The organism is Arthrobacter sp. 05L428 (assembly GCF_056397665.1).
In genome coordinates, this window is sequence record NZ_JBFTNW010000008.1 from 1 (window position 1) to 113,997 (window position 113,997).

The window sequence follows — 113,997 nt, forward strand, 5'->3', positions numbered from 1 at the left end:
TGAACTAAGGAGTTTTTTCGAATGGCTATTTGGGGTGCAGATGTTGCTCAGCTCAAGACTCTTGGGACGAAGCTGCAGGCCGGTTCTCAGGAGATCGACAACCAGAGGTCGATGCTGACCAAGGTCCTGGCCGGTACCCAGTGGCTGGGACCGGACGCGGAGAAGTTCCGCAACGAGTGGAACGGCGAGCACGTTGCGGCCCTCACCCGGGTGTCCCAGGCGCTGCAGCAGGCCAGCCAGCAGGCCAACCGCAACGCCACCGAGCAGGAAAGCGCCTCCTCGCGCTAGCCGGAACCCTTTCCAGACCAGCCCGGACGCAACCGCGTCCGGGCTGTTCGTTTAAAGCGGTTCGCTTGGCAGCCGGACCCGTCCCTCAGGGAACGGGCTCGACGTCGTTGGCGTGGTCGAGTTCGGCGGGCAGCCGGGCGGGGACGCGCAGTTCGTCCAGCCGGACCAGCACCACGCCGCCGACAATCAGCAGGCCGCCCAGGAGCTGGACGGGGCCCGGGAGTTCGCCCAGGAGCAGCCAGGCCCAGATGACGGCGAACAGCACCTCGGTGAGCGAGACGAAGGATGCCACCTTCGAACCGAGCGCCCGTGCGGCCACGACGCCGGAGACGTAGGCGAGCACGGTGGCAAGAGTCACCAGCCCGAGCAGCGGCACCCACCAGGGCGTGACCCAGGCTCCGAACCTGGTGTCGGCCGTGCTGGCCACCATCGGCAGCAGCCCCGTGGCCGCCGCCAGCCACATGACCAGCGCACCCACCATCAGGCCGCCGGAGGCCAGCACGATCGGCGGCAGCGTGTCATTCTCTTTGGCCGTGATGAAGAAGTAGATAGCCAGGCAGACGGCGGCCGCGATGCCCCACAACACGCCGACCACGTCGATCTTTACCGCCCCGGTGAGATCGAGGACCAGGACCAGGCCGGCGAGGGAAAGCAACGTTCCTGCCACAGTGAGGGGCCGCGGCCGTTTCCGGCTCGCCGCCCAGAGCCACAGCACAATGATCACCGGGGCGAGGTACTCGAGCAGGAGTGCGACGCCCACCGAAAGCCGGGCGACGGCGTTGAAGTAGAACAGCTGGCAGGCGGCGACACCGATCAGGCCAAACAACAGCACGGTGAGCCAGTTGTCGCGGAGCTGGTGCCAGCGGCCGCGCAGGGCGAGAACGGCCGGGACGGCCAGGACCAGCGCGGCTCCGGTGAGCCGGGCGGTGACCGCGGCGCCCGGCGTCCAGCCGGTCTCCAACAGCGCCTTGGCGAAGGAGCCGGAAAGACCGAACACCGCCGAGGAAAACAGGGCCACTCCCAAGCCCGAGGCCAGGAAGCCCGGAGCGTCCGGCGTCGGCTTATCGGCGGGGCGGAGCTGTGGGCGGTTCTTGGCCGGAGCCCCGGCGGGGCGGCGTGCGGCAGACACGGGCTGCCTCCTGTCAGGAGTAAAGTTGGGTTATGGTCATGACAGTACGCCCGGGCGACGTAAGGAGTCAAGATGGTTTTTGCACCTGACACAGAGGTTGCGCTGCGCTCGGTGGTCGGCCTGATCAACACGGCGGCGAACGGGGAGGAAAGACTGGCCACCGTCGCGGACCTGGACCGCTTCCTCACCGCCGAGGGCTTCAGCGGTTCCCGGACCCAGGATGCCGCCGAGCTGGCCAGCGTGCACCGGCTGCGCGGCGAACTCGCCGAGCTGTGGCTGGCGGATGAGGGCACCGCCGTGGACACCGTCAACCGCCTGCTGCGCGAGGCCCACGCCTTGCCGCAGCTGATGAAGCACGACGGCTGGGACTGGCATCTGCACGCGACCACACCCGAGGCGCCGCTGGCCGACAGGATGAGCACCGAGGCCGCGATGGCGCTGGTGGATGTGATCCGCAGCAAGGAAATGGACCGGATGCTGGTCTGCGCCGCGGACGACTGCGACGCCGTCGTGCTGGACCTCAGCCGGAACCGTTCCAAGCGCTACTGCGATACCGGAAACTGCGCCAACCGCGCACACGTCGCGGCCTACCGGGCGCGGAAAGCGGCGTCCTAGCGGATGTCGCCGCGCTCGTCGGCGTCGGGGGACGGCTCGGCGGCGTGTCCGCCGAAGGACGAGGCCGGCTTCCTGGAGCTCAGGTTGACGCCGGAGCCCTTGCCGAGGTGCTCGGCGTTGTCCTTGTAGCTCATCGAGAGCATGGCCGCAATCACGAGGGTCACGATGAAGGCGATGCCGGCGCCGGTAAAAGCCAAATCGAAGCGGGGGGCCTTGGCGCTGCCCCCGGAGGCGAAGATCAGGACGGCGAAGAAGGCAAGCACTGCCCAGAACGCGGAGAACATAAGAGGACCCTTGACCGAAGTCCGCAGGCTGCGGCGTTCTCCTGAATTCTGTTCTGCCAAGGTGCTTTCCTCCTGCCGCCAACGCCGGCTTGGCGTGGCAGTCGTGATACTGCGGTTGTTCTACGCAAGGTAGAACCTGTTCCTACTAGTTTACGGCCTCGGCGGATACGTCCCGCGCATCATGGCGCAGGGTCAGCCCGGCCAGGGTCCACAGCACCCCGCTGATGATCGCGCCTCCGCCGGCCACGCCGAGCAGCGCGTGCGGGCCGAGGTCAATGAAGAACGGCAGCGCCACGGCGGCGCCCAACCCGATCACTCCGGAGGCGGTCCAGTCCCGTGCCAGGACGGAGCGGCGGCGCTCGGCCATGCCCAGGTAGAGCTCCGCGGCGCCAGCGAGACCCAGGCCGAGGGCGCCGATGATGCCGAACACCAGGTTGCCGGGGAGCAGTGCCACGGCTGCGCCGGTTCCGGTCAGGACGGCCCCCGCGGCGGCCAGGACCTTGGCAGTCCGGCCTCCGTGCTGCAAACCGGTTTTCTTGACGCTCCAGAGCAGCACCAGCCCGGTGGCGAGCAGATAAAGGCCCCCGGCCCAGCCCATGCCGGCAACAGGGGGCGCTGCCCAGAAAACCGTCACGGCGCCGAACGCCAGCGCGATGGCGGCCCGGAGCAGCACGGGCTTCCACACGTCCGGGGCGGCGGGCAGGGCAGTCGAGGCTTGGGGGTCTGCGGGGAAAGTCACCTGCCCAGTTTAGTGGGTGCCTCCGTGGGCGCCGAGCAGCATCCACCGGTCCGTGCGCGCCCGCAGCCCGAGGGTGACAGCGCGGGCCAGCATGTAGCCCAGCGAGAAGGCCGCCCAGAGCCAGAGCAGCGCCGCACCGCCGGCGGTCCCGGACAGCCGGACCGCCAGCAGCAGCGGCAGGTAGACGGCAAGATTCACGACGCCGGCAATCGCCAGGTACCGCGCGTCCCCGGCGCCGATCAGCACACCGTCAAGGACAAAAACATAGCCCGCGATCGGCTGCCCGGCGGCCAGCACCCAAAGGGCGAGCGTGAGGGCCGACCGGACCCCGGCGTCGGGGGTGAACAGCTGCCCCGCCCACGGCGCCGCGGCGGCCAGCAGGAGTCCGGTCAGCACCCCGAAGCCGAGCCCCCAGCGGACCATGGTTCCAGTGAGCTCGCGCACCGCCGCCGGGCGGGAGGCGCCGAGTTCCTTGCCGATCAGGGCCTGGGCGGCGATCGCGAGGGCGTCTAGGGCAAAGGCCAGGAAGGTGAAGACGGTCATCGCGAGCTGGTGGGCGGCGAGGTTCACCGGCCCCTGGGCCGTGGCGACCACCACCGTGGCGAGGATCGCGATGCGCAGGCTGAGCGTCCGCAGCATCAGCCATGACCCCACCCTGGCCAGGGACCGGATGCCGCGCCAGTCGGGGATCAGGGTCACCCCGTGGTTGCGGGCATTGCGCTGCACCATCACGACGTAGACCAGGGCCATGGCCCACTGGGCAATGCTGGTGCCCAGGGCCGACCCGGTGACGGAGAGCTGCAGCCCATAGACCAGGAAGAGGTTCAGCACGATGTTTACGGTGAAGCCGGCGGCCGCCACGACCAGCGGAGTCCGGGTGTCCTGCAGGCCCCGCAGCACTCCGGTACCCGCGAAGATGAGCAGCATGGCCACCAGGCCCGGCATGGACCAGCGCAGGTAATCCACGGCAAAGGATCGCACCTCGCCGCGGGCGCCCATCAGGTCCAGGAGAGGTTCGGCGGCGAAGAACCCGGCCGCGGCGAGTCCGACGCCCAGCAGCAGCGCGAGCCAGACTCCATCACGCCCGGCCGCGAGTGCCCTGGGCAGCTGGCCGTTGCCGATCGCGCGCGCGACGGCGGGGGTTGTGGAATAGGCGAGGAACACCATCAGCCCCACCGCGGTATGCAGCACCGCCGAGGCCAGTCCCACGCCGGCAAGCTGGGCCACGCCCAGGTGCCCCACGATCGCGGAGTCCGCGAGCAGGAAGAGCGGCTCGGCGATCAGCGCCCCGAAAGCCGGCACGGCCAGGCGGAGGATTTCCCGACGCCGGGTTGCCGGCGGCGGAAGTGTTGCGGGAGTCGGGGCGGAGGCGGGCACGGAACCACCCTAGCGGCGCCGCACGGCTTCGCATTAGTTGACATTTCAACTATGCACCGGAACACTTGAAGTTGAATCTTCAACTAAACCTGTGCGGGCTGCCATCTCCGGCAGCCCCCTGCCAGACGTTAGAACGGTATTTCCATGAACCAGCCCACGCTCACCACCACTGCCCGCACCATCCTGCGCGTCGTCACCGGATTCCTCTTTGCCGCCCACGGCTGGCAGAAATTCAGCGAGTTCACCATCCCGGGAACCCAGGCCGCCTTTGCCCAGATGGGCGTCCCGGCCGCCAACCTTGTCGCACCGGCCGTCGCCACGCTGGAGCTGGCCGGCGGCATTGCGTTGATCCTCGGCGTGCTCACCCGCGTGTTCGCCCTGCTGCTGGCAGTCGATATGCTGGGCGCCCTCTTCCTGGTTCATGCCTCGGCGGGAATATTTGTCGCTGCGGGTGGCTATGAGCTGGTGCTGATCCTGGCCGCCGCGGCCCTGGCCGTGGCGCTCGTCGGTGCTGGCAGGGTCTCCGTGGATGGAGCCGTCTTCGGCCGCACCGGCTCCAGGCTCAGCGCCCTGGCCTAGGCGCGGCTGCAGTAACAGCGTTCGACGGCGGGCGGTCACTTCTTGGTGGCCGCCCGCCGTCGTCCCCGGCCGCCGGCGCCGTACTCACAGCGGCGTCTGTGGCGGCGCCCGTGGCGGCGTCTGTGGCGGCCGGAGCCGGGTTTGTGTCGGGCGCCGGCGACGGTTCGGCGGACCGTCAGTACACTCGCTTCCATGAGCGAGATTTCCGCCAACGCCGTCACCCTGCGCTTCCTGGCCGCCCCCACGGACGTGGGCCACAGCGGCTCGGTGGACGCGGGCACGGTCCTGGAGTGGGTGGACAAGGCTGCCTATGCCGCCGCCGTCGGCTGGGCGAAGTCCTACTGCGTGACCGCCTATGTGGGAAATATCCACTTCGCGGATCCGGTCAACAGCGGCGACATGGTCGAAGTTACCGCAACCATCGTCTACACCGGCCGGTCCTCGATGCACATCCGCACCGTGGTCTCCTCCGGCGATCCCAAGGGCGGGCCGGCCACGATGCGCAGCCAGTGCATGGTGATCTTCGTAGCGGTGGGCGAGGACGGCAAGCCGATTCCGGTGCCGCAGTTCGAACCGACGACGCCGGCGGAAATTGAGCAGCGCGAGCATGCGCTGGCCCGGATCAAGGTCCGCGAGGATATCGTCGAAGCCATGAGCGGCCAGGAGTACACCGACGCCGGAACCGCCGAACGCGTCACGCTGCGGTTCATGGCCGCCCCCACGGATGTGAATTGGGGCGGCAAGGTCCACGGCGGAATCGTCATGAAGTGGATCGATGAGGCGGCCTACGTTTGTGCCTCACGCTACTGCGGGAAGGACACAGTGGCGGTCTTCTCCGGCGGCGTGCGGTTCTACCGGCCGCTGCTGATCGGTCACCTGGTGGAGGTGGAGGCCCGGCTGGTCTACACGGGAACAAAGGGCATGCACATAGCCGTCCATGTCCGCTCCGGGGATCCCAAAGGGCACGAACTGAACCTCACCACGTACTGCCTGACCGTCATGGTGGCCCGCGACGAGAGCGGAACCTCGGTCCCGATCCCGCAGTGGGTTCCGGTGTCCGAGGAGGACAAGCGCCTGCACGCCCATGCCCGGGCGCTGCTCGAGATCCGGGGCCGGGCACCCGGAAACCGACTGCCCAACCACCTGCTCCCGAAGGCGCTGCCCTAGAAGCCCCCGCCGCCTGCGTCGCCCGCCATGTTGGCGAAGCGGGAGTAGTGGCCCTGGAATGCGACCACGATGTCCTTGGTGGGACCGTTACGGTGCTTGGCGATGAGGATGTCGGCTTCGCCGGCGCGCGGAGACTCCTTGTCGTAGACGTCTTCGCGGTGCAGCAGGATGACCATGTCGGCGTCCTGCTCGATGGAACCGGACTCTCGGAGGTCGGAGACCATGGGGCGCTTGTCCTGGCGCTGCTCGGAGCCACGGTTCAGCTGCGAGAGCGCGATCACCGGGACCTGGAGTTCCTTGGCCAGCAGCTTCAGGGCGCGGGAGAACTCCGAGACTTCCTGCTGGCGCGATTCGACCTTCTTGCCCGAGCTCATGAGCTGCAGGTAGTCGAGGATGACCAGCTTGAGGTCGTGTTGCTGCTTCAGCCGGCGGCACTTGGCGCGGATTTCCATCAGGGACATGTTGGGGCTGTCGTCGATGAACAGCGGAGCGTCGTTCATCCGGCCCATGGTGGTGGCGATCTTGGACCACTGCTCGTCCTTGATGGTGCCCTTGCGCAGATCCTGCAGCCCGATCGTGGCCTCCGCGGACAGCAGGCGCATCGCGATCTCGTTCCGCCCCATTTCCAGGGAGAACATGACGGTGGCGAGGTTGTTCTTGATCGCCGCGGAACGGGCGAAGTCCAGTGCGAAGGTGGATTTACCCACGGCGGGGCGCGCGGCGATGACGATCATCTGGCCGGGGTGCAGGCCGTGGGTCAACTCGTCGAGTTCGTAGAAACCGGTGGGGACACCAACCATGCCTTCGCCACGGTGCCCGGACGCTTCGATTTCATCCACGGTGGATTCCATCACGTCCTTGAGGACGACGTAGTCCTCGGCGGTACGTCGTTCGGCCACGGCGTAGACCTCGGCCTGGGCCTGGTTGACCAGGTCCTCCACCTCGCCGTCCTGCCCGTAGCCGAGCTGAACGATCTTGGTGCCGGCGTTGACCAGGCGGCGCAGGACGGCCCGTTCGGCCACGATTTCGGCGTAGTAGCCGGCGTTCGCGGCGGTGGGTACGGTCTGGATTAGCTCGTGCAGGTAGGCCGGGCCGCCGATCCGGTTGATTTCGCCGCGCTTGGTCAGCTCGTCCGAGACGGTGACGGCATCGGCGGGTTCACCGCGGCCGTACAGGTCGATGATCGCTTCGTAGATGGTTTCGTGCGCCGGGCGGTAAAAGTCCTGGCCGCGGAGGATCTCCACGACGTCCGCAATGGCATCCTTGGACAGCATCATGCCGCCCAGCACGGACTGCTCCGCGGGGATGTCCTGCGGCGGCTTGCGGCTGCCTTCGGCTCCCCGAGTGCCCTCGACCGAGTCCAGATGCGTAACTGACAAAACTGCCGTCCTTCATTGTGTGCCGGCGGAATGCTATTCGCCGGCGGCGCTTAGGCCATCTGTTGTAGTGCGTGTTGTGGTGCCGTGTTGTGATGCCATGGCGTTGATCCGGCAGGCCTCCACCGGTTCATTACTAGCAGCAGGCTCCGACACTTTGTCTGGCACCCGGGCTGCGGCAGTCCTGCTGAGCGGCACCGGCGGTAGCTTGCGGGGCCGCTGACCGCCTTATGCATAACCGCCTCATCCAAAACCCGCCTCGTCCACCACGCCGGACCGCCGCGGTTCCGGCCGCAGGGGTTACCGCTGCGCCGCCGGAATGCGGCTTGCGGCGGTGGCCTGCGGCCGGGGCCGGATTTCGGTGCCGACAACCTGGTCTCCCGCTACGTTATCCCCCGATCGGGCCCGCACCAACCCGCCCAGCCGGCGTTCCTGTGGATAACTTGTGGACTACTGGCCCGTGCTTGTGCACAGCCTGTGGGAACCCCTGTGGATAGAAGAATTCTTTCACCCGTAATAGCTACCTGACCTGCGGAAACACCCGTTTCTACTTGTGGATGAAAAACTATTTTCGCCAAGCTTCATCCACAGCTTGCGGCTGGCGGCTGGGGATAGCGGCTGGCCGCATGGGCCACAGGAGTGGTCAAATATGCGAATTCTGTGATGCTTGTCACCCGGACGCCGGCAAATTGACGCTCGTGGGCACGGCCTGTATGCGACACCTCGAATATGCTGTGGATAACTGCCATCTGGCATAAGCTGTGGCCATGGGCGATGTCTTGATAGTCATACTGCCTGCCCTCATCCTCGCGGGCGTGCTGTGGGCAGTCGCCGCGGCATTGAAGCCGCGTAATTTCGGTATCTCCGACGCGGAGCGCTACCAGCTGGAATTGGCCATGCGCTCCCGCGCCCACTACGAGGCCCAGGTGAAGGCTGCCACAGCGGCCCGCGCCCGGGTGGATGCCGCGACCCGCCCCAGCCAGAACGAACAGCAGCAGTCGCAGCAGGCTGAGCACGCCCGCGCGGCCCTGCAAGGCGGCCGGGGCCCCTTTAGCGACAGGACGCAGCCGGGCTACCCCGGCGCGGTCCTGCCCGGCGGCCAGCTGAATCCCCAGTTCACGCTGCAGCTCCAGGCCCTGGCCCGGTCCGGCCACAAGGTCCAAGCCATCAAGCTGCTGAGGCAGGCCACCCACTCAGATCTTTTGACCGCCAAGAATTACGTAGATCGGCTGTAGTCCATGGAAGCCCTGCTAGTCCCCATCCTGATCCTCGTTCTCGTGGGCCTCGGCGTCGCAGTTGCCGCACGTGCGATCGGGCGCCGTCGGCCGCAAACTCCGCAGGACGCGTCGCCGCAGCCCGTCCGCAACTCAGCGGAGCTTGCCCGCACTGCCGCCGCGAGGCTGGATCAGGAGCAGCACCGGCGCCTATACGCCCTGATTGCCCAGGGTCAGGCGATGGCGGCCATCAAGCTGTACTTGGAAGCCACCGGCGAGGGCCTCCGGGCTTCCCGGGACGCGGTGGGCGCCCTGGCGGCCCACCCCCAGCCCTACCGTCCCCGGCAGGCGCCCGAGCAGCCCGCCCACGACGACGACGAGGACGCACCGCAGCGCTTTCCCTACCGTTACCGGGCGATCGCCAGCAAGGGCGACGTCACCCGCGAGGTCAGTAGCAATATGCTCAACGACGAGATTTACGGCCGGATCCGCACCCTGGCCAAGAGCGGCGACACCGAGGCAGCAGCGGCCGCGCTGACCCGGCACTCGGACATCTCCCTCAAGCAGGCCCAGGAGTTCATCGCACTGCTTGAGGAGTGAGGGGCGGCGGCGGACGCTAGAAGTCGAACAGCTCCCCCAGCCAGCCCTCCTTCTTCTTGGGCCGGCGTCGGTCGTCGTAGCGCGGCTGCTCGTAGCCGGGCCGGTCCCGGCGTTCGTCATGGCGGCGGTCGTCAAAGCGCCGGTCATCCGGTCGGCGGTCGTCCCGGCGCGGTTCCGGGGCGTAGAGCGGCGGCGGGATGTGTCCCGGGGGAGTCGGTGCCGCCGCCGGCGGTGCGGCTGGAGGAGACGGGGCGGAGGCGCCGAAGCCCTCCGCCGCACGGTCGATGATCTTGTCGAGCTCGCCGCGGTCCAGCCACACTCCGCGGCATTGCGGGCAGTAGTCGATCTCCACGCCGCTTCGTTCGCTCATTACCAGGTCTACGGAATCCACAGGACATTTCATGTCCCGAACAACGAACGGCGCGCCGAATAAGTTCAGTTGCGGCCGGAGATCCCGGCGAGCAGCTGCTCGAACGGCAGCGACTCCAGCGGCGCCTGCCGCGGGCGCGGCTGCGCTCCTTCGAGCAGGCCGGTGAACTCCCCTGCCGCCCGCTCAATCCTCGCGGAAAGCGGTGAGCCGCCGTCGCCGCTTGTTCCCCAGTCCTGCGGGCCTGCGAAGACGCCGGTGGCCGCGATCCGGGTGCGGAGGTAGCTGAAGAGCGGACGCATGGCGTAGTCCAGCACCATCTGGTGCCGGTCGGTGCCGCCCGTGGCGCCCAGCAGGACGGCCTTGCCGTCCAGCGCCTTGGGATCCAGCACATCGATGAACGACTTGAACAGCCCGCTGTACGACGCACTGAAGACCGGGCTGACCGCGATGATGCCGTCCGAGGCCTCCACCCCGGCGATCACCTCCGCCAGGCGCGGCGCGGCGTAGCCGGTCACGAAGTTGTTGGCGATCTCAACGGCCAGGTCGCGCAGTTCGACGACGTCGACGCTCACGGAGTAGCCGGCCGCGGCGAGCTGGCGTTCAGCGGAGGCCGCCAGTTGGTCTGCGAGCAGGCGGCTCGACGACGGGACGCCAAGTCCGGCGGAGATAACGGTAATGCGGCGGCTTTCCACGGTGTGCTCCTGTAGCTGGTCCACGGTTTCGGTAACTATATGCATTTGCATCTACCTGTAGAAGGGTCGGCCGGCCCTCTTTATTCCCTCCCCCGCTGCTCTATCACTTCGGGTCCTTTTGACCGCCGAATAGCAGCCATATCTGACAGAGCAACGACGGCTCCCCGCGCCACTTAGAGCAGGACAAATCCCTCGATGCAGCTCATCGAGTTCCCGCCGACCCAGACGTCGTCCCCCGTCGTCTCGATGTAGACCCGGCCGGCGCGGCCCAGCACGGTCCCTTGGGCCGCAAGGTAGGACTCCGGCGCCCGGCCGGCTCCGATCAGCCACTGGGCCGCACCGGCGTTGAAGCTGCCCGTGACCGGGTCTTCCGCGGCCGCGTCTCCCGGGATGAAGGTGCGTACCTCGAAGCCGACCTCGGATCCGGCGGGATGGGGGCCGATCACGCCTACCTTGAGTCCGGCCATTGCGGCGAAGTCGGGCCGGATGGCCAACACCTGCTCCGCGGAGTCCAGCAGCACTCCGATCCATTCCGGGCCGTTGACGAGACAGGACGAGTCCAGGAGCGCCTCCCGGGGCATCTGCAAGCCGGCCGCGATGCGGGCGAGGTCCGTCTCGGCCACCGGTCCGGAGCGGGTCAGCGGCGGGGCGGCAAAGGCCAGGCGGCCGCCGTCGCGCTTGACCCGGACCAGCCCGGCCGCGCATTCCTGGACCAGGATTCCGTCGTGCAGCGGGACGCCGCCCGCCTCGAGCCAGGCATGGGCCGAGCCGAGGGTGGGATGGCCGGCGAAGGGAAACTCTTCGCTGCCGGTGAAGATCCGCACCCGGTAGTCGGCGTCGGGGTGCGTGGGCGGCAGCAGGAACGTGGTCTCGGAGAGGTTGGTCCAGTTGGCAAACCTCTGCATGGCGTCGGCGTCGAGGTCCCCGGCGTCGAGGACGACGGCCAGCGGATTCCCGCGGTAAGGTTCGGCGCTGAAGACGTCCACCTGGGTGAAGGGGCGGAGACGGGGTGCGGTAGTCGGAGTCACTGCCGAAGGCTATCACCGGCACCCCGCCGGGCTGGCAACGCAGAAGGCCCCCGCGTCCGGCTTCCCAAAGGAATCCGGACGCGGGGGCCTCCCGGCAGTTCAGTTAGTCGAAAAGACTACTTGCCTGCAACTACGTCGAGTTCGATCACAGCGGAAACGTCGTCGTGCAGACGGACGTTGGCCTGGTAGGAACCGGTCGACTTGATGTGAGCCGGCAGTTCAACCTTGCGCTTGTCGATGCGGCCGAGGCCGGCGGCCTCAACAGCGTCCGCCACGTCGCCCTGCTTGACGGTGCCGAACAGGCGTCCGGTCTCGCCAGCCTTGACAACGAGCTTGACCGGCTTGGCCTGCAGTGCTGCGGCCTGCTTCTGAGCGTCTTCCAGGGAAGCGTGCTCGCGAGCGGCGCGGGCAGCCTTGATGGACTCAACCTGCTTCTCGCCGCCCTTGGACCAGGTCAGGGCGAAGTTGCGGGGCAGCAGGAAGTTACGTGCGTAACCGTCCTTGACCTCGACAACGTCGCCAGCAGCACCGAGACCGGTTACTTCGTGGGTCAGAATGAGCTTTGCCATGTTAGTTAATCCCTTCCTTAGCCGCGGCCAGCGCCGGAGTAAGGCAGCAGAGCAACTTCGCGGGCGTTCTTGATTGCCTGTGCGATCTTGCGCTGTTCCTGCACCGTGACGCCGGTGACGCGACGGGCGCGGATCTTTCCGCGGTCGGAGATGAACTTGCGCAGCAATGCTACGTCCTTGTAGTCGATGACAGTGATGTCAGCGGCCTTCAAGGGGTTGGACTTTGGTTTGGGCTTACGGAGTTCAGCCTTAGCCATCGTGGAGCTCCTATTCGATGGAGCCCGTGGATATTGATCCACGGGATGGTGGTGATCCGCGGCGGTCATCGCGGGGCTGCCGTGCGGCTGCCTCGCGGGTCACGACGTCGGACCTTAGATGTTGTTTAGAAGGGAGGTTCGGAATCCGGGCCGTTGCCCCAGCCGCCTGCATTGCTGACCCCGGGCGTTGCCCAGGGGTCGTCCTGCGCTGCGGGCTGGTTGCCGCCCCAGGTTCCGCCGGAGTTGCCGCCCTGGTTTCCACCAGAGTTGCCACCGAAACCGCCGCTGTTACCGCCGCTGTTGCCGCCGCCGAAGCCACCCTGACCACCCTGTCCGCCGGAGCGCTGGGTGCGGTTGACCTTGGCGTTGGCGTAGCGCAGGCTGGGGCCGATCTCGTCGACCTCAAGCTCGATAACGGTGCGCTTCTCGCCTTCCTTGGTTTCGTAGGAACGGCTCTTCAGGCGGCCGGAAACGATGACGCGCATGCCCTTGGTGAGGGACTCGGCGACGTTCTCGGCTGCTTCGCGCCATACCGATGCGCGGAGGAACAGGGTTTCCCCGTCCTTCCACTCATTGGACTGGCGGTCGAAAGTGCGGGGCGTAGAAGCGATGGTGAAGTTCGCTACTGCCGAACCTGACGGTGTGAACCTCAGTTCGGGGTCATTGGTGAGATTACCGATGACCGTAATAGTGGTTTCGCCTGCCATCTACGTCCTCCTTGTTCGTTCCTGCGGGGTTAAAGATTGAAGGGTAGAGCTGAATTACTCAGCAACAACCTTCTGCTCTTCGGGGCGGGTGATCTTGGTGCGCATGATGGTCTCATTGAGACTCAGCTGGCGGTCAAGTTCCTTGGCGGTAGCCGGCTCAGCGGTGAAGTTCACCACGGCGTAGATACCTTCGGACTTCTTCTGGATTTCGTAAGCCAGGCGACGACGGCCCCAGATGTCAACCTTTTCGATGGTTCCACCATCGGTCGTGATGACGTTCAGGAACTTCTGAAGCGTTGGCTCAACGGTACGCTCTTCGACCTCGGGGTCGATGATTACCATCAATTCGTAAGGACGCATATGTGAACCCACCTCCTTTGGGCTAAGCGGTTACGGCATTTCCGTAACAGGAGGTTCATTTGCGGTGCTTGCGCGGCGCATCGCCCCCGGAACGGAGGCAGGGCGCAGCACAGACTTCAATAGCTTAGTGCATCCGGGGCAGTTTCCGCGATTTCCTGTCCCGCCACCCTAGACTCGTCGCGCCGTCGGTGGAAGCTCCCCGGCGGCGCTGTGGATAACCGCATGGGCGCTTGTGCCATGATCGGGGAATGAGCACCGGTTCCGCCCCCCGTTCCCTCGCATCCCCCGTCCACCGCAGCCGACTGCGGTTTGCTGTGATGGTGCTGGCAGGACTGCTCGCCGCCACAGCGTCGGGGCTCTCCGGACACTGGGTGGAAGCCCCGGCGATCGCCTGGAGCAGTGCCGCCCTCACCTACGTGCTCTGGGTCTGGATTGTGATCGGTCCGCTGGACGCCGCCGATACACGTGCCCACGCCACCTTGGAGGATCCGTCCCGGAGCGTCACGGATCTGATGATCCTCGCCGCCAACGTCGCCAGCCTGGCGGCTGTGGCCGCCGTCGTCCTCGACTCGCACAGCAACAACGGCGGATCGCGGCTTGGCAGCGGCCTGCTGGCGCTGGCCTCCGTTGCACTGTCGTGGATGCTCGTGCAGACACTCTTCACGGTCCGCTATGCCGGCCTCTACTACAGCACCGAGCTTCGGGCCGGGGCAGCGGTGGGCGGCATCAACTTCAACCAGGCCGAGCCGCCGCAGTACACCGACTTCGCGTACCTCGCCACCAGCCTCGGGATGACCTACCAGGTGTCGGACACTGCCCTGGAAAACCATGCAATCCGGGCCGAGGCGCTCAAACACAGCCTGTTGTCCTACCTGTTCGGCACCGTCATCCTTGCCGCCACCGTCAACCTCGTGATTGGCCTCGCCGGGTCCTAGGCAGCCGGCTGGGAGGCGGTGCGGAAGAACAGTTCCGTGACTGTCGCCAGCCGGTGCGGGTCCTCGACGCCGCACAGCTCGCGTGCCGAGTGCATCGACAGCAACGGGACGCCGACGTCGACCGTCCTGATCCCGAGCCGGGTGGCCGTCAGCGGGCCGATTGTCGAACCGCAGGGCATCACGTTATTGGAGACGAACTCCTGGTACGGGATCCCGGCATCGGTGCACAGCCTGGCCCACAGCGCTGCCCCGGCGGCGTCCGTGGCGTAGCGCTGGTTGGCGTTGATCTTCAACAGCGGTCCGCCGTTCAGGGCCGGGCGGTTGGCCGGGTCGTGGCGTTCGGCATAGTTGGGGTGCACGGCGTGGCCGGCGTCGGCGGAAACACAGAACGACGCCGCGAACGCCTGCCGCCGCTGGCTCGCCGTCGCACCCAGCCCGTCGGAGATGCGGACCAGGATGTCCTCGAGGACCGGGCCGCAGGCACCGGAGCGCGAGGCGGAGCCGATTTCCTCGTGGTCGAAGGCGGCCAGCACGGCGATCGGCCCGTCCACCGGCACCTCACCGGCGGCGTGCGCGATCAGCGCGGTAAGGCCGGCGTGCGTGGCGGAGAGGTTGTCGAGCCTGCCGGAGGCGAACAATTCACCCTTGGCGCCGAACACCGCCGGGGCCTGCGTGTCCGCGATGACGACGTCGTAACCGCCGATCTGCGCGGGATCCACGGTGGCACCGGAAACCCGCTCGGCGAGGAGGCCGAGCAGGTCCTCGCCGGCCGGATCGCCGAGGCCGAAGACCGGATTCATGTGCTGCTGCTTGTCCAGGGCCAGGCCCTCGTTCACGGCCCGGTCCAGGTGGATGGCGAGCTGCGGGAAGCGCAGCAACGGCCCGGTGGCCGTGAGGTGCTGGGTGCCGTCCAGCATCACCAGACGCCCGGCAAGCTGCAGTTCGCGGTCCAGCCAGGAGTTCAGCAGCGGACCGCCGTAGACCTCGACGCCGGCCTGCAGCCAGCCGAACTTGCCGGTGGTGGGCTTGGGCTTGAGTTTGAAGGACGGCGAATCGGTGTGCGCGCCGAGGATGTTGAACCCCGTGGTGGGTCCGGCGCCGGCGGGCACCACCCAGGCGATGAGGGCGCCGTCGCGGATCACGTAGAACTTCCCCGCCGACCCGGCGTCGCCGACCCCCTGCCACTGCTGCAGTTCGTCGAGGCCGGTGAACCCCGCTTCGTCCAGCCGCCGGGCGGCCTCGTGGACGGCGTGGAAGCTCGACGGCGACGCGCTGACATACGCGCCGAGGTCCTGGATGTGGTCTGCAGCAGTGGCGGAGAAAGGCATGGCTCCGAGTCTAGCGCCGCGGGCTTACTTGGACCGGCCGACGCCGGCGGGGGCATCCTCGCTGCGGGTTTCGGCGTCGGCGGGGAGGCCTGCGGGCTGGGGTGCTGCCACCGGGGAGGCGCCGTGCCTGCGGTAGCGCCAGAGACCGATTCCCACGACGACGGCGGCCAGGGCCAGCGAAAGCAGCAGCGATTCACGGGTGGTGTCCAGCACCACCATGCCCACCAGCAGCGCGACGATGCTGACGATCGCGAGCCAGGTCAGGTACGGGAACAGCCACATCTTCAGCTCCAGATCCCGGGCGGCGGTGCCCATCCGGCGGCGGAGGATCAGCTGCGAGACCGAAATGACGAGCCAGACGAACAGCGCGATGGCGCCGGAGGTGTTGACCAGGAACAGGAAGACGGTGTCCGGGGCGATGTAGTTCAGGCCCACGGTGATGAAGCCGACGACGGTCGAGGCCAGCACCGCGGCGGCCGGGACGCCGCGCTTGGAGATGCGCATCCAGGTGCGGGGCGCGTCGCCGCGGCGGGAGAGCGAGAAGAGCATGCGGCTGGCGGTGTAGAGGCCCGAGTTGAGGCAGGACAGCACCGAGGTCAGCACGACGATGTCCATGATGGTGCCGGCGCCGGGGATGCCGAAGAGTTCAATCACGGCGACGTACGGGCTCTTCGCCACGGAGGCGGAGTTCCAGGGCAGCAGGGTCACGACGATGGCGATGGAGCCGATGTAGAACACCAGGATGCGCCAGACGGTCGATTTGACGGCCTTTTTGACGGCGTCGACCGGGTTCTCGGATTCGCCGGCGGCGATGGTCGCGATTTCGGCGCCGAAGAAGGAGAACACGACCACCAGGATGCCGGCCAGCACCGCGCCGGGACCGTTCGGCATGAAGCCGCCCTTGCCGGTCAGGTTGTCCAGGCCGGGAGCGGGGACGCCGGGGACGAGGCCCAGGATGGCGGCGACGCCGAAGAGCAGGAACAGCACAATCGCGGCGACCTTGATGGAGGCGAACCAGAACTCGAACTCGCCGTACGACTTCACCGAACCCAGGTTGGTCAGCGTGAGGAGCACCATCAGGACCAGCGCCCAGATCCACTGGTCGATGCCGGGAACCCAGCGGTGCATGATCGCGGCGCCGGCCGTGGCTTCGATGCCGAGCACGATGATCCAGAACCAGGCATAGAGCCAGCCGATACTGAAGCCCGCCCAGCGGCCCAGCGCCTTGTCCGCGTAGGTGGAAAACGATCCGGTTTCGGGGTTGGCGGCGGCCATTTCGCCGAGCATGCGCATCACCAGGATGACCACGAGCCCTGCCGCCAGGTAGGCCACCAGAATGCCGGGGCCGGCCTGCTGGATGGCGGCGCCGGAGCCGACGAAGAGGCCGGCGCCGATGACGCCGGCGATGGCGATCATGGACAGATGCCGGGGTTTCAGGGATTTGGAGAGTTGCTGGTCAGCCTGCATGAAGCGCCGTCCTTCGTGGGTGGTGTTGGCCCGCGCCCCAGTGCCGGCGATGCCAGGCAAGGATGTGCGGCGGACCACAATGTCGTTTCACCCTAGACCGCCGCAGAGAGGCTTAGTTGTGTGCAGTCACACAGATTACGCCCCCCAAAATGGGACGGACCTCCAGCCATAGAGCCTCCCAGGCAAAGGATGTTGCCTGGGAGGCAATTCTGAAATGTGCCTGAAACCACTGCTTCGGACTAGATGTCCCGCTTCTTGAGCAGGATGCCGGCCAGCACGATCGGAATGACCACCCACGCGCCAAGGACCAGGGCGGCCTGCCAGCTTTCCAGCGTGTCCGGGACGTGTTCGGCGGCGGTCAACGGTGCCAGCGTGTTCGACGGGATGAATTTGCGCAGTTCCGTAACGAAGTCGCCCTGGATAATTTGCAGCGCGATCGGCAGCACGAAGAAGATGCCCACGAGCGTCATGATGCCGCCGGCGGAGTTCCGGATCAGGGCGCCGAGGGCCATCCCGATCGCAGCGACGGCGGCAACGTAGGCGCTGTTGACCAGCAGCGTCCGGAAGTAGTGCCCGCTGGAGACGTCCAGGGTGTGGCCGTACTGGTCCAGGATCGGCACCGCCACCAGGCCGGCGAGGTAGAGCGAAAGTGCCGTGACCAGGAACGCGGAGACCACAACAACAAGGAGCTTGGCGGTCAAGGCCGGAATCCGCTTCGGGACGGCGGTGAACGTGGACCGCGCCATTCCCGTGGTGAACTCTGAACTGATTATCAGGACGGCCAGTGAGCCAAGGATCAGCTGCGCGAAGGAGATGCCGGCGCTGGGCGCCGACGCGGCGATGTCGCCCTGCGCGGCCAGCGCGGCGGAGCGCTGCGGATCGGAGTTGGAGGCCTGCAGCGCCTGGCCGATGCCCCAGGCGGCAAGGGCTCCCACCCCGATGATGACGGCGATGGTGGCGCCGAGCAGGATCAGGGTGGACAGCAGCGTGCGGAACTTGATGACTTCGGAGTTCAGGACGCGCAGGAAGCTGGGTCCCGGGCCGGTGCTGAGGCTGTCGCCGGTCCGGTCGCCTGCCTGGTTGTTTGCAGCGCCGGAGCGCGGCCCGCGGCTCGAGGGATTGGGTTCAAGGGTGGTCGAGCTCATGGCTTAGTTGCCTCCGGCCTGGGCGGGGGCGTGGCCGCCCGTGGTGATCAGTGAGTGGTATTCGACCTCATCCTTGGTCAGTTCCATATAGGCCTCCTCGAGGCTGGCCCGGAGCGGGGTGAGTTCGTAGATCATGACGTGGTTGTCGAGGGCGGTGCGGGCGATCTGCCGGGGCTCCAGCCCGGTGACCTCGAGGAGTTCGTTGTCCTGCACCTGCACGGTGACGCCGGTGCCTGCCAGCAGGCGCATCAGCTGGTCCGGCTGGTCGGTGCGGACGCGGGTGCGCCCCTGGCCCTTGCCGGTGATGATCTCCTGGATCGGCGCGTCGGCGATGATCCGGCCCCGTCCGATCACGATCAAATGGTCCGCGGTGACCGCCATTTCGCTCATCAGGTGGCTGGACAGGAACACGGTGCGGCCCTCGGAGGCGAGGTATTTGACCAGGTTGCGGACCCAGACGACGCCTTCCGGGTCCAGTCCGTTGACCGGCTCGTCCAGGATGATCGTCTGCGGGTCGCCGAGCAGGGCGGCGGCGATGCCGAGGCGCTGGCCCATGCCGAGGGAAAAGCCGCCCACCTTCTTCCTGGCGACCTCGGCCAGACCCGTCATTTCAATGACGTCGTGCACGCGTTTTTTCGGGATGCTGTGCGTGGCGGCCATGGCCCGCAGGTGGTTGTAGGCTGAGCGGCCGGTGTGGACGGCTTTGGCGTCCAGCAGGGCACCGACGTCCCGCAGCGGCGCGTGGTGCCGGTTGAACGGCACCCCGTTGACCGTGACGGAGCCCGACGTCGGCCGGTCCAGTCCCATGATCATGCGCATCGTGGTGGACTTGCCCGCTCCGTTGGGTCCTAGGAAGCCGGTAACCCGGCCCGCCTCGACGGTGAAATTGACTCCGGCGACGGCGGTTTTTTCGCCGTATACCTTGGTCAGGCCTCGTGCTTCGATCATGGAAGCGTTCCTTTGCGTCGCGTGTGGTTGTGTACCCACCACGCTACCGACGCCGCCGCGCGAATGCGCCGCTTTAAGGGTTGATTCAGGGCTGAATCAGGGTAATCCGGACAATGGCTGCATGGCCGCCGCTCAGCCCTCCGGCTGCGGGGAGTAGTACACCAGCCCGCCGTGCTTGACCGAGAACTCGACGGCGCGGACGCCCGGCATGACTTCGCCGTCCACCGCCAGCACCATGGTCGTGTCGCCCGGTTCCACCCGGATCCGGCTGGCTTCGCGCAGGTGGGTGATCCGGGAGGTCGCCACGGTTCCGGTCAGCACCGACCAGAGCAGGCGCAGCCGGGCAAAGGATTCGTCCGCCGTGATCATGCGCAGGTCCAGCACGCCGTCGTCCAGCACCGGCCGGACCAGCGGGGCATGGTCGCGGGGGTAGTAGCGCCCGCGGCCGACGTAAAGGATCCAGAGCTTGTGCCGCACCCCGTCCACGACCAGGGTGCTCGGGGTGCCCGCGGCGAAGGTCCGGAACATGGCGACGACGCCGGCCAGCGGCTTTCCCAGCGCGGGCTGGAGTTGCTCGCGCCGGCGCACCAGGTTGGGGTACAGGCCGATGCTGGCAGTGTTCAGCATCGACAGCTCCAGCTTCTCCGGACTGTCCGGCAGCCCCCGTTCTACCGACACGTGCCCGATGTCCGCTCGCGCCGCCTCCCCTTTGGCGGCGGCCTCGACGGCGGCCTTCAGGGTGCCGGTGCCCGCGTCACGGGCGAAATGGTTGAGCGTTCCGCCCGGCAGCACCAGCAGCGGCAAGGAATGCTCGACGGCGGCCGCCGCGGCGGTGCCCACCGTCCCGTCTCCGCCCCAGACTCCGAGGGCAACGACGCCGGGAAGGGTTGCCACCACCTCGATTCCAGCCGCCACATCCTCGTCGGGGGCAATTTCCTTTATATACGCCTTAGGGAATACTTTCTGCAGGGCCTCGGCCGTCTCATCGGCGTATGAGCCGCCGAGCGTGTTGACCGCGATGCCCAGCCCCTCGCCGTCGGGCAGTGCGGCAGCTCCGACGGGGGTGCGCCGAACCGCGGGGAACGGGGGACGGACCGGCCACCACTTCCTCGTCACGAGGGCCGCACCCGCCCCGATCGCGGAGCCGAAGAAGACGTCCGAGGGCCAGTGCGCCCCCGTGTGCACCCTGGAGTAGGCGACGCCGGCGGCGACGGGTGCCAGCGCGGTGCCGAGCGCCGGCCGGACCAGCCCCACGCCGAGGGCGAACGCGGCGGCCGACGCGGAGTGCCCGGAAGGCATGGAGGAACTGCTCGGTTGCGGATGAACGAAGCGGAAGACCGGAAGGTGCTCTGGCAGCGGCCGGGCCCGGGGCAGCAGGGTCTTGAAGACAAGGTTGGTCACCGCGGAGGCCACACCCTGCGCCAGCACGCCGTGCAGGGCAGCACGCCGGGTCTTGCCGGGGAAGAGCGCCATCACCGCGGCAATCCCGAACCAGAGCTTGCCCTTATTGGCGGCCGCGGAGAGCCGCCGGAAGAAGTCGTCGTGGCCGCCGCCGGGAACCCGTGAGAGGGACTGGACCAGTCGACGGTCCAGCTTCTCCAGTCGGCGCGGCGTTTTCCCCAGTATGCTTCGCATTTCCCCACCTTACTGCCGGCCCCTGGATGAGGCGCTGACCCGGGTGCTGGATCCCGGGCCGCTGCTCAGCTGGCGCGCAAGGGCCTCGCGGCGCCGGCGAGCAGCAGAGCAACCAGAATCGGCGCCCCGATAGCCAGCAACGCCAGCCGGATCCCCGTCAGGTCGCCGAGGTAGCCCAGCAGCGGGGGCCCGGCAAGGAACGCGATGTAGCCGAGGGTGGACACGACCGATACCCGGGCCGCGGCGTGCCGGGGGTCGTCGGCCGCGGCGGACATGCCCATCGGAAAGGCGAGGGCCGCTCCCACGCCCCAGAGTGCCGCGCCGGCCGTCGCGAGCCAGATATTGCCGGCGAAGACGAAGAATGCCAGCCCGGCCGCGGCGGCTGCCATGCTGGCCCGCAGCACCGCGACCCGTCCGTAGACGTCGATTGCCCGGCCGCCAAAGAAACGCATGGCCGTCATCGCCAGCACGAAGACGGCGAACAGCAGGGCTCCGGTGGACTGCTCGGCACCCAGGCCGTCCACGGAGGCCTTGGCGATCCAGTCGTTGCCCGCGCCCTCGGTCAGGGTGGCGCCGAGGACGACGACGCCGATCAGCAGGGTGCGGCCGTCCCGCCAGGCGGAAGCGGCCCGCGGCGGCCTGGCCTCGCCGGCAGCAGGTGCCTGCTCCGGTGTGTGCGGCAGGAAGTACCGCGGCGCGATCAGGGTCGCGGCGGCCACCACGGCGGTGATGGCGAGCAGGTGTTCCGGCAGCCCGACGCCGAGCGTCGCCAGACCGGCGCCGACCAGCGCGCCCACGAACGCGCCGCCGCTGAACGCGGCGTGGAACTGCGGCATGATGGTCCGGCCCATCCGGTGTTCAACGTCGGCCCCTTCGATGTTCTGGGACACGTCCCAGAGTCCGATGCCGATGCCGAGGAAGAAGAGCGAGATGGCCGTACCGGAGACGGCTGCGGCGCCAAGCGAGAGCGCCACCCCTGCGCCCGCCACGGCGGCCAGCAGACCGCCTGCGCGCACGGTGTTGGCGGTTCCGAGCCGGCCTACCACGAGCCCGGCGGTCGGCAGCGCGATCAGCGAGCCGACCGCGACGCACAGCAGCAGGCTTCCCATCTGTCCGGAGGAGATGTGCAGGATCTCGGTCACCGCGGGGATGCGGGCGGCCCAGCTGGCGAATACGAGGCCGTTGATCCCGAAGATCAGGAAGGTCGCTGCGGCCGCCGCCTTCAATTGCGGGGCGGTTGAGGTCCTGGTCATACGATCACTGCTTCCACTGAGTGTTGGGCAAGGAGGGTGAGTTCGTCGGAGCTGAGAGCCTTGTCGGTGACGACGGCGTCCACAGCGTCCAGCGGCGCCACCAGGGCCATGCCACTGGCGTTCCATTTGGATCCGGAGCAGGCAACGATCACTCTGGCTGCCGATTCCAGCCCTGCGCGCTTCACCGCGGCGTCGTCGAGATCATGGGCCAGCAGTCCATCCCGGAGATCCAGCGAACAGGGGGTGACCACGGCTGTGTCGAAGCGCAGTGAGCGGATATTTGCCTCCGTCAGGGGTCCGCGGAAGGACAATTCGCCCGGAACAAGGCTCCCGCCGGGCAACAGGAGCTCAGGGCGGCGCCCGGCCGGGACCTGGTCTGCGGCCAGTTCACTGACGGCCCTCAGCGACATTGGCATGATCGTCATGTCGCGCTGCTGGAGCTGTCGGGCGATCTGCGTGGCCGTCGTGCCGCTGTCGAGCCAGATACGGCCACGGTCCTTGAGCATCGCCGCAACCGCGGCGGCAATCCGCACCTTGGCTGCGTGCTCCTCCAGCTCGCGCTGCCCGTACCCGGGGTTCTCGCCCTGCAGCAGCAGACTGACTGCCCCGCCGTGGACCCGGCGCAGGACGCCGTGACCGGCCAGAACGTCCAGATCGCGCCGGATCGTCGCGCCGGAGGCTGCGCAGGCGGCCATTAGCTCATCCACGCTCACGCGTTCCCGGTGGCGAAGGAGCTCGCCGATATAGCGATGCCGCTCATCCGTGTTCATGAGCAAATAATACCAGTCGGTGATCATTTGATCATCAAATGATCACTTCATCGGCTGGCTCTACCTCAGCGGACGCGCTCGACGCGTTTTTCGTCCCACACCGGCTCGGCCGATTCGTAGACCTTGCCGTCCGAGCCGAAAACCAGGAAGCGGTCGAAGGTGCGGGCGAACCAGCGGTCGTGCGTGACGGCCAGGACCGTGCCCTCGAAGTGGTCGATGGCGCGTTCCAGTGCCTCGGCCGAGTGCAGGTCCAGGTTGTCCGTGGGCTCGTCGAGGAGCAGCAGGGTGGCGCCGGAGAGCTGCAGCAGCAGGATCTGGAACCGGGCCTGCTGGCCGCCGGACAGGGATTCGTACTTCTGCTCCGACTGCGACGCCAGGCCGTAGCCGTCCAGCGCCCCGGCCGCCGCCTCGCGTCCCAGCCCGGAGCGGTGTTCGTCGCCGCGGTGCAGGATCTCCAGCAGGGTCTTGCCGAGCAGGTCGGGCCGGACGTGGGTCTGGGCGAAGAACCCGGGCCGGATCCGGGCGCCGAGTTTCACGGCGCCCTCGTGCGGGACCTCGGCGATCTCCACATCGGAGACGGGCAGGTGCTCGCGTTCCGGGTCGGTGCCGCCGGTCGCAAGCAGTCGCAGGAAGTGGCTCTTACCGGAACCGTTGGAGCCGAGCACCCCGACCCGGTCGCCGAACCAGACCTCGGTGGAGAAGGGCTTCATCAGCCCGGTGAGCTCCAGCTTCTCGGCCACGATGGCGCGCTTGGCCGTGCGGCCGCCCTTGAGCCGCATCTGCACGTTCTGCTCGATCGGCAGCGCCTCGGGCGGGCCGGCCTCGAGGAACTTCGCCAGCCGGGTCTGCGCGGCGTGGTACCGGTTGGCCATGTCGGAGCGGAACGCGGCCTTGTTCTTGTACATGTTGACGAGTTCCTTGAGCTTCACGTGCTCCTCGTCCCAGCGTTTGCGCAGCTCCTCGAAGCGGGCGTTGCGGTCAGCGCGGGCGTCGACGTAGGAGCCGAAGCCGCCGCCGTGGATCCAGGCGCCGGCGCCGTTGATGCCGGGCTCCAGGGTCACGATGCGGCCCGCGGCGTTGTTCAGCAGCTCGCGGTCGTGGCTGATAAAGAAGACGGTCTTCTTGGAATCGTTGAGCTTAGCTTCCAGCCAGCGCTTGCCCGGGACGTCAAGGTAGTTGTCCGGTTCGTCGAGCAGCAGCAGCTCGTCGGGTCCGGCAAACAACGCCTCCAGGACCAGCCGCTTCTGTTCGCCGCCGGACAGGCTCGACGCCGGCCGGTGCTGCGCGCGGTCGAAGGGCAGGCCGAGGGCGGCCATGCAAACCTCGTCCCAGACGGTCTCGACGTCATAACCGCCGGCGTCGCCCCAGTCCACGATCGCCTGCGCGTATTTCATCTGGGTGGGCTCGTCGTCGTGCTCGATCATCGCCAGTTCCGCCTCGTCGACGGCGCGCGCGGCGGCCGCGAGTGCGGGCGGGGCGGCGGAGACCAGCAGGTCGCGGACCGTGGAGTCGTCCCGCACCTGGCCGACGAACTGGCGCATGATGCCCATGTTTCCGGAGCGGCCGATCACGCCTTCGTCCGGAACGAGGTCGCCGGAAATGATCCGGAACAGCGTCGTCTTGCCAGTTCCGTTCGGTCCGATCAACGCCGTCTTGGTGCCGTCGGGGACCTTGAACGTCACCCCGTTGAGCAGCTGGGTGCCGTCGGAGAGGAAGTAGTCGATGCCGGAAACGTCAATATGAGCCACACAGCAATCTTCCCACGGCCCTTTCGGACCGTCCGCCGTTAGCCGGCGGCGGAAGTCAGGAATTCCTTGAGCAGGGGCCCGGAGGTAGTGGCGCCGAGGCCGCCGTCTTCCACGAACACGGCGACCGCGAGGTCCCCGTGCACGGCGACGATCCAGGCGTGGGTCTTCGGCGGGTTGTCCTTGCCGAATTCGGCGGTCCCGGTCTTGGCGCCGACGGGGGCACCGGGCACCGAGGCGAGGAAGCCGGCGTGGCCCGAGGTCACCACGGCGCGCATCATGTCCGCCAGGGACGCCGCTTCCGCGGCGGTCACCGGTTTGCCGGACGACTTTGCGGGTGCCGGGGCGGACGACGACGGCGCCGCCGTCGGTCCCTCAGAGGGTGCCGGACTTCCCGCGGCCGCCGCGTTCGGGTTGAGCACGAGCTGCGGCGACACCGGCGCGCCCTTGGCGACGGACCCGGCCATGACGGCGGCCGCCAGCGGGGAGAGCAGTACCTTGCCCTGCCCGATCATGGAGGCGGCGTGTTCGGTGCCTTCAGCCTCGCCCGGGACCGATCCCAGGAAGGCCGCAGCGCCCAGCGATGGCGCCTCCACGGCGACGCCGAGGGAGGTGGCCGCAGACTCGAGCTGGGCCTGGCTGACCTTGCCCCGGGCGTTGATGAAGGCGGTGTTGCAGGAATGCGCGAAGGCGTCGCGCAGGGTTACCGACCCCAGCGAGGAGGCGGGGTAGCCCTCGGCGTTCTTGAAGGTCCGGCCGTCTACGGTGAGGGTGGGCGGGCAGTCCACTTTGGAGTCCGGGTTCATCCCGTTGCGGAACATCGCGAGCGAGTCCACGATTTTGAAGATGGATCCGGGGGCGTACTGGCCGAGCAGGGCGGTGTCGTAGCCGTTGCTGCCGGGGCCGGAGGCGGCGGCCAGGACCGCGCCGCTGGAGGGACGGAGGGCGACGACGGCGGACGCCGGACCGACGTCGGCCAGCACGTCCTCGGCCAGTTGCTGCAGCCGCGGGTCCAGGGTGGTCTTGAGCGGGGTTCCGGGCTTCATCGGTTCCTGGAACAGGACGCGGCGGCCGTTGTTGAGAAGTTCCTGCCGTTGTTCCGCGGTCAGGCCCTCGGTCTGGGCGAAGACCTGGATGCCGCTGGTACCGCGCAGTTGGGCGTCGTACTGCTGCTGGAGGCCGCCGGTGCCGGTGGTGTCTCCGGCCCGGAGTGCACCGCCGGACTTTTCGATCTGCTCGGCGCTGGCCTCACCCACGGTGCCCAGCACGGCGCGGGCGAAGCCGCGCGTGGGGGCGAGTGGCAACGAGTCCTGGATGGCCCGGGCGCCGGGAATCGCGGCGATTTGTTCATCCGTGATGGTCCGGCCGGCCTGGCGCAGCGTGATCGCCGCGACGAAGGCCGACGGTCCGGAGTCCGTGACCTGCTTGGTGTAGGCGGCGGGGTCCACGCCCACCAGCCGCGCCAGTTTGCCCGCGGGGCCGGCCGGATCCGCGGCTTCCAGTTGCGCCTTGTCGATGCCGACGTGGACTACCGGCCGGTAGGTGACCAGCTTTGCGCCGCCGGCGCCGAGGATATCGGCCCGCTGCGGGGAATCGCTGGAGGTACCGAGGACTTCAGTGTCCGCGAGGCCCGGCACCAGCAGCTCCGGGCTCCACACGGTCTGCCATTTGCCGTCCGCCTTCTTCAGCTGTGCGGACACGGTGTACTTCCACTCGCCTGCGCCGATCTTCCAGCTGTAGTCCAGCGGGACCGTGGCGGTGTCCTTCTCTAGCACCAGGTCCCCGGCGGTAACGGTGGGTTTTGCCGAGTCAAGCGCCTTGAAGACCGCCTTGAGCCGGTCGTTCGCCTGGCCGGAATCCTTGCCGTCGAAGGCCACGGAACCGACGTCGAGCGCCGCGACTGCCGAGGCCAGTTGCTTCGCCGCATCCTGGGCGCCGGAGCGGCCGTCGTCGCACGCCACGAGCGAGGCGCCAAGGACCAGACCGACAAGAGCGAGCGAGAGCTTCTGAATTTTCCCCATGGCGCCATTATGCCCCGCGGCACGGACAGCTCCGTGTCACAGGGACCAGGCCCGCAGGGCAGGCCGCCCACCTGTGGCTAGCCCCGGCGGATGATCCGCCGCTGCGCGGCCACAGCGATGGCGGCCGTTCGGTTGTCCACGCCCAGTTTCCCGTAGATGTGCACCAGGTGCGTCTTCACCGTCGCCTCGGAAATGAACAGCTGCCTGGCGATGGCCCGGTTCCCCAGGCCGGTGGCCAGCAGCTCGAGCAGCTGGATCTCCCGGGCGGAAAGGGCCGGCTCGGGGTTCCGGATCCGCCCCAGCAGCCGCGCGGCTACTTCCGGCGCCAGCGCTGTCTGGCCCGCAGCGGCAGCCAGGACCGCCTGGCGGATCTGCTCCGGCGGCGCGTCCTTGAGCATGTACCCGCTCGCGCCCGCCTCCACGGCAGCAAGGATGTCCGCGTCGGAATCAAAGGTGGTGAGGATCAGCACGGGCGGCCCTGGCGTCCCGGCCTCGCCGGCTTTGATCCTGCCCGTCGCGGTGACCCCGTCCATGCCGGCGCCCATCTGCAGGTCCATGAGTACGACGTCGACCGGCTCGCCCAGGGTGCGCAGGCGCGCCAGCGCAGCCAGGGCGGCGGCTCCGTCCGCCGCTTCCGCGGCGACGGTGATGCCCTCGAAGTCCGTGAGCATGGCCCGCAGGCCGGCGCGGACGACGGGGTGGTCGTCGACGAGGAGGACGCGGATTTGGTTCACGGTTCTTCCTTCCCGAGCGGCAGCCGGATGGCCACTACCGTGCCGTCCCCGGGCGCGGATTCGAGGTCGATGGTCCCGGCCAGCGCTGCAACCCGGTCCCGCAACGATTTCAGCCCGTAGCCGGATCCGTCGGCCCGGTCCGGCACCGCAGAGGGGTCAAAGCCGTCGCCGTCGTCGAATATGTCCATGGCCACTTCGGTGCCCAAAAAGGACAGGGTTACGACGGCGGTGCGGGCGTCTGCGTGGGCCCACACGTTGGCGAGGCTGGCCTGCGCGGCGCGAAGCAGGGTGGTCCGGTACGGGTTGGGAAGTTCCGCCGGGGTTCCGTCGATTTCCAGGCGGCAGCGCAGGGCCTTGCCCCGGGCGGCCGCCTCCGTTTCGGTCTGTTCGCACAGCCGGCGCAGGCTGTCCACGAGCGGGTTTTGTTCAAGCTCGGGGGGCTGCAGGCCGCGGACAAAGTTGCGGGCCTCGGCCAGGTTGGCGGCCGCGGTTTCCTGGACGGTCCGGAGCCGGTTCCGGGCCGTCCCGGTGTCTCCGGCTTCCAGCGCCTGCTCGGCCGAGCGTCCCATCAGGATGATGCTGGAGAAGCCCTGGGCCAGGGTGTCGTGGATTTCGCGGGCCAGGCGGCTCCGTTCCGCCAGGGTTCCGGCGTCGTGCTGGCTGCGGGCAAGCTCCGCGCGGGTGCGGCGCAGTTCCTCAGCCGCGAGACGCTGATTTTCTGCCTCCGAGTACAGGGCACGGTAGGCCAGGCCGGTGACGACGGCGAATGCTGCTCCGAAACCCGGTCCGAGCAGCATCGGCAGCTGCAGGGCGTTCCCCGGACCGCCGTTGTGGAACCAAAGCGCCGTGACCACCAGCAGCGTGCTGGCGGCGATTGCGGCCAGAGCCGGACCCCTGGGCAGCAGGTGCAGCTGAAGGAAGAACAGCGGGAAGGCGAGCCAGACGAAGTCTGCGCTGCCCCAGACCAGCAGCAGCCAGAGCAGGCAGACAGCAGCCAGCCACCAGGTGGAATAGGGCCGCGGATCGAAGCGTCCCGGCCGGACCGAGTGGCGTTTCTCCAGCGCCGTGCCCGCAAGGTAAACACCGGCAAGGCACAGGACCAGGCCCAGGCTGAGCCAGCCGGCGCCGTGGATCCCGGCCGCGAGCAGCCTGACCAGCGCCACGAGCAGCAGCACGGCGAATCCCACGTGCAGGCTGACGCGCAGGACCCGCAGGATGACGGCCGCGTCCGTGGGGTTCCCCTCCGCCCCGCTGCTTCTGCCGTCCATGCTTTCAGCCTAGCGCCGGGCGGCCTCCCGTTCTCCGAAAACGGGCCGGAACCGGGGCCCGGCGGGCCAGGATCAACCTTTTGGTTGACTGCCGGACCAACCCGACGGCCGCGGCGGACCATCCCCAGGCCTGATGGCACGGCCGCCCCGCGCCGGGAGAGTGGAAGGGAGGCCAACAACCACCAGAAAAAGGACACCCATGTTTCTCGCCATCCGCGACATCCGCTTCGCCAAGGGCCGCTTCGCCCTGATGGGCGGCGTCGTCGCCCTCATCACCCTGCTGCTGGTGATGCTCTCCGGACTGACCGCCGGGCTCGGCAACCAGTCGACCTCCGCCATCGCGGGGCTGCCCGCGGACCAGCTTGTCTTCGGCGCACCCGCCGGCAGCAGCCCCGAGGCCTCCTTCACCGAATCCGAGGTCACCGGCGCCCAAGTTGCCGGCTGGTCCGACCGCGACGGCGTCAGCAAGGCCGAGCCCCTGGGCATCAGCCAGGGCCGGCTGCAGGTCCTCGGTGCCGGGGGAGTCCCGGCCGGGACGGCGAATGTGGCCGTCTTCGGCACCGGCGCCGGCAGCAGCCTCTCCCCGGCCCCGGCGGCCGAGGGCACCGTGGCCGTCGGGGCCGCTCTGGCCAAGGAGCTCGGCCTCACCGTCGGCAGCCGGGTCGCGGTGGGCGGCACCGAACTGTGGGTATCGGCCGTGGTGCCGGAGCAGTGGTACTCGCACACCGGCGTCGTCTGGACCACGCTGGCGGACTGGCGGAAGCTGGCCCACCTTGCCGGGAAGGAAGCCCTCGGCACCGTGATCGCGGTCAGCTTCGACGACGGCGCCGACGTCGATGTCGCCGCAGCCAACCAGGCCGCCGGAACAGTCAGCGCCACCCGGGAGGGCTCCTTCCAGGCGCTTGGCTCCTACCGCAGCGAGAACGGTTCGCTCATGCTCATGCAGGCATTCCTCTACGGCATCTCCGCGCTGGTGATCGTGGCCTTCCTGACCGTGTGGACTGTGCAACGCACGCGGGACATCGCCGTGCTCAAGGCCCTGGGCGGTTCCTCGAACTATGTGCTGAAGGACGCCATGGTGCAGGCCGCGGTCGTCCTCGTGGCCGGGGCAGCCGCCGGCGGCACGGCGGGTGCACTCGGCGGCCTGCTCGCCGCGCGGGCCGCCCCGTTCCTCACCACACCGCAAACCACCTTGCTGCCGATCGCCGGGATCGTCGTCCTGGGCCTCGCGGGCGCCGCGCTGGCGGTGCGGGGCATCACCCGCATCGACCCGCTGCTGGCGCTCGGCGGCAACTGAAAACCCCGGCGCACACCGCCCTTCCCCGAGCACACGAACATTCCTTGAAAGGCATATGTATGGAAACCGCACTGAAGCTCAGCAACGTCACGCTGGAATACCCAGATGGCGAGGGGGTCCTGCGGGCCCTCGACGACGTCAGCCTGGAGGTGCACCGTGGCGAATTCGTCTCGCTGGTGGGGCCCTCGGGTTCGGGAAAATCGTCGCTGCTGGCCGTGGCCGCCACCCTGGTCCGGCCCACGGCCGGGTCAGTCATCGTGGCGGACCGCGACGCCGGCGCCGTTCCGGATGCGGGGCGGACCGCACTGCGACGGGACAGCATCGGCATCATCTTCCAGCAGCCGAACCTCCTGCCGTCCCTTACCGCGGCCGAACAGCTCGTGATCGCCGCCCACCTGCGGGCCGAGCCGCTGCGCGCTGCGAGGATCAGGGCCGCGGAACTGCTGGGACGGGTGGGCCTCGGATCCGTGCTCGACAAACGCCCGCACCAGCTCTCCGGCGGCCAACGCCAGCGCGTGAACATTGCCCGTGCCCTGATGGCCGACCCCGCGGTGATGCTGGTCGACGAGCCGACGGCGGCGCTCGACCACGAGCGGAGCGCGGAGATCGTCCGGCTGCTCCGCCAGGTCACGGATGAGTTCGGCGTGGCGACCCTGATGGTCACGCACGACACCGGGATGCTTTCCTACACCGATGCCGTGGCGACGATGCGTGACGGCCGCCTTTCGGCCGCCGGAATGCTCGCGCCGGCACCCTAGGCGGGGTCGGCCGGGCCCTGACTGGCCTCTTGGCGGCCCAGCCCAGGGACCGGCATCCCGAAGATGTCTTTCAAGGCGTGCCTGGCGGCGTGGAGGCCGGGCATGCCGGTCACTCCCGGTCCGGGCGGCGTCGACGAGGAACAGAGGTACAAGCCCGGAACCGGGGTCCGCCACGGCACCGGGCTGAGCACCGGCCGGCGGAACATGCCCCGCAGGTCCATCGCCCCGGCACTGAAATCGCCGCCGACATAGTTCTCGTTGTACTCGGCGAGTCCCGCCGCCGTCGTCACGCGGCAGGCCACCACCAGCTCCCGGAAGCCGGGGGCGAAGCGTTCCAGCTGCGCGGTGACGGCCTCGCCCATGTCCACCGTGGACCCGGCCGGAACGTGGCAGTAGCTCCAGAGGATGTGCCGGCCGGCGGGGGCGCGGCCGGCATCGAAGCGGGAGGGCTGCGAGACCAGGACATACGGCCGTTCCGGGTGCCGGCCGGCGGCCACAAGGTGTTCCGCCTCGGCGGTTTCGGCCCGGGTGCCGCCCACGTGGACGGTGCCGGCGTCGGCGAGTTCCGCAGCGGCCCACGGAACCGGACCGGAGAGGATGAAATCGACCTTGCACGCGGCGTTGCCGAAGCGGAACGACTCAAGGGCGCGGGTATAGCCGGGCGGCAGGCGGTCGCCGGCAATCCGAAGCAGTCCGGGCGGTGCCACGTCCAGCAGGGTGGCCCGGACCGGAGGCAATTCCGCCAACGAGCCGATCCGCACCCCGGTCTGCACCACACCGCCGTGGGCCTCGATGTCCGCCACCATCGCCCGCGCGATGGCTGCGGATCCGCCCACCGGGATCGGCCAGCCGCCAGCGTGCCCCAGCGCACCCAGCAGCAGGCCCGCGCCGGCCGCGGGAAGCGTCGGCAGGGGGGCCACGGCATGCGCGGCGACCCCGCTGAGCAGGGCCGGAGCCAGCTCGTCCCGGAACCTCGCGCCCCACCAGCGGGTACCCTGCTCGAGGGTGCGTAGTCCGAACATGGCGGCCGCCACCGGCTGCCGCGGTATCCGCAGCAGCTGGTTCAGCGTCAGATCGGCAACGCCCTCGAGCCGGTCCACCAGCGGGGACATGAGCCGCCGGTAAGCTTCGCCGTCGCGGCCCAGGGCCGCCACCGTCCGCTCCAGCGAGCGGTAACCCAGCGCCGCCCGGCCGCCGTCAAGCGGTGCACCATGGGAGAGTTCGGGTACCTCCAGCCGGATCCGCCCGGACAACTCGAACTCGCGGAAGAAGGGCGAGGCCAGGGCCATCGGGTGCACCGCCGAGCACACGTCGTGGAAGTGTCCGGGCTCGATGAGTTCCGTGGTCCGGAGGCCGCCGCCAACGGAAGGAGCCGCCTCGTAGACGTGCACCGCGAGCCCCGCCCGGGCCATTGTCACTGCTGCGGCCAGCCCGTTGGGACCGGAACCGACGACGGCGACGTCAGGCACGGGACTCAGCGTCCGCATGGGCGCGCCGCCACGGCAGCACGGACGCTGCGGGGCGCCGCACGTCCAGCCGCAGCCAGTCGGCGGCGCCGTCGAAGGGGCCGCCGTGCGGGTCATCGGTGCCGCCGCGGCGGACGACGTCGTAGCTCGGGTCGAGGATGTCCCACACCACACGCGCCATGAGGTAGCCGGTGGCGAGCATGTGGGCGAGGACGGCAAGGACGTAGTACGGCATGTCGATGTTGTGCTGTGTGGCGCCGCCGCTGGTCACCTGGCCGAGGTACATCCAGATGGCGGCCCAGTGCAGGCCCTCAATGGACTGCCAGATCAGAAAGTCCCGCCATCTGGGCCGTGCCAGCGCCAGCAGCGGGATCAACCAAATCACGAACTGCGGCGAATACACCTTGTTGGTGAGGATGAAGGCGGCCACGATCAGGAACACCAGCTGTGCCAGCCTCGGCCTCCGCGGCGCCGCGAGGGCAAGGGCGGCGATCAGCACGCAGGCGAACAGGAAGAGGTTGAGGGCCAGGCCGTTGATGACCTCGGCTTCCAGCGGCTTCCAGCCCAGGCGTCCGGCCACCAGGTTGTAGGCGAACCAGGGTGAGCTGTAGCCCGCCGGGCGTGATTCGGTGAACTGGTAAAAGTACTTCCAGCCGGCCGGGTCGCCCGCGGCGGCCGGGATGTTAACGGCCAGCCAGGTCGCGACGGCGGCGCCGGCGGTGACCAGGAAGGCGCGAATTTTGCCGGTGCGGAGCGCCAGCAGCAGGACCGCGCCCAGGATCAGCAGCGGGTAGAGCTTGGTCGCGGTGCCCAAGCCAATGAATAGGCCGGCAAGAAGCAGCTTGTTCCTGGAGAAGAAGTACATGCCCAGGGCCAGTAGCGCGACGGCCCACATGTCCCAGTTGATGAAGCCGGCGAGGACGATGCCCGGGGCCAGGGCCACCATGGCGGCGTCCCAGGACCGGCGTCGGGCGGTGCGGGCGGTGGCCAGCACGGTGACGATCCAGACGGCGGCGATCAGGGTCGCGTTGACGTCGAAGTAGGCCAGGACGCGGGAATTGCTGACGCCCTCACCGGGAACCAGGAGTGCAGTGGCGCCGGCGATGAAGCCCATCAGCACGGGATATTCGAAGAAGCTGCCTGCGGTGACAAAAGGGAAAGCCCCGTCGCCCAGACCGCGGTTCTTGAACAGCTCGGGGAAGTCCGAGTAGCAGGTCGCGTAGAACTGGCCGGGGGATTCCCAGCCCTTGCTGCGGCAGTACCCCTTCAGCAGCAGCCCCACCAGGGCGGCCAGGACGGTGAGCAGGACGAGGACCCGTTCCACGGTGAAGAGCCCGGGGGAGACGACGCCGGGGGCCGTGCGGCGGCCGAGCGGGCCACCGATGAGTTCGGTGAAATTCCGCAGCAGCAGGTCGCTGCGGCTTGGGACTACCAGTCGGGTCCGCTTGCGGTTCTCCGGCGGCATTGTCTCCTGCATGCCTCGAGCTTACCGGGGCCGCCGTACTGTGCGGCGGCAGGACCCGGACGCAAGTCCGTGGAAGGCCACGGCGGCAAGACGGCGGTTAAATGGGGGAGCCCGCGCGTCGCCGCGTGGGCTCCTTGCGGATCGGTTCCGATGCTTGTCATCAGCGGATCAGTCCCATCTGGTGCATGGCGAGGAAGATGTCTTCGCGCCGCTGCTCAAGCAGCTGGGCGTTGAACTGCGTCTTGTCCTTGCGCACCGGGTGCGAGTTGAAGATCAGTACGTCCTGCAGTTTTCGGATCATGGCGGTCACCTCCCCTCGGAAGTCATGGTGGAGACGTTGGTTCCGCGGGCCCCGACGGGTGGCGGCGCGGGCGGTGGAGCTCGTTGCGATAGTCACGGTTGACCTTTCGTTGCTTTCGGAAATGGAAAGTAATTGGGCATGACAATTAAGGCCCTTGGAAATGGAAGAATAAGACCCTAATTAGGCAAAGAAATGCCCGGTATTAATTGAGGGATTCCGCAAAGCGGAAGAATGGCCCCTGGACGCATGGCGCCGCAACCCCAACAAGAAGCTGGGTTCCGAACTATGGGGATGTTGCGCAACCGCGTGGTTCCGCTGGGTCAGACCGTTCCGTACAGGCCACCCCGGAGGGATGGACCTGGCAATCCTTCTGCGCCGGCTTCAGGCCGGGAGCGCGGAAATCAGCAGGCGGGCAGTCCGACTTTCGGGCGCGCGGCAGCGACAGAGGCCGGGGTGGCGGTGAAGGTGTACATCCATCCGCTAGTCAAAGTAATCATTTTCCCAACCTCCTTTTCTGTTCTGCCGTGGCTCCGGCTGACTGGCCGGGCGACGCGCCGTGACCCCGGCAAGTCGCTCTGGGGTCAGGAATAAAAATACATCATAAATGTGCCCGTTGGCCACCGAATTCATAAAGATTCTGCAAAAACTTTTCCAAGCGGGGTTTTATAGTCCCCATCTGACGACGGCGGGTGTCTTTTTGTCCCAGCCAAGCGTGCAGACTTTCGCGGTTCCAAGCACAAAGTGCCGGCCCTCGTGGGCGTCGAGTCCCAGCCAGCGGGCGGTAAGGATCCGGGAGAAGTGTCCGTGCGCCACGATCAGCACATTGTCCAGGCCGGACTCGAGCACGCGGGCCACGATCTTGTCAGCGCGGGCGGCTACGTCGTCGAGGGACTCCCCGTTGGGAACCCCGTGGGTCCAGATCAGGTAGTCGGGATTGTCCTTGCGGATCAGGTCGGAACTGATGCCCTCGTACTCGCCATAGTCCCACTCCACGGCCAGTGGCTCCTGCTGGGCATCCGGGAATCCCGCGAGTTCCGCGGTCCGTCGTGCCCGGCGCAGCGGCGAGGTCAGGACGAGGTCGAAGTCGACGGCGTCGAGCACCTTCCGCGCCTCCACGGCCTGTTGCTCGCCTTCCACCGTGAGCGGAAGGTCGGTCAGGCCGGTGTACTGCCCGCTCTTGGACCATTCCGTTTCGCCGTGGCGCAGGATCCAGAGCTGCGGGCGGGGGGCGTTGGAAGGTGCAATCACTTAGGACTCCTCTGTTGGGGAAACGTCGACGGCGGCAGCTTCCGGCTGCGCCGCCCACCATTCGTGCAGCTTGGCTTCGGCCACGGCTGGCTCCAGCGGTCCGTGTTCCATCCGTTCCTCCAGCAGGAACTTGTAGGCCCGCCCCACCACGGGCCCCGGTTTGAGCCCCAGCAGCGCCATGATCCGGCCGCCGTCGAGGTCGGGGCGGACGGCCTCGAGGGACTCCTGCTCGCGCAGGGCGGCGATGCGCGCCTCAAGGTCGTCGTAGGCGAAGGCGAGCCTCTCGGCCTTGCGCTGGTTGCGGGTGGTCACGTCCGAGCGGGTCAGCCGGTGCAGGCGCTCCAGCAGCGGGCCGGCGTCGGTGACGTAGCGGCGGACCGCCGAGTCGCTCCAGCCCGCATCGCCGTAGCCGTAGAAGCGCATGTGCAACTCCACCAGCTTGGCCACAGCCTTGATGGTGTCGTTGTCGAAGCGGAGCGCCTTCATCCGCTTCGAGGTGAGTTTGGACCCCACCATGTCGTGATGGCGGAAGCTCACCGCCCCGCCGGGCTCGAAGCGGCGCGTGGCGGGCTTCCCGACGTCGTGCATGAGGGCAGCGAACCGCAACACGAAGTCAGGGCCGGGCACCGGCCCGTCAGCCTCCGATTCCAGCGCCGCGGCCTGTTCCAGGACCTGCAGGGAGTGTTGGTACACGTCCTTGTGGCGGTGGTGCTCATCGGATTCGAGGCGCAGGGCGGAGACCTCGGGCAGCACGAATTCCGCCAGCCCCGTCTCCACCAGCAGGTCCACGCCGGTCCGGGGCCGGGCGGCGCAGATGAGCTTGACCAGTTCGTCCCGCACGCGCTCGGCGGAGATGATCTTGATCCGCTTGGCCATTTTCGTCATCGCCTGGCGCACGTCCGGGTGCACGCTCACGCCCAGCTGGGCGGCGAAGCGGGCGGCGCGCATCATCCGCAGCGGGTCATCGGAGAAGGAGTCCTCCGGCGAGCCGGGAGTCGCGAGCGTGGAGGAGTGCAGGTCCCGGACGCCGCCGAACGGATCCACCAGCTCCAGCGTCGGCAGCCGCAGGGCCATGGCGTTGATGGTGAAGTCGCGGCGCAGCAGGTCCTCGGTGAGCGAGGATCCAAACGCCACCACGGGCTTGCGCGATTCCGGATCGTAGGCCTCCGCGCGGTAGGTGGTGATCTCGATCTGGAACCCGGCTTTGCGCATGCCGATCGTCCCGAAGGCGCGCCCGATCTCCCAGTAGTTGTCCGCCCACTTCTTGATCAGCGCAACCGTCTGGTCCGGCGTCGCGTCCGTCGTGAAGTCCAGGTCCGGCGAGACCCGGCCTAGGAAGAGATCGCGGACGGGTCCGCCCACCAGGGAGAGTTCGTGACCGGCGTCGACAAAGCGCTGCCCAAGCTCGAGGACCACCGGATCTACCTGGAAATCGACAGTGTGGGAGTCAGTCTGGTGATGTGCGTGCGCCATAGTCTCTTAAGCTTGTCAGAAATCCCGGCCAGCACCACACCATGGCGGTCCTCGATCCGCCGGTGGCCACGGTGCGAAGAGGCGGATGCGTCAATCCAGTTTTCCGCCCGGCCACTTTCCTGTCATGTTTAGGTCATCAAGTCCGGGCAAGAGTCGTTAGAGTGGACTTCATGGCCCATCCCGTACCGAGCGCTCCCGGCAGGAGGACAAACGCACCGTTGCCATCGGCAATCGGTGCCAACGTCGCGCCTGCGCAGCACCCGGGACAGGCTTCCCTGCCGACCGTCGAGGAAATCTCCGCCGGCGGCGTCGTGGTGGACACCTCCGACGCCGAGTTGCGGGTCGCCATCATCGCGCGCCTCAACCGGGGCGGCCGCCTCGAATGGTGCCTGCCGAAGGGCCACCCGGAGGGCAAGGAAAGCAACGAGGAAGCCGCGGTCCGCGAAATTGCGGAGGAAACCGGGATCGAGGGCAAGATCCTCGCACCGCTCGGCAGCATCGATTACTGGTTTACCGTCAGCGGGCACCGCGTCCACAAGACCGTCCATCACTATCTGCTGCAGTCCACCGGCGGGGAACTGACGATCGAGAACGATCCGGACCAGGAAGCCGTGGACGTCGCTTGGGTCCCCATCCACGAGCTCGCCCGCAAGCTCTCCTTTCCGAATGAGCGCCGCATCGCGGACCTCGCCCGGGAAGTCCTGCCCGAACACCGCTAAGGCTTCCGGCTGCGGCCTCTCCGCGCCGGACCACCGGCGGCCGGACGGCCGGCAACCCGCGCCGCCCGGGAGTCCGGATTACGCACAAAGGCGCGCCCGGGTGAGACGATGAAGATAATGTCTGCCGCCAAGCCCCATTCCGAAAAGTCCCTCACCTCCGGTACTGCCGCCCCTCAGGCCGCCCACGCCGGAGAGGCGCGGTCCAGCGCCGTCATGGCCGCCGGAACCTTGGTTTCGCGTTTCCTGGGCTTCGGCAAGACCTGGATGCTGGGAGCCGCCCTGGGCCTCGGCTCCACGGTCACCGACACCTTCATCAACGCCAACAACCTGCCAAACCTGATCTTCCTGCTGGTGGCCGGCGGGGTGTTCAATGCCGTCCTGGTGCCGCAGATCATCAAGGCCAGCAAGGCGCCGGACCGCGGGGCGGACTACATCAGCCGCCTGCTGACCCTGGCCGTTGTCGTGCTGCTTTCCCTGACGCTGCTGGTGACCCTCCTTGCGCCGTGGGTGATTGAACTGACCACACAGGGCTATTCGCCGCAGCAGAAGTCGCTGGCTGTGGCCTTTGCGTTCTGGTGCCTTCCGCAGATCTTCTTCTACGGCCTGTACGCCCTGCTCACCCAGGTACTCAACGCCAACGGCGCCTTCGGTCCGGCCATGTGGGCGCCGATCCTGAACAATATTGTCGCGATTGCCGGCCTGGGCATGTTCATCGGAATCCTTGGCGCCAACGAAATAAATCCGCACACGCTCGACAACTGGGGCTCTTTCCAGACCTTCCTGGTGGCGGGGTTCTCCACGATTGGCGTGGTGGCGCAGACCGCTATCCTGCTGGTCCCGGTCTTCCGGCTGCGGCTGGGCCTGCGGCCGCGTTTCGGCTGGCGCGGGGTGGGCCTGGGCCAGGCAGCGAAACTGAGTGTGTGGACGCTGGCCACCGCGGCCGCGGGGCAGCTGGCGTTCCTCTATGTCATGCGCATCGCCACGATCCCGGGTGCCGAGCGGCTCCGGCTGGAACGCGCGGGGGACCACGCCACGGCGGCAACCCTGCCCGGCAACGCCGTGCTCGAAGTGGCCAGCCAGCTTTACCTGCTCCCGCACTCCATCATTGCGCTCTCGCTGGCCACGGTGCTGTTCAACCGCATGACCCGCGCCTCCCAGGACGGCAACCGGGCCGAGCTCCGGCGGGCCCTGTCCCATGGCCTGCGCACCATGGCCGTCGCCACGGTCTTCGGCGCACTGGCGCTCTTCGCCCTCGCGGGACCGCTGGGCATGTTCTTCTCGGGCGGCCACAAACAGGACGGCGTCATGCTGGCCCAGACGCTCACCATCCTGGCGCTCAGCACCCCGTTCATGAGCGCGAACTTCATGATGTCCAGGGTGTTCTACGCGAACGAGGATGCGCGGACCCCGTTCTTCATCCAGCTGGTGCTGGCCCTGGTCAACGTGGTGTCGGCGTTCTTCATCCAGTTCCTGCCCTTTGACCAGATCATCTTCGCGATCGCGATTCTCTACACCGGCGGCAACATCCTCTCGGTCATGGTCAGCGCCTTCTTCCTGCGCCGGCTCCTCGGGCACCTCGACGGTCCGCGTGTGGCCAGCTCCTATATCCGCATGGGCTACGCCGCGCTCGGCTCGGCCATCGCCGGCGCTGGCGCCCTGTGGCTGATGGGCAGCTACCAGGCCGACGGCTTCGCCTGGAGCAGCCGGCCCGCAGCCCTGGTGACGGTCGTCGTCGTCGGGCCCGTCATGCTGGCCGTCTACTTTGTCCTGCTGAAAGTCCTCCGGGTTACGGAACTGCAGGACCTGCTGCAGCCGCTGCTGGGCCGCCTGCGGCGCACTCCCGCCGCCCCCGGCCCGGAAACCGCGCCGGAGCTTGGAGCCGAAGCGGGCGCCGGTGAAGCCGTCGCGCGCGAAGTTCCGGCACCGCCCCGCCCGGCGCCGGAACGCGCCACCACATCGGTGGATACCGGCCTGATTCCCCGGATCTCGGGCGAATTCGACGCCGCCTCCTTCCGTGCCGGCCCCGACCTGGGTAGCGGGGATGTCCGGGGCTGGGCGGCCGACGGCGGTTACCTTCCCGAGGAGGAACTCCCCGGCACCGCCCAGGGCAGCCAGGGCCGTGCCGAAATTCCGCTGCCGGGGCGCCGGACCTACCAGGGCCAGGCCGGTCACAACCCTTACTTCCCGTTCGACCGGCGAAGGAAGAAATGACGCCTTTCATGCGCCCGGCGCCGGGATCACGCGGCGCGGACACTGCATCGGCTAGGATCGAAGACTAACAAGGGGAGTTGCAGACCAAGGGTCAACCGGCTTTACCGGGGGCCTTAGGTGACTGACGAAGTCGCCGAGGCCGGCAGTTCCCGGACAGTCTAGGAGGAGCCCGTGTCCCACCCGATCGATGTCGGATCAGTACTTGGCGGCCGCTACAAGGTCACTGCCATGGTTCTGACCTCGCATGACCAGGATCTGGTGCTGGACGGAGTGGATCAGGTGCTGAATCGGCCGGTGAGCATCCTCGTAGCCGGCCCGGGCAACGCCGACCAGGTCGCCCAGAGCGCCCGCGAAGTGGCGACCGGCGAGCGGCCCGGCCACGTCCAGATCCTTGACCTTGGAGTCAGCGACGCTGCCACCTACCTGATCACCAACCACACTTCGGCCGCGGACCTGCTGGACCTCGTGGTGAGTTCCAACCCGCCCTACGTCGAGCCTTTCTTCACCGACACGCTGGGCAGCGAAATCTTCGGCCAGCCACGCTCCAACGAACCTGAGACCTACGACGGACTCTACGACGACGAGGAAGTCGACGCCGGGTACATCAACTACGGAGAGCAGCAGCGCCAGGCCGGGCAGCTGCCCCCGACGTCGGCGGCGCCCGCGCAGCGCGTTCCTGCTCCGCCGACGGCCTCGCCGGCCGCCGGCGCCCGTGGTGCCGGAGCGGCAGCTGCCGGGGCCGCCGCCGGGGCCGCCGGTGCTGCCGCGGCCAACGCTTCGAGCTCCCCGAAGACTGCGCCGCAGGAAGCTACCGCGCAGCCAACGGCCGCCCAGCCCGTTCAGGCCGCACAGCCCGTCCCGAGCGAGGCCGCCCCCGAGGCGCCGAAGGTCTCCCGCTGGGAGGACGACGACTACGACGACGCCCAGCCTGATCAGCGGACGATGGCGATGCAGGCAGCCAGTGCGAAGGGCGCCGGCGAAGGTCGCGCGGCGGGAAGCTTCCCGGCTTTCGCGAAGAAGAGTGCCTCCGAGGACCGCTACGACGACTACGACAACGATGATGACGACGACGCACCCCGGCGCGAACCGCGGTCCCTGCGCTGGCTCGTCGGCGCCCTGCTGGCCGCCGTGCTGGTCATTGGCTTGATCTTCGCCGTCACCAACCTTGGCGGCCTCTTCAAGGGCAGCACGCCCCAGGCCGCCAAGACCACGGCGTCCACCAGCGCGCCTACGAAGTCGGACACGCCCTCCGCTACCCAGAGCGCGCCGCCGGCCGCGGTTCCCCCCGCTATCGAGTCAGTCACCCGGCAGGGCAACTTCGACTTCGCCGCTACCTACGACGGCGACCTGGTCAAGACCTACGACGGCAACGCCGCCAGCTACTGGTCGGACATGGAATTTGCCACCGACGGCTGGGGCGGCTTCGCTCCCGACGGCGTGCCGCTCGTCGTCAAGCTGAAGGGCCCGGCCCAGATCTCCTCGGTGACCTTGAGCCAGCTCGGCGCGTCCGGCGGCAACATCAGCATCTTCACCAACGACCGTCCCACGCTCGACGGCGCCAAGCAGGTGGGCAGCAACAGCTTCACGTCCCCGGAGCTCACCATGCCGCTGCAGGAACCGGTCAAGGCACAGTACGTGATCGTTGCCATCAAGAGCCTGCCCAAGCTGGCCGCACCCAAGACCCGCTACGGCTACGGCCTGCGCCTGGCCGAGATCAAGATCCAGTAACTGCCCCACGTTCCAGGCCGTAACCGCAGGAAAGCAAACGGTCCAAACCCGTGGCTACCGGTACCCTGAGTGGTGGGCGCGGCTGTGCCGCGCCCGGTGTGGGTGGAATATTCAGCTGCCCACATCAGTTGTGCCATGTGGCCGGCCACCCAGGCGGGCGCATCGACAAAGGAAGAGGTTCACCGTTTAGTGAGCAACGCAGAAAACACCGCGTCCGAAGTACGTGATGTCATCATCGTCGGCTCCGGGCCCGCAGGCTACACCGCCGCGGTCTACACGGCGCGCGCCAACCTGAAGCCGCTGCTCCTGGCAGGTTCCGTCACCGCCGGTGGAGAGCTGATGAACACCACCGACGTCGAGAACTACCCCGGCTTCCCGGATGGCATCATGGGCCCGGACCTCATGGAAAACTTCGAAAAGCAGGCCGAGCGCTTTGGCACGGAAATCCAGTTTGAGGACGTCACCGAACTGGATCTCGAGGGCGACATCAAAACCGTCACCATCGGCACGGGGGAGACCTTCCAGGCGCGGTCCATCATTCTGTCGACCGGCTCTGCCTACCGCGAGCTTGGCCTTCCGAACGAAAAACGACTCTCGGGCCACGGCGTGAGCTGGTGCGCAACCTGCGACGGTTTCTTCTTCAAGGATCAGGACATTGCCGTCATCGGCGGCGGTGACTCGGCAATGGAAGAGGCCCTGTTCCTGACAAAGTTCGCGAAGTCCGTCACTGTGGTTCACCGCCGCGACACCCTCCGCGCTTCGAAGATCATGGCCGACCGCGCCCTCGCCCACGAGAAGATCAACTTCATCTGGAACAGCGGCGTAGAAGACGTGTTGGGAGGCGACAAGGTCACCGGCCTGCGGTTGAAGAACCTCATTGACGGCACCGAAACCGAGCTCGCCGTGACTGGAGTCTTCGTTGCGATCGGGAATGATCCCCGCACTGACCTCGTCAAAGGCAAACTGGATCTTTCACCCGAAGGCACCATTGCCGTCCAGGGCCGTACTTCCAAGACGAGCGTCAAGGGGGTCTTCGCTGCCGGTGACGTCATCGACCCGACCTACCGCCAGGCCATCACCGCTTCGGGTTCGGGCTGTGTCGCCGCGCTCGACGTCGAACACTACCTCGCAGACCTCCCCGCCTGATCGGCGAACGGCAAGCATCTAAGAGAAAGACAAGGTTATGAGCAACGCTAAAGATGTAACAGACGCTAGCTTCAGCACCGACGTGCTGGGAGCCGACAAGCCCGTCATCGTGGACTTCTGGGCCGAATGGTGCGGTCCCTGCCGCAAGCTTGGGCCGATCCTCGACGAGATCTCGGTCGAGTACAGCGAGAAGGTCAACGTCGTCAAGGTGAACGTCGATGACAACCCGGCCATCGCTGCTGAGTACGGCATCACCTCCATCCCGGCCGTGTACCTGTTCCAGGGTGGGGAAGTGAAGAGCACAGTCATCGGCGCCAGGCCGAAGCAGTTCTTTGAAAAGGAATTCGCAGACGTGCTGTCCTAGCCTGTAACGAACGTCCCGGCCGGCCCGATTATGGGGCCGGCCGTAACGCTGGCCTCCACTCACTGAGTAGGGGCCAGCGTTTTCTGGTTCCCGGCACTGCGGGCTCCGCACTGTCCTGTGCCGGCCAGCCGGGTTGAAGGGCCGAAGCTCGGGAGGCCGCGCCTGACGGGGTAACCCACTCTGCGGCTGCGTGCCGGACGGAGCAATTACTTGGGTGCGTGCGGCGATCAAGAGCATGGGCTTATGCCACGGAGTCTTGGCGGCAGGTAGATGCCCGGGCGGGCGGGGAGTGGGCGGACAGAGGACCAGGTCGGCCGTTGGATGGCCGGGCCGAGTCTGCACCAAGCCTAGTCCGTCGGGCTCACTGGGCGGCCGGGCGGACTAGACCGCCGGGTGCATGCCCGAGTTGGGCAGGGCTGCCTGCCGCCGCCTGAGCTGCCCCTTTTGACCAGATCGCCTGTGTACCTCCGGACCGGCCCGGGCCTGTCCCACGCCGCCTCTGTGACGATCTTTGGGCCTGCTGCTGGAAAGCAACACTATTCCGTTGTTTGATGCGATTGCTTTGGCCAATATAGCACCAGATTCTGTGCAAGTGCCGGGCCCTACCAGGGGTAGGCGCGATATTGCTGTTCGAATGGTTCATCCGGGGGGCCGGCAGTGGCTGGCCGACCGCGCGGGCTCGGAATCCCAATGTTGTGTCGGCGCCTCCGACCCCGAGCTGCGCGACGTCAAGCTGCGGCATCCTCCGGCTAGATCAGCAGTGTGCTTGGTGACTCGTGTGAATGGAGCGCTTCCCGCATTGCGCGGTACGAATTCGTGCGCCGTGCGCAATGTTTCACGTGAAACACGAACTTCACGTGCCGGTGGGGCGGGTGTGGTGCAAAAGAAACCAATCCGGGTCGGGATTGGCCCCTTTGTACCGATCTTCATAGCTGTATTGGGTCGAAGATCTAAACTTGCGCGGTCCCCGCCCTTCCTGATGTGCTACCGCCGCCGGGCATAGTCATGTTTCACGTGAAACCGTTGACCGGTTGCTGGTTCCGAGAGGCTCCGTGTTTGCGCGTCTTCGCCAGCGCCACCTTCGAAACCGTGCATTGCAGGGCCCCTAGTGCACAGGGCCCCAGGACGTTGGAAGGGGACAGAGATGCTGTCCAAAATTGCCGCAGCTGCATCTCAACACAGTGTCACCGCACGCGAGCATTCCGCCGGTTGGAGCGTGGATAGGGCGATCTGTATCCCTGATGAAGGTGTTGATAAACGATCGCACAGGACCGAGATCCTAGCGCCGGGCCCATTTACTGCATCAATGCACGTTCCACGCCGCCGCATCATGTTTCACGTGAAACATGATCCTTCGGACACGTCGAACAATCTGTCGCCGCTACCCCAGAACGAGAGCAACCCTACATCCTTCCGCTCTTCTGTTTGAGCTGTAACGGTAGTTCACTATCGATACCCCGCTATGGGGACCTCGGGCGCGTGGTGGCACCGTGCGCTCACCCGCAATGCAGCTCCTAGCCAGCCGCCGTCTCGCGGTCCCATTCCATGAGATGCCGCCAAACGCCAGCGAAAACGAAACAAGAAACACCCAGCGTAGGGACCCGTCTACGCAGCAAACTGGCCATCGACCTTCCTTCCCTCCGCGCTGCGGAAGTACCTCAGCACCGATCACAGGCATCCCACCGCTTCCCAACGCTCAGCCCGTCCGACGATGTTTCACGTGAAACCCCCGCTCGCCCACCCCCACTACCACCGCCTAGGAACCCCTTGGCAGTTCTTTTCCACCCACTGGGTCTCCGCCGGGGCAGTGACGAGCAGCCGCCATAGGTCCGCCAGCAAACGCATTCCACGACGCACAGCCTCTACGATGAATCGCCGAAGACGCCTTCCGGCTACCGGTCAGCTTCGAGGTGGTAGCGCTCAAGCGACCGCCCTACGTTCGACACCTCCTAAGCTCCTTGGATAGGCGGATGAATATCTTGCCGGGAAGGCACCTGCCCTCGGCGCCAGGGGACTACGGGCAGTTCGGTCCCATTCCTGCGCAGCACCATCCGCACCCTGGCAGGCGCTACGTTCACCGCAAGGCTATCGATGGGGATATGACGCTGGCCTGCCACTCGGGCAGCAAACTCTGGGGAAGGCCCGCTGACAGGACGGACATGATCGGAAGGCGGGGGGCGCAATGATTTCCGGCGACACCCCGGAGAGCGGGCCGTGGTGGCTGCGGAAGGCATTTTTGGCGCTTGGCTACCTGCGTTCGCAAGCACCGTGAGGGATCCGCGGTCTGACTCAAACCAATCGACCGGCCGTTATAGTCCGACGATCTATACCAAATCTCGCAGCCAGAATCTGGACTCAACGAAGAAGACTATGGCCACTACCGGGAGCCAGGCCCGAAAGCTCACCAGGACAAGTGCAGGCCCGGATCGCTCTCGTCAGCTGGGCGACTGCGGCCCTCCGGCACGGGCCCGGACGCCAGCCCGACGACGTGCATTGAATTGCTCCCGGAGGACTTCTGTACGGCGAAGCAACAGCGCGGGCACCGCCCAGTGCGCCCTCGCGTACGCGGCCGGCACGGGACTCACATGCTCCTCGGGAAGCAAGTACACGACGCCAGACACTGGGGAGGACGTCATCCTTGGGCGGAAGCCGTGGCAACCCCTCCGCCAAATGGCCAGCCCAGAGAGGTACGAGCGCAGGAACCGTGCTCGAGGGCTGGAGTGTCCGTGTGCAGTAGGACCCATGGCGAAGCGACCGTTCCTGCCGGGCGGGGTCCCACGATCTGTCATAGCCCCTACGGGACCGAGAGCGTCCCTACGATCGAATTGGGACAGCAGCTGCGGACGCTGTCCTACCTGGCTGGGCCTGCCCATGATCTTGAGATCCCGATCGCTGTAGTACTGACCGGGTGTTGAGTGAGAGGGAACGAGCGAGTTCACAGCTTCTTCCCCACAGAAGTTATGCACACAGTTATCCACAGAGCACTGAGACATTACGCACAGCGCTATCCACAGGGCCTTTGGCACCAGCCTCTGGGCTGTCAAGGCTCAAAAGTAGGCGTCGACAGGCACCCTGCTTTCAGCACGCCAGATCCGGAGACATCGGACGGCCTGCTTCACCACTCAGCATTGCGCTGGACGGCCGTAAATTTAACCAGACTATGTGGATTTTATAAGCATTTTCGGTCCTCATCCGTGGCGACCGCATGTGGAGCGCTGTGTTTCACGTGAAACAATATGGCCAAACACGGCGGGCCATCGACCGGCGCGTTATGTGGCCAAGACGCAGACCTGCCTCCAGGTCCCACTGTCCACTGACGCCGGGAACTAATCCACAAAGTTATCCACAGCGATATCCACCGCTCCAGTTACAGCCTGCGACGAGTGCCGGTGCACCGCCAGCAGTGGAATCTCCGACCGGAGAGCTATCAAGTAGAGCACTAGCCCTGCCGGCAACGGCATTGGGGAGAGTGGACCTACGATGGCTTCGCAGCCCGCATCGAGGAAAGCCGACCGACTCACAGCGGATATACCCGATCCAGGAATATGCCCGGCCGTGCCAGGAGGGTGTCTAAGAGATGCATTGCTCCCGCTCCGGCCGGATGCCACATTGACGCTCGACCCGGCGTCGCGGCTGGTCGACGGGACAGTCTACGGTGCGAGGGGGAGGACGGGGGAGTCAATAGCTACTGCCCCGCACACCGCGCAGCATCGTCCCACACATCCAGTCTGTGCCGTCACCACGGGTCGCCACTGCGCCTGGGAGGCTCAGCTGCTGCCTGAATCCGGGCATCTCCGCCTGCCGTACTGGACGATCCAGCGAAGTCAGCAGCCACCTGCCGTCTACCGGCGGAGTGGGGAGCTTTGTCATGGCCAGGAAGAGCACGCGGTAGGGCCGGTGAGGTCTCACGACACGCGCGACCCCATACCGCCGAAAAGCTTTTCCTGCGGCGGGGTTCGTTCGGCGCCACGCACGCACCTCCTACCACCGGGTCCTTGGGCCGGCGCAAATGCATCTCCCAAGGCCGGGTCCGTGGGTTGGCGCATGTCTAATGCGGCCAGCCAAGAGGTCGCAGCCCAGGCGCTTGGGCGCCACCTCGACGGATTGAGCCATGCTCACCGACATTCGACGAACACTAACGCATACCCAGGTTCCGGTACGGGAGGGGGAGTGCAGACGCGATTGAGCACGGTACCCGGCCCCAATGCGGCATCGGGGCCCTTTCTCGGCTGAGCTCGGGCCGCGCTAAGTCCAAACCGCCCTCAACGTGGTGCCACTCAGACTTGCGGGGATAGTTTCCGTTGGCGTGATTCCATCAACCGACACAATGTCGTCGGCGAACCTGATCCAGCCCTCGTTATTGGGAGTCCGCACCCTCGGAATGTTTCACGTGAAACACCCGAAGATAATGGAGCGACGGCGGCCAACGTCCGATCCCCTCCGCGGCGCTCCTACCGTGAGCTGTGACTGCCGGCGAGAACGACCGCGGCTCACTACTACTGCGGTTAGGAGGCTGCGCCAGCCGCCCAACGTGGACCGAGCAACGCAACGGAGATGCCCAAGTTGGGCTGCTAGGGGAACAACAGCAAGACAATCAAACAGGCAAGCCGCTGCGGTTGAGCCCCCATCATGGCATCCATCGGGAGGCCAAAACAAGCTCGTAAGGACGGCAGGACGCCGATCCGGCCATGTGATCGGCTCGTAGCTACCACACCGGGGCCGTTGGTGCGACTTGGGCGTATCCAACTATTGCCACCCGCCCACACAGGACTTGCTAGCGTTGCGACATACTGCCGAAAGTGCCACCAAAGCGGTACTTTTGGTGGTCCGCCTTGCCCCGTTCGTCCCACACTGCGGGACTGCGCGCATCGCGGCTACATTGCCCGTCTCGTCCCACGTGGTTTCACGTGAAACATTCTGTATGGGCCCGCGAAAATACGTAAACCCTCCACCTGCCAGCTGAGGTCATTGCGGCACGTTGCTGTGCATGCAAGGGGACAGCCTCCTGGCCGGCGCGCTCGACAACCGGGCCCGATGAACGACCGAAGGCGCTATAGAGACCATCACTCGCGCCCCGCAAGCGCTTTAGGTACGTTGCTCCGCTCTGCAATGCATCCTGCGTTCTGCAGCACCTTGGCCCGTACTTGAGACCATCCCAGAGCACAGACCACCCCGGAGCACCCTCTAGGGCAATGGAGACGTCCCAGCTGCCGCCGAGCACACGCGGGGCTCCACAAGCGGAACCGACGGGCCCTGCGGGGCCACGGGAGGGCCGAGAGGGGTCCGCGGGCCGGCCCCGCCAGCGTCGGCAGGTATCTGTGGGTGGACGATCCGTACCTCGAACACCGAGTGCGCACAAAACGAACGGTTGCCCCGAAAGGAGTCTCGAGCAACTGAATGCCGGCAAACACACAAAAAAGGGCCTGTTTCACGTGAAACAGGCCCCATCTTGAGCAAATGTGCTGAGAGTTAGCTCGGTGCCCCAGGGGTGAGAACGTCCATGATCCGGTTCAGATCCTCGACGCTAGCGAATTCGATGCTAACGCGGCCCTTACGGGCCCCCAGGGAAATCTTCACATTGGTGTCCAGGCGGTCGGACAACGACGACGCCAGGTAATCGAGTCGTTCGTGGCGTGCCCCCGGACGGGGGATGTTGTTCTTCGTCGGCGCAGCGGGGCTCTGGTACAGCGTCACAGCCTCTTCCGTGGCGCGGACCGACATACCCTCTGCCACGATCTTCTGGGCAAGCCGTTCCATCGCAGCGGCGTCAGGAAGAGCAAGGAGGGCACGAGCGTGGCCGGCCGAAATCACGCCGGCGCCTACACGACGCTGAACAAGCGGCGGGAGTTTCAGCAGGCGGAGGGTGTTCGAGACCTGGGGCCGGGAGCGGCCGATCCGATCAGCAAGCTGCTCATGGGTGGTTCCAAAGTCCTCCAGCAGCTGCTGGTACGCCGCAGCCTCTTCCAGGGGATTCAGCTGGCTGCGGTGGAGGTTCTCGAGCAGGGCGTCACGAAGCAGGTCATCATCAGTGGTGTCGCGGACAATCGCCGGGATGGTGTCGAGTCCGGCGGCCTGTACGGCACGCCAGCGGCGCTCACCCATGACGAGCTCGTAGGGTTCGCCACCTTCTTCGGTTGATGTACGCACCACAATTGGCTGGAGCACGCCGATTTCACGAACCGAGTGCACCAGCTCCGCCATATCGTCCTCATCGAAGACGGAGCGCGGCTGTTTGCGGTTGGGGTGGATGTCCGAAACAGGGATTTCCGCGAAACGGACGCCAGGAACTTCAATCAGATCAACGCCGTTGTCATCGGCAACCGCGTCCGCCGCGGGCATCGGCCGGGAGTCGGTCTTACCCGCAGTCGGGGAGTCGTTCCGGGCTGCGGAGTCCTTGGGCGCTGCGGCCTTCTTCGCAGCCGCGCCGCCGGTCTGGGCCGGGCCAGGCTGGTTCTTTGTCGCAGGCTTCGTCGCAGTCTTCGTCCCGGAGCGAACCGGCTCAGGCTTTCCAGCCGGCGCAGCGGTTTTGTCCGTGCCGGCAGTTTCGTCCGGGGCAGCCGTAGCCGCGGCAGCGGTCGCAGAAGAAGACGCCGTCGTCTTGTCTGCAGCGGCTTCCGTCGCTTCCGGGGTCTCTTCCGTCAGCATTGCGTCGGGGGTCCGCTTCCTGGCCTCAGGAAAAAACAGATCCACCGGCCGGGACGGGGCAGAACCGCTTCCGGAGGCGTTAGCCGAGGCGGAACTTGGAATCAGTGCGCCAAGTCCACGGCCAAGGCCGCGTCGCTTATCGCTCATGGATAAATCCCTCCAGTGGAAGAGCCCGGCTTTACCCGGCTCTGGCTAGTGCAATGTTGAGAAGATTCTAACGTTCAGCAATTTCCGCTGCGGCTTCCAAATAGGAAAGAGCGCCGCTGGAGGAAGGATCATAGGTCATCACGGTCTGCTGATAGCTCGGCGCCTCGGAAATTCGCACCGACCGAGGAACCACAGCCCCGAGCACCTGCTCCGGGAAGTGTTCACGGACTTCCGCCGCCACCTGGGCCGCGAGGTTGGTACGCCCGTCGTACATCGTCAGCAGGATGGTGGAGACCACCAGATCGGCATTGAGGTGCTTCTGGATCATTTCAATGTTCTTGAGCAGCTGGCTCAGTCCCTCAAGGGCGTAGTACTCGCACTGGATCGGGATGAGGACCTCACCGGCCGCGCAGAAGGCGTTGACTGTCAGAAGTCCCAGGCTCGGCGGGCAATCAATAAAGATGTAGTCGAGGCGTTCCTCGCCGTTCTTGGCGCGTTCCTTGGCGTAGACATCGATGGCCCGCCGGAGGCGCTGCTCACGGGCAACCAGGCTGACGAGCTCGATCTCAGCGCCGGCAAGGTGGATGGTGGCCGGCGCGCAAATTAGTTTGTCGATGTCCGGGCACGGTGCCACGACGTCCTGCAGCGGCACATCGTTGATGAGGACGTCATAGATGCTGTCGACGTCGGCGTGGTGTTCTATACCCAAGGCGGTAGAGGCGTTACCCTGCGGATCGATGTCGATCACCAGCACATTCAGGCCAGCGGCAGCCAAGGCAGCGGCGATGTTGACCGTGGTGGTTGTCTTACCCACCCCGCCCTTCTGATTGGACACGGTGAAGATGCGGGTCTTCTCCGGCTTCGGCAGTTCACGGCCCAGCAGTCGTTCCCGACGCTTGTTCTCATGCGCAAGCTCGCGGGCAATCGGGCTGGAATCGTCGATCGAGTCCAAGACGTTGCCGACGGACGCGACGGAGGTTTCACGTGAAACGCCGGCGGCGACAGTGACGTCCGCAACCGATTTAGCTTGTTTGGACGAGATATTGTGAGCGACCGCGGGCGCGGAAAAGGCCCGTGCTGACCCCAGGGACACAAACGGGGGGATCCGTTGTGTGGAGGCTTCGCTACTGCTCACTTGACACTCTCGCTCTCATTCGGCTTTTGCTGCCGGTTACTAGCCTAACCTCTTCCTAAACAAGACCGAGGGCACCGGGCGGGTGCTACGCAATCTTTCGAGGCTTGTTCACAACGATTCGGACTACGGTCGTGGGTTCCTCGAGGAGGTCTTCGCCGACGATCACAACAGAGGTCTCCACCCCGCCGAGTTTCCGGATGACCTTGGCGGCCTTCTCGATCTCTTCGCCGGCGCTACGCCCCTTGATGGCGACGACCTCGCCCTTGCCTCCGAGCAGCGGAATGGTGAGTCCGGCGAGGTTGGAGAGGGCAGAAACAGCCCGGGCAGTGACGACGTCGGCGCTCACGTGGCCCACGGCCAGTTCCGCACGGGTCCGCATCACGGTGACGTTTTCGAGCCCCAGGTCATCGACGACTTCCTGCAGCCAGATCACCCGCCGCTCCAGCGGTTCGATCAGCGTTAGTTCCAGGTCCGGCCGCGCAATGGCCAGGCAAAGACCCGGGAGCCCGGCCCCGCTGCCGACGTCGGCAACGTGGCTTCCCTGGGCAATCTCGCGTTCAATAACGGCACAGTTAAGCACGTGCCTGCTCCACAACCTGGGCACTTCGCGGGGCCCGATCAGCCCGCGTTCGGTGCCGGACGTGGCCAGGTGCTCAACGTAGCGTTTTGCCAGTTCAAGCCGGTCGCCAAAAATAGACTCTGCGGCCTTCAGTTCGGCCGCGGTAATTTCCACCATCAAGCTACTCCGCGGATTCAGTCTGCGGAGACAACGATGTGCCGGTCAGCGCCTTCGCCTTCGGATTCGCTGACGAATCCGAGATCGGCAACGGCGTCGTGAACAATCTTGCGCTCGTACGCGCTCATCGGTGCCAGCGCGACGGACTTGCCAGTTTCCTTGACCGAAGCGATGGCGTCTTCGGCGATCTGCTGCAGGTCACCGGCGCGGTCGGCACGGTAGCCGTTGATGTCCAGCACGAGGCGGGAGCGGTTCTCCGTGGCGGAGAGCACCGCAAGGCGGGTGAGTTCCTGAAGGGCTTCGAGCACCTCGCCGTCGGCGCCAACGAGGCTCTCCAGTCCCGAGGAGTCTTCCTCGGCAACGATGGAGATATAGGTGCGGCCGTTTCGGACCTCAATATCGATGTCGCCGTCGATGTCGGCGATGTCCAGGAGCTCCTCGAGGTAGTCCGCGGCGACGTCGCCCTCTTCCTCCAGGCGGCTTGCCGAGGTGCCCTTTCCGGAACCGGCAGCGGCGTCCTGAGACTCGTCCCCGGCTTCCTGGGGGCTGTCTACCTGCACGTCGTCCTGGAAAGTGTCCTGATCGGGGGCTTCGGCGGAAATAGCGTGTTCGGTGCTCTCGGCAGACATTACTTCCTCTTCCTGTTCTTGCGCTGGGGCTGGATGCGCTGGCTCTTCGCGGCGACGGCGGCCGCCGCGGCGGCCGCTTCAGCCTCGGCGTCGGCCTTCTTGGCACCCATCAGGGGCAGGGACGGCAGTCCCTTGGCGGCACGGCGCTCGGCCAGGGCCTTCGCGGCGGGCGAGCCCGGCGTCGGCATCCGGCGGATCACGAAGAACTGCTGGCCCATGGTCCAAAGGTTCGTGGTGGTCCAGTAGATCAGGACACCGATGGGGAAGTTGATGCCGCCGACGCCGAAGACGAGCGGCAGGACGTACAGCATCATCTTCTGCTGCTTCATGAACGGGCTCGCCATGGCCTCTTCGGACATGTTCTTCGCCATGATCTGCTTCTGGGTGATGAACTGCGAGGCTGTCATCGCCAGGATCATCACGATCGAGAGGATCCAGACCGCCATCTGGTTGCCGCCACCGCCGTGCAGCAGGGATGCCGAAAGCGGAGCGCCGAAAATGCTGGATTCGTCGAACTGCACCACCTGGTCGTGGCTCAGCGCGCCGATGCCCTTGCCGGTGGTCTTGGCGTTGCTGATGCCCGACAGCACCTGGAAAAGAGCAAAGAAGAACGGCATCTGGATCAGCATGGGCAGGCAGGCCGAGAACGGGTTGGTGCCGTGCTTCTTGTACATGGCCATCTGTTCTTGCGCCATGGCCTGGCGGGACAGCTGGTCGGTCTTGCCCTTGTACTTGTCCTGGAGCTTCTTCAGGTCAGGCTGCAGGAGCTGCATGCCGCGCTGGGCCTTGATCTGCTTGACGAACACCGGAATCAGGGCGGCGCGGATAACCAGCACCAGCCCGATGATGGACAGCGTCCAGGTCCAGCCGTTGGCGGCCGGGAGGCCGATGGCGCTCAGTCCGTCGTGGAAGCCCACCATGATGATGGAAACCAGCCACTTGAACGGAAACATGATTGTTTCAAAGAAGTCCATACGATATCCCTATTCGTCAGGCCGCCGAGCGGCCTTCTCCATCAGACTGAGCAGCCAGGTATTTGTCCGGGTTGTTCAGCACAACAATTCTGGGGGTGTGGCCATCGGGCCACTCCCGATGCCCGGCGGGGACATGGTCCACACCGCCGGAATTCCATGGGTGGCAGCGCGCGAGGCGCCGGGCGGCGAGCCAGCTGCCTTTGACGGCGCCGTGCACCGTGATTGCCTCAAGCGCATACGCCGAACAGCTTGGGAAGAAACGGCAAACCTGCCCGTACAGCGGGGAGATTACCTTGCGGTAGCCCATCAGCAGCAGGATCAAGATGTTGCGGGGCAGGTTCCAGACCGCAAGGCCGAGCCAGGCTACGGCCGCTTTGACGCGGGATTCAGAAACAGGGACGACGGCGGCAGTCGAGTTACGCACGCGGGGTCCCTTCCTGTGTTATCTCGTAAGAAACTGTAGAAGCGGCCTGTGGAAGGCGGCTGCCCAAGCGTTTCATGGTCGTCTCCAAAGCGGCGTCATAGTCGCTGCACAGATCATCCCAGCCGGCGGCCGCAGAGGCGGGCAGTGCCCGGACCACGATAGCGAACCCGCTGGGATATTTCTGCAGCGACAAGGCGCCGGCTTCTCTTAGTCTCCTCTTAACGAGGTTCCTGACAACAGCGTTCCCAACACTCTTGGAAACGATGAAACCGATCCGGCTTGGTTCATCGGCAGCGAGAGCTGCCGTATATAACACTAAGTTCCGGCGTCCATTGCGGACGCCGGAACGTACAGTTGTTGAAAAATCGGTAGGGGTCCTCAGACGGTTCCGGGTGGCTAGCACCGTTCAACTCGCATAGGGATGGTGACCGACGAGTCAGTTATTTAGGCCGACAGCTCGGTGCGGCCCTTGCCACGACGGGCTGCCAGGATGGCACGGCCGGCACGGGTACGCATACGAAGGCGGAAGCCGTGCTTCTTGGCTCGACGGCGGTTATTCGGCTGAAAAGTCCGCTTGCTCACGTTAGTTACTCCAGTGGATCAAAGGTGCGCCCACCCGATCAAAAAAGGGGAAGAACTGGCCGACGCTAAGTTTTGTATGTGCCGCTACCCTCGACTCGCAAGACGCAGGCGTCGGGGAGAGATTCAATGAGGCGAAAAGCGGACACAAAGGACTTCACAACGTTAGGGGAAAAGCGCCCCCAGAGTCAAACCGGGAGGTGTTCAGCCGCCTGTCCCCAGCTGTGGTTAACCCGGTCGCCAGCCTGTGGATGAAGTGGGTCACGCCCCCGCATTTGGAACCACACCAGTGTAATTATCCACAGGGCTGATCCCAGCTATCTTCTAGTCTTTTCATCCCCTAGAGTGTCCCAGTAGCCGATTATCCACGGACTGTGCACAACCCTGTGGATTAAGCCGGGGCCAGCAGTCTGGTTCAGGCCTCGTGGCTGCAGGTAACGCAGGCAAGCAAGGTTTGAGGAACTGATTGATGACGGTAGACGAAGCCAACCAAGCAAACACCGTCGGAAGTTCCTGGCGGCGGGTTGTCAGCCTTCTTGAGAACGACCACCGGGTCACTCCCCGGCAGCGTGGCTTCGTGATCCTCGCCCAGGCCCAGGGGCTGATCGGCTCAACCTTGCTGGTGGCCGTACCCAACGAACTCACCCGCGAGGTGCTCCAGACCCAGGTCAAGGAAGCCCTCGACGACGCCCTGCGGGATGTCTTTTCCGACGAAATCCGCTGCGCGATCGACGTCGACACCGATCTGGTGCCACTGCATGTCGAGCCCGAACCAACGGCCGAACTGTCCCTGGTCGCCGACCCCATGGTGGAACTGAAGCCGCAGCCAATGCTGCCGAGCACTTCCCACGAATTCGGTCGGCTCAATCCGAAGTACGTCTTCGACACCTTCGTGATCGGTTCCTCCAACCGCTTTGCCCACGCGGCCGCCGTCGCCGTCGCCGAAGCGCCTGCCAAGGCGTACAACCCGCTGTTCATCTACGGGGACTCAGGTCTGGGCAAAACCCACCTGCTGCACGCGATCGGCCACTACGCCCGCCGGCTCTACAGCGGCATCCGGGTCCGCTATGTGAACTCCGAGGAATTCACGAACGACTTCATCAACTCCATCCGCGACGATGAAGGCACCAGCTTCAAGACCACCTACCGCAACGTGGACGTCCTGCTGATCGATGACATCCAGTTCCTGGCCGGCAAGGACCGGACGCTGGAGGAGTTCTTCCACACTTTCAACGCCCTGCACAACAACAACAAGCAGGTCGTCATCACCTCCGACCAGCCGCCCAAGCTGCTCGCCGGCTTCGAAGACCGCATGAAGTCCCGCTTCGAGTGGGGCCTGCTGACCGACATCCAGCCGCCGGAACTGGAAACTCGCATCGCTATCCTGCGCAAGAAGGCGCTGAGCGAAGGCCTGTCCGCCCCGGACGACGCACTGGAGTACATCGCTTCGAAGATCTCCAGCAACATCCGCGAACTTGAGGGTGCGCTGATCCGGGTCACGGCGTTCGCGAGCCTGAACCGGCAGCCGGTGGATGTGGCCCTGGCCGAAATGGTGCTCAAGGACCTGATCACCGACGACGGCGCCCAGGAGATCACCTCTGCGCAGATCCTCACCCAGACGGCCGACTACTTTAAGCTCAGCATGGAAGAACTCTGCAGCAAGTCCCGCACGCGGACCCTGGTCACCGCGCGGCAGATCGCGATGTACCTGTGCCGGGAGCTCACCGACATGTCCCTGCCCAAGATTGGCCAGGAGCTCGGCGGCCGCGACCACACCACGGTCATCCACGCGGACCGGAAGATCCGCGAACTGATGGCGGAGCGCCGCGTGATCTACAACCAGGTGACTGAACTGACCAACCGGATCAAGCAGCAGCAGCGCAATTCCTGAGTATCGGCGCCGCGCACTCTTACCTTATTAACAGGGGCCTGTGGACAACCCTGTGGATACTTAAGGGGACAACCGCGGTTAATGGGCTTAAAACCCTTAAGGCGCCTGTGGATCGGCGCAACGCCCGAAAATGTTGTCCCCATCCACACCCTGTTTAAAACCTGCTCCACCCACAGTCCATGAACAGGGCTTAACCCCGGAAACGCACGGCCAGACCGAGTTATCCACAGTTTCCACAGCAGTTATTAACACTACTAATCCCAAGAAAATGAAATTCCCTCAAACAACAGTTTCCTTCCGACCCCCCACCGGCCAGCACAGGCCCTCCGGAAGCCTGGCCCGGGAGCCCGCTCCGGAACCACACTGGTGTAACCCGGGGATGGGAGAACTAGGATCTTGGGGCTAAGCTGTCTGCAGTGCGTCCGTCCCGGACACTCTCTTGTCATTCGCAACCCGGAAACGGACAGCGGCGGAGAAAGACCTGGAGTGCATGCACTTACCTTTTTGGCGGATCCGGCAGCGCGCCGGGGCCGCCATGGCCCTGTGAGTTTTAGCTTTTGTCAGCAGCAATGAAAGGCGGCACCCTTCCGTGAAGTTCAGAGTCGAACGGGACGTCCTGGCCGAAGCCGTGACCTGGACCGCCCGGTCGTTGTCTCCGCGGCCGCCTGTTCCCGTGCTTTCCGGTTTGCTCCTCAAGGCAGAAGCCGGCACTGTCAGCCTCTCCAGCTTTGACTACGAGACCTCGGCACGCCTGGAAATCCCGGCTGACATCACCACCGAGGGCACGATCCTGGTCTCCGGCCGCCTGCTCGCGGACATTTGCCGCAGCCTGCCCTCCGCCCCGGTCGAAATCGAAACCGACGGCAACAAAGTCACCCTGACCTGCCGCCGGAGCAGCTTCCACCTGGCCACGATGCCGGAGGCGGAATACCCGCCGCTGCCCGCGCTGCCCCCGATCAGTGGCACCGTGCCAGGCGATTCGTTCGCGCAGGCCGTTTCCCAGGTGATTATCGCGGCCAGCAAGGACGACACGCTGCCCATTCTCACCGGCGTCCGGATGGAGATCGAGGACGACCTCATCACGCTGCTCGCCACCGACCGCTACCGCCTCGCCATGCGCGAAGTGCCCTGGAAGCCCGCAACTCCGGGCATCTCCACCAGCGCCCTGGTGAAAGCCAAGACCCTCAACGAAGTGGCCAAGACACTCGGCGGCAGCGGCGATATCAACCTCGCCCTCGCCGATGACGACAGCCGGCTGATCGGTTTCGAGAGCGGCGGCCGCACCACGACGTCGCTCCTGGTCGATGGCGACTACCCGAAAATCCGGTCGCTGTTCCCGGATTCCACCCCGATCCACGCCACCGTGCAGACCCAGGAACTGGTCGAGGCCGTCCGCCGCGTCTCGCTTGTGGCCGAACGCAACACCCCGGTCCGGCTCGCCTTCACCCAGGGACAGCTGCACCTTGACGCCGGAACCGGTGAAGACGCGCAGGCCTCAGAAGAGCTCGAAGCCCAGCTGACCGGCGAAGACATCACCGTGGCCTTCAACCCCCACTACCTCATCGAGGGCCTGAGCGTCATCGAGACCAAGTTTGTGCGGTTCTCCTTCACCACAGCGCCAAAGCCGGCGATGATCACCGCCCAGCAGGACGCCGACGGCGAGGACCAGGACGACTACCGCTACCTGGTCATGCCGGTCCGTCTGCCCAACTAGTCCCCACCGCCACCCTCGCCTCGCAAGCTCGGCCAGGGAACCCTGGCGGCGTGGGCCCAGGCAGTTGTTGTCGTTCTGGGCCCCAAATCGACAACCGACACCCAATGCAGAAAGAGAACCCGCACTATGCACATTGGACTGATCGGCCTTGGAAAAATGGGTTTCAACATGCGCGAACGCCTGCGCAAGGGTGGAATCCAGGTCACCGGTTTCGACCGCAATCCGGATGTCACCGACGTGGCCACCGTTGACGAGCTGATCGCCGCACTGCCGGCGCCGCGTCTGATCTGGGTCATGGTTCCCGCCGGCGAGATCACCGACGCCGTCATCAGCGAACTCGGCAACAAGCTCGACGCCGGTGACCTGGTGATCGACGGAGGCAACTCCCGCTTCACTGAGGACCAGAAGCACGCGGCTGCGCTGGCCGAAAAGGGCGTCCGTTTTGCGGACTGCGGGGTGTCCGGCGGGGTCTGGGGCCTGCAGAACGGCTACGGACTGATGGCCGGCGGTGATCCTGCCGACATCGAACGGGCACTCCCGGTCTTTGACGCACTCCGCCCGGAAGGCGACCGCGCGGACAGCTTCGTGCACGTGGGCGGCGTCGGCGCCGGACACTACGCCAAGATGGTGCACAACGGCATCGAATACGGCCTGATGCAGGCCTATGCGGAAGGCTACGAACTCCTTGCGGCGAAGGACATCGTGACCGACCTGCCCGGCACCTTCCGGGCCTGGCAGAAGGGCACCGTTGTCCGCTCCTGGCTGCTGGACCTCATGGTCAAAGCCCTGGACGAGGATCCCGGACTGGAATCCATTGACGACTACGTCGAGGACTCGGGCGAGGGACGGTGGACGGTGGAGGAAGCCATTGCCAACGCGGTGCCGGCCCCGGCCATCACGGCGGCGCTGTTCGCACGCTTCTCCTCCCGCGAAGACAGCTCGCCTGCCATGAAGATGGTGTCCGCCCTGCGCCACCAGTTCGGCGGCCACGCCACCCGGCCGGCCAAGTAGTCCCTGGAATCCTGCAACCGGCGTGTACCTCGAACAACTTTCGCTGACAGACTTCCGCAGTTACGCCCAGGTTGACCTCAGCCTGGAACCCGGTGTCACGGTGCTTGTGGGCTCCAACGGCATCGGCAAGACCAACCTGATGGAAGCCATCGGCTACTTGGCCACGCTGAGCTCGCACCGGGTCAGCACCGATGCCCCGCTGCTGCGGTTCGGCAGCGAGCGTGCAATGATCCGCGCCAAACTGGTCCGCGGCGAACAGTCCACCGTGCTGGAGCTGGAAATCAACGGCGGCCGCGCCAACCGGGCACGCATCAACCGAAGCAACCCGGTCCGGGCCAGGGACATCCTGGGGATCTGCCAGACGGTTCTCTTTGCCCCGGAAGACCTCGCCCTAGTCAAGGGCGATCCGTCCAACCGGCGCCGTTTCCTGGATGAGCTCCTGGTCAGTCTCGTTCCCCGGCACGCCGCCACGCGCGGCGACTACGACCGGGTGCTGAAACAGCGCAACGCGCTGCTCAAATCCGGCCGTTCCGGCAAGTTCACCGCCGGCCACGAGGCAACGCTTGATGTCTGGGACCAGCACATGGCTCGGGCCGGAGCGGAACTCCTGCACGCCCGGCTTGAGCTGGTGGAACTGCTGCAGCCGCATCTTAAGAACGCCTACGCCCAGCTCACTGACGGGTCCAAGGAGGCCGGAGCGGTCTACCGCTCCACCTTGCAGGGGGTGCTCGACGACGACGGCGAAGCGTCAGCGGGCGGAGCCGCTGACGCCCCGGCCAGCCTCGAGGACCTCCGCCGGCTGAGTGTGGAGGAACTCACCGAACGCTACATCCAAGCGTTCGCGGCCTCGCGCCGCAAGGAACTGGAACGCGGAATCTCGCTCGTGGGCCCGCACCGCGACGAGCTGGAACTGGTCCTGGGGCAGGCACCCGCCAAGGGGTATGCCTCGCACGGGGAAACGTGGTCCATGTGCCTGTCCCTGCGCCTCGCCTCGTACTATGTGATGCTGGACGACGCACGCACCGGCGGCTCCGCGCCGATCCTGATCCTTGATGACGTTTTTGCCGAACTGGACGTCCAGCGGCGGCGTAAACTGGCGGCAATAGTATCCGGCGCGGAACAGGTCCTGGTGACCGCCGCCGTCGAGGAGGACATCCCGGCAGAATTGGCCGGACGGCGGGTGAAGGTCATTCCGGGAGGAATCGATGAGCCGGACAAGCGATGAATAAGGATACCGACGGCGGCCTGCAGCCGGGCCGCGACCCCGATGACATCGACGCCGCCCAGGCAGCTTTGAACCGGATGCGCGATGCCGCGGCAGCCCGGGGAGAAATCCGCCGGAAGGCGCCCCCAAGGCCGGGCAGCACCCAAAAGCCGGCCCGCAGTGCCGGCACCCGCGGATTCAGCCAGTTCCACGGCACCGGACGGGACCCGCTGGGGCTCGGCAAGGTGGTGGGACGGCTCGTCGCGGAACGGGGCTGGAGCTCACCTGTGGCTGTCGGTTCCGTAATGGCGCAATGGCCGGCCCTGGTGGGACCGGAAATTTCCGCACACTGCACACCGGAGAGCTTTACCGACACGACCCTCCACGTGCGCTGCGATTCCACGGCCTGGGCCACCCAGCTGCGCCTGCTCAGCTTGAGTCTGCTGGAAAAATTCCGCATAGAACTGGGTGAGGGCGTCGTGACCAGCATTCAGGTGCTCGGTCCCGCGGCGCCAAGCTGGCGCAAGGGTGCCCGGACGGTCAACGGCCGCGGCCCGCGCGACACCTACGGATAGCCCGCGGCGCGGTCCGCGGTCCAGTCAGCACCGCCGGGTATGAAGCACTTCTTCCAAGACTATTGAAAAATCCGCAAGCGCCGTGTAGGGCGCTCCAACGCCCCGGACGCGTATAGGAACCCAACCGGAGGACCCCGGGAGCCGTGCAGCCGGAGCCAACGGCCTCTCAGCGGCACTTTAGCTGCCGTTTGGGCCTCTGGAATGCGGGAATCCGTCCTATAACACGGTAGAATCGTGGTAGATAACTGGGCGCCGGTGAAACGTCGACTGAGTCCGTTTCCGACGCAATTTCTTTGCGCGGAATTGGCTGAGGCGATCCATGCAGCGGTGCCAACAGTGACGTGCCTGTTGGCGGTAACCGTTCCTCTTCGGAAGCGGCGACGGCCGGCCTTCAACGAACATAGAGGAGTCGAAAGCGCCTGTGGCTAACGACAATACAGATTTCCCGGCAGCGGACCCAGCGGCGGAAGGTGCTTCAGCGGCCACCCCTGCGGAGGCGGTGACCCCCCGCGAGTACGGCGCCAGCGACATCACGGTGCTTGAGGGCCTGGAGGCGGTCCGGAAACGCCCCGGCATGTACATCGGTTCCACCGGTCCGCGCGGCCTGCACCACCTGGTCTATGAAGTCGTGGACAACTCGGTCGATGAAGCGCTGGCCGGGTACTGCACGCACATCGAGATCGTCCTGCAGGCCGACGGCGGCGTCAAGGTCGTCGACAACGGCCGCGGCATCCCCGTGGACATGCACCCCACCGAGCACAAGCCCACGGTGGAGGTTGTCATGACCATCCTGCACGCCGGCGGAAAGTTCGGCGGCGGCGGATACGCGGTCTCCGGCGGCCTGCACGGCGTCGGCATTTCGGTGGTGAACGCGCTCTCCAGCCGCGTTGACACTGAGGTGCGCCGGCAGGGCCACGTCTGGCGGATGTCCTTCGCCGACGGCGGCAAGCCCCAGGGCAGCCTGGTCAAGGGCGAGGAAACCCAGGAAACCGGAACCACCCAGACGTTCTACCCGGACGGCACCATCTTCGAATCCACCGAGTTCGATTTTGAAACCCTGCGGGCACGCTTCCAACAGATGGCGTTCCTGAACAAGGGACTGCGCATCACGTTGACCGACGAGCGCCGCGCGGCCGCGGAGCCGTCCGACGATGACGACCTGGATCTCGACGTCGTCGAGACCGAAGGTGAAGTCCCCGCGGAGTTCCACACCGTGGTGTACCAGTACGACGACGGCTTGCTGGACTACGTGAAGCACCTGAACTCCGGCAAAAAGGTCGACGTCGTCCACGAGGACGTCATCGCCTTCGAAACCGAGGACACGGAACGGCACATCGCCCTGGAAATGGCGATGCAGTGGACCAACGCCTATTCCGAGAGCGTCCACACCTACGCCAACACCATCAACACCCACGAGGGCGGAACCCACGAAGAGGGTTTCCGCGCCGCGATGACCTCGCTCATCAACCGCTACGCGCGGGAGAAGAGCATCATCAAGGAAAAGGACGACAACCTCACCGGCGACGACATCCGCGAAGGCCTGACCGCAGTCATCTCGGTCAAGCTCGCCGAACCGCAGTTCGAGGGTCAGACCAAGACCAAGCTCGGCAACTCCGAGGTCAAGGGCTTCGTGCAGCGCGTCGTCACCGACGGTCTCGGCGACTGGCTGGAACGCAACCCCGGCCCGGCCCGCGACGTGATCCGCAAGGCCATCTCCGCGGCCCAGGCCCGGATGGCCGCCCGCAAGGCGCGCGACAACGCGCGCCGCAAGAGCCCGCTGGAATCGTTCGGCATGCCCGGCAAGCTGTCCGACTGCTCCTCCAAGGACCCGCAGAAGTGCGAGGTCTACCTCGTGGAGGGTGACTCGGCCGGCGGGTCGGCCAAGCGCGGGCGCAACCCCGAGACCCAGGCCATCCTGCCGCTGCGCGGCAAGATCCTGAACGTCGAGCGTGCCCGGCTCGACAAAGCCCTCGGCAACGCCGAAGTCCAGTCCATGATCACCGCGTTCGGCACCGGCATCGGCGAGGACTTCGACCTGGCCAAGCTCCGGTACCACAAGATCGTCCTGATGGCCGATGCCGACGTCGACGGCCAGCACATCACCACGCTGCTGATGACGTTGCTGTTCCGCTACATGCGCCCGCTGATCGAGAACGGCTACGTCTATCTGGCCCAGCCGCCGCTGTACCGGATCAAGTGGTCCAACGCCCCGCACGACTACGTCTACAGCGACCGGGAACGCGACGCGAAGCTGGTCTCCGGCCAAGCCGCCGGCCGCCGTATCCCCAAGGACAACGGCATCCAGCGCTACAAGGGCCTCGGCGAGATGGACTACACGGAACTCTGGGACACCACCATGGACCCGGACCACCGCACCCTCCTTCAGGTCACCATGGACGACGCCCTGGCGGCGGACCAGACCTTCTCCGTCCTAATGGGCGAGGACGTCGAATCCCGCCGAAACTTCATTCAGCAGAACGCCAAGGACGTTCGGTTCCTCGATATCTAGCGGCCAAGCCCCTACATATTCCAGAGCCGATATATACCTGAAACGGAAAATATAGACTATGAGTGACGAAACACCCGAGGTTCCAGCCGCATCCGGCGCGGAACCCGTGCTCGAAGGCACCGTTCTTGACACCGATGTGCTGACCGACCGCGTCGAACAGGTTGACCTGCAGACCGAAATGCAGCGCTCCTACCTCGACTACGCCATGGCCGTCATCGTCGGACGAGCACTGCCGGACGTCCGCGACGGACTCAAGCCCGTCCACCGCCGCGTGCTGTACGCGATGTTCGACGGCGGCTACCGCCCCGACCGGTCCTTCAACAAGTGTGCCCGCGTGGTCGGCGAGGTCATGGGCCAGTACCACCCGCACGGCGACACCGCGATCTACGACGCCCTGGTCCGCCTGATCCAGGACTGGACCATGCGCTACCCGCTGGCACTGGGCCAGGGCAACTTCGGTTCGCCCGGCAACGACGGCGCCGCGGCTCCCCGGTACACCGAAACCAAGATGGCACCGCTGGCCATGGAAATGGTCCGGGACATTGATGAGGAAACCGTTGATTTCCAGGACAACTACGACGGCAAGAACCAGGAACCGACCATCCTGCCGGCGCGTTTCCCGAACCTGCTGGTTAACGGTTCGTCCGGCATCGCCGTCGGCATGGCCACCAACATTCCGCCGCACAACCTCCGTGAGGTTGCCGACGGCGTCCAGTGGTACCTGGCCAACCCGACCGCCAGCCGCGAAGAGCTGCTCGAAGAACTGATCCAGCGGATCAAGGGTCCCGACTTCCCGACCGGCGCCACGATCCTGGGCCACAAGGGCATCGAGGACGCTTACCGGACCGGCCGCGGCTCCATCACCATGCGCGCCGTCGTCAACGTCGAGGAACTCCAGGGCCGCACCTGCCTCGTGGTCACCGAGCTGCCGTACCAAGCCAACCCGGACAACCTGGCGATCAAGATTGCCGAACTCGTCAAGGACGGCAAGATTTCCGGCATCGCCGACCTCCGCGACGAGACCTCGGGCCGCACCGGCCAGCGCCTCGTCATTGTGCTCAAGCGCGACGCCGTCGCCAAGGTGGTGCTGAACAACCTCTACAAGCACACCCAGCTGCAGGACAACTTCGCGGCGAACATGCTTGCAATCGTCGACGGGGTTCCGCGCACGCTCAGCCTCGACGCGTTTATCCGGCACTGGGTCACTCACCAGATGGACGTCATCGCCCGGCGCACCCGGTACCGCCTGCGCAAGGCGGAGGAGGAAGCGCACATCCTGCGCGCCCTCCTCAAAGCGCTGGACGCGCTGGACGAGGTCATCGCCCTGATCCGTGCCTCCACCACCACCGAAGCGGCCCGCGACGGCCTGATGGAACTGCTGGACATCGACGAACTGCAGGCCCGGGCCATCCTGGATATGCAACTGCGCCGGCTTGCCGCCCTGGAGCGGCAGAAGATCCAGGACCGCCACTCGGAACTCGAAGCCCTGATCGCCGAATACAACTCGATCCTTGCCTCCGAGGAGCGCCAGCGGGAGATCATCAGCACCGAGCTGGCCGAAATTGTGGCCAAGCACGGCGACGACCGCAAGACCAAGGTCCTGATGGGCTACGACGGCGACATGTCGATCGAGGATCTGATCCCCGAAGAGGAAATGGTCGTCACGATCACCCGGGGCGGCTACGTCAAGCGCACCCGCAGCGACAACTACCGGTCGCAGCAGCGCGGCGGCAAGGGCATCAAGGGCGCCCAGCTGCGCGGCGACGACGTCGTGGAGCACTTCTTCGTCACCACCACGCACCACTGGCTGCTGTTCTTCACGAACCTGGGCCGCGTGTACCGTGCCAAGGCGTACGAACTGGTGGAAGCGGCCCGCGACGCCAAGGGCCAGCACGTGGCGAACCTGTTGGCCTTCCAGCCGGACGAGCACATCGCCCAGGTCCTGGACCTGCGCGACTACCAGCACGCCCCGTACCTGGTGCTCGCCACCAAGCGTGGCCTGGTCAAGAAGACGCGGCTGGAGGACTACGACACCAACCGCTCCGCCGGCGTGATCGCCATCAACCTGCGCGACGGCGATGAGCTGGTCTCGGCACAGCTGGTGTCCGAAACGGATGACCTGATGCTGGTCTCCCGCAAGGGCCAGTCGATTCGATTCACGGCCACGGATGAGGCACTGCGCCCGATGGGCCGGGCAACGTCCGGCGTCACCGGAATGAAGTTCCGCGAGGACGACGAACTGCTGGCGGCCGACGTCGTACAGGACGGATCGTTCGTATTCATCGTCACCGAAGGCGGCTTCGCCAAGCGGACCGCGGTGGAGGAATACCGTCTCCAGGGCCGCGGCGGACTCGGCATCAAGGTCGGCAAGTACCAGGAAGAACGCGGACACCTCGTCGGTGCCCTGATCGTCAACGAGGAAGACGAAGTCCTGGTGGTCATGGAAGGCGGCAAGGTGGTCCGCTCCTCCGTGACCGGGGTCCCCGCAAAGGGCCGCGACACCATGGGCGTGATCTTTGCCAAACCGGACAAGAACGACCGCATCATCGCGGTGGCCCGCAACAGCGAACGCGGCCTCGAGACCGACGAAACAGCCCTCGAAAGCGGGGATGAAAGTCGGGCTACGGAGCAGGATGACGTAACGTTGGCTGGAGAGACCGGATCACACGAGGGGTCCGCAGAGACAGAATCAGTACCGGCCCCGGAGTCAGATGAGTCATCAGGCCATGCCGAGCTGGACGAAGACAATACCGGAGGTAACGCGTGAGCAATTCCGACTCATATCCCAAGTCGAGCAGCGGCCCCGGCGGGATGCGGCAGCCGGCTGCCGCCCCGCGGGTGAACGCCCCGTCGCGTCCGCAGCAGCGACCGGCCGGCGCCGTCCCCGGCCAGCGTCCCGCTGTCCCAGGACAGCGGCCGGCCGCTCCGGGCCAGCGTCCCGCAGCAGCCGGACAGCGCCCGGAAGCCTCCGGCCAGCGCCCTGCCCAGGGAACTCCGGGACTGGTTAAGCCGGCGCCGAAGGCGAAAGTCCGCCGCGCGCGCCTGCTGATCAGCAAGGTCGACCCCTGGTCCGTGCTCAAGATGGCTTTCCTGCTCTCGGTGGCGCTCGGCATCGTGACCGTCGTCGCCGCGATCGTGCTCTGGACCGTCCTGGACCTGACCGGCATTTTCGACCAGGTGGACGGGCTCCTCGGAACCCTGGCCGGCTCCGAAAGCGGCGGCTTCGAACTGAAGAAGGTCGCGTCCCTCGGCCAGGTTGCCTCCTTCGCGGTGATCATCGCGGTGATCAACGTGGTGCTGCTGACGGCCCTGTCGATGCTTTCGGCGGTGCTGTACAACATCGCTGCCACCCTCGTGGGCGGCATCGGCGTCACCCTTACGGACGACTAGAACCCGTAGTTTTCCCGGATATTCTCCGGGGAAATGCCTCGATTTGAGATCGGGCCGGGATGTGCTGTAAAGTCATATCTCGGCCCGATGAGGCATCGGGGCGTATAGCTCAGGCGGTTAGAGCGCTTCGCTGATAACGAAGAGGTCCCAGGTTCAAGTCCTGGTACGCCCACGGAACCTGTACTGGTTTCTGTAAAGGTCCACGTGAAACTGGACCGGAACGGGGTGCATGTGAAGAAGTTGCTGGTTGTTGCAGCCACGATCGCAGGCGTCCTGCTCTACAGGAAGGTGCAGGAATCCGAAGCCCGGAAGGCAGTCTGGAGCGAGTCGACCGACACGGTTGATTAGCCCGGAACCCCGGCAGGAAAGCTGGCAACGGCTCTCCGGCAGCGGGGTATGATTGACGGGTTGCTTCTTATGGGGGCATGGCGCAATTGGTAGCGCACCTGCTTTGCAAGCAGGGGGTTCGGGGTTCGAGTCCCCGTGCCTCCACCATAAGAAAGGTCCCGGCCAGCGGAAACGCTGGCCGGGACCTTTTGCGTTAAGCCCTCGAGGCTTCCCGTAACGGGCCGGCGCGGAACCTGGACGCCCCCGCCGGCACACTACTGTTGGAGCGTGAACTTCTTCCTCGCCGCCCTCGGCGTGCTGGGTGTCGCCTCCTCCGGCCCGTTGATCGCCGCCACCCTGGGCGCCACGTCCGTCAGCGCCCTCGCAATCGCTTTCTGGCGCAACGCCATCGGAGCGGCCGTGATGGCCGGGCCCGTGCTGGTTCGCCAGCCCCGCCAGTTCGGCCGGGTCACGGGCAGCGAGTTCCGCTGGTCGCTGGCGGCCGCGGTGGCACTGGCACTGCACTTCGCCTGCTTCATCACGTCCCTGCAGCTCACGTCGGTGGCGGCAGCGACCGCCCTGGTCTGCCTGCAGTCGGGCTGGATCGCCGTGTTCCAGCTCTTCCGCGGGGTCCGGCACCGCTGGCAGGTCCTCGCCGGCCTCGGCCTCGCTTTCGGCGGTGTTGTGGCCATCACCGGCTTTGACATGGGCAGCTCGCCGCAAGCCCTGGTTGGGGATCTTCTCGCCGTTGCCGGGGGCGTGCTGGCGGGCATCTACACGCTGGCCGGCGGCAAGGCCCGCCAGACCATGGGCACCGGCGTCTACACGACACTCTGCTACGGCATGTGTGCCGCCGTCGTGGCGGTGCTGGCCCTGGCCACCGGGCAGCCGCTCGCGGGCTTCGACGCGACCGGCTGGCTGGGCATCCTGGCCATCACCGTCTGCGCGCAGCTGGTGGGCCACACGGCGTTCAACCACCTGCTCGCCACGATGAGCCCGTTGCTGGTTTCAATGATCATCCTGCTGGAGATCCCGGGGGCGGCGCTGCTGGCGGCGGCCTTCCTGGGCGAGACGCTGCCGGCCGGAACCTATGCCGGCCTGGGCATGATCCTGGTGGGACTCGCCGTCGTCGTGATGGGCCAGCGACGCTCCCGCGCGGTGCGGCGTGCTGCCGCCCGGCTGGCGGAGCTGGGGACGGACTGACGACGGCGGCGGCCGCGGGTGCGCCGGCGAGCCTTACGGGCCCTACTGGCCGCCGCGGCGGGCCGGCTGGGCCGTGTTGACGGTGTGGATGGCGCGCAGCAGCTTCGCCGGGAAGTACACCGAGAAGAAGACCACCATGGGCGCTTTCAGAGCCATTTTCTTGACGTTGTGCGCCTTGTAGGTGCGGTCGAAGCGTGTGACGTAGTAACGGTAGTCGCGGGGCGAATCCTCGAGCCGGCGCGCTGACATCCCGGACACCATCTGCGGCCAGTACTGGATCCGCAGCTCGTGGTCGGCAAGGTGAAGGGAGAGATCGATGTCCTCATGCATCTCATCCTTCTCATCGCGGCAGGTCTCCAGCCGAATGGTCTCCCACGCGGAACGGCGCAGGGCCATGTTGGAGCCGAAGAGGAAGTGGTACTGGTGTTTGGCCAGCTTGAGCATGAGCTGGCGCATCTTGTCGTCGGCCTTAAGGCCGAAGCGTCGCATTGGCATGTCGTAGTAGACAACGGGCCCGGTGGCGGCATGCACTGACGCGTCCGCGAAGGCCTGCTGGACCTGTTCCACCCAGTCCGGTTCCAGCACCGAGTCGGCGTCGATCCTGCCCAGGACATCCCCGCTGGCGTGGTCCAGGCCGAAGTTCCGGGTCGGGATGAGGCCCTGGTCTGTGTCCTGGCTGAGCAGGATGATCGGGCTCTCCGGGTACTCCAGCTGCATCTGGCGGACGATCTCCGCGGTGCGGTCCTTAGACATGTTGTCCACCACGATGATCTCGTGCGCCGGGACGGACTGGTAGACGGCGGCAATCAGGCACTGCCGGATGACGCTTTCCTCGTTGTACGCCGGAATAACGATGGAGACAGCCGGGGGCTGCTCAGCATCGTGTGGGGCATCCACAGAGGGTTCATCGGGTGACATCCCCCCAAATTTAGCACCTGCACCGTTCTTGCGGCCTGTTGACGGGCATCCCGGGCGGCTAAAGGCAAACCAAAAGGAGGGACCCCGCCGGCGGCGGAACCCCTCCTTGAAGTGCAGTCCTCAGGCTGCCGGCTGGTTCACCGGCAGACCAGGAGCTACTTGGTCTTGTCGTCGCCGTTCAGGCTCGCTGCGATATTGCGAACCGCGGTCTTGGCGTCGGTCGCAACCTTCGCGGAGGAATCCCCCGACTTGGCTGCAGCGGCGTCAGCGGCATCCGCCGAAGCCTCGGCCGCCTTGTCGGCTGCGGCAACCGTCGTGTCGGCGGCGTCGCTGGCGCTTTCCTTCACGGTCTCCTTGAAGTCGCTGACCGTAGTGGCCGGAACCGGGGCCGGAGTCACGGGCGTGACCGGGGCCGGCGTCTTCCACGGGTCCTCAATCGGCTTGGATGCCTTCCAGGCGGCGACGCCGGCGGCCACGGCCGCGGCGATGACGCCGAAGATAAGGAAGCCGCGGTGCTTGGGCTTCTGCGGCTTGCCAAGCTCACCGGTGACGGCACGGCTGGCTTCGGCGGCGGCGGCCTTGATCTGCTGGCCCGCGGACTGCGCCTGCCCCTGGATGTTGTGGACAACACCGGAGTCAACCAGCCGCTGTGCCACAGCGTCCACGTGCGCCGGTGCGCCTTCCAGGGTGCGGTGCACGGCGTCGGAGGCGTGGCCGATCTGGTCCGAAAGCTTGGGCAGGTATTCGACGACGACGCGGTCACGGGCGTTGGCGATCACCGGGGTGGCCTTGTCCAGGGCATCGTGCAGCCGGGGGGTGGCGCTTTCGACGGCATCGTGGATCTTCGGCGCCAACTGGGCCAGCCCGTCCTGAATGCGGGGGGTCACAGTGGCGACGCCGTCGGCCAGGTTGTGGGCCGCCGACTTGAGGCCCTCCTGGATCTTGGGAGAAGCGGTGTCCAGGCCCTGCTGCAGACGCGGAACAGCCCAGTCGACTGCTGCTTCGACCCGCGGGCCTGCCCAGTCCTTGGCGTTTTCTACTGCGGTGCTGACTGACTGCTCCAGCTCACGGGCAATACGATCCGTTTTCTTCACAACTACCTCCCGATTAATGTGACGGTTCTGCAGTTAGCCTACGTGTCCGGGACCCCACCGGCTATTCTCAGGCCCGATTTCGGCTGGATTTCACCCAGCGCGGAACTGACTCTGCGGCCCTGTGCGCGAACCCCTGCCGTGGAAGAATAGGGCCATGACTGCCATCGCAACCGCAAAAGCAACCATTCACACGAGCCTGGGCGACATCGTCGTCAACCTCTTCGGTAACCACGCGCCCAAGACCGTCAAGAACTTCGTCGGCCTGGCCACCGGTGAGCAGGCCTGGACCCACCCGGAAACCGGTGAGGACAAGACCGGCACGCCGCTCTACAACGGCACCATCTTCCACCGCATCATCAAGGACTTCATGATCCAGGCCGGCGACCCGCTGGGCCGTGGCGTCGGCGGGCCGGGCTACAAGTTCGACGACGAAATCCACCCGGAGCTGACCTTCAACGAGCCCTACAAGCTGGCCATGGCCAACGCGGGCATCCAGATGGGCCGCGGCACGAACGGATCCCAGTTCTTCATCACCACCATCCCGACCGGCTGGCTGCAGGGCAAGCACAGCATCTTCGGCGAGGTCGCGGACGATGAGTCCAAGAAGGTCGTCGACGCCATCGAAGGTGTCCGCACGGGCATGGGCGACCGCCCGGTCGAGGACGTCGTCATCAACAGCATTGACGTAGAACAGCTCTAGCCCACGCCATGAGCTACGGAATTCCGGCGGCAGAGCCGTCCGCGCAGATCCCGGTGTGCCCCCGGCACCCGGACCGGCCCGCCTACGTGCGGTGCCAGCGGTGCGGGCGCCCTGCGTGCCCCGACTGCCAGCGGGCGGCCGCCGTCGGATTCCAGTGTGTTGACTGTGTCAACGAAACCAAACGTACGACGCCGACGGCCCGCTCGGTCTACGGCGGCGCCGCCGCCCTGGGGAAGCCGCTGGCCACCTTAGGGATCATCGCAGCCTGCGTCCTCGTCTACGTGCTGCAGTGGATAGTTCCCAACGACGGGATCTACCAGAACTTCGCCTTCGCCACGGTCTACGCCAACCCCGCCTACGGCGCCTTCGAACCTTGGCGGATGCTGACCTCGGCCTTCCTTCACTCGCAAGGCTTCATCCTCCACATCGTGCTCAACATGTACATGCTGTGGATGTTCGGCCAGGCGCTGGAACCCCTCCTCGGGCGTGTCCGCTTCCTGGCGCTCTATCTCTTGTCAGCCGTTGGCGGATCCGTCGGCTATCTGCTGCTGACACCGGCCTACGCACCGGGCCAGGCCCTCACCGGCGTTGTCGGTGCCTCCGGCGCCATCTTCGGCCTTTTCGGCGCCATGCTGGTGGTCCAGCGCCACCGCGGCGGCGACACCAGGCAACTATGGGTCCTGATCGCCATCAACGGCGTCATTGGCTTTGTCATCCCCCAGATTGCCTGGCAGGCCCACCTTGGCGGCCTCATCACCGGAGCGCTGAGCGCCGCGGTGATCGCCTACGTTCCGCGGGGCCGTCGCCAAGGGCTCCTTCAGGCCGCCGGACTTGCCGTGGTGCTGTGCCTGCTCGTCGCAGCCACCGCCCTGCACGCCGCGGCCACCTCGCTGCCGGCCTAGGCGACCCGCCCTGCGCTAGGGCTGTGGGTTTCCGCTACGGTTCCGGACGGAGGCGCCCCGGGTCCGGGATGCGCCGGTCCAAAACCGCCGCGCTTTTCCGTAGGCCCTGCCCCCGTGCCTTACGGGCCATCTCCGGCGTGAAACTTTTCCACAGGGGTTATCCACATTGTTGGTAACTTACATGCCTGTAGTTCAACCGACGATGCCGGATCTGACCGCCACAGCTGGCAAATCCCGCGCAGCTCACCCGCCACTCTCCACACCTGTGGATAACTTTCCGGGGAATGCCTGTGGTTATGTGGACAACCTCCGGCCGGACGCAGTGCGCCCGCGGACTCGCCGCGCGGGCCCGCCACAGCCGTTAGCCCAGGCGGACCCGTCTCCCCCCGGCCAGCCCCTGCTCCAGCCGCTGCTGCCGCCGTCAGCCGCCAGGGCCGGGAACACCCTTCCAGGCCCTCCGAGCCCTGCACGCCAGGGGAGCCAAAGCGACTGCGATCGCGGGAGGGATCCTATTTATCTGATTTATAGGCCGTTATTCACAGGGTCGTTCACATTGTTAATAACTTGATCCTCTGAGTTTCGCCGTGGAAAACGCGCCATTCCGGGCTTTTCCGGGGCTGCCGGGCGACGGCCAGCGGCCACTTATCCCCAGCTGTGGATAAGTTGTGGGTAGCGGCCTGTTATTAAGTGGACAAGTATCCCGAGACACACCCGATGCAACCCGGTGCCCAGCGTGGAGAGCTGGGCGACAGCGCAACCGGCCAGGCAATGGGTCGAAGGCGGCCACCTCGGCCCCAACTGCGGTTATCCACAGACCATCCACAGTGTTAATAACTTACAGGTCTGTGATTCAGCGGAGGGACCGGGTCTTTATCCCCTGATTTGGGTGCGCGGGCGCGCCAACGCGGACCGTTTTGCCCGGGCCGCGATCCGCCCGGACTATCAACGGCTGTGGATAACTTTGGACTTCTTGTGCACAGCTGTGAACCCGGTGGGCCGCGACTAGCGGAGCCAGACGCCCGAGGTGCCGCGCCGGTGGCTGTCGAGGAGATGGGTGTCGACCATCCCGATGGCCTCCATCAGGGCGTACATCGTGGTGGGGCCGACAAACACGAAGCCGCGCTTGCGCAGGGCCTTGGACAACGCGACCGACTCCGGGGAGCTCGTGGGGATCTCTGCCAGGGCCGTCGGCTCCGGGGTGCTGTCAGGCCGGAAGCCCCAGACGAAGTCCACCAGCCCCCCGTCGTCCCTGAGGTCCACAGTGGCCTGGGCATTGGTGATCGTTGCCCGGATCTTGAGCCGGTTGCGGACAGTGCCGGCGTCCTGCAGCAGGCGCTCGACGTCGTCCTCGGTAAAGGCGGCCACTGTCTCAGGGTGGAAGTCGGCGAACGCGGCGCGGAAGGCGGGGCGCTTGCGGAGGATCGTCGCCCAGGACAGGCCGGCCTGGAACGCCTCGAGGCTGATCCGTTCGTAGAGCCCCTGTTCGTCCCGGACCGGGAGCCCCCACTCGCTGTCGTAGTAGTCGCGCAGGAGCGGGTCTGTGGCCGCCCAGGCCGGCCGGGCCAATCCATCGTCGCCGATGATGCAGCCACTGACGTCGGGGGTCATCTGGAATCCTTTGCTGGAGAGTTTGCCTTCCAGCATTATCGCCCGACCAGCCGACGCTAACGGCGCGGGTTTAACGCAGCAGGCCGACACACTCTGTGTGCCGGCCTGCTGCGAAGGGGAATGCGGCGTTCAGGAACGCCAACGCGTGGTCATCAGGAAGCCGACGATGGCGATGCCGAATCCGGCGACGATGTTCCACGACGCCCACTCCCTGACCGGGAGGGTGCCTTCGCTGATGTAGAAGGTGATGATCCACAGCAGTCCGATGATCAAAAGGCCGAACATCACCGGCTTGAACCAGACGGGGTTGGGCTTATAGGCCTGCGTCGCAGAAGTCTGCTGCGCGACGCTGGCAGTCCTCTTTCGCGGCTTCGACTCGGGCACGGGTCCTCCTTGGCGGGCTGGATGAGGAGCGGGTGCCTCGGCTTGATATCCTGCAAGAAAAGGAACAGCCGGCGGTCAACGCGCTCTTGGTGGAGTTTGAAATCCTAATCGCAGCCAATTCTAGCTGTAGTTAAGGCCACACTCCGCCCGCTGCGAACGCCCAGAGGAGAGGCCACGGTGCTGCAGGAGAAGGCGGAATCCCTGGCCGTGCCTGCGCGGGGCGGCGGCGAAGTTCCGCGGAGCGCGGTGTCCCGCGCCCTTCAAGTTGCCGGGGAGTTGCTCCTGACGGCAGGGGTGGTCCTGCTGCTGTTTGTCGCCTGGCAGCTTTGGTGGACCAACCTCGACGCCGATGCCCGGCAACGCGAGGTCGTCAAGGATTTCGCGCGGGAGCTAAACGGACCGGGCGCCCCCCGGCCCAGTGGCGCGAGCACCGGCGTGGACGGTTCGGCCGGCCCTGCCTCCGCCGGCCCGGGTCCAGCCCCTGTCGCTTCCGAGCCGGCAGCCGGCGCTACGATCGGCGTCGTTTACGTGCCGCGCTTCGGCGCCGGGTACACGCGGCCCGTCGTGCAGGGAACCACGCCCGAGGTACTGGACTCGCTGGGGCTCGGACACTACGACGGCACCGCGATGCCCGGCGCGGCGGGAAACTTTGCGCTGGCGGGGCACCGGCAGACCCATGGAGCTGTCCTGGACAATATCGACTCCTTGGTCCCGGGCGACAGGATCTACGTGCAGACCCGGGAGGGCTACTACGTCTACCGGTTCCGCAACAGCGAGATCGTTCTGCCTTCCGCCACGGACGTCCTGCTGCCTGTCCCGGCGCAGCCCTCGGCCAAACCGACGGAAAGCTACCTCACCATGACCAGCTGCAACCCGCGCTTCGGTTCGCAGGAGCGGATCATCGCCTATTCCCTGCTGGAGCGCTGGCAGCCCGCTTCCGCGGGGCCACCGGCCGAAATAGCAGCCCAGGTGGCCCGCACCCTCGGGGAGGGTTAGACGATGTACGGATGGATCTTCCGCAGGCTTCCCGGACCGCTATGGCTGCGTATCGTCACATCGCTGGTGTTGCTGGCCGGCGTGCTGGTATTGATGGTTCAGTTCCTATTTCCCTGGATGGCGCAATTCAGCCCGTTCACTGATTCGACGATTGGCTTAGCAAGGCACCCATGAGCACAACCAAAATCCTGGTCGTAGACAACTACGACAGCTTTGTCTACACCCTGGTCGGCTACCTCCAGGAGCTCGGCGCGGAGACGACCGTGGTCCGCAATGACGACGTGACGCTTGCCGAGGCGATCGAGATGGCCGAAGCCCGCGATGGCGTCCTGGTCTCGCCCGGACCCGGTGCGCCGGCCGACGCAGGTGTCTGCATCGAGCTGATCAAGTGGTGCGGCAGCCACAACAAGCCCATGCTGGGCGTCTGCCTCGGACACCAGGCGCTGGCGGAGGCCTACGGCGGGCGCGTTACGCACGCCCCCGAACTGATGCACGGCAAGACCTCGCTCGTCGAACACCACGGGACCAGCGTCTTCAGCGGCCTGCCGTCGCCGTTCACGGCGACGCGGTACCACTCCCTCGCCGCCGTGCGGGAAAGCATCCCGGAGGTCCTGGAGATCACCGCTGAGACGGCCACCGGCGTCGTGATGGGACTGCAGCACCGCACGGCACCGCTCTGCGGCGTCCAGTTCCACCCCGAGTCGGTGCTCACCGAGGGCGGCTACCTGATGCTCGGGAACTGGCTTGAGTCACTGGGCATGGCTGGGGCCGCGGCGCGGGCCGCGGCCCTGAGCCCGCTTATCCAGCACTGAACCCGGCGCGCTGCTAGGCGCCGGGGCCCAGCAGCTTGCCGACGCCTTCCGTGACGTCCGTCTGGGTCGGCGAAGGTGTGGGCGAAGGGGTCGGCGTCGGCGGGGGCGGAGGCGGCGGGGCCTTTGCCACGGTTACGGTAATCGCCTTGCCCTGCTCGACGGCGGCTTGCGCGGCGTCGCTTTGCGCCGTCACCTTGCCCGGCTGGACCTGCGTGTTTTCGACTTCCTTGATGATGGCGAGGAGCCCGACTTTCTTCAGTGCAGCCTGCGCCTCCGCCTTCGGAAGGCCGATGAGCTGCGGCACCGCAACCTTGCCGGTGGACACGATGAGTTCCACCGTGCTGTCCACGGCCACGGTCTGCGCCGGCGCCGGGTTGGTCGTGATGACGATGCCCGCCGGCACATTGGGGCTGTTGTCCAGGGTGGTTTTCGGGGCACCGGTCAGCCCTATCCGGCGCAGCTCGTCCCGGGCATCCGCCTCGGTCCGGCCCGGCAGGTCCGCGGGGATGGTGATCACACTGGGGCCCTCGGAGATATTGAGGGTGATCTCGGAATTGCTTTCCAGCGAGCTCCCGGCCGTGGGCACGGTGCCGACGGCGATGCCCTTGGGGACGGTCTCGTGCTGGATGCGCTTCAACTGGGGCTTGAGCCCGGCGTTATAGAGCCTTTGCAGCGCCTCGGATTCGGTCAGCGACGTCACCGCGGGGACGTCCACCTTGGCTATGGGCGCAGGCCGCTGGTTGACCATGTTGTAGAGCCACAGGCCGCCTCCGGCCAATACCAGCAGCGTGAAGATCAGCAGCGTCGCCGTCCACATCCGGCGGCGGGACTTTTGCCGGGGGGTGGGTTCGCGTTCTGCCGGAAGGCTCAGCTCGAGACTGTCGGTGTCGGGGTGACCGTGCGGGGCCGAGCCGGACTGGGCGAGTGCCTCGTCCTCCGCGGCGGTCTGTTGCGGCGTGATGCGGCCGGAAGGGACGTCATCGAGGAACTTGGCCCCGGTCAAGGCAAAGGCGGCCGTGGGCGGCGCCTGCTCCGTGCCCGCGACCGTGTTGTTCGGGTCTGTCGGCGCCTCACTGGCCGGCAGGGTCGCCACGGCGACGCCGCTGCGGGCCGCCCGGAGCGCGCGCCGGAATGCAGCCGCGTCCTGGAACCGGTCGGCCCGGTTCTTTTGCAGGGCCTTGGCCAGCACGCTGTCCAGCGCCGCGGAAACGTCAGGGTTCAGGCTGCTGGCCGGTTCCGGAATTTCACGCACATGCTGGTAAGCGACCGAGACCGGGCTGTCGCCGACGAACGGCGGGCGTCCGGTCAGCATCTCGTAGAGCAGGCAACCGGCCGAGTACAGGTCGCTGCGCGCGTCGACTGTTTCGCCGCGTGCCTGTTCGGGAGAGAGGTACTGGGCCGTTCCCACCACGGCCTGCGTCTGCGTCATGGTCGCAGAGGAGTCGGCCATGGCGCGGGCAATCCCGAAGTCCATCACCTTCACGCTGTTCGAATCCGGGCAGAACATGACGTTGGCCGGTTTGATGTCGCGGTGCACGATCCCGGCCTTGTGGCTGTAATCGAGGGCGGCCAAAACCCCCAGCGAGAAGTCTATGGCCTGGTCGATCGTGACTTCCTTGGCCCTGATCAGGTCGCGGATGGTCTTGCCCGAGACGTACTCCATCACGATGTACGGCACCCGCACGGTGTCGTCGTGGCCACCGGGGACGGCATGGTCCCCGGTGTCGAAGACGGCGACGATGGAAGGGTGGTTCAGCGCCGCGACGGCCTGGGCCTCACGCTTGAACCGGGCCTGGAACTGCGGGTCCCGCGCCAGGTCCGGGCGGAGCAGCTTGATGGCCACGGTTCGTCCCAGCCGGGTATCAATCCCGCGGAACACGTCCGCCATCCCGCCGCGGCCAATCAGCTCACCCAGCTCATAGCGCCCGCTGAGGACGCGCTGGGCCGACGCCGGGCTGCTGTCCTCCCGGTGCGATGGAGTGCGGGGTGAAGTGGACACGGGCGCCTACTTGGTGGTGCTGACGCTCGGCGAGGGAGAGTCCGAGACGGGCGCCGGCGCGGTGGCAAGGTGATAGGTGACCACGGAACCGGCGGGGACCTTCTCGCCTGATCCCGGCTCGGAACTGACAAAGGTGCCCTCCTGCTGCGTTCCGTCGCCTTCGACCGGAGCACCCTTCTGCCAGCGCAGCCCGGCCCCCTCGATCGCGCGCTGGACGGCTGCCTCGCTGGCCCCCGTTTCCAGCGTCGGAACGGTAACCTTCTCCGGTCCCTTGGAGTAGCTCACCGTGATGGTTTCACCCGGCTGTACGGGGCCGGAGGGATCGATGTCGATCACCGTGTCGGGGGCGGAGGGGTCCGCGATGGGGTTGCCCTTGACCTGAAGGCCCAGGCCGTTCAGTTCCGCCCGGACATCGTTATAGGGGCGGCCCTTGTAGGCATCCGGAATCAGGTTGATGGCGGCCGGCGTCGACTCGGTTGGCGTGGCCGAGCTGCTGGAGGGGCTGGGGCTCGGGCTCTTGGACGTCGGCGCGGCGCTTGTTGTACTGGCCTTGGCGCTGGAGCTGGTGGCGGCCGGGGACGAGGGGAACAGGATCCCGGCCTGCGACAGGACCACTCCCACCAAGGCAAACAGAACGAGCAGGATCAGGGCGATCAGCGGCCAGGTCCAGGGGCTGCGGCCTTTCCGCCGTGGCTCTTCCTCTTCCGGTTCGTAGCCGTCATAGTCCTCTTCCTCAGGTATCCAGCTGCGTTCCGCGGCCAGCGCATCCGCGCGGGACAGGGCACTGCGTGCGCCGTGTCCGCTTGCCGCGGCGGCCCCGGCCGCCAGCCCGGCTGCGGCACCCGCGCCGGCGGCGCCGATCACCGGCAGCGCCGACGTCGACTTGTCCTCAGCCGCGCTGGCGCCGATGACACCCGTCGCTGCGGTGGGGACGTTCACCGGTGCGGTAATGGGGCCGGTGGCTGCTTCGAAGAGGAGCATGCCCGGAACGGCCGCGTGCGCGGCCGCGATGTCGCCGTTGCGGATGGCATCGGACGCTTCGGCGAGCTTGATCGCATCGGCCGGGCGATTCTTGGGGTCCTTGGCCAGCATCGACATCAGGAGCGCGCGGACCGGCCTGGGCAGGCTGTCCGGCAATGGCGGCGGGGCGTCGTTGACCTGGGCCAGCGCAATCGCAATCTGGGATTCGCCGGAGAACGGACGGTGCCCCGTGAGGCATTCGTAGCCGATCACGCCGAGCGAGTAGATGTCGGAGGCGCCGGTCGCGGTCTGCCCGGTGGCCTGTTCCGGGGCGAGGTACTGGGCCGTGCCCATCACCTGGCCCGTCTGCGTCAGCGGAACCTGGTCGGCCAGCCGCGCGATGCCGAAGTCGGTGACCTTGACCCGGCCGTCCGGGGTGATGAGCAGGTTGCCTGGTTTGATGTCCCGGTGCACCAGGCCCTGGGCGTGGGCGACGGACAAGGCCCGTGCCGTCTGGGAGATCATCGACAGGGTGCGGTCCGGTGAGAGCACCTGCTCATGCTCGATGATGCTGCTGAGCGGCTGTCCGGGAACGAGTTCCATGACGAGGTAGGCGGAGCCTTCTTCCTCGCCGTAGTCAAAAACGTTGGCGATGCCCACGTGGTTCAGCAGGGCGGTGTGCCGCGCTTCGGCCCGGAAACGCTGGAGGAAACCCGGGTCGCCGGTGTATTCCTCCTTGAGGACCTTGATCGCGACGATCCGGCCAAGGATCAGGTCCTTGGCCTTCCAGACTTCTCCCATGCCGCCGATCGCAATGCGTGTGGTCAGCTGGAATCTGCCGCCGAGGGTGATTCCCGATGTAGGCCTCACTTATTCAACACCGCCTCAAAAATCTTCTTCGCGTTCGGACTGGTTAGATTTGCGCCGGTGGTGATGTCCACGCCTTGCATGACAATCGTGACGGCCACTTGCGGGTCATTCGCCGGGGCGAACCCGGTAAACCATGAATTGTTCAGGCCCGTGCCGAGCTCGGCCGTGCCGGTCTTGCCTGCCACCTCGACGCCGGGCACCGCGGCGCCGCGGGCGATGCCTTCGCTGACGACGCTGGTCATCCATTCGCCGATCTGGCGGGCGATTTCCGGGCTCGTGGAGGTCCGGAGTGCCTCGGGCTTGGGCTCGTTGAGAATCCGCAGATCGGGGGACCGCAGGGCCTTGATCAGGTTGGGCTTCATCTGAACGCCGCCGTTCGCGATGGCCGCGGTCATCATGTTGATCTGCAGCGGCGTGGCACGGACATCCCGCTGGCCGATGGCCGACTGCGCCAGTCCGGCGTCGTCCAGCGGCTCGCTCGGGAAAGTGCTCTTTGCCATCTGGAGCTTCAGCTGGTCGCCGAAGTCCTGCCCGAAGCCGAACTTGCTGGCTTGTTCTTCGATCGCCTTCTGGCCCAAGTCGATAGCGATGCTGGCGAACGGGGTGTTGCAGGACTGCTGGAGGGCGAACGCGAACGAGGCGGTGTTCCGGGTGTAGCAGTTGCCGCCGGCGTAGTTCGGCAGCTTGTACTGGATTCCCGGGAACGGCATCTCGGCCGGGTTGGGCAGCACGCTGTCCTTGTTGTACTTGCCGGAACCCAGGGCCGCCGCCGTGTCGATGATCTTGAAAACGGACCCCGGAGCCAGCAGCGCGCCGGTGGGACCGCTCACTGACTGGTTCAGGTTGATGCCCGGGATCTTGTTCAGCTTGGTGATGTTCGCCGCTTCGGCGTCGGAATCCTGGGTGGCCACCAGATTGGGGTCATACGAGGGCTTGGACACCATGGCCAGGATCGCACCGGTCTTCGGGTTGGACACCACGATCGATCCGCGCTGGCCCTCGGGGATCAGGTCATAGGCAAGCTTCTGGATTTTCGGATCCAGGGTCAGCTCGACTGAGGCGCCCTTGGGCTGGTTGCCGAGGAACAGCTGGCCGACCCGGTCCAGGAACAACTGGTCCGAGCTGCCGGCGAGCTGTTCGTTCATGGCCAGTTCCATGCCCGTCAGGCCGTAGTTCTTCGAAAAATAGCCGGTGATGCCGGCGTAGAGCTCCGGCTGCGCGTAGCTGCGCTGGAACTGGCAGCTCTCGCTGCCCGCCACGGACTGCGCCACCGGCTTGCCGCCGACGATGATGGCACCGCGGTCGTTGCAGTAGTTCTGCAGCAAGGTGCGCTTGTTCCACGCGTTGGCTTTGAGTTCATCGGCGCCCACCACCTGGACATAGCTGAGCGCACCGAAGATCAGCGCGAACATCGCGATCGCGGCGATCCAGGAGTTGCGAATGGCCTGGTTCACGGGAGTTTCACCGCCTCGGTGGGAGCGTCTGGACTGGTGCTGGTGCCGCGGGCCGGTGCCGTGGCAGGCTTCGGCGGCATGGCCGGAGTCTCATTCTGCAGCCCAGGATCCTGGCCCGGCGGGAGGGGCGTGGTGTCCACCGGCCCGCGTGCGGTGTGGGAGATCATCAGCAGCAGGCCAACGATGATCCAGTTCGCCAGCAGGGAGGAGCCGCCGGCCGCCAGGAAAGGCGTCGTCAGGCCGGTCAGCGGGATCAGGCGCGTGACGCCGCCGATCACCACGAAGCACTGCAGGGCGATGGCGAAGGACAATCCGGTGGCGAGCAGTTTGCCGAACGCGTCCCGGGTTCCGAGCGCGGCGCGGAAACCGCGGGTGAAGAGCAGCAGATACATCAGCACGATCGCAAAGACGCCGATCAGCCCGAGTTCCTCGCCGAAGGAGGCGACGATCATGTCGCTGTTGGCGAACGGGACGAGGTTGGGGCGGCCCTGGCCGAGGCCGGTGCCGACGAGGCCGCCGTTGGCCATGCCGAAGAGCCCTTCGACGATCTGCCGGCTGCCGCCGAATTCCCGCCCGTAGACCTCCTCGGTGAACGCATTGAGCCAGCCGTCGATCCGCAGTGCCACGTGCGAGAAGACCTTGGACGCCACGAAGCCGCCGGCCACCATCAGGACGACGCCGATGATCACCCAGCTGATCCTGCTGGTGGCGACGTAGATCATCACCAGGAACAGGCCGAAGAACAGGATCGAGGTGCCGAGGTCGCGCTGGAAGATCAGCACGCCAATGCTGACCAGCCAGGCGGTGATCATGGGGCCCATGTCCTTGAACCGGGGGAACTGAAGGGGCCCGATCTTGCGTCCGGCCAGCAGGATGAGGTCCCGGTTGGAGGAAAGGTAGCCGGCGAAGAAGATGGCGAGGGTGATCTTCGCGATTTCGCCGGGTTGGAAGGTCATGGACCCGAGTTTGATCCAGACACTCGCGCCCAGAACCTCGCCGGCGGAGATCCCCGGGACCAGCGGCAGGATCAGCAGCACCGCGCTGACCGCGAGGGAAATGTACGTGAAGCGGCGCAGGATCCGGTGGTCCTTCAGGAACCAGATGACGGCGATGGCCACGGCCATCGCCACCAGGGTCCAGCGCAGCTGGTTGTTGCCGGTGTCTTCCCCGACGCGGTCGAGGCGGTGGATCATTGCCAGGCCAAGGCCGTTAAGCGCGACGACCAGGGGAAGTATTACCGGATCGGCATATTTTGCGCGGATGCGGAGCACCAGATGGAAGGCCAGCGCCGCGGCCGTGAGCAGGCCGGACTGGAACCAGAAATCGGTGTCGAAGGCCTTCTGCCGGTCGACGCCGACGAGGGCGTTGGCACCGATCCCCACCGCGAGGGCAAGGACCAGCAGCACCAGCTCGGCGTTGCGGCGCGGCTTGGGCGTGGGATCGATCGGCGTCATTTGCCCCCCTCGCAGTAACTCGGCGACGGCGAGGGCGTCGGGGTCGGGGAAGCCGATTTGGAACGGGCGGCCGCGCCGGATGTGGCCCGCCCGGTCGCGCTGGCGCTCGGCGTGGGGGAAGGGGTCAGGCACTCGTCGGCCGGCGCCGTCGTGCCGGTGCGCTCAAGGTTCTTGACGATCCGTTGCGCGTCGTAGAGGTCCCGCGCGGGAACGGTCTGGCGTACACGCTGCTGCGAGAACTCTGGCAGGTCAGACATCCGGATATCGGTCACCGTCTCGAGGGTGGAAAGCGGAATGGGGCCCAAGCGCTGGGAAACCCCGTTGAAAATGGCAACTCGCTGATCGTGCTCCCCGATGTAGTACCGGGTCTGCGTCCAGGCATAGCCAAGCCAGAGGCCGATACCCAGCACGGCCACGATCGCCGCGGCGATGGAGATTGTCAGCCAGCGCCGGCGCCTGACCGGCGGTTTGTACTCGTCGGCGTCTTCCCTGTCCGGCTCCGCCTTGTGCGTCAACACCGTTGCGGCCCGGCGGGCCACCGTGCGGCCAGCGATGGAGGGGATGGAGCCGGAGGCCGCGGCGGAGGCCGCCGCGCCGACGAGTTCATGCGGACGGGTTGAGAGTTCCTCACGCAGGACTTCGGCGGACAGGTGCTCGCCGAGATGCGGATCGGTGGAGGGCTCTGGCTCCTTGGCCGGGCCGGCGGCCTCCTCCGGGGTTTTTTCTGATCTGCCGGCCGAGTTGTCGTCTTTGGCGCTCTCGGAAGCCTTGCCGGCATAGGTGCTGCCGGCACTGCCGGCCGGTGGTGCGGCCGGCGGTGCGGTCTTCGATGCCAGTGCTGTCGCGGCGACAACTGCCGGGACGACCTGGACGGCGGCGGTGTTCACGTCGTCGGGCGTCTGTTCCGCGATGTCCACCATGACGACCGTCACGTTGTCCGGGGAGCCGGCCTCCAGGGTGAGGTCTACAAGCTTTTCGGCGCACTCGCGCAGGCTCTTGGTCTCCCGGACCGTGCGCTCAACGACGTGGCCGGCAACGTAGTTCAGCCCGTCGGAGCAGAGCAGCCAGCGTTCCCCGGGTTCGACGTCGAGGACGTCCAGATCGAGTTCCGGGCTGGCGTCGACGTCGCCGAGGACACGCATGAGCACGTTCTTGTGCGGGTGCGTTTCGGCCTCTTCGGGGCGCAGCCGGCCCTCGTCGATGAGCCGCTGGACGAAGGTGTGGTCCACGCTGACCTGCTCGAACTTGCCGTTGCGCAGCCGGTAGGCGCGCGAATCGCCGATGTGCGCGAAGTGGAGCTTGCCTCCGGCCAGCAGCAGCGCGGTCACGGTGGTCCCCATGCCGGCGAGTTTCGGGTTCATGTGCACCAGCTCGGAGAGGAGCGAGTTGGCGGTCTGGATCTCGTCAGCCAGGACGGTGTCGGCCTCGCCGGCCTCCGCGTCGTAGTCATCGCGGTCCAAATGGATCATGTCCAGGACGGTGGCGGCGGATGCCACGTCACCGCCGGCGTGCCCGCCCATGCCGTCCGCGACGACGGCGAGGTGGCGGCCGACGTAGGCGGAGTCATCGTTTTTCGCGCGCACGCGGCCGACGTCGGAGCGCGCGGCGTAGCGCATGATGAGCGGCCGCTTCGGGGCAGTTGCTGCCTTGTCTGCGGGGGATTCGGGGGCAGCCATGGCTACGGCCTCAATTCAATGACCGTCTTGCCGATTCTCACGGGGACACCCAGCTCCACCGGAAGCGCCCGGGTCAGCTGTTGATCTGCCAGATACGTGCCGTTGGTGGAACCGAGGTCCTCGATGAACCAGCGGCTGCCCTGCGGGAACAGGCGTGCGTGCCGGCCGGAGGCGTAGTCGTCCTCCAGGACCAGGGTGGCTTCCTGTGCCCGGCCCAGCAGGATGGGGCTCGCGGCCAACGGAAGGGTGGTGCCTTTCAGCGGGCCTTCGGTGACGACGAGCTGGCGGGCCTGCTGCTTCACCGGGGCCGGGGCAGGTTCGGCCAGTGCAGGGTTCCGGCGCACCTGCCGTGCGGTGGGGGCACCGGCGGCGGCTTTGCGGCCGATCATGAGGTCGCGGCGCATGGCTGAGACGATGCTGAAGATGAGCACCCAGAGCAGGATCAGGAAACCAAAGCGCAGGGCGGTGATGGTCAGTTCACTCACGGGCGGCCGCCCGGGTTGGCGGGCATCAGGCGGAAAATGATTTTGGTCCGTCCCATCGTGATCGTGGCGCCGTCGGAGAGTTCCGAACTGCCCACCACTTTGTGGCCGTTCACGTAGCTGCCGTTCGTTGAGCCCAGGTCGATGGCCTGCGCTGCGCCCTGGCCGGTACGGATCTCCAGGTGTCGGCGCGACACTCCAGTGTCGTCGATCAGGATGTCCGCTTCGGAGGAGCGGCCCAGGACCACCGAGGGTGCATTCAGCGAATACCGCTGGCCGTCGATGTCCAGCACCGGCTGGAGGCGGCCGGGCTGCCGGGTCGGGGCTGCGGGCATGGTGCCCTGGCCGCCGGGCTGGGCGGGGGCTCCACCGGCCTTTTCGGTCCGGGACGTGATTTCGAAATCGCCGGCCCGGCGGTCCTCGTCGCGGCGGAAGCTGATCCGCACCGGACCCTGGAGGGTGTATCCCTGGCTGCGGACGTGGTTGATGACGACGTCGCACAGTTCTTCCGCGAGCGGGGTTCCCCACTCCTGGGCCCGCTGGAAATCGTCGCCGCTGAGCAGGACATCGAAAACGTTGGGTGCAAGGGTGCGTCCCGCGGCGACGGTGAGGGCCTTGTTGTCCACTTCGCGGCGGAGGTGGCTGGCGATCTCGACCGGCTCAACCTGGGCGCGGGAACCGGTGGAGAAGACTCCGCGGACGGCCTTTTCGATGCCGCGCTCGACTTTGTCCAGCAAGCCCATGGTCCTTCTCCTTTCCTGGCAGCTGCGGGGCAGCGTTTGTTCCGGAACTCGGTTTCCAACATTCGCAAGAGTCCGCCGTAACCGGGCACTCCTACATCAGATACTACTGGGCAAGGCTGGGAATGGCCTTAATGCGGCCCGCCGCTGCGGTCGGGATATTTGCGTCTGACCGGCCCTGACGTGCGCGGATGTCCGGGAGCCCACTGCGGGTGGGCTGGCGCCGCGGGGGACTGGGCAGGCGGGTTCCGGGTGCCTTCGTTGCGGCGGTTTGGCGCCCCCGGAGTCCCGATTGGTGTTTTCCCGCAGTTGTCCGTTATGCTTGATCTCGCTGCTTTTACGAGGTTGCTGGTCCGGATTCCGGGCCTCTGCCGGGTGAAAGAAGTTGCGCGCGAGTGGCGGAACGGCAGACGCGCTGGCTTCAGGTGCCAGTGTCCGAAAGGGCGTGGGGGTTCAAATCCCCCCTCGCGCACGCAAATGAAAGAACCCCGGTCTTCGGACCGGGGTTCTTTTTGTTTGATGTCGCGTCTCAGTCAGATTCCGGGCTTCGTTGGGCCGCCCGGCCGGTCCGGCGCCACCGTCCTACCCCCGCAGCGCCCCGAAGCCCGCGATCAGCGCTTCGAGTCCCAGGCCGAAGGCCACGTCCGCCTGGTTCGCGTAGCCCTGCTCGCCCAGGCTGGCGACGGCGGCGGAGAAGTTCGGCGTCTCGGCCGCCAGGCTGCCGGAATCAAAGATGTCCGCCGGTGCCGTCACGTCGTAGGCGGAACCGAAGATGAAGGACTCCAGGGCCACGATTGCCGAGATGATGCGTTCCTGCGGGAACCCTGCCCGGCGGAACCCCGCGCTGACGGCCTCGTACATGGCGAGGGTCTTCGGGGCGTCGGCCACCGGAAGCACCGCAATAACCGGGATCAGCGGGGTGTGCCGCGAGAAGACGTCGCGGTAGCTCCAGGCCCAATCGCGCACCGCCTGGTCCCAAGGCTCGGTCTCGAAGGCCGACACGTCCACGAATGACGTTAGGTGGTCCTGGATGAGGACCAGCACCTCCCGTTTTGAGGACACGTGGTTGTACAGCGCCGACGGCGCCACGTTCAGCGAGCGGGCCAGGGCTGCCATGGTGAAGCCGTCGTAGCCGCTTTTGCGCACCAGTTGCAGGCCGGCCGCGGTGATGCCGTCCTGGTCGAGGACGGCCGAGGGGGGCCTGCCCACCCGGCGGCGCGGTTTGGCGTCGGGTCGGTGCGGATCCGCGGTGGCGCTTTTGGCTGCCGGCATTGCGGGCCTTTCTACTGGGCTGTCCTCTGGACTATTCCACGGATTATTCCACCGGATGCGATCTTGCGCCGGGGTCTTCCCTCTTTCCAACGTTACCGCTATAGTCGTACTAAATGAATGGCATTCATTTAGTGGTTCGCATCACTCCGCGGCCACAGAGAGGACATCATGCTGGAACTTGACCGCGACGTCGTCATCGTTGGAGCCGGGCCGGCCGGGCTGACCGCAGCACGGGAGCTGCAGAAGGCCGGCCTGAGCGTTGCCGTGCTGGAAGCCCGCGACCGGGTGGGCGGCCGCACCTGGACGGACACGATTGACGGCGCCATGCTGGAGATCGGCGGACAGTGGGTTTCGCCGGACCAGACGGCGCTGCTTGAGCTCCTCGATGAGCTCGGCTTGAAGACCTACGACCGCTACCGTGACGGCCAGTCCGTCTACATCGGTGCCGACGGCAAGCGCACGCTGTACACCGGGGACTCCTTCCCGGTCAGTGACACCACTGCCGCTGAGATGGACAAACTGACCGCGCTGCTGGACTCGCTCGCCGCGGAAATCGGCGCCACCGAGCCGTGGGCGCACCCCAAGGCCCGTGAACTGGACACCATCTCCTTCCACCACTGGCTGCGCCAGAACTCCTCCGACGAGGAAGCCTGCAACAACATCGGCCTGTTCATCGCCGGTGGCATGCTGACCAAGCCCGCGCACGCTTTCTCCGCCCTGCAGGCCGTCCTGATGGCGGCTTCGGCGGGTTCCTTCACCCACCTCACCGATGAGGACTTCATCCTGGACAAGCGCGTCGTCGGCGGCATGCAGCAGGTCTCGCTGCTGCAGGCGGCGGAACTCGGCGACGACGTCGTCCTCTCCAGCCCGGTGCGCACGATCAACTGGGAGGAGAGTGGCACCGGACACCGGGTGACCGTAGTGTCGGACCGCGCCACCGTGAACGCCCGCTTCGTGGTCATGGCTGTGCCGCCGAACCTCTACTCCCGGGTCTCCTACAACCCGCCGCTGCCCCGCCGCCAGCACCAGATGCACCAGCACCAGTCCCTCGGCCTGGTCATCAAGGTGCACGCCGTCTACAGCACCCCGTTCTGGCGCGAGGACGGACTGTCCGGCACCTGCTTCGGGGCGGACGCGCTGGTCCAGGAGGTCTACGACAACACCAACCACGAGGACCCCCGCGGCACCCTGGTGGGCTTCGTCTCGGACGAAAAGGCCGACGCCATGTTCGAGCTCAGCGCGGCGGAGCGACGCCGCGCCATCCTTGAATCAATCGCCGGCTTCCTGGGCGAGAAGGCCCTCGAGCCGGAGGTCTACTACGAGTCCGACTGGGGTTCGGAGGAATGGACCCGAGGCGCCTACGCCGCCAGTTATGACCTGGGCGGCCTGCACCGCTACGGCAAGGACCAGCACGCGCCGGTGGGTCCGATCTACTGGGCTTCCTCCGACCTCGCGGCCGAGGGGTACCAGCACGTGGACGGCGCAGTGCGGATGGGGCGCCGGATAGCCGCCCGGATCACCGCCGCGGCCGACCGCATGCCGGCCGCCCGCTAGCCCCCGAATAGCACGTCCCTTCAAATCAATCCTTGTCCCAGAACCCTATCCAAGAAGTCAGAGAGGTCGGCCAGATGCGTTACGTAGTGGGGTATTCCGCCAATGCCAGAGGCCGTGATGCCGTCAATCTGGCCGTCTCCCTGGCCCGCGGCCGTGGAGCGAGCCTGGACCTGGTGGTGGCCATCCCGGATGCCGGAGTGTTCAACGCGGCCCACGCGCCCGCCGCGGGCTATGACAGCTACCTGCACCAGCAGGCGGGGGAATGGCTCGACGAAGCCCTCTCCCTCATCCCGGCGGACGTCCCCGCCAAGGCCCATGTGCGCAGCGGGGAATCCGACGCACAGACCCTCATCGAGGCCTGCGACGAGTTCCAGGCCGACATGCTTATCATCGGGGCCACCAGCAGCGGGCTGTTCAAGCGCTTCACCGTCGGCTCCGTGGCCAGTGCGCTGCTGCACGCTGCAACGGTCCCGGTGGCCCTGGCTCCGCACGGCTACCACCGCCGGGACGCGCTTACCCGCGTCAGCTGCGGGCTCGGCAGCCGTGCCGGCGCCGAGAAGCTGCTGGATTTCGCCGTCTCCATGGCAGTGAACCGGGAGGTGCCGTTGCGCGTCGTGTCGCTGCTGACCCTGGATGCCGGTGACTCGGACGAGGCGGCAGATGCCGCCCGCGAGTACGCCAACAAGCACCTCGCGGCAGCCCTCCCGGCCGCTTCGTCGGGCGCCGCGCCGGCCGCGAAGGCCGACGTCGTGGTGGCCCAGGGCCGCAGCGTCGAAGAGGCCGTGGACCGGCTGGACTGGGAAGACGGCGAGATCCTGCTGATCGGATCAAGCCGCCTCGCCCGGAGCCGCTCCATCTTCCTGGGCGGCACGGCCAACCGCATCCTGCGCGCCCTGCCGGTGCCGATGATCGTGGTCCCCAGCGACTACGAGCTCAAGCACCAGAACCAATCACCGTCGATTGACACCTCCCGAGAGGCACAAGCATGAGCACTGAACACGCGACCGCCAAGGCCGCAGCACACAGCAAGCAGGACCACGGCCTGAGCGAGAAGGGACTGAAGGCCGGATCGGTGGGGCTGATCGGCGCCGTCGTCATCGGCGTCTCCTGCATCGCACCGGCGTACACCCTGACCGCGGCCCTGGGCCCGACGGTTTCCGAGGTCGGCGTCCACCTTCCGGCGATCTTCCTGGTGGGCTTCCTTCCCATGCTGCTGGTGGCCTTCGGGTACCGCGAACTGAACAACGCCATGCCCGACGCCGGCACCTCGTTCACCTGGGCCTCGCGGGCTTTCGGCCCGTGGATCGGCTGGATGGGCGGTTGGGGGCTGATCGCGGCGACCATCATCGTGCTGTCCAATCTGGCCGCCGTCGCCGTGGACTTCTTCTACCTCATGCTGGCCCAGCTTTTCGGCAACCCGGAGCTGGCGGACCTGACCACCAACCTGCCGCTCAACATCGCCACCACGCTGGTCTTCATTGCCCTGGCGTGCTGGATTTCCTACCGGGGCATGGAAACCACCAAGACCGTCCAGTACGTCCTGGTCGCCTTCCAGTTGCTCGTGCTGGGCTGGTTCGCCGTTGCGGCCTTCAGCCACGTGGCGAACGGCACGGCTTTTGACGCCACCGCCATCGCGCCGGACTGGTTCAACCCCTTCGCCGTCGAATCCTTCTCCGCCTTCGCGGCCGGCGTTTCGCTGTCCATCTTCATCTACTGGGGCTGGGACGTCACCCTGACCATGAACGAGGAGACCCGGAACCCGGAGAAGACCCCGGGCCGCGCGGCCACCGTGACGGTGCTGGTCATCGTGATCATCTACATGACCGTCGCGCTGTCCACCCTGGCCTTCGCCGGCGTCGGGACCGAGGGCCTCGGCACCGGCAACCCGGAGAACCAGGGCAGCATCTTCGCGGTCCTCGCCGGACCCGTGATGGGCCCCTTCGCGATCCTGATGTCACTGGCCATCCTGAGCAGCTCGGCCGCATCGCTGCAGTCCACCTTCGTTTCCCCGGCCCGCACCCTCCTGTCGATGGGCCACTACAAGGCGCTGCCGCATAAATTCGGCAAGATCAGCCCCAGCTACAAGTCCCCGAGCTACGCCACCATCGCCTCGGCCGTGGCCGCCGCCGTGTTCTACGTCGTCACCCGGACCCTCTCCGAAAATGCGCTGTGGGACACCATCACGGCCCTCGGCATGATGATCTGCTTCTACTACGGCATCACCGCCCTGGCCTGCGTCTGGTTCTTCCGCGCCCAGGCCTTCAGCGGAGCGCACTCCTTCTTCTTCAAGTTCCTCGCTCCGCTGCTGGGCGGCGTCATCCTGCTGGTGATGTTCTTTAAGACCGCCTACGACTCGATGGACCCGGAGTACGGCTCCGGTTCATCCGTCGGCGGCCTGGGCCTGGTGTTCATCCTCGGGATGGGCGTCATCCTGCTGGGTGCGGTGCTCATGCTGGTGATGGCCAAACTCCGCCCCGAGTTCTTCAAGGGACAGGTCCTGACCCGCGGCAACTGACCAGAAGTAAGCCGGAATCCGGACAGTCGAAGGTCCTCCTTCCACCAGCCCTGCGTGTGCGCCTTGAAAAGTAAGCACACTTATCAATAGGCTGGCGGCAGGAGGACCTTCCTCCGTTGGATCAAGGACGAGGTGAGCGCATGTCGGACGCACAGGACATCAGCAAGGTGACGGACATCATTAACGATTCGCGGATCGGGATGTTCACCACTATCAACGAGCAGGGCGCCCTCGTCAGCCGCCCGCTGGCCGTCCAGGACGTCCAGGACGACGGCGACATGTGGTTCTTCACCTCGGAGGGCACCTCGCAGGTGGCACACGTCAAGGCCAACCCCGCGGTCAATGTGTCCTTCGGCAAGGGCACCGAGTGGGTGTCGGTGGCCGGTACGGCGGAAGTGGTCACGGACCGGCAGGCCATCCGCGACCGCTGGAACCAGGCTGTAGAGGCATGGTTCCCGGACGGGCCGGACACCCCCGAGGTGGTACTGCTGCGCGTGGACTCCGATTCGGCCGAGTACTGGACCAGCCCGGGCGGAACGGCCGCGACTGTGCTGCAGTGGGTGAAGTCGAAGGTCACCAACAGCCGGATGAGCGTCGGCGAAAGCGGTACGGTCGAACTCTAGGCCGGCCCGGCCGGCGGCGCTGCTCAGCCGATCATCTCAGTCGATGATCTTGAGCGCCGTCCCCCAATTGAAGGATTCATAGGCAGGGTTCAGCTGCAGGCCGATCACCAGCAGCTGCATCCCCTCCAGTTCGCGGGCGTGCCGCAACGCCCCGACCTGGAGGGGCCGGAGTCCTGCCGCGGCGACAAAGGCCGCCACCTCATTGCGGGCCGCCTCTGAGTCGGAGGCGATAAAGACATCCAGCGCCATGCCCTTCGCCGAGCCCTCCGCCAAGGTGCCCGCGAACGTCGTGTTGAAGGCCTTCACCACCCGGGCTCCGGGCAGTAGCCGGGCGATCTCTTCCGCCGCCGAGGTCCCCGGTTCGACCTCCAGCGAGTCCCCGGTTTCCATATTGACCGGGTTGCTGATCTCGATCACCGTCTTGCCGCTGAGCGTGTCGCCGTAGTGGGTTGCGACTTCCTTGGCCGGTTCGAAGTAGAGGGCCAGGACCACAATGTCGCCCTCGGGCACATCGCCGAGGCCGCCCGACGTCGTAGCCGGACCCAGCTCCGCCGCAAGCTTGGCGGCGTTGTCCGGACTCCGGTCCAGGACCTGGACGGAGCGTCCGGCCGCGACCGCCCTCAGGCCAATCGCCCGGGCCATGTTGCCGCTGCCGATAATCGTGACGTCAGTCATCGTGCCCCTTCAGTGGAAACCCGCAACGCGCCGGCGGCGCGCTCTGCCTCCGCCAGTGCCTGTTCCAGCCGGTCGACGGCGGTGCTGTAGCCGCCGGGTGCCTGGCCGTCCGGGCCGGATCCGTGGCGCAACCGCTCGGCCGCCTTCATCGCCTTCAGCATCGCGGCGGTTTCCGGCCGGGCCGGATCGCTCATGGCCGGGAAATCGATGCAGAATGCGGGGTCCAGTTCGTAGCGCTGCCACCGTGCGAGGACCGCGCGGTGCCGGACGGCCGCGGCTGCATCGGCGGCTGCGGCGCCCCGGGCGGTACGCCTTGCTTCCTGCCAGCGGAACAGCCTAGGCGTCCAGCGGTAGCTGGCAGCAGCAGTCATAACGGCCACGGCTGCGAGCATGAGCCCGGTCCACGGGGAAACCAGCGATGGCAGGAGCACAGCGGGGGCGACGACCGCGATCCCTGCGAAGCCGTCCCAGAACACGGCGTCCGGTAGCCCGCCGTCGGACGCCCGGTGCTTCCGGACGAGGTAGACCGTGCCGGCCACCGCGGCCGCGACGAGGAGGGCAAGGGACGCGAACTGCCACGCCCCCAGCGGGGCGGAGCCTGATAGTGACGGCATGGCGCACCTCCTGCGGAACCCGTCCCGGGCGGGTGCAGTTCCGCTGCTTCCATTGGAATCCATCCCGCGCAGGCCGTCAATGGCCGGTTCCCACGCGGTTCCCACCCGGGTGCGTCCCGGGTAGCCTAGGGCCCATGCGACTGAAGATGTGCAGTATCCACGTCAAGGACCCGGCGGCGGCCCACGAGTTCTATACCGGAATCCTGGGGTTCGAAACGCTCATGGCGCTGCCGGAACAGAACCTTTACATCATCAAGGACCCCGGCGGCGGAGAGTCCGCGGGGCTGTTGCTGGAGCCCAGCGACAACCCTATCGGCGCCGCGTATATGAATGCGGTTCACGACGCCGGTCTGCCCGCGATCGTGCTCGGCGTACCGGACGTGCGGGCGGAGTACGAGCGGCTGACGGCCAAGGGTGTCATCTTCCAGGCGGAACCTTCAGACGGACCCTGGGGTACGAGCGTGGTGCTCGACGACGGCTGCGGGAACTACGTCCAGCTGCACCAGGACTAAGCGACGGCAGCGCCGTTTCGACGGTTGTCTGCCGGCAGCGCGGTTAGCGGCGTCGAGCGGGCGCGGAACCGTCGAAACGGCAGCGGCTACTCGGCCTTGGCGCGGGCCTTCTTGGCGTCCTTCTTGGCAGCCTCGTCCTTGACGCGCTGGGCTTCGGCGCGGACCGCGGCGTGGGTGGCGCGCTCGGCGACCAGCCAGGCCGGGGGGGCCTGCAGCAGCGCGGTGATTTCCGCCGTCGTCAGCGCCTCCTCGACGCCGCCGCGGGCGAGGCCGCTGATGGAGACGTTGAGTTTCTGCGCGACGACGGGGCGCGGGTGCGGACCGGTGCGGCGCAGTTCGGCGAGCCACTCCGGCGGATTGGCCTGGAGCTCGGCGAAATCAGCGCGGGTGATAACCGAATCCTGGAACTCCTGGGGTGTAGCGGGCAGGTAGATGCCAAGCTTCTTGGCAACGGTGGCCGGCTTCATGGACTGGGAGTTTGCAGAGGTCATGCTTCAAGGGTATCCGGCGGGGCGCCCGCAGGGCACCAACGCAGCATCAAAGCAGGACCAAAGCGGCACCAATGCAGCAACCAGCGGCCGCCGGGGCGGGAGCATCCTGCGGCACTGACGGTACTGTGAACCTGTGCCCGCAGAAGAAGAAACAGCCCAGCCCCACGACGAATCGGTACCCGAGAGCCGGGAACTGAGGTTCGCGTATGTTGCCGGCGTGACTCCCGGTAAATGGATCCGACGGTGGGAAGAGCGGATGCCCGATGTTCCGCTGCACTCGTTCATGTCCGACGACGGCGCCCAGCTCGCGGTGCTGCGCGACGGCTCGGCGGACCTGAGCTTCGTCCGCCTGCCGGTGGAGCGCGAGGGCCTGAGCGTCATCCCGCTCTACGAAGAGCAACCCGTGGTGGTGGCGCCGAAGGGCCATGAGATCTCCGTGTTCGAGGAGGTCGCGCTGGCTGACCTGGCCGCCGAGACGTTCCTCGATGTGGCTGCCCTTGGCGGACCCGAACAGGCGCTGCAGGTGGTGGCCACCGGGGCCGGGCTGGCCATCCTGCCGATGTCTGTGGCGCGGCACTTCAACGTCAAGGACACCGTGGCCCGGAAGCTTACCGGCGCGCCAACGACCGAGATCGCCCTGGCCTGGCCCAGCGATTCAACGGATGCGGTGATCGAGGAGTTCATCGGGATCGTCCGCGGCCGCACTGCGGCCAGCTCCCGGCAGCCCTCGGCCCAGCAGGAGAAACCCAAGCGCGAGCCGAAGCCGGACCGGCGCGGGCCCGCCGTCAAGAAACCCAAGGTGGCGCAACGGTACGCGCCGAACCCGGACAAGGGCCGCGGCAAAGGGTCCCGGAAAAAGGGAAAGCGCTAGCCAGTCCACCCAGCTGGCTCGCAACAACTGCCAGCTACTCGGCGCAGGCGTCCTGTAGGGCCTTGACCGAATCGGCCGGCACCTGGTCGCCCGAATCCGCGATCTGCTTCAGCGGGGTGGTGATCTCCGCAGGCACTCCGGCGCCCTGGGCACCGGCCACCAGGCCGCCAAGGGCCTTCTTGTCTTGGACGCTGACCAGGCCGTCCGCCACGAGGGAGCAGGCCTGCTTCTTGATCTCGCTGCCGGCCGCGGTCGCGACCTGGGAAGCGCCGTCGTTGACGGCCTTCTCGGCGGCCTGCTGCACCTGGCCGCAGCCGGTCAGGACAACCACGAGGACGGCAAGGGAAACAGCGGCGAGGGGACGTTTCATGTTTTCAGCCTAGCAAGCCGCCGGTGCCGGACCTGGTGACCGGCATTCGTCCGTGAAGATCGGCCCGCGACGCGGAAAATTCCTGCCGACCCCGGAATTCGGGGGTCGCCAGGAATTTTGCGCGACGACGGATCAGGGGGTGGGGACGGTCGCGGTCCGGGCAGGTTCCTCAGCGGCGCCGGCGGGACGTGCCGCGGGGGGAGCGGCAGTCTCGGTGGCCGGGGGAGTGGTGTTGCGCTTGAAGCGGTTCCCCAGGACGCTGCCCCCGCCGCCGCGGTTCTTGTTGAAGATGTCGAAGCCGACGGCGATCAGCAGCACCAGGCCCTTGATGAGCTGCTGGTAGTCGGTGCCGAGGCCCAGGATGGACATGCCGTTGTTGAGCACACCCATGATGAGGCCACCGATCATGGCGCCCGCCACGGTGCCGATGCCGCCCGTGACCGCGGCGCCGCCGATGAAGGCCGCCGCGATGGAATCCAGCTCGAAGCCGGTGCCGCCGGCAGGCTGCGCGGAGTTGAGCCGCGCGGTGAACACCAGGCCGGCCAGCGCGGCGAGGACGCCCATGTTCACGAACAGGCGGAAGGTGACGGCCTTGGTCTTGATGCCGGACAGCTCCGCGGCGTGCAGGTTCCCGCCGATCGCGTAGGTGTGGCGGCCGAAAACGCTGTTGTTCATCAGGGCGCTGTAGACGATCACGAGGACCGCGAGCACGATCAGGACAATCGGGGTGCCGCGGTAGCTGGCCAGCAGGAAGGTGATGACCAGCATGAGCAGCGCAATGAACGCGGTCTTAATCACGAACCAGGTCATGGGCTCGTTCTCCAGCTCAAACTTCGCGCGGATCCTGCGTTCCTTGATGGACTGGATCAACAGGGCCAGCGTGGCTCCGACGCCCAGGATGACGGTGAGCCATTCCAGCACCGAGGTCCCGCCGGAGATGTCGGGAAGGAATCCGCCGCCGAGGGCGCGCAGCTCCGCCGGGAACGGGGTGATCTGCTGGTTCTTGAGCGTGATCAGGGTCAGGCCGCGGAAGATCAGCATGCCGGCGAGGGTGACGATGAATGCGGGGATGCCGACGTAGGCAATCCAATAGCCCTGCCACGCGCCGACCAGCGCGCCGACCAGGAGGCAGGCCGGGATGGCCGCCCACCAGGGCCAGCCCCAGTGCACGATCATGACGCCGGCGACGGCGCCGATGAAGCCGGCGACGGAGCCCACGGACAGGTCGATGTGGCCGGCGATGATGACCATCACCATGCCGATCGCGAGGATCAGGATGTAGCTGTTTTGAACGACGAGGTTGGTGACGTTTTGGGGCTCCAGCAGGATGCCGTCGGTCAGGACCTGGAACAGCAGGACGATCAGGATCAGGGCGACGAAGATGCCAACCTGGCGGAGGCGGCTGGTCAGGAAGCCGAGGGATTCTCGTAGGGCGGACATGTTCGCTATTCCTTCTCTTGGGTCATGTAGTGCATGAGGGTTTCCTGGGATGCCTCGGCGATGGGCACCTCGCCGGTGACATGGCCCGCGGACAGGGTGTAGATCCTGTCGCAGATGCCCAGCAGCTCCGGCAGCTCGGAGGAGATGACGATGACCGCCTTACCCTCGGCGGCCAGCTTGGCGATGATCGTGTAGATCTCGAACTTGGCGCCCACGTCGATTCCGCGGGTGGGCTCGTCGAGGATGAGCACATCCGGATCGGAAAACATCCACTTGCTCAGCACGACCTTCTGCTGGTTGCCACCGGAAAGCTTCCCGGTGATGGCCGCCACGGAAGGGGCCTTGATGTTCATGCTCTTCCGGTAGCCGTTGGCCACCAGGGTTTCCTTGTTCTTGTCCACCCAGCCGCCCTTGGCAAGCTTGCGCAGCGCGGCCATGGAAATGTTGCGCTTGATGTCCTCGATGAGGTTCAGGCCATAGAGCTTGCGGTCCTCGGTGGCGTAGGCGAGGCCGTGTTTGATGGCCTCGGCAACGGTGGAGGTGTTGATCTCCTTGCCGTGCTTGAACACCTTCCCGGACGTCGCGGTGCCGTAGGAGCGGCCGAAGACGCTCATGGCCAGCTCCGTCCGGCCGGCACCCATGAGGCCGGCCAGTCCCACCACTTCACCCCTGCGGACATTGAGGCTGGCGTTGTTGACCACCATGCGGCTGTGGTCCTGCGGGTGCCGGACAGACCAGTCTTCGATCCGGAGGACTTCCTCGCCGATCACGGGCTCACGCTCCGGGTACAGGCTTTCCAGGTCGCGGCCCACCATCCCGCGGATAATGCGCTCCTGGGTGACGCTGCCTTCGTCGAGGCGGAGGGTCTCGATGGTCTTGCCGTCCCGGATGATCGTGACGGCGTCCGCAACCTTGCGGATCTCGTTGAGCTTGTGGCTGATGATGATGCTGGTGACGCCCTGGCCCTTGAGGTGCAGGATCAGGTCCAGCAGGTGGCCCGAATCTTCGTCGTTTAGGGCCGCCGTCGGCTCATCGAGGATGAGGAGCTTGACCTTCTTGGAGAGCGCCTTGGCGATTTCGACCAGCTGCTGCTTGCCGACGCTGATCTGCTGGACCGGGGTGACGGGATTCTCGCTCAGGCCCACCCGGGCCAGCAGCTTGGCGGCCTCGAGGTTGGTCTTGCGCCAGTCCACCCAGCCGTTCGTGGCCTGTTCGTTGCCGAGGTAGATGTTCTCGGCGATGGACAGGTACGGGCTGAGCGCCAATTCCTGGTGGATGATGACGATGCCGCGCTCTTCGCTGTCCGAGATGTCGGAGAAATTGCAGGGTTCGTTTTCGAAGAGGATCTCACCGTCGAAGGAGCTGTGCGGGTAGACGCCGGACAGCACCTTCATGAGGGTGGACTTGCCGGCGCCGTTTTCGCCGCAAATCGCGTGGACCTCGCCGCGGTTCACCTCCAGGGTGACGTCCTGCAGGGCCTTCACGCCCGGGAAGGTCTTGGTGATTCCTCGCATTTGAAGAATGGGTGTTTTCATCGTCAATTCCCACTGACTGGTCGAAACTGGACCGCTCTGCGGTTAATAAGGGGCCTCTGCACAGCGGGTGCGGCCGGTGGCCCGGCCGCACCCGCTGGTTCGGCTATTTGACGTCGGCGTCGGTGTAGTAGCCGGAGTCGATGAGTTCCTTCTTGTAGTTGTCCTTGGTGATGATCACGGACTTGAGCAGGTAGGCCGGAACAACCTTGACCTTGTTGTTGTAGGTCTTGGTGTCGTTGGTCTCCGGCTCCTGGCCCTTGAGTACGGCGTCGACCATCTTTACGGCCTGGGCGCCAAGCTGGCGGGTGTCCTTGAAGATGGTGGAATACTGCTCGCCGGCGATGATGGACTTCACGGAGCCCTTCTCGGCATCCTGCCCGGTGACGATCGGCAGGCTGCCCTTGGCGTAGCCGCCGGTGCTGGTCAGTGCCGAGATGATGCCGATGGACAGGCCGTCATACGGGGAGAGCACGCCGTCGAGCTTCTTGCCGGAGCTGTAGGCCGCGGTCAGGATGTCCTCCATCCGCTTCTGGGCCACGGGAGCCTGCCAGCGGAGGATGGCGGCCTGCTCGAACTTGGTCTGGCCGCTCGGAACGTTCAGGGTGCCTGCATCGAGGTACGGCTTGAGCGTGTCCATGGCGCCGCTCCAGAAGAAGTTGGCGTTGTTGTCATCCGGGCTGCCGGCGAAGAGCTCCACGTTGAAGGGACCCTTGCCGTCCACCTTCTTGCCGCTCGCGTCGACCAGCCCCAGGCCGGTCAGCAGCGACGTGGCCTGCTGGACGCCCACCGTGTAGTTGTCAAAAGTGGTGTAGTAGTCCACGTTGGGGGAGCCGTTGATGAGCCGGTCGTAGGCGATGACCTTGACGTTCTGCTCCTTCGCCTTGGCGAGGACATCGGTCAGCGTGGTGCCGTCGATCGCGGCGATGATCAGGGCCTTGGCGCCCTTGGTGAGCATGTTCTCGATCTGCGAGACCTGCGTCGGGATGTCGTCGTTGGCGAACTGCAGGTCCGCCTTGTAGCCGAGCTTCGTGACGGATTCGGAGACGTTCTTACCGTCCGCGATCCACCGCTCGGAAGTCTGGGTGGGCATCGAGATGCCGACCAGGGCGCCGGCGGCATCCGAGGCCGCAGCCGACGACGGGGCGGCGGCGCCGCCGCGGCTCCCGCAGCCGGTGGCCCCGGCGGTGATGGCCAGGACGACGGCGAACGCGCCCAGGAGTTTCTTCATTCTCACGATATTCTCCTTCCGCGGACAGCACAGTCCGCGAACTGATACGGGCTCTGGAAGCGCCTGCGCAACTAGAGAGCCCAGTATGGATGAGGTCCGGTTAGCCATGTCCCGACGAGCCTAGATTATGCCCGCTTGTGTTAGCGCTAACAAGTCTGTTTGATGAACGTAGCACCGGCCCGGCTTGTGAGTCAAGTCACAGAATAGGCGCGGCCGAGGGAGCTTCGGCTCCGGCCGTAGGATGTTGACAACACATTGCACAGGGAGTGGAAGATGCCTCAGCCGGGGAACGCTAACGAACGACGTCCGCCACGACTTGAGGACGTGGCCTCGCGGGCCGGCGTGTCCCACCAGACGGTGTCGCGGGTGGTCAACAACCACCCCAACGTCAGCAAGGCCACCCGGGACCGGGTCGAGGCAGCCATCGCCGAGCTCGGGTACCGGCGCAACACTGCGGCCCGGAGCCTGGTCACCCGCCGCTCCCAGACCATCGGGGTCCTCGGCGTCGAGCTCGCGCAGTACGGCCCGGCAAACACCCTGGTGGGGGTCCAGCAGGCCGCCCGGGAGGCCGGGTACTTTGTCAGCATTGCGGCCCTCAAGGACTCCAGCGCGGATTCCATCGCCGACGCCGTCCGGCATTTCACCGACCAGGGCGCCGACGGCATCATCGTGATCGTCCCGCACGGCGGAACAGTCCAGACCCTCGAGAGCCTCAACCTCCAGGTGCCCGTCGTCGTCGTGGGCGCCGGCAGCCCCGGCCGGTTCAGCGGCGCCATGGTGGACCAGAAGCTCGGCGCCCGCATGGCGGTGGCGCACCTGATCAGCGAGGGGCACCGCCGGATCGGGCACATTTCCGGACCGCGGGACTGGATGGATGCCCACGCGCGCGCCCAGGGCTGGCGCGAGCAGCTGGCGGAGATGGGACTCGAACCGGACCTTGAACTGGAGGGCGACTGGAGTGCCGGCAGCGGGTACCGGCTTGGCCGCAAGCTCGCCGCCGACCGCACCGCCACTGCGGTCCTGGTGGGCAACGACCAGATGGCACTGGGCCTGCTGCGGGCCTTCACGGAGGCCGGTGTCAGGGTGCCGCAGGATGTCTCGGTGGTCGGCTTCGACGACCAGCCCGAGGCCGCGTACTTCACCCCGCCCCTGACCACCGTCCGGCAGGACTTCCGGGAGCTGGGGCGGCGCTGCGTGGACGTGATTCTGGCCCAGATCGAGCACGGTGCGCCGAGCGGGAATACCGTGGTGGCGCCCGAGCTGGTAGTCCGCGCGAGCACCGCCAGCATCGCCTAGTCCGCCCCGCCCGCAATCCCCGACTGCCGCCGCCGGCTGCGCACCCAAGCCGGCGCACTCCTTGACAGCCAAAGTGTTAGCGCTCACAATTGAGCTCAGCCCGCGGTCTGGCGGGCACGTAACTGGAGGATTTCATGGACGTCACAGCTGACGGCACCGAAAAATATGTCATCGGGGTGGACTACGGCACCCTCTCCGGCCGGGCCGTGGTGGTGCGGGTGCGCGACGGCAAGGAACTCGGCAGCGGCGTCTTCGACTACCCGCACGCCGTCCTGACCGACACCCTCCCCGCCGAGTTGGCCGGCGCTGACGCCGCCCGTCTGCCGGGGGACTGGGCGCTGCAGGTTCCCGACGACTACCGTGACGTCCTCCGGCACGCGGTCCCCGCTGCCGTCGCCGACGCCGGGATCGATCCGGCCGCCGTCGTCGGGATCGCCACCGACTTCACCGCCTGCACCATGGTGCCGGTCAAGGCCGACGGGACGCCGCTGAACGAACTGCCGGAGTTCGCGAACAGCCCGCACGCCTACGTCAAGCTCTGGCGTCACCACGCGGCGCAGCCGCAAGCGGACCGGATCAACGCCCTCGGCCGGGAGCGCGGCGAGGAATGGCTGCCGCGCTACGGCGGCCTGATCTCCTCCGAATGGGAGTTCGCCAAGGGCCTCCAGCTCCTGGAGGAAGCACCCGAGGTCTACGCGGCCATGGACCGGTGGGTCGAGGCGGCGGACTGGATCGTCTGGCAGCTCTGCGGAAGCTACGTCCGGAACGCCTGCACGGCCGGCTACAAGGGCATCTACCAGGACGGCAAATACCCCTCGGAGGACTACCTGGCTGCGCTCAACCCGGGCTTCAAGGATTTCGTCAGCAGCAAGCTGGAGCACACGATCGGCCGGCTCGGCGACGCAGCCGGCTACCTCACGGCCGAGGCCGCCGCCTGGACCGGGCTGCCGGCGGGGATCGCCGTCGCCGTCGGCAACGTGGACGCCCATGTCACCGCCCCGGCAGCCCGCGCCGTCGAGCCCGGACAGCTCGTCGCGATCATGGGCACCTCCACCTGCCACGTCATGAACGGGACCGAGCTGAGCGAGGTGCCGGGCATGTGTGGTGCGGTCGACGGCGGGATCGTGGACGGACTCTGGGGCTACGAGGCGGGCCAGAGCGGTGTGGGCGACATCTTCGGGTGGTTCACGGGCAACGGCGTTCCGCCCGAATACCACGCAGCGGCAGCCGGACGGGGGCTCGGCATCCACGAGTACCTCACCGAACTCGCCTCGCGCCAGGCGATCGGCGAACACGGCCTGATCGCCCTGGACTGGCACTCGGGCAACCGTTCCGTGCTGGTCGACCACGAGCTCTCCGGCGTCATTGTCGGCCAGACGCTGGCCACCCGCCCCGAAGACACCTACCGGGCCCTGCTGGAGGCGACGGCGTTCGGTACCCGCACGATCGTGGACGCTTTCCGGGACTCCGGGGTTCCGGTCCGCGAGTTCATTGTGGCCGGGGGACTGATCAAGAACCAGCTGCTGATGCAGATCTACGCCGATGTCACGGGGCTGCGGCTCTCCACGATCGGGTCCACGCAGGGCCCGGCGCTGGGTGCGGCGATCCATGCGGCCGTCGCCGCGGGCCGCTACCCCGACGTCCGGTCCGCGGCCGAAGCCATGGGCGCCGAACCGGGGGCGGTCTACACGCCGATCCCGGAAAACGTGGCAGCCTACGAGGAACTGTTCCACGAATACCGGGCCCTGCACGACTACTTCGGCAGGGGAGCCAACGAGGTCATGCACCGGCTCAAGGCGATCCAGCGCAAAGCCGCCGCCCCGCTGCTGTCCGCGGGGGTCCCGGCATGAGCTCCGGAGCGGAAGATCTGCCGGAAACCATCGCCCGGCTCCGCCGGGAAGTCTGCTCCCTGCACGCCGAACTGACCCGGTACGAACTGGTCGTCTGGACCGCCGGCAACGTCTCGGCCAGGGTCCCCGGCCACGACCTGATGGTGATCAAGCCCTCGGGCGTCTCCTACGACGAGCTCTCCCCTGACCTCATGGTGGTCACGGACCTGCACGGCAACCCCGTAACCGCGGCCGCGGGTTCCCCGGCGCAGTGGCAAAACCCGGAGCTCACGCCGTCGTCGGACACCGCCGCGCATGCATACGTCTACCGGCATATGCCGGAGGTGGGCGGGGTGGTCCACACCCACTCCACCTACGCCACCGCGTGGGCGGCCCGGGGCGAAGCGATCCCCTGCGTGCTGACCATGATGGGCGACGAATTCGGCGGCAGCATCCCGGTGGGACCGTTCGCCCTGATCGGCGACGACGCGATCGGACGCGGGATCGTCGAGACCCTGTCCGGCTCGCACTCCCCGGCGGTGCTGATGCAGAACCACGGACCCTTCACCATCGGTGCGGACGCCCGCGCGGCCGTCAAGGCCGCCGTGATGTGCGAAGAAGTGGCCCGCACCGTGCACATCTCCCGCCAGCTCGGCGAACCGCTGCCGATCGACCAGGCCCAGATCGAGGCCCTGCACGCCCGCTACCAGAACGTCTACGGCCGCTAGGGCCCGGACCAGCCCAAGAATTTCCAGGAGAAACCCATGACCCACGCCCACAACACCTCCCTTGAGCCCTACGAGGTCTGGTTCCTCACCGGCAGCCAGCACCTCTACGGCGAAGCCGTCCTAAAGCAGGTGGCGGAGCAGTCGCAGGAGATCGCCCGCCAGCTCAACAGCTCCTCCGACGTCCCGGTCCGGGTGGTCTGGAAACCCGTGCTGACCGACTCGGACGCGATCCGGCGGACCGCCCTCGAGGCGAACTCCGACGACGCGGTGATCGGCGTGACCGCCTGGATGCACACGTTCTCGCCGGCGAAGATGTGGATCCAGGGCCTGGACCTGCTGCGCAAGCCGTTGCTGCACCTGCACACCCAGGCCAACGTGGAACTCCCCTGGGCGGAGATCGACTTCGACTTCATGAACCTGAACCAGGCCGCGCACGGCGACCGGGAATTCGGCTACATCCAGTCGCGGCTGGGCATCCCGCGCAAGACGGTGGTGGGCCACGTGTCCAACCCCGAGGTCACCCGCCAGGTGGGGGTGTGGCAGCGCGCCTCCGCCGGCTGGGCCGCGGTGCGGACGCTCAAACTGACCCGCTTCGGGGACAACATGCGCAACGTGGCCGTCACCGAGGGCGACAAGACCGAGGCCGAACTGCGCTTCGGCGTCTCGGTCAACACCTGGTCCGTCAACGAGCTCGCGGACGCCGTTCACGGCGCCGCGGAGTCCGACGTCGACGCGCTGGTGGCGGAGTACGAGCGGCTTTACGAGGTGGCCGCCGAGCTGAAGGCCGGGGGAGCGCGGCACGAGTCGCTGCGCTACAGCGCCCGGATTGAGCTGGGCCTGCGGCATTTCCTTGAGGCGAACGGCTCCGCCGCGTTCACCACCTCCTTCGAGGACCTTGGCGCGCTGCGGCAGCTGCCCGGCATGGCCGTCCAGCGGCTGATGGCGGACGGCTACGGCTTCGGCGCCGAAGGCGACTGGAAGACCGCGCTCCTGGTCCGCGCGGCCAAGGTCATGGGCGCCGGCCTGCCCGGCGGCGCCTCCCTCATGGAGGACTACACGTACCACCTCACCCCCGGCCAGGAGAAAATCCTGGGCGCCCACATGCTGGAGGTCTGCCCCTCGCTGACCGCCTCCAAGCCGCGCGTCGAGATCCACCCGCTCGGCATCGGCGGCAAGGAGGACCCCGTCCGGATGGTCTTCGACACGGACGCCGGGCCCGGCGTCGTGGTGGCGCTCTCGGACATGCGCGACCGCTTCCGCCTGGTCGCAAACGCCGTCGACGTCGTGGACCTGGACGAACCGCTGCCGAAGCTTCCTGTGGCGCGCGCCCTCTGGTCGCCCAAGCCGGACTTCGCCACCTCCGCGACTGCCTGGCTGACCGCCGGCGCGGCCCACCACACCGTGCTGACCACCGCCGTCGGCATGGAGGTCTTCGAGGACTTTGCCGAGATCGCCCGCACCGAGCTGCTGGCCATCGACGAGGGCACCACGATCAAGCAGTTCAAGAAGGAACTGAACTGGAATGCGGCGTACTACCGGCTGGCCGGCGGCCTGTGACCTGGGCCGACCACCGGATCGAGGCGGACGGGTACAGTGCCGTGTTTACCGCGCGGGCCGGCGCCCTGCGCCAGTTGCGGCACGGGGACCGCGATCTGGTGCTCCCGTTCCCGGCCGGCGGCCCGATCCCGGACTTCCGCGGCATCATCGCGGCCCCCTGGCCGAACCGGATTCCCGACGGCCGCTACAGTTTCGACGGCGGAAGCCACCGGTTGCCGGTCAACGAACCCGAACGCCGCTGCGCCCTGCACGGCCTGGGCCTCGGCGAGGACTGGACAGCCGAGGCCCGGGGGGAGTCCTCGCTGGTGCTGGCCTGCACCCTCGGCCCGGCGCCGGGCTACCCCTTCGCGGTCCGGCTCACCGCCAGCTACCGGCTGGACGCGGACGGCCTGCACGCCGAGGTGACCGCCACCAACACGGGGGACCGGGCCGCGCCGTACGGCATCTGCCCGCATCCGTACCTGCTGGCCGGTCCCGCACCGCTGGACGAGTGGACCCTGGAATTTTCGGCCGACACCTTCCTGGCGGCCGATCCGGAACGGCGCCTGCCCCTAGGGCCGCAGCCGGTGCGCGGGCACGCCTTCAACTTCCGCACCCCGCGTCCCATCGGCGCGACGAAGATCGACAACGCCTTCACCGGGCTGGGCTTCGACGACGCCGGCCGCGCCCGGCTGACCGTCCGGGACCCCGGCGGCAACGGCGTCGGAATGTCCTGGGACCGGAGCCTGCCCTGGCTGCAGCTGTTCACCGGCGACACCGAGCCGCCCGCGACCGGCAGGGCCGGGCTCGCCGTCGAGCCGATGAGCTGCCCGCCGGATGCCTTCAACAGCGGACAGGACCTGGTGCGGCTGGAGCCGGGGGCCTCGCACCGGTCCTCGTGGAGCATCTTCGCCGTTTAGCGGCGGCCCGCCCGGCCCCGTTTCGCATCCCGCCTCCCCGATTTCCGCCCTCCCAATTCCGCTTCACCCAATCCGCGCAAGGACGACACCATGACCAGCAGCACCAGCCGGGAAGATGCCCCCGCATCGCTGACGGCGGTCAGCAGCACGCGCCTCGCCGACGGGCGGGAGCTGCTCTACTTCGACGACGGCGCGCGCGCCCAGCAGCGCCGCACGGAAGACTCCCGGGCGCTGCCCGAGCGGGGCCCCTCCGGTGAGCTCCGCTTCGACGCGCTGACCGGGGAGTGGGTGGCGGTGGCGGCCCACCGCCAGCACCGGACGCACCTGCCGCCGGCGGACGAATGCCCGCTCTGCCCCAGCACCCCGGACCGGCCCTCGGAGATCCCGGCGCCGGACTACGACGTCGTCGTCTTCGAAAACCGCTTCCCCTCGCTGGGGCCAGACCTCGCCGCCGCACCGTCCTCGCCCGGCTGGGGAACCCGCGGGACTGCCGGCGGCCGCTGTGAAGTGGTGGCGTTCACCCCTGACCACACCGGCGCTTTCGCCGATCTGGGCACCCGGCGGGTCCGCACCGTGATCGACGCGTGGGCGCACCGTACCGAAGCCCTCAGCGCCCTGCCCGGGGTCCAGCAGGTGTTCTGCTTCGAAAACCGCGGCCAGGACATCGGCGTGACCCTGCACCACCCGCACGGGCAGATCTACGCCTACCCGTACCTCACGCCGCGGGCCGCGGTGATGGCCAGGGCCGCCGAGGCCTTCCTCGCGGACACGGGACGGACCCTCACCGGGCACATCCTGGCCGGCGAACGGGCCGACGGCTCGCGGATGCTGGTCGAAGGCGAGCACTTCAGCGCCTATGTGCCGTTCGCGGCGCGCTGGCCGCTCGAAATCCACCTCGTCCCGCACCGCCAGGTGGCCGACCTCGCGGCGTTGAACGGTGCCGAACGCGACGAGCTGGCCGTGCTGTATCCGGACCTCCTGGGCCGCCTCGACGGTCTCTACGGCACCCCGACGCCGTATATCAGCGCCTGGCACCAGGCTCCGGTGGACCCGGTCCTGCGCCGCTCCGGATACCTCCACCTGCAGATCACCTCGCCACGCCGGGCCGCGGACAAGCTCAAATTCCTCGCCGGCTCCGAGGCCGCGATGGGCGCCTTCATCAACGACACCACACCGGAACAGGTCGCCGCCGCGCTGCGGGACACCGTCCCGGGCAGGACAGGAACGCCATGACACCGACGGAAACCGCGGGACCCGCCGTAAAGCTTGCCGACGCCTTCACCGCGCACTTCGGGCATGCCCCGGACGGGCTGTGGCAGGCTCCGGGCCGGGTGAACCTGATCGGCGAGCACACCGACTACAACGAGGGCCTGGTCCTGCCGTTCGCGATCGACCGGGCGACGACGGTCGCGGTGGCCGCACGCAATGACCGCCGCGTGCTGCTGGCATCCGCCTTCGCCGGGGCGGCGCCCGTCGAGTTTGACCTGAACACCTTCGACCCCGCCACCTTCGCACCCGGGCCAGCGGGGGCTTGGTCCGCCTACCCGGCCGGCGTTGCCTGGGAGCTCGGGCGGGCCGGGGTTTCCGTCCCGGGCTTCGAGCTGTTGGTGTCCTCGGACGTCCCGGTCGGCGCGGGGCTTTCCTCGTCGGCGGCGCTGGAGTGCGCCGTCGCATCCGCCCTCGCCGAGCTCGCCGGGGCGAAGTTGGGCGCCACCGAGTTGGCGGACGTCGGGCGGCGGGCGGAGAACAACGTGGTCGGAGCCCCCACCGGGATCATGGACCAGTACGCCTCGATGCTGGGCGCCCAGGACTGCGCGGTTTACCTGGACTGCCGCGACGGAAGCTTTCGCCGGGTACCGCTGGGACTGGAGGGGGCCGGCCTGGTGTGCCTGGTGATCGACACGAAGGTCTCGCATGCCCATGCCAACGGAGGCTACGCGGCGCGGCGGGCCTCCTGCGCCCGGGGTGCCGAGCTGATGGGCGTGGGTGCCCTGCGGGACCTCGACGTCACTGATCTAACCCGCGCCGAAAGTATTCTCGACGGGGAAACCTTCCGGAGGGTCCGCCACATCGTCCACGAAAACGACCGCGTGGCACGGACCGTCGCGTTGCTGGAGAGCCGGGGCGCAGCGGCGATCGGCGAATTGCTGGACGCGAGCCACCGCTCCATGCGGGACGACTTCGAGATTTCCTGCGCGGAACTGGACCTCGCGGTGGACGCCGCCCGCGGCGCCGGGGCCATCGGTGCCCGGATGACCGGGGGCGGGTTTGGCGGCTCCGCCATCGCGCTGGTTCCCGCGGCCGAAGCCCGGGGAGTGGAAGAGGCCGTGCTGCGGGCCTTTGCCGGGCAGGGATTCGGGGCGCCGGAGATCTTTGCCGCGCGCCCCGCCGCGGGAGCCCGGCGGCTCTGAGCCGGGGGTCTGTCGCGGAACCCGCGGGGCCTTCCGGAAGCCCCTCCCCGGGCGTAACCTGTGCGCACTTGCAGGACGCTAGTTGATGGAGGTGGGCACAATGTTGGACAAAAAGCAGGTGCTGGGAGTCGGTGCAGGAGACCTGCAGTTCGCGGTTTCACGGGAGACCGCACGCATCATGCGGGAGGCCAAAGGCGACCGGCTGAAGGCAACCAAAATCATCCTGGACAAACTCCTGGAGATGGGGCTGATCACGGAAGCGGACCTCCCGGTCCTGGTCCGGATCTGTGAGGAAGGATTTGCCGCCAGCTCCGGCAAGAAGGAGGCATCCGCGGCGTACCACGAGGTCCGGAAATCCTATGACCAATTGCTCCTGCAACCAGGTGCCAGCCCGGTAGCGCTCGCCTTCGCATCGGCGTCGGCCGGCTCCTATCTGTCCGGCGACGTTACGGAGGACGGTGGCGGAGGCAGCACCGGCGTTGTCTACAAAAAGTCCGGCGGGAACTGGCAGGAGACCCTGGCGGGGGCGGGCGCCGCGATCGGCGGCATCCTCGGGGGGGCCGCTGGTGCCGGGCTTGGCACCATCATTGGCGGAGTGGCCGGCAAGATCGTGGACGAATGCCTGTGACATCCGCCTGACGGCCGCCGCCCGGGGACCTCACGCGCCGTGGACGGCGCTCTGCTTCTGTTCCGAGCGGTCGAGGTAGGCCAGCAGGAGCTCCGCTGCGCGGTCAGGCTCGCCGGCTTCGAGTGCGGCGCAGATGTGCTCGTTGTCGTCGAGGTAGCTCCGGTAGAAGTGCGCGTCCACGGTGGCCTTGTGGAAGAACAGCCGCATCTCGGCGAGAACCTGCGACATGATCGTGTCCAGTCGGCGGCTGCCAGCCAGCGCCACGATCGCGCGGTGGAAGTGCTGGTTGGCGGTGCCCAGAGCCTCCTCGTCGTCGGCGGCCGCCGCGGCCTTGCCTTCCTCGACCGCGGCACGGACCGCGGCCACCCGCTCCGGAGTGCCTCCGCCGCGCAGGGCTGCGACCTCGACGGCGCGCCGCACCGTGTACACATCGTGGATGTCGCCGGGGGCCAGGCTGGCCACGAACACTCCGCGGTTGGGCTGCCGGACCACCAGGCGCTCCGCGGCCAGTTCGGCGAAGGCCTCCCGCACGGTGTTGCGTGAGACGCCCAGGTCTTCGGCAATCGTCGACTCGGTCAGCCGGGTGCCCGGCAGCAGCACTCCGTCGGCCAGTTGCTGGCGGAGTTCGGCCGCGACCCGGTCCGCCACGGAGGGGACGGCGATGCGCAGCCGCGCGGCGGCCGCCAGGGCGCGCGGGCCGGCTTCGGAAGTCGTCATAGTGCCGAATGTACACGATTGTCCAAAACGGGAATCGTCGGATTGTTGAACAATCCCACGGGATAGTGCATCCTAAGAGGGGGCCAAGCACTGAGACGAGGATCACAAATGGCACACACCGGGCTAAACACCATCGACCTGAACAGCGACGTCGGCGAGTCTTACGGACGCTGGAGCCTCGGTGACGACACAGCAATGTTGCGCTCCGTTTCGAGCGCCAATGTGGCCTGCGGCTTCCACGCCGGAGACCCCAGCGTCATCCGGCGGACCTGCCGCGAGGCGGTCGCCGCCGGCGTCAGGATCGGCGCCCACGTCGGCTACCGCGACCTGGCCGGCTTCGGCCGCCGCTTCCTCGACATCGATCCGAACGAGCTGGCGGACGACGTCGTCTACCAGATCGGTGCGCTGCAGGCCCTGGCCGCCGCGGAAGGCGGCCAGGTCAGCTACGTCAAGCCGCACGGCGGCCTGTACAACGCGATCGTCGCGCACACCGCGCAGGCGCGGGCCGTCGTCGACGCGGTGAAGTCCGTGGATCCGAACCTGCCCATCCTGGGCCTGCCGGGCTCGGAAGTGCTTCGCCTGGCAGAGGCGGCCGGGATCCGGGCGGTCACCGAAGCCTTCGCGGACCGCGCCTACAACCGCGACGGCACCCTGGTTTCCCGCACCCTCCCCGGAGCCGTGCTGCACGACCACACCGAGGTCACCGAACATGTCCTCCGGATGGCCACCGATTCAGCCGTCCGCACCATCGATGGCTCCATCCTGAAAATCCGGGCCGAAAGCATCTGCGTCCACGGCGACTCTCCGGGAGCCGTAGCCATGGCAGCCGCGGTTCGCGAAGCGCTTAGCGCTGCCGGCATCGGCACCGCCTCATTCATCTAGGAACACCAACAGCCTCACCGGCGCTGCGTCTTGAGCCCGGCGCGACTTCAGCACACCCACCCAGCACAGGCAGCACCCGCATCTGGAGGAACATCATGACCGCACCGCACCAGGCCGCCCCGGCCGCAAGCAAGAGGCCCGGCAAGAGGCCCGGCAAGAGGAACCTGCCCCCTGGCGCCCTCAAGGCCTACATCGCAAGCCTCACCGGCACCTCGCTGGAGTACTACGACTTCGCGATCTACTCCGTGGCGTCGGCGCTGATCTTCCCCAAGATATTCTTCCCGGTGGGCGACGAGCTGGTCGGCCTGTTGCTGTCCTTCTCCACCTTCGCCGTCGGCTACCTGGCCCGCCCGATCGGCGGCGTCATCTTCGGCCGGCTCGGCGACAAGATCGGCCGCAAGCACGTCCTGGTGGTCACACTGATGCTTATCGGCGTCGCCACGGTGCTCATTGGCGCCCTCCCCGACTACTCCGCGATCGGCGTCGCGGCTCCGGCGATCCTGGTGCTGCTGCGCCTGGCGCAGGGCATCGGCGTCGGCGGCGAATGGGGCGGAGCCGTCCTGCTCTCCAGCGAATTCGGCGACGCCCGCAAGCGCGGCTTCTGGTCCTCGGCAGCCCAGATCGGCCCGCCGGCCGGCAACCTGATGGCCAACGGTGTGCTGGCCCTCCTCGCGGCAACCCTCAGTAACGAGGCGTTCCTGTCCTGGGGCTGGCGCGTGGCCTTCCTGGCCTCCGCCCTGCTGGTGGTCTTCGGCCTCCTGATCCGACTCAAGCTCGAAGAAACCCCCGTCTTCAAGGCCATCCAGGCCCACGGCGAGGCCCCCAAGGCCCCCATCAAAGAGGTCTTCACCAAGGAACCCCGCGCGCTGCTGGCAGCCGCCCTGTCCCGCATCTGCCCCGACGTGCTCTACTCCCTCTTCACTGTCTTCGTCGCCCTCTATGCCACCAAGCAGCTGGGCATGACCACCGGCAACGTCCTCGGCGCCATCCTGATCGGCTCGGCTTTCCAGCTCGCCCTGATCCCGGCCGCCGGCGCGCTGACGGACCGCTTCAACCGGCGCCTCGTCTACGGCATCGCCGCCGTTGGCACGGCCCTCTACATCCCGCTGTTCTTCCTGATGATCCTAGGCAAGTCCGTGCTGATGCTCACCATCGGCGTCGTAATCGGCCTTGCCTTCCACGCGTTCATGTACGGCCCGCAGGCCGCCTACATCACCGAGCAGTTCCCGGCCCGGCTGCGCTACGCCGGCAGCTCGCTGGCCTACACCCTCGCCGGCGTGATCGGCGGCGCCATCGCCCCGCTGGTCTTTACGGCGCTCTACGCCGCCACCGGCAACTGGTTCCTGATCGCGGGCTACCTCGCGGTCTCCGCCGTGGTGACGGTGGTAGGCCTGGCGATCGGCCGGAACCCGCAGACAGCCGAGGAAGAGCGGCTGCTGCAGGAAGCCCGCGCCTAAACGGCGCGGACCCTGGAGACGGCGGCAATGATGGAGACAGCAATGGAAACGGTGGCAGCGCGGCAGGCGGCCGTCCACAAAGTGAACGCGGTGCGGGCGGTGGGCACCCGCGCGGTGCTCGCAGAACTCACCGGCACCGAAGGCGTGCTGGCGCTGCAGGCGCTGCTCCTTGAGCACCCGTTGCCCGGGCAACTGGACGTGCTCGCCGCCGCCGAAACCGTCATGGTTACGGCCGACTCGCCCGTCGCCGCCCGCCGTATCGCCGCGCAGCTGCTGCAGCTCGACCTCACCGCCCCGGTGCAGCGCGACGGCGGCCTCGTGGTCATCGACACCGTGTACGACGGCGCGGACCTCGCCGAAGTGGCGGAGCTGACCGGGCTCGGGATCGAGGGCGTGATCGCCGCCCATTGCCGCCAGCAGTGGACGGTGGCCTTCGCCGGCTTCGCCCCGGGATTCGGCTACCTCGTCGGGGAGAACGAAGTCCTCAACGTTCCCCGCCGCAGTTCCCCGCGCACCGCCGTTCCCGCAGGTGCCGTGGCGCTGGCCGGAACGTACTCGGCCGTGTACCCGCGCCGCTCACCCGGCGGCTGGCAGCTGATCGGCCACACCGCCGCCCGGATGTGGGACCTGGACCGCGAGCAGCCCGCCCTGGCCGCGCCCGGCCACCGGATCCAGTTCCGCGCGGTCCGGGAGACGGTGGCGCTTGCCCCGGAACCGCAGCCCGAGACCCCCGCGCCGGAGGTGACTTCGGGACTCCGGATCGTCTCGCCCGGCCTGCAGAGCCTGATCCAGGACCTCGGACGCCACGGCCACTCCGGACTGGGTGTCTCCGCCGCCGGAGCCCTGGACCGCGCCTCGCTGCGCCGCGCCAACCGGCTGGTCGGGAACGCGCCCGGCGCAGCCGGTATTGAGACAGTGGCGATCGAGACCGCCGCCGGCGGGCTCACGGTCCAGGCCGTCGGGGACCAGGTCCTGGCCGTCGCCGGGGCGCCGTCGGAACTGGCCATCACCACCCCGGGCCGCCCTGACGCGGAGCCCGACCGCCGTACCGTGCCGATGGCCACCCCGTTCGCCCTGCTTGACGGCGAGACGCTCAGCATCGGCGCGCCGGAGAGCGGCTTCCGCAGCTACCTCGCGGTCCGCGGCGGCGTGGATGCCGCCCCGGTCCTCGGCAGCCGCTCCACCGACACGATGTCCGGGATCGGCCCGGCGCCGCTGACCGCGCGGCAGCTCCTGGCCTCCGGCGGCGACTCCGAGTCCGGCGTCGTCGGCCACCCGGAACTGCAGCCCGAGTTCCCCGGCACCGGGGTGACCGTGCTCGACGTCGTCCCCGGCCCGCGCGCTGACTGGTTCGACGCCGAGGCGCTGGAGTCGCTTACCGCCCAGGAGTGGCTGGTCAAGCCGCAGTCCAACCGGGTGGGCATGCGGCTCGACGGAACACCGCTGCAGCGCACCCGGGACGGGGAGCTGGCCAGCGAAGGGACCGTCGCGGGTGCGCTGCAGGTCCCGCCCGAAGGCCTGCCGGTGCTCTTCCTCGCCGACCACCCCATCACCGGCGGCTACCCCGTGATCGCCGTCGTCGTCGACTCGCAACTGGACCTCGCCGCGCAGGTCCCGATCGGCGGGACCATCCGCTTCCGCTGGGCGGACTCCGGCACCACCGGCCCCGCCACCTCCGACCACAGCCCCGCCGACATCCCCGCCGAACAAGCCCCCGACGAAGAAGTGAGTAACTGATGCGCAAGGTCCTGATCGCCAACCGCGGCGAAATCGCCGTCCGGATCGCCCGGGCCTGCGACGACGCCCAGCTGGCGTCCGTCGCCGTCTACGCGGACATCGATGCCGATGCGGTGCACGTTTCCGCCGCGGACGAGGCCTTCGCCCTGGGCGGCAATTCGCCCGCCGACACCTACCTGAACATCCCCAAACTGCTGGCCGCGGCCGCCGAATCCGGCGCCGATGCCATTCACCCCGGCTACGGCTTCCTGTCCGAGAACGCCGAGTTCGCCCAGGCCGTCCTCGACGCCGGACTGACCTGGATCGGGCCCGCGCCCGACGCCATCCGGCTGCTTGGCAACAAGATCACCGCCCGTGAAACCGCCGTCCGCGCCGGGGCGCCCCTCGTGGCCGGCAGCGACGGTCCGGTCGGTTCCGCCGCCGAGGCCCGCGCCTTTGCCGAGCAGCACGGACTGCCGATCGCGATCAAGGCGGCCTTCGGCGGCGGCGGCCGCGGCATGAAGGTGGTCCGCGCGCTCGACGAAATCGAGGAGGCCTTCGACTCCGCCGTCCGCGAGGCCGTCGCCGCCTTCGGCCGCGGCGAGTGCTTCGTGGAGCGCTACCTCGACCGGCCCCGGCACGTCGAGGCCCAGGTCCTGGCGGACACCCACGGGAACGTCGTCGTCGTCGGAACCCGCGACTGCTCGCTGCAGCGCAGGCACCAGAAACTCGTCGAGGAAGCCCCCGCCCCTTTCCTCACGGAAGCGCAGACCGGGCAGATCTACCAGGCGTCCAAGGCCGTCTGCCGGGAAGCCCGCTACTCCGGCGCCGGCACGGTGGAATTTCTCGTCGCCGCAGACGGCACGGTCGCCTTTCTGGAGGTCAACACCCGCCTGCAGGTGGAGCACCCCATCACCGAGGAAACCACCGGGATCGACCTGGTGCAGGAGCAGTTCCGCATCGCGGCCGGGGAGCCGCTGCGGCTCACCGGGGACCCGGCACCCCGCGGCCACTCCTTCGAATTCCGGCTCAACGCCGAGGACGTGGGCCGCGGCTTCCTCCCCTCGCCGGGTACCGTGACCGGGTTCTCCGGCCCCACCGGCCCTGGGGTCCGGCTCGACTCCGGCGTCCGCTCCGGCTCGTTTGTCCCGCCGCAGTTCGACTCGCTGCTGGCCAAGCTGATCGTCACCGGCGCGGACCGGCAGCAGGCCCTGCGCCGCGCCCGCCGCGCCCTCGCGGAGCTCAGCATCACCGGGGTG

103 protein-coding genes and 3 tRNA genes (1 of these 106 only partly in view) are annotated in these 113,997 nt (G+C 67.0%); 50 read left to right on the plus strand and 56 right to left on the minus strand.

Annotated features, from left to right (window positions below; genetic code table 11):
* Nucleotides 1-21 precede the first annotated feature (21 nt).
* A complete protein-coding gene (locus AC1DH3_RS13940; RefSeq protein WP_476909561.1) occupies nt 22-288 on the plus strand; it encodes a hypothetical protein in 267 nt (88 codons plus the stop codon).
* Between the two features lie 85 nt (nt 289-373).
* Here the strand turns inward: AC1DH3_RS13940 and AC1DH3_RS13945 are convergent, their stop codons facing one another.
* The gene (locus AC1DH3_RS13945) at nt 374-1,324 is read right to left on the minus strand and encodes an EamA family transporter (protein ID WP_476909621.1); all 951 of its coding nucleotides are present in this window, start codon (nt 1,322-1,324) and stop codon (nt 374-376) included.
* Nucleotides 1,325-1,489: 165 nt separating this feature from the next.
* Here AC1DH3_RS13945 and AC1DH3_RS13950 point away from each other — a divergent pair, with 165 nt between their 5' ends.
* Nucleotides 1,490-2,032 carry a CGNR zinc finger domain-containing protein gene (locus tag AC1DH3_RS13950; RefSeq protein WP_476909562.1) on the plus strand — a complete coding sequence of 181 codons (543 nt, stop codon included), beginning with the start codon at nt 1,490-1,492 and terminating at the stop codon, nt 2,030-2,032.
* On the opposite strand, the gene AC1DH3_RS13955 is transcribed toward AC1DH3_RS13950, so the two are convergent.
* The 3 genes from AC1DH3_RS13955 to AC1DH3_RS13965 form a co-directional block, all read right to left on the minus strand.
* The gene (locus tag AC1DH3_RS13955) at nt 2,029-2,376 is read right to left on the minus strand and encodes a hypothetical protein (protein ID WP_476893496.1); all 348 of its coding nucleotides are present in this window, start codon (nt 2,374-2,376) and stop codon (nt 2,029-2,031) included. The two genes, AC1DH3_RS13950 and AC1DH3_RS13955, sit on opposite strands and share 4 nt — an antisense overlap.
* 85 nt (nt 2,377-2,461) lie before the next feature.
* Nucleotides 2,462-3,055, minus strand: coding sequence for a hypothetical protein (locus tag AC1DH3_RS13960; protein ID WP_441419172.1), 594 nt, complete (start codon nt 3,053-3,055; stop codon nt 2,462-2,464).
* 9 nt (nt 3,056-3,064) lie between these two features.
* Nucleotides 3,065-4,432, minus strand: a complete 1,368-nt coding sequence (locus AC1DH3_RS13965) for an MATE family efflux transporter (RefSeq protein ID WP_441419171.1) — start codon at nt 4,430-4,432, stop codon at nt 3,065-3,067.
* 144 nt (nt 4,433-4,576) lie between these two features.
* Here AC1DH3_RS13965 and AC1DH3_RS13970 point away from each other — a divergent pair, with 144 nt between their 5' ends.
* On the plus strand, nt 4,577-5,011 hold the full coding sequence (locus tag AC1DH3_RS13970) for a DoxX family protein (protein WP_476909563.1): 435 nt from the start codon (nt 4,577-4,579) through the stop codon (nt 5,009-5,011).
* A 192-nt stretch (nt 5,012-5,203) separates the two neighbouring features.
* Nucleotides 5,204-6,178 (plus strand): acyl-CoA thioesterase, encoded by a 975-nt coding sequence (locus tag AC1DH3_RS13975; RefSeq protein ID WP_476909564.1) that lies wholly within the window; start codon nt 5,204-5,206, stop codon nt 6,176-6,178.
* Here the strand turns inward: AC1DH3_RS13975 and dnaB are convergent.
* Nucleotides 6,175-7,557 carry a replicative DNA helicase gene (gene dnaB, locus AC1DH3_RS13980; protein WP_175323067.1) on the minus strand — a complete coding sequence of 461 codons (1,383 nt, stop codon included), beginning with the start codon at nt 7,555-7,557 and terminating at the stop codon, nt 6,175-6,177. The genes AC1DH3_RS13975 and dnaB overlap by 4 nt on opposite strands.
* A 764-nt stretch (nt 7,558-8,321) precedes the next feature.
* Between dnaB and AC1DH3_RS13985 the strand changes: the two genes are divergently transcribed.
* A complete protein-coding gene (locus tag AC1DH3_RS13985) occupies nt 8,322-8,789 on the plus strand; it encodes a hypothetical protein (protein WP_441419168.1) in 468 nt (155 codons plus the stop codon).
* 3 nt (nt 8,790-8,792) lie between these two features.
* Nucleotides 8,793-9,368 carry a hypothetical protein gene (locus AC1DH3_RS13990; RefSeq protein WP_441419167.1) on the plus strand — a complete coding sequence of 192 codons (576 nt, stop codon included), beginning with the start codon at nt 8,793-8,795 and terminating at the stop codon, nt 9,366-9,368.
* A gap of 16 nt (nt 9,369-9,384) precedes the next feature.
* On the opposite strand, the gene AC1DH3_RS13995 is transcribed toward AC1DH3_RS13990, so the two are convergent.
* The 7 genes from AC1DH3_RS13995 to rpsF all read right to left on the minus strand — a co-directional run bounded on the left by AC1DH3_RS13995 (nt 9,385) and on the right by rpsF (nt 13,351).
* Entirely contained in the window at nt 9,385-9,771 is a 387-nt protein-coding gene (locus tag AC1DH3_RS13995) for a TFIIB-type zinc ribbon-containing protein (protein WP_476909565.1), read from the minus strand.
* A 32-nt stretch (nt 9,772-9,803) separates the two neighbouring features.
* Complete coding sequence (locus AC1DH3_RS14000) at nt 9,804-10,430, minus strand: FMN reductase (protein ID WP_476909622.1); 627 nt, start codon at nt 10,428-10,430, stop codon at nt 9,804-9,806.
* Nucleotides 10,431-10,603: 173 nt separating this feature from the next.
* The gene (locus AC1DH3_RS14005; protein ID WP_476909566.1) at nt 10,604-11,458 is read right to left on the minus strand and encodes a PhzF family phenazine biosynthesis protein; all 855 of its coding nucleotides are present in this window, start codon (nt 11,456-11,458) and stop codon (nt 10,604-10,606) included.
* Nucleotides 11,459-11,574: 116 nt separating this feature from the next.
* Nucleotides 11,575-12,027, minus strand: a complete 453-nt coding sequence (gene rplI, locus AC1DH3_RS14010) for a 50S ribosomal protein L9 (protein ID WP_441419164.1) — start codon at nt 12,025-12,027, stop codon at nt 11,575-11,577.
* Nucleotides 12,028-12,044: 17 nt separating this feature from the next.
* Complete coding sequence (gene rpsR, locus AC1DH3_RS14015) at nt 12,045-12,284, minus strand: 30S ribosomal protein S18 (protein ID WP_003800144.1); 240 nt, start codon at nt 12,282-12,284, stop codon at nt 12,045-12,047.
* Between the two features lie 125 nt (nt 12,285-12,409).
* Nucleotides 12,410-12,991 (minus strand): single-stranded DNA-binding protein, encoded by a 582-nt coding sequence (locus AC1DH3_RS14020; protein ID WP_441419163.1) that lies wholly within the window; start codon nt 12,989-12,991, stop codon nt 12,410-12,412.
* Nucleotides 12,992-13,045: 54 nt separating this feature from the next.
* A complete protein-coding gene (rpsF, locus tag AC1DH3_RS14025; protein WP_056428835.1) occupies nt 13,046-13,351 on the minus strand; it encodes a 30S ribosomal protein S6 in 306 nt (101 codons plus the stop codon).
* Between the two features lie 248 nt (nt 13,352-13,599).
* Here rpsF and AC1DH3_RS14030 point away from each other — a divergent pair, with 248 nt between their 5' ends.
* Entirely contained in the window at nt 13,600-14,286 is a 687-nt protein-coding gene (locus tag AC1DH3_RS14030) for a DUF1345 domain-containing protein (protein WP_441419162.1), read from the plus strand.
* Here the strand turns inward: AC1DH3_RS14030 and AC1DH3_RS14035 are convergent.
* The 11 genes from AC1DH3_RS14035 to AC1DH3_RS14085 form a co-directional block, all read right to left on the minus strand.
* Entirely contained in the window at nt 14,283-15,614 is a 1,332-nt protein-coding gene (locus AC1DH3_RS14035) for a M18 family aminopeptidase (RefSeq protein ID WP_476909567.1), read from the minus strand. The two genes, AC1DH3_RS14030 and AC1DH3_RS14035, sit on opposite strands and share 4 nt — an antisense overlap.
* A 24-nt stretch (nt 15,615-15,638) precedes the next feature.
* A complete protein-coding gene (locus tag AC1DH3_RS14040) occupies nt 15,639-17,081 on the minus strand; it encodes an amino acid permease (RefSeq protein WP_441419160.1) in 1,443 nt (480 codons plus the stop codon).
* A 239-nt stretch (nt 17,082-17,320) separates the two neighbouring features.
* Nucleotides 17,321-18,226 carry an ABC transporter permease subunit gene (locus tag AC1DH3_RS14045; protein WP_441419159.1) on the minus strand — a complete coding sequence of 302 codons (906 nt, stop codon included), beginning with the start codon at nt 18,224-18,226 and terminating at the stop codon, nt 17,321-17,323.
* 3 nt (nt 18,227-18,229) lie between these two features.
* Nucleotides 18,230-19,174, minus strand: a complete 945-nt coding sequence (locus AC1DH3_RS14050) for an ABC transporter ATP-binding protein (RefSeq protein WP_476909568.1) — start codon at nt 19,172-19,174, stop codon at nt 18,230-18,232.
* Between the two features lie 132 nt (nt 19,175-19,306).
* A complete protein-coding gene (locus AC1DH3_RS14055) occupies nt 19,307-20,809 on the minus strand; it encodes a bifunctional phosphatase PAP2/diacylglycerol kinase family protein (RefSeq protein WP_476909569.1) in 1,503 nt (500 codons plus the stop codon).
* Nucleotides 20,810-20,874: 65 nt separating this feature from the next.
* Nucleotides 20,875-22,062, minus strand: a complete 1,188-nt coding sequence (locus AC1DH3_RS14060) for an MFS transporter (RefSeq protein WP_476909570.1) — start codon at nt 22,060-22,062, stop codon at nt 20,875-20,877.
* Nucleotides 22,059-22,832 (minus strand): DeoR/GlpR family DNA-binding transcription regulator, encoded by a 774-nt coding sequence (locus tag AC1DH3_RS14065; protein ID WP_476909623.1) that lies wholly within the window; start codon nt 22,830-22,832, stop codon nt 22,059-22,061. Before AC1DH3_RS14065 ends, AC1DH3_RS14060 begins: the two co-directional genes overlap by 4 nt.
* Before the next feature lie 65 nt (nt 22,833-22,897).
* Complete coding sequence (locus AC1DH3_RS14070) at nt 22,898-24,580, minus strand: ABC-F family ATP-binding cassette domain-containing protein (protein WP_441419155.1); 1,683 nt, start codon at nt 24,578-24,580, stop codon at nt 22,898-22,900.
* A gap of 38 nt (nt 24,581-24,618) precedes the next feature.
* On the minus strand, nt 24,619-26,598 hold the full coding sequence (locus tag AC1DH3_RS14075; protein ID WP_476909571.1) for a penicillin-binding transpeptidase domain-containing protein: 1,980 nt from the start codon (nt 26,596-26,598) through the stop codon (nt 24,619-24,621).
* A 77-nt stretch (nt 26,599-26,675) separates the two neighbouring features.
* Nucleotides 26,676-27,332, minus strand: coding sequence for a response regulator (locus tag AC1DH3_RS14080; protein WP_476909572.1), 657 nt, complete (start codon nt 27,330-27,332; stop codon nt 26,676-26,678).
* On the minus strand, nt 27,329-28,600 hold the full coding sequence (locus tag AC1DH3_RS14085) for a sensor histidine kinase (protein WP_441419152.1): 1,272 nt from the start codon (nt 28,598-28,600) through the stop codon (nt 27,329-27,331). Before AC1DH3_RS14085 ends, AC1DH3_RS14080 begins: the two co-directional genes overlap by 4 nt.
* A gap of 199 nt (nt 28,601-28,799) precedes the next feature.
* On the opposite strand from AC1DH3_RS14085, the gene AC1DH3_RS14090 reads away from it, so the two are divergent.
* Both AC1DH3_RS14090 and AC1DH3_RS14095 read left to right on the plus strand, forming a co-directional pair.
* Nucleotides 28,800-29,897, plus strand: a complete 1,098-nt coding sequence (locus AC1DH3_RS14090) for an ABC transporter permease (RefSeq protein WP_476909573.1) — start codon at nt 28,800-28,802, stop codon at nt 29,895-29,897.
* A gap of 59 nt (nt 29,898-29,956) precedes the next feature.
* Nucleotides 29,957-30,655: an ABC transporter ATP-binding protein gene (locus AC1DH3_RS14095; protein ID WP_476909574.1), complete on the plus strand. Its 699-nt coding sequence runs from the start codon at nt 29,957-29,959 to the stop codon at nt 30,653-30,655.
* Here the strand turns inward: AC1DH3_RS14095 and AC1DH3_RS14100 are convergent.
* The 5 genes from AC1DH3_RS14100 to AC1DH3_RS14120 all read right to left on the minus strand — a co-directional run bounded on the left by AC1DH3_RS14100 (nt 30,652) and on the right by AC1DH3_RS14120 (nt 36,608).
* The gene (locus AC1DH3_RS14100) at nt 30,652-32,124 is read right to left on the minus strand and encodes a phytoene desaturase family protein (protein ID WP_476909575.1); all 1,473 of its coding nucleotides are present in this window, start codon (nt 32,122-32,124) and stop codon (nt 30,652-30,654) included. The two genes, AC1DH3_RS14095 and AC1DH3_RS14100, sit on opposite strands and share 4 nt — an antisense overlap.
* Entirely contained in the window at nt 32,117-33,598 is a 1,482-nt protein-coding gene (locus AC1DH3_RS14105; RefSeq protein ID WP_476909576.1) for a glycosyltransferase family 87 protein, read from the minus strand. Before AC1DH3_RS14105 ends, AC1DH3_RS14100 begins: the two co-directional genes overlap by 8 nt.
* Nucleotides 33,599-33,746: 148 nt before the next feature.
* Nucleotides 33,747-33,887 (minus strand): hypothetical protein, encoded by a 141-nt coding sequence (locus AC1DH3_RS14110; protein ID WP_441419147.1) that lies wholly within the window; start codon nt 33,885-33,887, stop codon nt 33,747-33,749.
* Between the two features lie 663 nt (nt 33,888-34,550).
* A complete protein-coding gene (locus tag AC1DH3_RS14115; protein ID WP_441419146.1) occupies nt 34,551-35,135 on the minus strand; it encodes a histidine phosphatase family protein in 585 nt (194 codons plus the stop codon).
* Entirely contained in the window at nt 35,136-36,608 is a 1,473-nt protein-coding gene (locus AC1DH3_RS14120; protein WP_476909577.1) for a CCA tRNA nucleotidyltransferase, read from the minus strand.
* Between the two features lie 170 nt (nt 36,609-36,778).
* Between AC1DH3_RS14120 and AC1DH3_RS14125 the strand changes: the two genes are divergently transcribed.
* The 5 genes from AC1DH3_RS14125 to trxA all read left to right on the plus strand — a co-directional run bounded on the left by AC1DH3_RS14125 (nt 36,779) and on the right by trxA (nt 42,776).
* Entirely contained in the window at nt 36,779-37,327 is a 549-nt protein-coding gene (locus AC1DH3_RS14125) for an NUDIX hydrolase (RefSeq protein ID WP_441419144.1), read from the plus strand.
* A 117-nt stretch (nt 37,328-37,444) separates the two neighbouring features.
* On the plus strand, nt 37,445-39,538 hold the full coding sequence (gene murJ, locus AC1DH3_RS14130; protein WP_476909578.1) for a murein biosynthesis integral membrane protein MurJ: 2,094 nt from the start codon (nt 37,445-37,447) through the stop codon (nt 39,536-39,538).
* 171 nt (nt 39,539-39,709) lie between these two features.
* Nucleotides 39,710-41,266: an ABC transporter substrate-binding protein gene (locus tag AC1DH3_RS14135; RefSeq protein WP_476909579.1), complete on the plus strand. Its 1,557-nt coding sequence runs from the start codon at nt 39,710-39,712 to the stop codon at nt 41,264-41,266.
* 189 nt (nt 41,267-41,455) lie between these two features.
* Entirely contained in the window at nt 41,456-42,412 is a 957-nt protein-coding gene (gene trxB, locus AC1DH3_RS14140; protein ID WP_476893475.1) for a thioredoxin-disulfide reductase, read from the plus strand.
* Nucleotides 42,413-42,449: 37 nt separating this feature from the next.
* Nucleotides 42,450-42,776: a thioredoxin gene (gene trxA / locus AC1DH3_RS14145; protein WP_441419141.1), complete on the plus strand. Its 327-nt coding sequence runs from the start codon at nt 42,450-42,452 to the stop codon at nt 42,774-42,776.
* A gap of 5,469 nt (nt 42,777-48,245) precedes the next feature.
* Here trxA and AC1DH3_RS14150 read toward each other — a convergent pair.
* From AC1DH3_RS14150 to rpmH, 8 genes are all read right to left on the minus strand, one after another.
* The gene (locus AC1DH3_RS14150; RefSeq protein WP_476909580.1) at nt 48,246-49,568 is read right to left on the minus strand and encodes a ParB/RepB/Spo0J family partition protein; all 1,323 of its coding nucleotides are present in this window, start codon (nt 49,566-49,568) and stop codon (nt 48,246-48,248) included.
* Nucleotides 49,569-49,635: 67 nt separating this feature from the next.
* Complete coding sequence (locus tag AC1DH3_RS14155) at nt 49,636-50,703, minus strand: ParA family protein (protein ID WP_441419139.1); 1,068 nt, start codon at nt 50,701-50,703, stop codon at nt 49,636-49,638.
* Nucleotides 50,704-50,788: 85 nt separating this feature from the next.
* Nucleotides 50,789-51,439, minus strand: coding sequence for a 16S rRNA (guanine(527)-N(7))-methyltransferase RsmG (gene rsmG, locus AC1DH3_RS14160; protein ID WP_441419138.1), 651 nt, complete (start codon nt 51,437-51,439; stop codon nt 50,789-50,791).
* 17 nt (nt 51,440-51,456) lie between these two features.
* Complete coding sequence (locus tag AC1DH3_RS14165; protein ID WP_476909581.1) at nt 51,457-52,068, minus strand: Jag family protein; 612 nt, start codon at nt 52,066-52,068, stop codon at nt 51,457-51,459.
* Nucleotides 52,068-53,042 (minus strand): membrane protein insertase YidC, encoded by a 975-nt coding sequence (gene yidC, locus AC1DH3_RS14170; RefSeq protein ID WP_441419136.1) that lies wholly within the window; start codon nt 53,040-53,042, stop codon nt 52,068-52,070. Before yidC ends, AC1DH3_RS14165 begins: the two co-directional genes overlap by 1 nt.
* 16 nt (nt 53,043-53,058) lie before the next feature.
* Nucleotides 53,059-53,466, minus strand: coding sequence for a membrane protein insertion efficiency factor YidD (gene yidD / locus AC1DH3_RS14175; RefSeq protein WP_476909582.1), 408 nt, complete (start codon nt 53,464-53,466; stop codon nt 53,059-53,061).
* Entirely contained in the window at nt 53,459-53,869 is a 411-nt protein-coding gene (gene rnpA, locus AC1DH3_RS14180) for a ribonuclease P protein component (RefSeq protein ID WP_476909583.1), read from the minus strand. The genes yidD and rnpA overlap by 8 nt, the downstream gene beginning before the upstream one ends.
* A 41-nt stretch (nt 53,870-53,910) precedes the next feature.
* Nucleotides 53,911-54,048, minus strand: a complete 138-nt coding sequence (gene rpmH, locus AC1DH3_RS14185; protein WP_003800212.1) for a 50S ribosomal protein L34 — start codon at nt 54,046-54,048, stop codon at nt 53,911-53,913.
* Between the two features lie 466 nt (nt 54,049-54,514).
* On the opposite strand from rpmH, the gene dnaA reads away from it, so the two are divergent.
* The 12 genes from dnaA to AC1DH3_RS14245 all read left to right on the plus strand — a co-directional run bounded on the left by dnaA (nt 54,515) and on the right by AC1DH3_RS14245 (nt 67,869).
* On the plus strand, nt 54,515-55,936 hold the full coding sequence (gene dnaA / locus AC1DH3_RS14190) for a chromosomal replication initiator protein DnaA (RefSeq protein WP_441419134.1): 1,422 nt from the start codon (nt 54,515-54,517) through the stop codon (nt 55,934-55,936).
* Nucleotides 55,937-56,525: 589 nt separating this feature from the next.
* Complete coding sequence (gene dnaN / locus AC1DH3_RS14195) at nt 56,526-57,650, plus strand: DNA polymerase III subunit beta (RefSeq protein WP_175323034.1); 1,125 nt, start codon at nt 56,526-56,528, stop codon at nt 57,648-57,650.
* 126 nt (nt 57,651-57,776) lie between these two features.
* Nucleotides 57,777-58,661, plus strand: a complete 885-nt coding sequence (gene gnd / locus AC1DH3_RS14200; protein WP_441419133.1) for a phosphogluconate dehydrogenase (NAD(+)-dependent, decarboxylating) — start codon at nt 57,777-57,779, stop codon at nt 58,659-58,661.
* A gap of 22 nt (nt 58,662-58,683) precedes the next feature.
* Nucleotides 58,684-59,886: a DNA replication/repair protein RecF gene (gene recF, locus AC1DH3_RS14205; RefSeq protein ID WP_476909584.1), complete on the plus strand. Its 1,203-nt coding sequence runs from the start codon at nt 58,684-58,686 to the stop codon at nt 59,884-59,886.
* A complete protein-coding gene (locus AC1DH3_RS14210; protein ID WP_476909585.1) occupies nt 59,883-60,440 on the plus strand; it encodes a DciA family protein in 558 nt (185 codons plus the stop codon). Before recF ends, AC1DH3_RS14210 begins: the two co-directional genes overlap by 4 nt.
* Before the next feature lie 421 nt (nt 60,441-60,861).
* Nucleotides 60,862-62,949: a DNA topoisomerase (ATP-hydrolyzing) subunit B gene (gene gyrB, locus AC1DH3_RS14215; RefSeq protein WP_441419130.1), complete on the plus strand. Its 2,088-nt coding sequence runs from the start codon at nt 60,862-60,864 to the stop codon at nt 62,947-62,949.
* 58 nt (nt 62,950-63,007) lie between these two features.
* Entirely contained in the window at nt 63,008-65,716 is a 2,709-nt protein-coding gene (gene gyrA, locus AC1DH3_RS14220; protein ID WP_441419129.1) for a DNA gyrase subunit A, read from the plus strand.
* On the plus strand, nt 65,713-66,339 hold the full coding sequence (locus AC1DH3_RS14225; protein ID WP_441419128.1) for a DUF3566 domain-containing protein: 627 nt from the start codon (nt 65,713-65,715) through the stop codon (nt 66,337-66,339). The genes gyrA and AC1DH3_RS14225 overlap by 4 nt, the downstream gene beginning before the upstream one ends.
* 98 nt (nt 66,340-66,437) lie before the next feature.
* Nucleotides 66,438-66,511: transfer RNA gene (locus AC1DH3_RS14230), tRNA-Ile, on the plus strand.
* A 32-nt stretch (nt 66,512-66,543) separates the two neighbouring features.
* Nucleotides 66,544-66,687, plus strand: coding sequence for a DLW-39 family protein (locus AC1DH3_RS14235; RefSeq protein WP_175322972.1), 144 nt, complete (start codon nt 66,544-66,546; stop codon nt 66,685-66,687).
* A 71-nt stretch (nt 66,688-66,758) separates the two neighbouring features.
* A tRNA-Ala gene (locus AC1DH3_RS14240) sits at nt 66,759-66,834 on the plus strand.
* A 120-nt stretch (nt 66,835-66,954) separates the two neighbouring features.
* Nucleotides 66,955-67,869, plus strand: a complete 915-nt coding sequence (locus tag AC1DH3_RS14245; protein WP_441419127.1) for a DMT family transporter — start codon at nt 66,955-66,957, stop codon at nt 67,867-67,869.
* Nucleotides 67,870-67,911: 42 nt separating this feature from the next.
* Here AC1DH3_RS14245 and AC1DH3_RS14250 read toward each other — a convergent pair whose 3' ends face one another.
* On the minus strand, nt 67,912-68,787 hold the full coding sequence (locus AC1DH3_RS14250) for a glycosyltransferase family 2 protein (protein WP_441419126.1): 876 nt from the start codon (nt 68,785-68,787) through the stop codon (nt 67,912-67,914).
* A 155-nt stretch (nt 68,788-68,942) separates the two neighbouring features.
* Nucleotides 68,943-69,881 carry a hypothetical protein gene (locus AC1DH3_RS14255; protein WP_476909586.1) on the minus strand — a complete coding sequence of 313 codons (939 nt, stop codon included), beginning with the start codon at nt 69,879-69,881 and terminating at the stop codon, nt 68,943-68,945.
* 154 nt (nt 69,882-70,035) lie between these two features.
* Between AC1DH3_RS14255 and AC1DH3_RS14260 the strand changes: the two genes are divergently transcribed.
* Complete coding sequence (locus AC1DH3_RS14260; protein ID WP_441419124.1) at nt 70,036-70,581, plus strand: peptidylprolyl isomerase; 546 nt, start codon at nt 70,036-70,038, stop codon at nt 70,579-70,581.
* An 8-nt stretch (nt 70,582-70,589) separates the two neighbouring features.
* Nucleotides 70,590-71,483, plus strand: a complete 894-nt coding sequence (locus AC1DH3_RS14265; protein WP_441419123.1) for a rhomboid family intramembrane serine protease — start codon at nt 70,590-70,592, stop codon at nt 71,481-71,483.
* 1,002 nt (nt 71,484-72,485) lie between these two features.
* On the opposite strand, the gene AC1DH3_RS14270 is transcribed toward AC1DH3_RS14265, so the two are convergent.
* Entirely contained in the window at nt 72,486-73,091 is a 606-nt protein-coding gene (locus AC1DH3_RS14270; protein ID WP_476909587.1) for a DNA-3-methyladenine glycosylase I, read from the minus strand.
* Nucleotides 73,092-73,220: 129 nt separating this feature from the next.
* Nucleotides 73,221-73,475 carry a cell division protein CrgA gene (locus AC1DH3_RS14275; RefSeq protein ID WP_476909588.1) on the minus strand — a complete coding sequence of 85 codons (255 nt, stop codon included), beginning with the start codon at nt 73,473-73,475 and terminating at the stop codon, nt 73,221-73,223.
* A gap of 180 nt (nt 73,476-73,655) precedes the next feature.
* Between AC1DH3_RS14275 and AC1DH3_RS14280 the strand changes: the two genes are divergently transcribed.
* The 3 genes from AC1DH3_RS14280 to AC1DH3_RS14290 are packed head-to-tail and all read left to right on the plus strand — an operon-like array spanning nt 73,656 to nt 75,283.
* Complete coding sequence (locus AC1DH3_RS14280; RefSeq protein ID WP_476909624.1) at nt 73,656-74,471, plus strand: class E sortase; 816 nt, start codon at nt 73,656-73,658, stop codon at nt 74,469-74,471.
* 3 nt (nt 74,472-74,474) lie between these two features.
* Nucleotides 74,475-74,645, plus strand: a complete 171-nt coding sequence (locus AC1DH3_RS14285) for a hypothetical protein (protein WP_476909589.1) — start codon at nt 74,475-74,477, stop codon at nt 74,643-74,645.
* Nucleotides 74,642-75,283: an aminodeoxychorismate/anthranilate synthase component II gene (locus tag AC1DH3_RS14290; protein ID WP_476909590.1), complete on the plus strand. Its 642-nt coding sequence runs from the start codon at nt 74,642-74,644 to the stop codon at nt 75,281-75,283. The genes AC1DH3_RS14285 and AC1DH3_RS14290 overlap by 4 nt, the downstream gene beginning before the upstream one ends.
* Before the next feature lie 13 nt (nt 75,284-75,296).
* On the opposite strand, the gene pknB is transcribed toward AC1DH3_RS14290, so the two are convergent.
* The 7 genes from pknB to AC1DH3_RS14325 are packed head-to-tail and all read right to left on the minus strand — an operon-like array spanning nt 75,297 to nt 84,921.
* Complete coding sequence (gene pknB, locus AC1DH3_RS14295; protein WP_476909591.1) at nt 75,297-77,282, minus strand: Stk1 family PASTA domain-containing Ser/Thr kinase; 1,986 nt, start codon at nt 77,280-77,282, stop codon at nt 75,297-75,299.
* Nucleotides 77,283-77,288: 6 nt separating this feature from the next.
* Nucleotides 77,289-79,112 carry a protein kinase domain-containing protein gene (locus tag AC1DH3_RS14300; RefSeq protein WP_441419117.1) on the minus strand — a complete coding sequence of 608 codons (1,824 nt, stop codon included), beginning with the start codon at nt 79,110-79,112 and terminating at the stop codon, nt 77,289-77,291.
* The gene (locus AC1DH3_RS14305) at nt 79,109-80,566 is read right to left on the minus strand and encodes a peptidoglycan D,D-transpeptidase FtsI family protein (RefSeq protein WP_476909592.1); all 1,458 of its coding nucleotides are present in this window, start codon (nt 80,564-80,566) and stop codon (nt 79,109-79,111) included. The genes AC1DH3_RS14300 and AC1DH3_RS14305 overlap by 4 nt, the downstream gene beginning before the upstream one ends.
* A complete protein-coding gene (locus AC1DH3_RS14310) occupies nt 80,563-82,020 on the minus strand; it encodes an FtsW/RodA/SpoVE family cell cycle protein (RefSeq protein ID WP_476893468.1) in 1,458 nt (485 codons plus the stop codon). The genes AC1DH3_RS14305 and AC1DH3_RS14310 overlap by 4 nt, the downstream gene beginning before the upstream one ends.
* Entirely contained in the window at nt 82,017-83,696 is a 1,680-nt protein-coding gene (locus AC1DH3_RS14315; RefSeq protein ID WP_476909593.1) for a PP2C family protein-serine/threonine phosphatase, read from the minus strand. Before AC1DH3_RS14315 ends, AC1DH3_RS14310 begins: the two co-directional genes overlap by 4 nt.
* Nucleotides 83,697-83,698: 2 nt before the next feature.
* Nucleotides 83,699-84,181, minus strand: a complete 483-nt coding sequence (locus AC1DH3_RS14320) for an FHA domain-containing protein FhaB/FipA (RefSeq protein ID WP_056736728.1) — start codon at nt 84,179-84,181, stop codon at nt 83,699-83,701.
* A complete protein-coding gene (locus AC1DH3_RS14325) occupies nt 84,178-84,921 on the minus strand; it encodes an FhaA domain-containing protein (RefSeq protein WP_476909594.1) in 744 nt (247 codons plus the stop codon). Before AC1DH3_RS14325 ends, AC1DH3_RS14320 begins: the two co-directional genes overlap by 4 nt.
* Before the next feature lie 386 nt (nt 84,922-85,307).
* On the opposite strand from AC1DH3_RS14325, the gene AC1DH3_RS14330 reads away from it, so the two are divergent.
* Nucleotides 85,308-85,390 (plus strand) — tRNA-Leu (locus AC1DH3_RS14330).
* Between the two features lie 110 nt (nt 85,391-85,500).
* On the opposite strand, the gene AC1DH3_RS14335 is transcribed toward AC1DH3_RS14330, so the two are convergent.
* Nucleotides 85,501-86,190, minus strand: coding sequence for a TetR/AcrR family transcriptional regulator (locus tag AC1DH3_RS14335; RefSeq protein WP_441419112.1), 690 nt, complete (start codon nt 86,188-86,190; stop codon nt 85,501-85,503).
* Between the two features lie 168 nt (nt 86,191-86,358).
* Here AC1DH3_RS14335 and AC1DH3_RS14340 point away from each other — a divergent pair, with 168 nt between their 5' ends.
* The 4 genes from AC1DH3_RS14340 to AC1DH3_RS14355 all read left to right on the plus strand — a co-directional run bounded on the left by AC1DH3_RS14340 (nt 86,359) and on the right by AC1DH3_RS14355 (nt 90,882).
* Entirely contained in the window at nt 86,359-87,744 is a 1,386-nt protein-coding gene (locus AC1DH3_RS14340) for a flavin monoamine oxidase family protein (RefSeq protein WP_476893466.1), read from the plus strand.
* Nucleotides 87,745-87,818: 74 nt separating this feature from the next.
* Nucleotides 87,819-88,733, plus strand: a complete 915-nt coding sequence (locus AC1DH3_RS14345) for a universal stress protein (RefSeq protein ID WP_476909595.1) — start codon at nt 87,819-87,821, stop codon at nt 88,731-88,733.
* Nucleotides 88,730-90,259, plus strand: coding sequence for an APC family permease (locus tag AC1DH3_RS14350; RefSeq protein WP_441419109.1), 1,530 nt, complete (start codon nt 88,730-88,732; stop codon nt 90,257-90,259). Before AC1DH3_RS14345 ends, AC1DH3_RS14350 begins: the two co-directional genes overlap by 4 nt.
* 140 nt (nt 90,260-90,399) lie before the next feature.
* Nucleotides 90,400-90,882 carry a pyridoxamine 5'-phosphate oxidase family protein gene (locus tag AC1DH3_RS14355; RefSeq protein WP_441419108.1) on the plus strand — a complete coding sequence of 161 codons (483 nt, stop codon included), beginning with the start codon at nt 90,400-90,402 and terminating at the stop codon, nt 90,880-90,882.
* Between the two features lie 36 nt (nt 90,883-90,918).
* Here AC1DH3_RS14355 and AC1DH3_RS14360 read toward each other — a convergent pair whose 3' ends face one another.
* Together AC1DH3_RS14360 and AC1DH3_RS14365 are read right to left on the minus strand one after the other, a co-directional pair.
* Nucleotides 90,919-91,557, minus strand: a complete 639-nt coding sequence (locus AC1DH3_RS14360) for an NADPH-dependent F420 reductase (protein WP_476893464.1) — start codon at nt 91,555-91,557, stop codon at nt 90,919-90,921.
* A complete protein-coding gene (locus AC1DH3_RS14365; protein ID WP_476909596.1) occupies nt 91,554-92,171 on the minus strand; it encodes a hypothetical protein in 618 nt (205 codons plus the stop codon). The genes AC1DH3_RS14360 and AC1DH3_RS14365 overlap by 4 nt, the downstream gene beginning before the upstream one ends.
* Nucleotides 92,172-92,305: 134 nt before the next feature.
* Between AC1DH3_RS14365 and AC1DH3_RS14370 the strand changes: the two genes are divergently transcribed.
* On the plus strand, nt 92,306-92,683 hold the full coding sequence (locus tag AC1DH3_RS14370) for a VOC family protein (RefSeq protein ID WP_441419105.1): 378 nt from the start codon (nt 92,306-92,308) through the stop codon (nt 92,681-92,683).
* Nucleotides 92,684-92,769: 86 nt separating this feature from the next.
* Here the strand turns inward: AC1DH3_RS14370 and AC1DH3_RS14375 are convergent, their stop codons facing one another.
* Nucleotides 92,770-93,174: a DUF5997 family protein gene (locus AC1DH3_RS14375; RefSeq protein ID WP_138767873.1), complete on the minus strand. Its 405-nt coding sequence runs from the start codon at nt 93,172-93,174 to the stop codon at nt 92,770-92,772.
* 133 nt (nt 93,175-93,307) lie between these two features.
* Between AC1DH3_RS14375 and AC1DH3_RS14380 the strand changes: the two genes are divergently transcribed.
* Nucleotides 93,308-94,045, plus strand: coding sequence for a LysR family substrate-binding domain-containing protein (locus tag AC1DH3_RS14380; protein ID WP_476909597.1), 738 nt, complete (start codon nt 93,308-93,310; stop codon nt 94,043-94,045).
* A 34-nt stretch (nt 94,046-94,079) separates the two neighbouring features.
* Here the strand turns inward: AC1DH3_RS14380 and AC1DH3_RS14385 are convergent, their stop codons facing one another.
* From AC1DH3_RS14385 to chvE, 4 genes are all read right to left on the minus strand, one after another.
* Nucleotides 94,080-94,415, minus strand: a complete 336-nt coding sequence (locus AC1DH3_RS14385) for a hypothetical protein (protein WP_476909598.1) — start codon at nt 94,413-94,415, stop codon at nt 94,080-94,082.
* 132 nt (nt 94,416-94,547) lie between these two features.
* Nucleotides 94,548-95,855 carry a multiple monosaccharide ABC transporter permease gene (gene mmsB, locus AC1DH3_RS14390; protein WP_441419102.1) on the minus strand — a complete coding sequence of 436 codons (1,308 nt, stop codon included), beginning with the start codon at nt 95,853-95,855 and terminating at the stop codon, nt 94,548-94,550.
* Between the two features lie 5 nt (nt 95,856-95,860).
* Nucleotides 95,861-97,390, minus strand: coding sequence for a multiple monosaccharide ABC transporter ATP-binding protein (gene mmsA / locus AC1DH3_RS14395; protein ID WP_441419101.1), 1,530 nt, complete (start codon nt 97,388-97,390; stop codon nt 95,861-95,863).
* A gap of 103 nt (nt 97,391-97,493) precedes the next feature.
* Entirely contained in the window at nt 97,494-98,618 is a 1,125-nt protein-coding gene (gene chvE, locus AC1DH3_RS14400; RefSeq protein WP_476909625.1) for a multiple monosaccharide ABC transporter substrate-binding protein, read from the minus strand.
* A 273-nt stretch (nt 98,619-98,891) separates the two neighbouring features.
* On the opposite strand from chvE, the gene AC1DH3_RS14405 reads away from it, so the two are divergent.
* From AC1DH3_RS14405 to AC1DH3_RS14440, 8 genes are all read left to right on the plus strand, one after another.
* The gene (locus tag AC1DH3_RS14405; protein WP_441419100.1) at nt 98,892-99,914 is read left to right on the plus strand and encodes a LacI family DNA-binding transcriptional regulator; all 1,023 of its coding nucleotides are present in this window, start codon (nt 98,892-98,894) and stop codon (nt 99,912-99,914) included.
* Between the two features lie 134 nt (nt 99,915-100,048).
* Entirely contained in the window at nt 100,049-101,764 is a 1,716-nt protein-coding gene (gene araB / locus AC1DH3_RS14410; RefSeq protein ID WP_476909599.1) for a ribulokinase, read from the plus strand.
* A complete protein-coding gene (locus AC1DH3_RS14415; protein ID WP_476909600.1) occupies nt 101,761-102,471 on the plus strand; it encodes an L-ribulose-5-phosphate 4-epimerase in 711 nt (236 codons plus the stop codon). Before araB ends, AC1DH3_RS14415 begins: the two co-directional genes overlap by 4 nt.
* 36 nt (nt 102,472-102,507) lie before the next feature.
* A complete protein-coding gene (gene araA / locus AC1DH3_RS14420) occupies nt 102,508-104,028 on the plus strand; it encodes an L-arabinose isomerase (RefSeq protein ID WP_476909601.1) in 1,521 nt (506 codons plus the stop codon).
* A complete protein-coding gene (locus tag AC1DH3_RS14425; RefSeq protein ID WP_476909602.1) occupies nt 104,025-104,927 on the plus strand; it encodes an aldose 1-epimerase family protein in 903 nt (300 codons plus the stop codon). Before araA ends, AC1DH3_RS14425 begins: the two co-directional genes overlap by 4 nt.
* A 90-nt stretch (nt 104,928-105,017) precedes the next feature.
* The gene (gene galT / locus AC1DH3_RS14430; protein WP_441419095.1) at nt 105,018-106,160 is read left to right on the plus strand and encodes a galactose-1-phosphate uridylyltransferase; all 1,143 of its coding nucleotides are present in this window, start codon (nt 105,018-105,020) and stop codon (nt 106,158-106,160) included.
* Nucleotides 106,157-107,338: a galactokinase gene (galK, locus tag AC1DH3_RS14435; protein ID WP_441419094.1), complete on the plus strand. Its 1,182-nt coding sequence runs from the start codon at nt 106,157-106,159 to the stop codon at nt 107,336-107,338. The genes galT and galK overlap by 4 nt, the downstream gene beginning before the upstream one ends.
* 100 nt (nt 107,339-107,438) lie before the next feature.
* Nucleotides 107,439-107,966, plus strand: coding sequence for a hypothetical protein (locus AC1DH3_RS14440; RefSeq protein WP_476893460.1), 528 nt, complete (start codon nt 107,439-107,441; stop codon nt 107,964-107,966).
* Between the two features lie 30 nt (nt 107,967-107,996).
* Here the strand turns inward: AC1DH3_RS14440 and AC1DH3_RS14445 are convergent, their stop codons facing one another.
* The gene (locus AC1DH3_RS14445) at nt 107,997-108,683 is read right to left on the minus strand and encodes a GntR family transcriptional regulator (protein WP_441419092.1); all 687 of its coding nucleotides are present in this window, start codon (nt 108,681-108,683) and stop codon (nt 107,997-107,999) included.
* Nucleotides 108,684-108,791: 108 nt separating this feature from the next.
* Between AC1DH3_RS14445 and AC1DH3_RS14450 the strand changes: the two genes are divergently transcribed.
* The 4 genes from AC1DH3_RS14450 to AC1DH3_RS14465 all read left to right on the plus strand — a co-directional run.
* On the plus strand, nt 108,792-109,565 hold the full coding sequence (locus AC1DH3_RS14450; protein WP_476909603.1) for a LamB/YcsF family protein: 774 nt from the start codon (nt 108,792-108,794) through the stop codon (nt 109,563-109,565).
* Nucleotides 109,566-109,660: 95 nt separating this feature from the next.
* Complete coding sequence (locus tag AC1DH3_RS14455) at nt 109,661-111,022, plus strand: MFS transporter (RefSeq protein ID WP_476909604.1); 1,362 nt, start codon at nt 109,661-109,663, stop codon at nt 111,020-111,022.
* A gap of 30 nt (nt 111,023-111,052) precedes the next feature.
* Entirely contained in the window at nt 111,053-112,759 is a 1,707-nt protein-coding gene (locus AC1DH3_RS14460) for a 5-oxoprolinase subunit B/C family protein (protein WP_476909626.1), read from the plus strand.
* Nucleotides 112,759-113,997, plus strand: partial view of an acetyl/propionyl/methylcrotonyl-CoA carboxylase subunit alpha gene (locus AC1DH3_RS14465; protein ID WP_476909605.1) — the 5' portion only. It continues 543 nt past the right edge of the window; the window shows 1,239 of its 1,782 coding nt (coding positions 1-1,239); its start codon is at nt 112,759-112,761; its stop codon lies off the right edge, out of view. The genes AC1DH3_RS14460 and AC1DH3_RS14465 overlap by 1 nt, the downstream gene beginning before the upstream one ends.

Excerpts from the sequence above, each read along its gene's own strand:
- AC1DH3_RS14090 (WP_476909573.1), top strand. The coding sequence starts at position 28,800 with ATGTTTCTCGCCATCCGCGACATCCGCTTCGCCAAGGGCCGCTTCGCC.
- AC1DH3_RS14125 (WP_441419144.1), top strand. The coding sequence starts at position 36,779 with ATGGCCCATCCCGTACCGAGCGCTCCCGGCAGGAGGACAAACGCACCG.
- AC1DH3_RS14440 (WP_476893460.1), top strand. The coding sequence starts at position 107,439 with ATGTTGGACAAAAAGCAGGTGCTGGGAGTCGGTGCAGGAGACCTGCAG.
- AC1DH3_RS14110 (WP_441419147.1), bottom strand. The coding sequence starts at position 33,887 with ATGATCCGAAAACTGCAGGACGTACTGATCTTCAACTCGCACCCGGTG.
- AC1DH3_RS14095 (WP_476909574.1), top strand. The coding sequence starts at position 29,957 with ATGGAAACCGCACTGAAGCTCAGCAACGTCACGCTGGAATACCCAGAT.
- AC1DH3_RS14450 (WP_476909603.1), top strand. The coding sequence starts at position 108,792 with ATGGCACACACCGGGCTAAACACCATCGACCTGAACAGCGACGTCGGC.
- AC1DH3_RS14120 (WP_476909577.1), bottom strand. The coding sequence starts at position 36,608 with ATGGCGCACGCACATCACCAGACTGACTCCCACACTGTCGATTTCCAG.
- AC1DH3_RS14075 (WP_476909571.1), bottom strand. The coding sequence starts at position 26,598 with ATGGGGAAAATTCAGAAGCTCTCGCTCGCTCTTGTCGGTCTGGTCCTT.
- AC1DH3_RS14065 (WP_476909623.1), bottom strand. The coding sequence starts at position 22,832 with ATGAACACGGATGAGCGGCATCGCTATATCGGCGAGCTCCTTCGCCAC.
- AC1DH3_RS13990 (WP_441419167.1), top strand. The coding sequence starts at position 8,793 with ATGGAAGCCCTGCTAGTCCCCATCCTGATCCTCGTTCTCGTGGGCCTC.
- AC1DH3_RS13940 (WP_476909561.1), top strand. The coding sequence starts at position 22 with ATGGCTATTTGGGGTGCAGATGTTGCTCAGCTCAAGACTCTTGGGACG.
- AC1DH3_RS14315 (WP_476909593.1), bottom strand. The coding sequence starts at position 83,696 with ATGGCTGCCCCCGAATCCCCCGCAGACAAGGCAGCAACTGCCCCGAAG.
- gnd (WP_441419133.1), top strand. The coding sequence starts at position 57,777 with ATGCACATTGGACTGATCGGCCTTGGAAAAATGGGTTTCAACATGCGC.
- dnaA (WP_441419134.1), top strand. The coding sequence starts at position 54,515 with ATGACGGTAGACGAAGCCAACCAAGCAAACACCGTCGGAAGTTCCTGG.
- trxA (WP_441419141.1), top strand. The coding sequence starts at position 42,450 with ATGAGCAACGCTAAAGATGTAACAGACGCTAGCTTCAGCACCGACGTG.
- AC1DH3_RS14375 (WP_138767873.1), bottom strand. The coding sequence starts at position 93,174 with ATGACCTCTGCAAACTCCCAGTCCATGAAGCCGGCCACCGTTGCCAAG.
- AC1DH3_RS14310 (WP_476893468.1), bottom strand. The coding sequence starts at position 82,020 with ATGACGCCGATCGATCCCACGCCCAAGCCGCGCCGCAACGCCGAGCTG.
- AC1DH3_RS14360 (WP_476893464.1), bottom strand. The coding sequence starts at position 91,557 with ATGACTGACGTCACGATTATCGGCAGCGGCAACATGGCCCGGGCGATT.
- AC1DH3_RS14260 (WP_441419124.1), top strand. The coding sequence starts at position 70,036 with ATGACTGCCATCGCAACCGCAAAAGCAACCATTCACACGAGCCTGGGC.
- AC1DH3_RS13995 (WP_476909565.1), bottom strand. The coding sequence starts at position 9,771 with ATGAAATGTCCTGTGGATTCCGTAGACCTGGTAATGAGCGAACGAAGC.
- AC1DH3_RS14210 (WP_476909585.1), top strand. The coding sequence starts at position 59,883 with ATGAATAAGGATACCGACGGCGGCCTGCAGCCGGGCCGCGACCCCGAT.
- AC1DH3_RS14455 (WP_476909604.1), top strand. The coding sequence starts at position 109,661 with ATGACCGCACCGCACCAGGCCGCCCCGGCCGCAAGCAAGAGGCCCGGC.
- AC1DH3_RS14325 (WP_476909594.1), bottom strand. The coding sequence starts at position 84,921 with ATGGGCTTGCTGGACAAAGTCGAGCGCGGCATCGAAAAGGCCGTCCGC.
- AC1DH3_RS14250 (WP_441419126.1), bottom strand. The coding sequence starts at position 68,787 with ATGTCACCCGATGAACCCTCTGTGGATGCCCCACACGATGCTGAGCAG.
- AC1DH3_RS14365 (WP_476909596.1), bottom strand. The coding sequence starts at position 92,171 with ATGCCGTCACTATCAGGCTCCGCCCCGCTGGGGGCGTGGCAGTTCGCG.
- yidC (WP_441419136.1), bottom strand. The coding sequence starts at position 53,042 with ATGGACTTCTTTGAAACAATCATGTTTCCGTTCAAGTGGCTGGTTTCC.
- AC1DH3_RS14345 (WP_476909595.1), top strand. The coding sequence starts at position 87,819 with ATGCGTTACGTAGTGGGGTATTCCGCCAATGCCAGAGGCCGTGATGCC.
- AC1DH3_RS14290 (WP_476909590.1), top strand. The coding sequence starts at position 74,642 with ATGAGCACAACCAAAATCCTGGTCGTAGACAACTACGACAGCTTTGTC.
- AC1DH3_RS13975 (WP_476909564.1), top strand. The coding sequence starts at position 5,204 with ATGAGCGAGATTTCCGCCAACGCCGTCACCCTGCGCTTCCTGGCCGCC.
- gyrA (WP_441419129.1), top strand. The coding sequence starts at position 63,008 with ATGAGTGACGAAACACCCGAGGTTCCAGCCGCATCCGGCGCGGAACCC.
- AC1DH3_RS14265 (WP_441419123.1), top strand. The coding sequence starts at position 70,590 with ATGAGCTACGGAATTCCGGCGGCAGAGCCGTCCGCGCAGATCCCGGTG.
- AC1DH3_RS14165 (WP_476909581.1), bottom strand. The coding sequence starts at position 52,068 with ATGTCTGCCGAGAGCACCGAACACGCTATTTCCGCCGAAGCCCCCGAT.
- AC1DH3_RS14030 (WP_441419162.1), top strand. The coding sequence starts at position 13,600 with ATGAGCACCGGTTCCGCCCCCCGTTCCCTCGCATCCCCCGTCCACCGC.
- rsmG (WP_441419138.1), bottom strand. The coding sequence starts at position 51,439 with ATGGTGGAAATTACCGCGGCCGAACTGAAGGCCGCAGAGTCTATTTTT.
- araB (WP_476909599.1), top strand. The coding sequence starts at position 100,049 with ATGGACGTCACAGCTGACGGCACCGAAAAATATGTCATCGGGGTGGAC.
- mmsA (WP_441419101.1), bottom strand. The coding sequence starts at position 97,390 with ATGAAAACACCCATTCTTCAAATGCGAGGAATCACCAAGACCTTCCCG.
- AC1DH3_RS14350 (WP_441419109.1), top strand. The coding sequence starts at position 88,730 with ATGAGCACTGAACACGCGACCGCCAAGGCCGCAGCACACAGCAAGCAG.
- galK (WP_441419094.1), top strand. The coding sequence starts at position 106,157 with ATGACACCGACGGAAACCGCGGGACCCGCCGTAAAGCTTGCCGACGCC.
- mmsB (WP_441419102.1), bottom strand. The coding sequence starts at position 95,855 with ATGTCCGCCCTACGAGAATCCCTCGGCTTCCTGACCAGCCGCCTCCGC.
- AC1DH3_RS14270 (WP_476909587.1), bottom strand. The coding sequence starts at position 73,091 with ATGACCCCCGACGTCAGTGGCTGCATCATCGGCGACGATGGATTGGCC.
- murJ (WP_476909578.1), top strand. The coding sequence starts at position 37,445 with ATGTCTGCCGCCAAGCCCCATTCCGAAAAGTCCCTCACCTCCGGTACT.
- AC1DH3_RS14335 (WP_441419112.1), bottom strand. The coding sequence starts at position 86,190 with ATGCCGGCAGCCAAAAGCGCCACCGCGGATCCGCACCGACCCGACGCC.
- AC1DH3_RS14150 (WP_476909580.1), bottom strand. The coding sequence starts at position 49,568 with ATGAGCGATAAGCGACGCGGCCTTGGCCGTGGACTTGGCGCACTGATT.
- AC1DH3_RS14385 (WP_476909598.1), bottom strand. The coding sequence starts at position 94,415 with ATGAAACGTCCCCTCGCCGCTGTTTCCCTTGCCGTCCTCGTGGTTGTC.
- AC1DH3_RS14415 (WP_476909600.1), top strand. The coding sequence starts at position 101,761 with ATGAGCTCCGGAGCGGAAGATCTGCCGGAAACCATCGCCCGGCTCCGC.
- AC1DH3_RS14035 (WP_476909567.1), bottom strand. The coding sequence starts at position 15,614 with ATGCCTTTCTCCGCCACTGCTGCAGACCACATCCAGGACCTCGGCGCG.
- chvE (WP_476909625.1), bottom strand. The coding sequence starts at position 98,618 with ATGAAGAAACTCCTGGGCGCGTTCGCCGTCGTCCTGGCCATCACCGCC.
- AC1DH3_RS14405 (WP_441419100.1), top strand. The coding sequence starts at position 98,892 with ATGCCTCAGCCGGGGAACGCTAACGAACGACGTCCGCCACGACTTGAG.
- AC1DH3_RS14085 (WP_441419152.1), bottom strand. The coding sequence starts at position 28,600 with ATGGACGGCAGAAGCAGCGGGGCGGAGGGGAACCCCACGGACGCGGCC.
- AC1DH3_RS14105 (WP_476909576.1), bottom strand. The coding sequence starts at position 33,598 with ATGCAGGAGACAATGCCGCCGGAGAACCGCAAGCGGACCCGACTGGTA.
- AC1DH3_RS14355 (WP_441419108.1), top strand. The coding sequence starts at position 90,400 with ATGTCGGACGCACAGGACATCAGCAAGGTGACGGACATCATTAACGAT.
- AC1DH3_RS13950 (WP_476909562.1), top strand. The coding sequence starts at position 1,490 with ATGGTTTTTGCACCTGACACAGAGGTTGCGCTGCGCTCGGTGGTCGGC.
- AC1DH3_RS13970 (WP_476909563.1), top strand. The coding sequence starts at position 4,577 with ATGAACCAGCCCACGCTCACCACCACTGCCCGCACCATCCTGCGCGTC.
- rpsR (WP_003800144.1), bottom strand. The coding sequence starts at position 12,284 with ATGGCTAAGGCTGAACTCCGTAAGCCCAAACCAAAGTCCAACCCCTTG.
- AC1DH3_RS14445 (WP_441419092.1), bottom strand. The coding sequence starts at position 108,683 with ATGACGACTTCCGAAGCCGGCCCGCGCGCCCTGGCGGCCGCCGCGCGG.
- AC1DH3_RS14045 (WP_441419159.1), bottom strand. The coding sequence starts at position 18,226 with ATGAGCTCGACCACCCTTGAACCCAATCCCTCGAGCCGCGGGCCGCGC.
- AC1DH3_RS14020 (WP_441419163.1), bottom strand. The coding sequence starts at position 12,991 with ATGGCAGGCGAAACCACTATTACGGTCATCGGTAATCTCACCAATGAC.
- AC1DH3_RS13985 (WP_441419168.1), top strand. The coding sequence starts at position 8,322 with ATGGGCGATGTCTTGATAGTCATACTGCCTGCCCTCATCCTCGCGGGC.
- AC1DH3_RS14040 (WP_441419160.1), bottom strand. The coding sequence starts at position 17,081 with ATGCAGGCTGACCAGCAACTCTCCAAATCCCTGAAACCCCGGCATCTG.
- AC1DH3_RS14460 (WP_476909626.1), top strand. The coding sequence starts at position 111,053 with ATGGAGACAGCAATGGAAACGGTGGCAGCGCGGCAGGCGGCCGTCCAC.
- AC1DH3_RS14055 (WP_476909569.1), bottom strand. The coding sequence starts at position 20,809 with ATGCGAAGCATACTGGGGAAAACGCCGCGCCGACTGGAGAAGCTGGAC.
- rplI (WP_441419164.1), bottom strand. The coding sequence starts at position 12,027 with ATGGCAAAGCTCATTCTGACCCACGAAGTAACCGGTCTCGGTGCTGCT.
- galT (WP_441419095.1), top strand. The coding sequence starts at position 105,018 with ATGACCAGCAGCACCAGCCGGGAAGATGCCCCCGCATCGCTGACGGCG.
- AC1DH3_RS14060 (WP_476909570.1), bottom strand. The coding sequence starts at position 22,062 with ATGACCAGGACCTCAACCGCCCCGCAATTGAAGGCGGCGGCCGCAGCG.
- AC1DH3_RS14370 (WP_441419105.1), top strand. The coding sequence starts at position 92,306 with ATGCGACTGAAGATGTGCAGTATCCACGTCAAGGACCCGGCGGCGGCC.
- AC1DH3_RS14340 (WP_476893466.1), top strand. The coding sequence starts at position 86,359 with ATGCTGGAACTTGACCGCGACGTCGTCATCGTTGGAGCCGGGCCGGCC.
- rpsF (WP_056428835.1), bottom strand. The coding sequence starts at position 13,351 with ATGCGTCCTTACGAATTGATGGTAATCATCGACCCCGAGGTCGAAGAG.
- araA (WP_476909601.1), top strand. The coding sequence starts at position 102,508 with ATGACCCACGCCCACAACACCTCCCTTGAGCCCTACGAGGTCTGGTTC.
- AC1DH3_RS14050 (WP_476909568.1), bottom strand. The coding sequence starts at position 19,174 with ATGATCGAAGCACGAGGCCTGACCAAGGTATACGGCGAAAAAACCGCC.
- AC1DH3_RS14285 (WP_476909589.1), top strand. The coding sequence starts at position 74,475 with ATGTACGGATGGATCTTCCGCAGGCTTCCCGGACCGCTATGGCTGCGT.